The organism is Streptomyces sp. NPDC050535, from assembly GCF_044457665.1.
In the GTDB taxonomy this organism is placed as follows: Bacteria; Actinomycetota; Actinomycetes; order Streptomycetales; family Streptomycetaceae; genus Streptomyces.
Window position 1 is genome coordinate 687073 of the sequence record NZ_JBITHE010000001.1, and the last position, 115343, is coordinate 802415.

Below are 115343 nucleotides of genomic sequence, written 5' to 3' on the forward strand. Positions count from 1 at the left end.
CCGCGCGTTCCCGGCGGGCCTTCTCGTACCCGCGCCGGGTGGGCGCCGCCAGCAGGTCCGCCACCAGACCGCCGCCGCCCCCGCGCCACTCCTGCGCGACCACCAGGTTGTCGGCCACCGTGAGCTGGCCGAAGAGCTGCTGCCGCTGGAAGGTGCGGCGCAAACCGTGGCGGGCGCGCCAGACGGGGGAGCGGCGCGTGATGTCCTCGCCGTCGAGCAGGACGCGCCCCTCGTCGGGACGGCGGATGCCGGACAGCGCGTCGAACAGGGTGGTCTTGCCGGCGCCGTTCGGACCGATCAGCCCGCAGACCTCGCCGGGGCGCACGGCGAGGCTCACCCCGTCGAGGGCGCGGACGCCACCGAAGCGGACGCCGATGCCCACGGCCTCCAGGACAGCCGGATCGTCGTTCACGGCCGCACCACCCCTTCGCGCCGGGGGCCGTGCCGCGGGGAGCTTTCGGCGCCGGTCCCGAGCCCCAGGTACGCCTCCGTGAGCCGGTCCGCCTCCACCGCCTCGCGCGGACCGCACCAGGTGACCCGCCCCCGCGTGAGATACGCGACCGTGTCCGCGACCCCGAGCACCTCGGACGCCTTCTCCTCGACGAGCAGCAGCGCCGTGCCCGCCTCCTTCAGCTCGTTGAGCAGCAGGAACACCTCCTTGACGACGCGCGGGGCCAGTCCGAGCGAGGGTTCGTCCGCGATCAGCACCTTCGGCGGGCTCTGCAGGAGCGGCGCGAGCGCGAGCAACTGCTGCTCGCCGCCGGAGAGCGAACCGGCCAGGACGCCGCGCCGTACGGCGAGGACCGGGAAGCGGGCGTACACGGCGTCGCGCTCGTCCCGCGCGCGCAGCCGCAGGGCGAGGTTCTCCTCGACGGTGAGCGAGGGGAAGATCCCGCGTCCCTCGGGCGCGAGCACCACCCCCGCCCGGGACCGGGTGACGGCGCCCTCGCGGGTGGCGTCGCGTCCGGCGACGTACACCTGGCCGGTGAGCGGCGTCAGGACCCCGGCGGCGACCCGGCAAGTGGTGGACTTCCCGGCGCCGTTGGGGCCGAGGAGGGCGACGATCTCGCCGGGGCGGACGGTGAGGTCGACGCCGTGCAGGACGGGCGCGCCCTCGTATCCGGCGCGGACGGCGCGCAGTTCGAGGGCGGCGGCGGGGGACGGCGCGGGGAGCGGCTCGCTCGCCCTGTGTGGTGCCGGCGGTGCGGCGGCAGCGGTGCGCCTGCGATGCAGCCTGGTGGACACCGCGGCCGCGTACCCGTCCGGGTCGTTGGCCAGCGCGAGACCCGCCAGGCCGAACAGGACCACCGGCAGATGCGTGGACTCGGTGACGTAGTCCGACAACAGATGCGGTACGACGGCGTAGACGAGCCCCGCCACCACGGCGAACTGCGGACGGCGTACCCCCGCCGCCACGACCACCGCGAGCCAGATCAGGCCGGTCATCGCGGTGAAGTCGGTCGCGGTGACGCGGGTGCTGTACGAGGCGTACATGACGCCGCCGAAGCCCGCGAGGCCCGCCGACAGCGTGAACAGCATCAGCTTGGTGCGGATCACCGACACCCCCGAGGCCATCGCCGCCGCCGGAGCGGAGCGGACCGCGAGCATCGCCCGCCCGGACGGCGAGTCGCGCAGCGCGCTCAGGGCCGCCACCACCAGGGCGACGAGCACGATCATCGCCACGCCCATCGCACGGTCGTCGCTCAGGTCCACCGGACCGAACACCGGCCGCGGAATCGCCCAGCCGGTGTCACCGTTCCTCAACCAGCCCGTCTGGAACAGGACCTGGTCGGCTAGAAAGGCCAGCGCGAGGGTCGCGAGCGCGAGGGAACGGCCGCCCACCCGCAGGGCGGGCAGCGCCACCAGCGCGCCCAGCACCGCAGCCGCGCAGGTGCCCACCGCCGCGGCGGCCACGAACGGCCAGCCATGGCTCATCAGCAGCCCCGCCACCAGCGCCGCGCCCGTCACGAACGTCGCCTGCGCCAGCGACACCATCGCACCGAGCCCGGTGACCACCGTGAAGGAGACGAACACCAGGGACAGGGCGAGCCCTTGGTCGAGGACGCCGCTCCAGAAAGGGCTCGTGACGGTGTAGAAGGCGGTGGCGAGCAGCAGCGCCGCCACCGCCCAGGGCCCCCAGCGCCGTACCCACGACAGCCCGGCCAGGTAGTCCACCGGCGGTGGATCCGTCGCCGCCGCCGTGCCCGCCGTCCGCTGTCGTCGCGTCAGCACCAGCAGTCCCGCGAAGAGGATCAGGAACGGAACCGCCGTACGGAATCCGGTGACGCGCTCGGCGAACGTGGCGTATCCGGCGACCAGGTTCTGCAGCACCCCGAGACCCAGTCCACCCGCGAAGGCGAGCGGGACGGACACGAAGCGGCCGAGGACCGCCGCGGTGGCCGAGACGAAGAGGAAGAGGGTGAAGTCGTGGGCGGACAGGCCGAGCAGGGGAGTGGCGAGGACGCCCGCGAGGCCGGCGAGTGCCGACGACAGCATCCACGCGAGGGACGACAGCCGGTCCGCGCTCATGCCGCGGAGCTCCACGAGGGACCGGTTGTCCACCGACGCCCGGAGTTTCAGCCCCAGCGGGGTGTGCCGCATCAGCACCCAGAGGCCGACCGCGACGACGGCTGTCGCCACCCAGGTGATCAACTGGTCGGAGTCGACCCCGACTCCGTCCATCAGCTGCCAGGACTTCGCCGGGCTCGGTCCGACGCCGGGCAGTCCGAACTGGTTCTCGGCGGGCCTGACGGACACCCCGGCGTTCCTGAGGAGCTCCACGATCCAGAGCCCCAGCGCGGGCAGCGCCACCAACAGGCCGATGGTGGCGACGATCTGGGCCGTCTCGCCCACCCGCGCGAGCTTGCGGAACATCAGCCGGTCAAGCCCCCAGCCCAGGGCGGGCGCCAGCACGCCCACCACCAGCACGGCCGTCGGCAGGGCGGGCCACCTGAGGCCCGTGTGGAGTTCGTAGAAGGCGAGCGCGCAGAGATACGCGGTGGCGCCGTGCGCGAAGTTGAACAGGCCCGAGGCGGAGTAGGAAAGGACGAGCCCGGTCGCGAGCAGTGCGTACAGCGCGCCCGAGACCAGTCCGCTCAGCACGAATCCCAGCAGGTCAGACATTCCAAGTCCCTCTGGTGACCGGCTACTTGAAGGGAATGGGCGAGTAGCACCTGAACGGCGCCGACACGGCGTACGCGCCGTCCTTGAGCTGCACGAGGGCTCCGCAGCCGAACGACTCCCGCTGTCCCCGGGGTTCGCTGCGGTCGCCGACCATCGTGTCCGTGTCGGAGAAGCTCTGCCCGGCCTTCTGGAAGGACGCCACCGTCAGGTCCTTGCCCGCCTTGTGGGCGATGGCGAGGAAGAGATCGGCGGACATGTACCCCGTCATCATGTGCATGTTCAGGGGGACCTCCTTGCCCGCCGCCTTCCTGATGTCCTCCTTGAACCGTGCCATCGCGGCACTGTCCTGCTCGAACGGCTGGAACGACAGCAGGATGTGCACCCCGTCGAGCGCCTTCCGCGTCGCGCTGTTGGCGAGCAGCGAGGGGTCGTAGTCGGTGGGGTCGGTGAGCAGGCCCTCGTATCCGGCGCGCTTGAGCGCGGTGAACAGGCCGATGTTGTACGGGGTCTGCATCACGGAGACGACCGCGTCCGGCGCCTTGCCGCCGTCGCTGCGCAGGATCTCCTTCGTGTAGGCCGACCAGTCGCTCGGCACGGCGCCCGCGGGCACGGACGACTTCGCGAAGGTCACCTGGTAGCCCGCCGAGGCGAAGCTCTGCCTGTACGTGCGGATGGCGAAGGTGCCGGCGTCGCTGTCGTTGGCCAGGATCGCCACGGACTTTCCGGCCGAGCCGCCCGTCACCTGTTTGAGGCCCTCGGGCCAGGTCTGCGAGATGGTGCCGCCGGGCATCGGCACCATGCAGCCGCCGAAGCCGTAGATGTAGGCGGGCCCGCAGAAGGACGGCAGCGTGCCCCAGCCGAAGGTGGGGACCTTCTGCTGTTGCAGGAAGTCGGCGCCGGAGAAGGTCGTCGAACTCATCGGCGCGATCGCGAACACCTTGTCCTGCTGCACGAGTTTGCGGGCGGCGGCCAGGTTCCTGGCCGGGTCCTGCCCGTCGTCTTCGGCGCCCAGGTAGTCGACCGTCCGGCCGTTGACCCCGCCTTCCGCGTTCGCCCGGTCGAAGCGGGCCTTCGCGCCGAGGTCGGTGTCCTTCTTCGAGTAGCCCGTGGCGGTCGTCATCGAGACGATTCCGCCGACCTTGATCGAGTCGTCGGTCACCCCGCGCACGGAGCTGCCCGCATTGTCCGAACTCCCGCCGCTGGAAGCCGAGTTGCAGGCGGTGACGGTCAGCAGCAGTGCGGCGGCGGTGGCGGCGATGGTGCGGATCGGTCGCGACACGGTCGGTCCCCCTCCGTAGCGAGTGACCGAAGTGTGCGTGGGATCTGACGGACCGTCAATATCTGACGCAGCGACAAGTGACGGACCGTCAGGTCAGCCGGAGGGCAGGGCTCGGGGCGCCGTCCCACCGGGCTCAGGCCCGGTACAGTGCCTCGACCTCCGAGGAGTACGCGTTCTCGATGGCCTTTCGCTTCAGCTTCAGCGAAGGCGTCAGCAGGCCGTGCTCCTCGGTGAACTGGTTGGCCAGTATCCGGAACGTCCGGATCGACTCGGCCTGCGATACCAGTGTGTTCGCGGCCACCACCGCGCGCCGCACCTCGGTCTCCAGGTCGGGGTCGCGCACCAGGTCGGCCGGGGGCAGCCGCGGCTTGGCGCGCATCTGGAGCCAGTGCTCGACCGCCTCGGAGTCGAGGGTGACGAGCGCGGCGATGTAGGGGCGGTCGTTGCCGACCACGATGCACTGGGCGACCAGCGGATGGTCGCGTACGCGCTCCTCCAGTACTCCGGGCGAGACGCTCTTGCCGCCGGAGGTCACCAGGATCTCCTTCTTGCGCCCGGTGATGGTGAGGTAGCCGTCCTCGTCGAGCGAGCCCAGGTCGCCGGTGGCGAGCCAGCCCTCGTGCAGGGTGGCGTCGGTTGCCTTGGGGTCGTTCAGGTAGCCCTGGAAGAGGTTGGCGCCGCGCAGCCAGATCTCGCCGTCGTCCGCGATGTGCACGGTGGTGCCGGGGATGGCCTGCCCCACGGTGCCGAACCGGGTGCGCTCGGGCGGGTTGGCGGTCGCCGCCGCCGTGGACTCGGTGAGCCCGTACCCCTCGTAGATGAAGACGCCCGCGCCCGCGAAGAACAGCCCGAGCCGCCGGTCCATAGCCGAACCGCCGGACATCGCGTGCTTGACCCGGCCGCCCATCGCGGCCCGCACCTTGGAGTAGACGAGCTTGTCGAAGACCTGGTGCTGTACGCGCAGACTCGCCGAGGGGCCGGGGCCGATGTCCCAGGCCTTCTCCTCGATCGCCTCCGCGTACCGGACGGCGACCTCGACGGCCTTCTCGAAGGGGCCCGATCTGCCCTCCTTCTCGGCCTTGCGGCGGGCGGCGTTGAAGACCTTCTCGAAGATGTACGGGACCGCGAGGAAGAACGTCGGCCGGAACGCGGCCAGGTCCGGCAGCAGGGCCGCCGCGTTCAGCTGCGGCTGGTGCCCGAACTTGACCCGCCCGCGGATCGCGGCGACCTGCACCATGCGTCCGAAGACATGCGCGAGCGGCAGGAACAGCAGCGTGGCCGCCTCGTCGCCCCGCTTGGAGTGGAAGACCGGCTCCCAGCGCTCGATGACGGTGTCCGCCTCGAACATGAAGTTGGCGTGGGAGATGACACAGCCCTTGGGGCGCCCGGTGGTGCCGGAGGTGTAGATGATCGTCGCGACCGACTCGGGCGTGACCGCGCGCCGGTGCCGGTGCACCACCTCGTCGTCGAGGTGCGCGCCGGCCTCGTACAGCTCGTGCACCGCGCCCTCGTCGAGCTGCCACAGCTTGTGCAGTTGCGGCAGCCGGTCGACGACCGTGGCGATCGTCATCGCGTGGTCCTCGTGCTCCACCATGACGGCCGACACCTGCGCGTCGTGCAGCATCCAGAAGACCTGCTCGGCGGAGGACGTCGAGTAGACGGGGACGACCTGGGCGCCGATCGTCCACAGCGCGTAGTCGAAGAGCGTCCACTCGTAGCGCGTACGGCACATGATCGCGACCCGGTCCCCGAACCGGATCCCCTGGGCGAGCAGCCCCTTGGCCAGCGCGAGCACCTCGTCGCGGAACTCGGCGGCGGTCACGTCACGCCAGTGCCCCTGGTCGTCCTTGCGGCCGAGGGCGATGTGCAGCGGATCCTCCTGGGCATGGTCGAACACGACGTCGGCCAGGCCGCCCACCGGCGGCGCCGACGCCAACGGAGGGTTGGTGAACTCGCGCAATCCCGCTCCTAGTGGCGCTCCGCACAGCGCCGTGAAAGCTACCCCAAGGTGAGGCGGGGCGGGAGGGGGGCCGAAGCGCCGATGGCCGGGGCATCGCTACTGGTCAGTCGCGAAAATGCCCGCACATGGGGAAGGGCCGGACAGATTCTCCTACGGTTCCGTAGGTTTCGGTCCCGTAATCTCCACCGAATCTGTACGACCCATCCCGCGTCGGATGCCGGATGCGGAGGATCCCCTTCCGCACCGAGAGGGTCACCGACTGTCACCGGGGAGACTCCATCACCGTCATCCCGGAGGCCCCGCCACCGTCATACGCGGGGCGCTCCCGCCGACTGCTCCACCGGCGCCCCCGCCCTGCCCACCACGGTGCGCGGCGTCCGTACGAGCACCAGAACCAGTACGGCGGCGGTCACTCCGGTGACCCCCGCCGCCACCGAGGCCGCGTCGAGCCCGGCCGTGAACGCGGTCCGCAGGGTCCGCTCCGACAACTCGCCCCGCAGCGCCCCGGCGCCGCCGCCCGCCAGTGTGTGCGCCTCGTCGAGCGACAGCGTGTCCCGCATGCGGGAGGTCAGCACGGTGCCGAACACGGCGACCCCGAGCGCGTACCCCAGCTGGCGGGCCGTGTTGACCGCGCCGCCCGCCATACCCGCCCGCCCGGGTGGTACCGCGGCGAGGGCCGCACCCGCGATCGCGGGGCTGACGAGTCCGGTGCCGATCCCCACCAGGACGAATCCCGGCACCAGTACCGTCCAGCCGGTGCCCGAGTCGAGGACGGCCTGGCAAAGGGTGCCCGAGCCGATCAGCAGCAGTCCGCCGCCTATGGTCAGCCGCGCCGGAGCCCCGTGCAGCAGCTTCCCGGCGAGGAGCGCGACCACCACCGACGCCCCCGTCAACGGCAGCAGCGTGAGCCCGCCGCGCACCGGGCTCATGCCCAGCACCGTCTGCATCCAGATCGAGGTGTACGGCAGCACGCCGAACGCGACCCCGTTGAAGGCGAGCGCCCCCACCATCACCCCCACGAACGCGGGCTCGCGCAGCAGCGAGAGATCGAGCAGCGGATGGGCCACCCGCCGCTCCACGAGCACGAAGGCGACCAGCGCGAGCCCCGCCAGGACGAACGACCCCGCCGGGACCGCGGACGTCCAGCCGTCGGCCCCCGCCCGCACCACCCCGTACGTGATCGCCCCCGCGAAGCAGGCGAACGCCACCGTGCCCGCCCAGTCGATCCCCACCCCGCGCCGGCCGCGCGACTCCGGCACCGCCCGCAGGGTGAGCCACACCGACGCCACGCTCACCGGCAGGTTCACGAAGAAGATCCACCGCCAGCCGGGCCCCTCGGTCAGCACCCCGCCGAGCACCGGCCCCACCGCCGCCGCGCCGCCGCTCACCGCGCCCCACACGCCGAGCGCCGCCGACCGGTCCCGCCCCTGATAGACCGAGCCGAGCAGCGGCAGGGTCGTCGCGAGCATCGCCGCCGCACCCACCCCCTGCACGACCCGCGCGGCCACCAGCGTCCCCGGCTCCGACGCCAGCCCGCACAGCAGCGACGCCACCGCGAACAGCACCACACCCGCCACATGCACCCGGCGCCGGCCCAGGACGTCGGCCGCCGCGCCGAGTGCCAGCAGCAGCGCGCCGAGCGCGAGCGCGTAGCCGTCGATCACCCACTGAAGCTCGCTCAGTGACGCGTGCAGCGCCCGCGCCATGTCCGGCAGCGCCACGATCGCGATCGTCACGTCCAGCAGCAGCATGAACGTCCCCAGGCACACCGCTGTGAGCGGCCCCCATTTACCCATGTCCTCGACTCCCCTGTGTTCCGGATGCCTATGCCTCCGTACGATGAGGCCGCGCCGGACGATCGCGGTGGCCGTGGACGCCCGAGCGTCGAAATCCGACGGGAGCAGAGTCGATGGACATGGAATCCGACACCTTCGACCAGCTGGACCTGCGGCTGGTGTCCGCCCTCGAGGTGGACGGCCGTGCTTCCTTCAGCCGGATCGCGGCGTTGCTCGGTGTCTCCGACCAGACCATCGCGCGGCGCTACCGCAGGCTGTGCGCCGAGGGCGGTCTCCGCGTCGTCGCCGTCCGCGACGCGGAACGGCTGGGCCAGGACCAGTGGATCCTGCGGCTGCGCTGCGCCCCCGACAATGCCGGGACCATCGCGGACGCGCTCGCCAAGCGTCCCGACACCGCCTGGATCGGGCTCGCTTCGGGAGGCACCGAGGTGGTGTGCATCACCCGCCCGCGCCACCCCGGCGACCATGACGAACTGCTGCTCGGCAAGCTGCCGCGCACCCCGAGCATCATGGAGATCCGCGCCCACCAGCTGCTGCACCGCTTCTACGGCGGACCGGCGGGCTGGATCGCCAAGTTCGAGGTGCTGACCGAGGAGCAGACCGCGGCGCTGCGGCCCTCGCCGCCGGCCACCTCCGGGCCCGTCCGGATCGCCCCCGAGGACGAGCCGCTGATCGCCGCCCTCGAACGCGACGGGCGGGCCACCTACCCCGAACTCCAGAGGGCCACAGGGCACTCCGAGTCCGCCGTCAAACGCCGCCTGGCCGGGCTGCTCGCCTCCGGTGCGGTCTACATCGACGTGGAGTACCACTCCGAGATCCTCGGCTACCCCCTCGCCGCCCTCCTGTGGATCACCACGGCCCCCGACGCCCTGCACACCGTCGGCCAGGCCCTGGCCACCCACGCCGAGGTCGCCTTCGCCTCGGCGACGGCGGGCTCCTCGAACATCGTCGTGACCGCCGTCGTGCGCGACACGGCCGATCTCTACGCCTACCTCAGCGGCAGGCTCGGGAGTCTGGAAGGAGTCAGGCACGTCGAGACAACGCCCTTCCTCCGTCGCGTCAAACAGCTCACCTACGCGGGGTTCGCGCGCTGACCCCGCGGCCCTCCGGTCGGCGCAGCCGGTCCCCGCCCCCGAGGATCGCCGCCGCCAGCGCGTCCGCCGCACCCTGCGCCGACGTCCGCCGCCGCCCGTGCACCAGGACGAAGTCGACCTCGCCCAGCTCCGGAAGCCCCGCCCGCCCCGGGACCCGGACCAGGCCGGGCGGGATCAGGCCCCGTGAGTGGGCCATGACGCCGAGACCCGCACGGGCCGCCGCGACGAGGCCGTTGAGGCTGCCGCTCGTGCACGCGATGCGCCATGACCGGCCCTGGCGCTCCAGGGCCTCCAGGGCGAGCGCACGGGTGATGCCCGGCGGCGGGTAGACGATCAGCGGGACCGGGCGGTCGGGGTCGAGGCGGAGGCGTTCCGCGCCGATCCACACCAGGCGGTCGTGCCGGACGAGTTCGCCGCGCGGATCCTCGGGACGCCGCTTCGCCAGCACCAGATCCAGCTTTCCGGCCGCGAGGTGTTCGTGGAGTGTGCCGGACAGTTCGACGGTCAGCTCCAGGTCCACCTCGGGATGGTCGTACCGGAAGCCCTCCAGGATCTCCGTCAGCCGGGTGAGGACGAAGTCCTCGGACGCCCCGAAGCGCAGCCGGCCGCGCAGCCGGGTCCCGGTGAAGAACGCCGTCGCCTGCTCCTGCACGTCCATCAGCCGGCGCGCGAAGCCGAGCATCGCCTCGCCGTCCTCCGTGAGCTCCACGGAGTGCGTGTCGCGCGTGAACAACTGCCGTCCGGCGGCGTCCTCCAGGCGGCGTACGTGCTGGCTGACCGTGGACTGCCGCACCCCCAGGCGCTGGGCGGCCCGGGTGAAGCTCAGAGTTTGCGCGACCGCGAGAAAGGTACGCAGTTGGGACGGGTCGTACATGGTCCGGAGCTTATCGCGAAACGTGATGACAGTCAGAGCAGTATGAAGGATTCCCGATTGCGCCGCGGAGGAGGACGATGGAGAGGGCACGAGCCGACCTCAGACGACGACGTACTGAACCGCGCACAGAACGAAGCAGTGGAGAACCGTGACACGCCTGAAGTGGCCGAGTTGGATGCCCGTCGACCCGTACATCCTGCTGTTGCTCGGGACAGTGGGCCTGGCCGCCCTCCTCCCGGCGCGGGGTACGGGCGCCGAGGTCGCCTCGGGTGCGTCGACCGCCGCCATCGCCTTCCTGTTCTTCCTCTACGGGGCGCGGCTCTCCACCCGTGAGGCGATGGAGGGGCTGCGCCACTGGCGGCTGCACATCACGGTCCTTGTCTGCACCTTCGTGGCGTTCCCGCTGTTCGGCCTCGCCGCGCGCGGCCTGGTACCGGTGTTCCTGACCGATCCGCTGTACCAGGGCCTGCTGTTCCTCACGCTCGTCCCGTCGACGATCCAGTCGTCGATCGCGTTCACCTCGATGGCACGCGGCAACGTGCCCGCGGCGATCTGCGCCGGATCCTTCTCCTCGCTGGCCGGCATCGTGGTCACCCCGCTGCTCGCGGCCTCACTGCTCGGCGGCAGCGGCGGCGGTTTCTCGGCCGACTCGCTCATCGAGATCGTGTTCCAGCTGCTCGTGCCCTTCGTCGCCGGACAGGTGCTGCGGCGCTGGGTCGGCACCTTCATCGCGCGGCACAAGAAGGTCCTCGGGTACGTCGACCGCGGCTCGATCCTCCTCGTCGTCTACACGGCGTTCAGCGAGGGCATGGTGCAGGGCATCTGGCACCAGGTCAGCGCCGTCCGCCTCGCCGGGCTGCTGGTCGTCGAGGCCGTGCTGCTGGCCGTGATGCTCGCGCTCACCTGGTACGGCGCGAGGGCGCTGGGTTTCAACAGGGAGGACCGGATCACCATCCAGTTCGCCGGTTCGAAGAAGTCCCTCGCCTCCGGACTCCCCATGGCCAGCGTGCTGTTCGGCGCGCACGCCTCGCTCGCCGTGCTGCCGCTGATGCTCTTCCACCAGATGCAGTTGATGGTCTGCGCGGTGATCGCCAAGCGGCGTTCCCGTGATCCCGAGGTGGTCAGCGAGCGGATCCCAGCCGCAGAGTCACGAATCGTGGCCGGTACAGCGACACGTTCCGGCTGAGGTTCGCCTGCGCGGAAGTGCCCGTCGCGTCCAGCCAGTTGACGTCGTAGCTCAGCACGACCCGGTCATCGTCACTCAGTTCCGCGTGCACCTGCGGGTTGTACGCCGCCACCTCGCCCTGGGGGAGTTCCGGACTGAAGCTCCGGGTGGGCCCGTGCCACGGGCCCGTCGGCGAACACGCCCAGTAGGACGTGACCGTCGTCAGGCCCGCGGCACCCGTCGCCATCGTGAACAGCACGTACGTCCCGTCGTCGCGCACCACGCTGAACGCGCTGCCCACCCCCGTCAGCTGCCCGTCCCCGAGGACCGGCCGGGGAGCCGCCCGCACCGTCCAGCGCTCGCCGTCCCAGTACTCCCAGGCCCCCGGGTCCGCGAGTCCGCCGCGCGGCACCCGCGCCACGTACGCCTTCGAGGCGGGTTGGGAGGTGGCCTGCGCGTCGTCGCCGCCGAAGACGTACGTCCAGTCGCCCTCGTCGACCGCCGTGGTGCCGAACAGCACGCGCCGGGCGGGGTCCTCGACGGAACGCTGGTCCAGGATCGTCGTGATGCCCTCGACCCGCAGGTCCGGGAGGGAGAGCGTGGCGACCTCGGTGGCGGTGGGCACCCCGTAGATCCACGGGGCCTGGCCCGCCGTGCGGGTCCACAGCAGGACGCGTACGACCTGCTCGGAGGAGCCGGGGGAGCGCGGCTCGACGCGGGCCGCGACCGGCCAGCGCCACTGCTGCGGCGCCGGGTCGGGGAAGACGGGGGCGGCGAGCGTGCTCTCCAGGCGTCCGGACTCCGACATCACCACGGCCGAGTTGCGCACCAGCGGAGTCGAGACGTCACGCCAGGCGTAGGACTCGCCCACCGGGTTCGGCGGTGCGTACACCTGGCCGAGATAGGTGTCGGAGAACAGCCACAGCAGCCGCCCGTCCGGCAGCCGCACCGAGTGTGTGCCGTCCCCGCCGGTCCAGTCGTCATTGCGGGAGGCGTCGTCCCCGTACCGCGCGAACTCGTCCGTGAGCGGCTTCTCGGCGGCCCAGGACGTGAACGTACGGGCCGTGCACGTGCCGCCGCCCTCCCGGTCGTCGTCCGGGAGGGCGATGAGCAGCGCGGCCGCGCAGACCAGGGCCAGCAGGATGCCGAGCCCGATCCCGTTCCGCCGTCGTGCTCCTGCGTCGTCTGGCACGCACGGGACGTTAGCGGGCGCTCCGCGTGTGGTCCATGGGCAGCCACAGCACGGTGTCCCGCGTCACAGGGAGAACGCCGTACATGCGCAGTGACCTCACCTCGTCGTCGCTCAACGCCCGCGCGTCGAGCCGTACTTCGTCGATCGAGCCGGTGAAGTGCGCCCGGCCGTCCATCCGTTGGCCGACATGCACGCCGAAGGGCGAGTTCCGGCTGACCGAGCCGGGCAGGTCGGGCGAGCTGGTCGCCGTACCGTCGATGAACAGCGTGAGCCGCCCGTTGCCGCGGCGCAGCGCCAGATGGTGCCACTTCCCGTCGTTGTACGCGCCCGTGGTGCGCACGGACGTGGTGGTGGGGGCCGCCGCGCCGTCCCTGGTGGTGATCAGCCCGGTGATCCGGTTGTTGGCGGGCTCGCCCCGCAGCCACACCTGCGGCTGCGAGTTGCCGGAGCCGCCCATCCACAGCAGCGGCTGTTCACCGGTGGTGGCCGAGTAGCGGAACCACAGGGAGGCCGTGAAGGCCTTGGAGCCGAGCGGGAGTTGTTTCCGGTAGGGCAGTCGTACGGCGTCGTCGGCGCCGTCGAACCGGAGCGCGTCGCCCAGGACGCCCGGCGTCTCCTCGGGGCCGCCCAGGGCCGTGGCCGGCTCGGCGCCCGGCGCGAAGTCGATCGTCGTCGGGTCCGGGCCGCGGCTGGGCGTCAGCCAGTCCTCGGTGAACCGGGCGAAGCGGATCTCGTCGCGCGCGTCGACCGCGCCGCCCTCGTACAGCAGGCCCGCCGTGCCGGAACCGATCTCCACCAGGTCCGAGTAGCCGGCCCAGTCCTTGGTGACGACCGTGCCGCGGTCCACGCTCTCCCAGGTGGCCCCGTCGTCGTACGAGGAGCGGATCATCATGGTCCTGCGGCGGTCCGGGTCACCCGGGCAGGCGAGCAGCAGCCGGTCGCCGAGGCGCAGCAGGGAGCCCTGGACCTGGGGCGCGTAGAAGTCCGGGATCTCCTCGAAGGGCGCGGTGAAGCTGTCGCCGCCGTCGGAGCTGACGGCCTGGGTGCGGTGGCCGAGGTCGGTGCCGTCCTGCTCGCGCCCGCTGACCAGGACCGAGCCGTCCGCGCGTTCCGTGAGCGCGATCTCGGACGGCTTCTGGCGGAAGGTCCCGTCGTCCGAGATGGGCCACGAGTCCGTCGCGCCGATCTGCCAGTGGTCGCCGCCGTCGTCGCTGGTGATCAGCGCGGCGTGGTTGGCGGTGGGCCGGTTCCCCTCCCAGGTCTCGGTGTTGACACCGAAGACCAGCCGGCCCGCGTGCGCGCCCGCGGTGAGCTGGAGGCCGTGCACGGGACCTGTGGCATACCAGGAGTTCCACTTGGCGGGGAGGAGCTCGTCGCTCAGGTCGCGCGGTTGTGACCAGGTGAGGCCGTCGTCGTCGCTGTGCTGCATGTGCGGGGTGCGGTCGCAGGGGACCGCGCAGTTCGCACTGTCGGCACGGCCCGTGTTGTACGTCTCGGCCAGGAGGACGCGGCCGGTCTCGCGGTCCACGACGGGCGCCGGGTTGCCGTGGGTGTCGCCGTCGCCGTCGTTGACGACCTGGAGGGCGCTCCAGGTGCGCCCGTCGTCGGTGGACCGCTTGACCACGATGTCGATGTCGGCCGCGTCCCCGCAGTTGAGGACCCGGCCCTCGGCGAACGCCAGCAGAGTGCCCTTGGCCGTCCGGACGACGGCCGGGATGCGGAAGCAGGCGTAGCCGGGATCCTGCGAGGCCTTGAAGAGCACCTGCTGCTCGAACTCACCGGCCGCCGCCACCGGTTCGGCTCCGGCCGGAGCGGGCAGCGCGAGCAGCGAGGCGGTGGTGAGCGCGACGGTGAGGGTCAATCTGAGACGAGCACGGAGACTCGACGGCATGGTGCGGCCCTGCCCTTCGTACGTCTGGACATCTGATGACGAGGTATCAGGGCCGGGGTATCGCTTCGCCGGGGTTGCTCCGTGGTGCGGTCACGCAGCGTCCTCCTGAGGCGATGACTCGTTGGGAGTCCCAACGATATGCGAAGAACCGTTGGGATGTCCAATGATTATTGGATAGGATGCTTGTGTGTCTGCGCCCTTGTCCGCCATTCGTGTCCTCCCGAGCTGGTTGCTCAGCCGGGCGGCCGCCCACGGCCGCGCGCTCGTCGCCGAGGCCCTGGCCGCCGAGGGCATGAAGATCTGGCACCACGTGGCGCTCTCCGCGATCTGTGAGCTCGGGCCCGTCGCCCAGGCGGAGCTCGGGCGCGGTATCCGGCTCGACCCCAAGGACCTGGTCGGTGTCCTCAACGACCTTCAGTCCGCCGGCCTGGCCGTCCGGGAGCCGGACCCCGGGGACCGCCGCAAGAACGCGGTGTCGATCACCGAGGAGGGGCGCCGCCTCCTGAAGCGCTGCGAGCAGGCGGTGCGGGCCGCGAACGACGAACTCCTCGCGTCGTTCTCGGCGGCCGAGCGGGAGCAGTTCATGGGTTTGTTGATCCGGATTTCCGGTACGGACGGCTGAGCCGGGCTAACGTTCCGTCATGACCGCACCCGAAGTCGAACCCCGGCTCGCTCTCGACCCCGCACGCACCGCCCTGGTGCTCGTCGACCTGATGGACCGCATCGTCGGGCTGCCCCTCGAACCCCGCAAGGGAACCGAAGTCCTCGCCGTGGCCGAGGAGTTGGCGGCCGGCTTCCGCAAGGCGGGGGCGCTCGTCGTGCTCGTCCGGGTGGAGCGGCCCGGGATTCCCCGGCAGCCTCCCGGTAGTGAACTCGTCGCCGGGCTCGCGACTGAGGGTGACGTCGAGATCGTGAAGCGGACGATCGGCGCCTTCCAGGGCACCGGACTCGACGAGCGGCTGCGCGAACGCGCCGTCACCACCCTGGTGTTCGGGGGCGTCGCCACCAATCTGGGCGTCGAGTCCACCGCCCGCGCCGCGGGTGACCTCGGCTACGAACTCGTCTTCGTCGAGGACGCCATGGCCGCCCTGACAGCCCCCGAGCACGCGGCGGCCGTCGGCCTCAACTTCCCGCGCCTCGGCACGGTCGTGAGTTCGTCAGAGGTGCGCTTCACCGCGGGGTGACAGTGGGGTCGCGGGGTGAAGCCGGGACTGCGAGGCAACTCCGGGGCCGCGCGGTGACGCCGGGGCTGAGGCGGGGCCTCTCCGGCGCAGGGGGCGCTCCCCGCCGTTCGAGGCCCCGCCGCCGTGACGCGGGGGAACCGGTCAGCCCTGGGAGGCTGCGGCCCGCAGGGCGATCCGGTGCTCGCCCGCGTACACGTTCATGGAGGCGCCGCGCAGGAACCCGACCAGCGTCAGGCCCGTCTCCGCGGCCAGGTCGACCGCGAGGGACGACGGGGCCGAGACGGCCGCGAGCACCGGAATGCCCGCCATCACCGCCTTCTGCGCCAGCTCGAAGGAGGCCCGTCCCGAGACCAGCAGAACCGTCCGGGACAGCGGCAGCGTGCCGTTCTGGAGGGCGCGGCCGACCAGCTTGTCGACCGCGTTGTGCCGGCCCACGTCCTCCCGTACGTCGACGAGCTCGCCCTCCTCGGTGAAGAGCGCCGCCGCGTGCAGACCCCCGGTCCGGTCGAAGACCTGCTGCGCCGCCCGCAGCCGGTCGGGGAGGCGGGCCAGCAACTCGGGCTCCAGCCGCACCGGGGGAGTGTCGTTGATCGTCCAGCGGGCCGTGGTGCGGACCGCGTCCAGGCTCGCCTTGCCGCACAGACCGCAGGAGGACGTCGTGTACACGTTGCGTTCGAGCGTGATGTCGGGCATCACCAGGCCCGGGGCCGTCCGCACGTCGACGATGTTGTACGTGTTGGAGCCGTCCACTGTGGCGCCCGCGCAGTACACGATGTTCCGCAACTCGTCCGCCCTGCCCAGCACCCCCTCGCTGACCAGGAAGCCCGCCGCCAGCGCGAAGTCGTCGCCCGGGGTGCGCATCGTGATGGCGAGGGCTTTGCCGTTGAGGCGGATCTCCAGGGGTTCCTCGGCGACGAGCGTGTCCGGACGGGTGGAGGCAGCCCCGTCCCGGATACGGAGCACCTTGCGTCGTTCCGTGACTCGTCCCATGCTGATCAGCCCCGGTTCTGTGCGTGCTGGTGGCCGAAGCGGCCCTTGCCGTGGAGGTCGCGACGGCCCGCCGGACCGTCGTCCGGCGAGGCGGCCCTCACCCGTCCATTGTCCTGCACGTGCGGGATCGGTCGGCGGCCCACTCCACCCCCTCGTCCGCCGGCCGCCGGGTCCCGGCGGGCAGCCGCTCGATCCGGATCGCCGACGCCGTGAACTCCGCCGTACCGGCGATCGGACAGTTCGCCCCGATCGTCAGCAGACCGGTGTCCACCTCGTCGGGAACGTGCGTGGCCGCCCTGAACGCCAGCCCGGGCCGCAGCTCGGTGTCGACCCACACCGCCGTCACCAGCGAGCCCTGCCGTGAGGAGACCCTGACCTCCTCGCCCACGACCACGCCGTAGCGCTCCGCGTCCTCCGGGCACAGCTCCACGCACCCGCTCCGGCGGAGCGGCGACGGCACGGCGCCGCCGCGCACAGCGGTGAGACGGCGCCCCGTGGTGAGCCGGACGGGGTAGCGCTCGTCGGTCAGGGCGACGGGCGGGTCGTGCCGCACCAGGTGGAAGGCCGTCCGGCGCCCGCCCCCGCCGCCCGCGCGCCCGGTCAGCAGCGACAGGTTGGCCAGCGCGCGCACGTGCTCGGTCCCATCGCCGTCGCGGTGCTCGACGACGGCGGGCCTCCGGTCCGGCCGGGCGTACACCCGCGCCAACTCCCGTACGGCGGAGACCGGTACGCCCGTCACCTTCGCGGCCAGCGACGGTGTCCACGGCTCGACCAGCCGTCTGTACTCCTCGAAGCCGTTCGTCGCCCGCGCGATGAAGGCATGGTCGGCGAGCCCCGCGTGGATGATCTCCCGGCCGACCGCGTGGGTCAGCGCGATGTCGTTGCCGACGTCCGGGAACGGCGGGTCCGCGAGCCCCGCGTGCACCTGCGGTTCGGGTCTTCTCATGCCGCGGTCCGCAGCGCGAGCAGGTCCGAGATGGCGTGGACGGTACGGAGTGTCGGCACCGGGACCCCGGTGATCTCCGCCAGCTCCACGACGGCCGCGAGCAGCACGTCGAGTTCGAGTGGTCTGCCGCGCTCCAGGTCCTGGAGCGTGGAGGTGCGATGGTCGCCGACGCGCTCCGCGCCCGCCATGCGCCGCTCGATGGAGATGCCCACCTCGCAGCCCAGGGCCTCGGCGACCGCGAGCGTCTCGGCCATCATGATCTCGATGACCTCGCGGGTGCCGCCATGCAGGCACATCTGCCGCATCGTCGCGCGGGACAGCGCGCTGATCGGGTTGAAGGAGATGTTGCCGAGCAGCTTGAGCCAGATGTCGTTGCGCAGGTCCCGCTCGACCGGGCACTTGAGCCCGCCCTCCCGCATGGCCCCGCTGAACGCCTCGCAGCGCGCGGACAGCGACCGGTCGGGTTCGCCGACGGAGAACCGGGTGCCTTCCAAGTGGCGTACGACTCCCGGTCCTTCCAGCTCCGTCGCGGCGTACACCACGCATCCGATGGCCCGTTCGGGCGCGAGCACCGCACTGACCGCGCCGTCGGGGTCCACGCTCTCGACACGGTGGCCGTCGTGCGGCCCGCCGTGCTGGTGGAAGTACCACCAGGGGATGCCGTTCTGCGCGGCGATGACCGCCGTCCTGTCGTGCAGCAGTGGCTCGATCAGCGGCCCGCACGCCGCGTACGAGTTGGCCTTCAGACCCAGAAAGACGTAGTCGACCGGGCCGATGTCGGCCGGGTCGTCGGTGGCGTGGGCACGCGCGGTGAAGTCACCACGGGGGCTGAGCACGCGGACTCCGTGCTGCCTCATGGCCGCGAGATGTGGTCCACGGGCGACGAGGTGCACATCGGCGCCTGCGCGGTGCAGCGCGGCGCCGACGTAGGCGCCGATCGCACCGGCGCCCAGAACTGCGACTTTCACTGTGTGGCGCTCCGTTCGGTCGAGGGTACCGAGGAACTGCCGAACTCTGTCGACGAAATATTGTCTACAGGATGGAATGATGGGCGGCAAGGGCTGGGACGGCACACCGGTGGCTGACAACGCTGCCTTTGCGCTGCCTTTGCGCGGCTTCTCCCGGGCGTCGGGCGCCATGCCCTCCGGGGTGGCGGTCGCTGTGCCCTCCGCGGTGCACCGCCGCGTCCTCCGTCGCGCCCTGTCGCGCCCGGAGGGGCCTGCGGAGCCTCGCCCGGTGCCACGTCCGGACGGTCCTCGCGCGCGGGCCCGGAGCTGATGGCGCGATCACGTCGGCGTGAACCGTTCGTCGGGCCCCGGCCGCCGTTCGTCGCGTCGGGCGTACCGCTCATCGCATACGGTCGACGAGTTCCTGCCGCGCGGGTTCCCGAACGGACAACCGCTTCCTATCGTTCCGGATCATGAGCCCCCCTGTCGCACCCCCCGGCTGGAGCCGCTGGCTCGTCCCGCCCGCGGCCCTCTCAGTCCACCTCTCCATCGGCCAGGCCTACGCCTGGAGCGTCTTCAAGCCGCCCCTGGAATCCGCCCTCGACCTCAGCGGTACCCAGAGCGCGCTGCCCTTCCAGCTCGGCATAGTCATGCTCGGCCTGTCCGCCGCGTTCGGCGGCACACTCGTGGAGCGCAACGGGCCGCGCTGGGCGATGACCGTCGCCCTCGTCTGCTTCTCCTCCGGCTTCCTGATCGCCTCGCTCGGCGCCGCCACCGAGCAGTACTGGCTGATCGTGTTCGGCTACGGATTCGTCGGCGGCATAGGCCTCGGCATCGGCTACATCTCGCCCGTCTCGACCCTGATCAAGTGGTTCCCGGACAGGCCGGGCATGGCCACCGGCATCGCGATCATGGGCTTCGGCGGCGGCGCGCTGATCGCCTCGCCGTGGTCCGCGCAGATGCTGGAGTCCTTCGGCTCCGACTCCTCCGGGATCGCGCTCGCCTTCCTGGTGCACGGGCTGACGTACGCCGTCTTCATGTCGCTCGGCGTGCTGCTGGTGCGGGTGCCGCGGTCCGAGAAGCCCGTCGCGACCGGCCCCAGCTCACTCGACGGAGTACAGGTCTCGGCCCGGAACGCCGTACGCACCCCGCAGTTCTGGTGCCTGTGGTTGATCCTCTGTATGAACGTGACCGCGGGCATCGGCATCCTGGAGAAGGCCGCCCCGATGATCACGGACTTCTTCGCGGACACCTCGACCCCGGTGTCGGTCTCGGCCGCCGCCGGATTCGTCGCGCTGCTCTCCGCGGCCAACATGGCGGGCCGCATCGGCTGGTCCTCGACGTCCGACCTGATCGGACGCAAGAACATCTACCGCGTCTATCTCGGCGTCGGCGCGCTGATGTACGCCACCATCGCCTGGGTCGGCGACTCCTCCAAGCCGGTCTTCATCCTCTGCGCGCTGGTGATCCTCTCCTTCTACGGCGGCGGCTTCGCGACCATCCCCGCCTATCTGAAGGACCTCTTCGGCACCTACCAGGTCGGCGCGATCCACGGCCGGCTGCTCACCGCCTGGTCCACGGCGGGTGTCCTGGGCCCGCTGATCGTGAACTGGATCGCCGACCGGCAGGAGGAGGCGGGCAAGCACGGCGCCTCGCTCTACGGCCTGTCGTTCCTGATCATGATCGGGCTGCTCGCCGTCGGGTTCGTCGCCAACGAGCTCGTACGACCCGTCCACGCCCGCCACCACATTCCCGCACCCAGGGAGGCCTCGGATGTCCAGCAGTCCGCCTGAAACAGCCGGCGGTACGCGCGACCGGCGGCCCCTGATCGCCTTCGCCTGGCTCTGGGTGGGGGCGCCGCTCGCCTACGGGGTCTACGAACTCGTACAGAAAGCGACTCAGCTGTTCACGGGATGACTGTTCGGCTGCCCGGCGGGTCTGACAGAAGCCGACAAGCCTGGCGCCCCAATCCTGTGGCATCACCTGCCGTCGTACCGATGGGTCACTGATCACACTGGAGGATCCCGCTACCCAAGGCAACGAGGGGGACCCACCCATGAACGGCTCACGGATCGCCGCCGTCGGTCACTACCAGCCCGCCAAGGTGCTCACCAATGAGGACCTGGCGGCCCTGGTCGACACCAACGACGAGTGGATCAGAAGCCGGGTGGGCATCCGCACACGGCACATCGCGGGTCCCGACGAGCCCGTCGACGAGCTGGCCGCGCACGCCGCCGCCAAGGCGCTCGCCGCCGCGGGCCTGACCCCGAGCGACATCGACCTGGTCCTGGTCGCCACCTCCACGGCCGTCGACCGCTCCCCGAACATGGCCGCCCGCGTCGCCAACCGGCTCGGCGTCCCCTCGCCGGCCGCCATGGACATCAACGTCGTCTGCGCGGGCTTCACCCACGCGCTGGCCACCGCGGACCACGCCGTACGCGCGGGCGCCGCGACCCGCGCCCTCGTCATCGGCGCCGACAAGATGTCCGACGTGGCGGACTGGAGCGACCGTACGACCTGTGTGCTCGTCGGCGACGGGGCGGGGGCCGCCGTGGTCGAGGCGTCCGACGACCCGGGGATCGGCCCGGTGCTGTGGGGATCGGTGCCCGAGATGGGCAACGCGGTGCGGATCGAGGGCACGCCCTCGCGGTTCGCACAGGAGGGGCAGAGCGTCTACCGCTGGGCGACCACCCAGCTCCCGGCCATCGCCCGCAAGGCCTGCGAGCGCGCGGGACTCGCCCCCGAGGACCTCGCCGGACTCGTCCTGCACCAGGCGAACCTGCGCATCATCGAGCCGCTCGCCGAGAAGATCGGGGCGGTCAACGCCGTCGTCGCCCGTGACGTCGTCGAGTCGGGGAACACCTCGGCGGCGAGTATCCCGCTCGCCTTCTCCAAGCTCGTGGAGCGCGGGGAACTCTCCACGGGCGACCCCGTACTGCTGTTCGGCTTCGGAGGGAACCTGTCGTACGCCGGACAGGTCGTCCGCTGCCCGTGAACAGCCCGCCCCGTCCTGGTGCGACGAGCCCGATTCCGGTGCCCGTCGGCCTTTGTGCGCCGTAGACTGTAGGCGAAAGACAATTCATAATTGGCTTTCGCAATGCAGCGGCCACGCTGCCCAGGAGGGGACCGCGATGTTGTCGACAGGACTGCCGCAGGGAGCGGTGCCCAAGCTCGAACGGCCCGGCCCGTTGCGCGACCGCGTCTACGAGGCGCTGCTCGAACTCATCACCACCCGCGCCCTGGCGCCGGGCCAGCACCTCGTCGAGAGTGAGCTCGCCGGACACCTCGGGGTGTCCAGGCAGCCCGTGCGCGAGGCCCTCCAGCGGCTCAGCACCGAGGGCTGGGTCGATCTGCGGCCCGCCCAGGGTGCCTTCGTGCACGAACCGACCGAGGAGGAGGCGGACCAGCTCCTGACGGTCCGCACGCTCCTGGAGGCCGAGGCCGCCCGGCTCGCCGCCGCCAACGCGGGCAGCGAGGCCATCGCCGCCCTGGAGGAGCTGTGCGCGGAGGGCGAGCGCGCGGTCGCCGCCGACGACGTGGACGCCGCGGTCGTGACGAACGCCCGGCTGCACGCGAAGGTCATGGAACTCGCGGGCAACACCGTCCTCGCCGAACTGGCCGCACAGGTCGACCGGCGCGTCCGCTGGTACTACACGCCGGTCGCCCGGCAGCGCGGCCGGCAGTCCTGGATCGAGCACCGCCAGCTGATCGCGGCGATCGCGGGCCGCGACGAGCAGGGCGCCACGGCGGTCATGCGCGCGCACACGGAGCACACGCGGAAGATGTACCACGAGCGGGAGAGGTAGGCCGGGGGTTCGACCCTCGACCGCGCCCCCTCCTCACGGTCCCCTCTCCCCACGTCCCCCCTTCTGACGGGCCGCGACCTCGGTCGTGGCCCGTTCGCCTGCGCGCGGAAGCCTCTTTGTCCTGTCAGTGGAGAAAGTTGGCGGCAATCTGTGCGCGACTTCTTCCCACCCCAGGCAGCCGCTGCTACGTTCCACTCGAAAGCAGGCCCGGCGAACCGGCCGGAACTGGTGGACGCAAGCCGATCGAGGCGGGGAGGGGCTCGTGAGACGTATGACGGCACGACCCGCCAACGCGCACCAGGCCCGGCTGTTGCGGCTGTTGCGTGACGGCGGCCCCAACTCCCGTGCCCAGCTGGGCGATCAGGTCGACCTCTCGCGGTCGAAGCTGGCCGTCGAGGTGGACCGGCTCCTGGAGACCGGACTCGTGGTGGCCGACGGACTCGCCGCGTCCCGCGGTGGCCGCCGCTCCCACAACATCCGGCTCGCGCCGGCGCTGCGCTTCCTCGGCGTCGACATCGGCGCCACCTCGATCGACGTGGCCGTCACCAACGCCGAGCTGGAAGTGCTGGGACACATCAACCAGCCGATGGACGTCCGCGAGGGCCCGGTCGCGGTCTTCGAGCAGGTCCTCGCCATGGCGGCCAAGTTGCGGGCCTCGGGACTCGCGGAGGGATTCGACGGCGCCGGGATCGGCGTACCGGGACCGGTCCGTTTTCCCGAGGGCATCCCCGTCGCCCCGCCGATCATGCCCGGCTGGGACGGCTTCCCCGTCAGGGAGGCACTCAGCCAGGACCTCGGCTGCCCGGTCATGGTCGACAACGACGTGAACCTGATGGCCATGGGGGAGCAGCACGCGGGCGTCGCACGCTCCGTGGGCGACTTCCTCTGCGTCAAGATCGGTACCGGTATCGGCTGCGGCATCGTCGTCGGCGGCGAGGTCTACCGCGGTACGACGGGAAGCGCGGGCGACATCGGGCACATCCAGGCCGTGCCCGACGGCCGCCCGTGCGCCTGCGGCAACCGAGGCTGCCTGGAGGCCCACTTCAGCGGCGCCGCGCTCGCCCGCGACGCCACGGACGCCGCTCATCAGGGGCTTTCCACGGCCCTCGCGACCCGGCTGGAGGCGAACGGCAGTCTGAGCGCCGTCGATGTCGCCGCCGCTGCCGCCGCGGGTGACGCCACCGCGCTCGACCTGATCCGCGAGGGCGGCAACCGCACCGGCCAGGTCATCGCCGGCCTCGTCAGCTTCTTCAATCCGGGCCTGGTGGTGATCGGCGGCGGGGTGACGGGTCTCGGCCACACCCTGCTCGCCGCGATCCGCACCCAGGTCTACCGCCAGTCGCTGCCTCTGGCGACCGGCAACCTTCCCATCGTGCTGGGGGAGTTGGGCCCGACCGCCGGAGTCATCGGCGGAGCCCGGCTCATCAGCGACCACCTGTTCTCACCCGCGTAACCACTCGGTTCGACGGATCACCAGCACAGCGCCCTGCTCTGCCCTGCCCTCAACATGCCCGTTCAGCACGCGCACCGCCCTGAAACCGGCCCGCACGCCTGCCAAAGGGAACAGTCATGGCACCAGAACCACCGCTGCTCACCATGTCCGGAATCACCAAATCGTTCCCCGGCGTCCGGGCCCTAGACGGCGTCGACCTCGACGTCCAGGCCGGCGAAGTGCACTGCCTGCTCGGCCAGAACGGCGCCGGGAAGTCCACCCTGATCAAGGTCCTGGCCGGCGCCCACCAGCCCGACGACGGCACCATCAGCTGGCGCGGCGACCTCGTCACCCTGCGCTCGCCGATCGCCGCCATGCGCCTGGGCATCGCCACCATCTACCAGGAACTCGACCTGGTGGAGGGCCTGTCGGTGGCCGAGAACGTCCACCTCGGACATGAACTGACGACCGCCGGTTTCGTCGTGCGGGGCAGGGCGGCGAAGGAGGCGACCGCCGCTCTCCTCAAGCGGCTCGGCCACCCGGAGATCGATCCCGCCCGGCTCGTCGGTGAACTGTCGGCCGCCCAGCAGCAGATCGTCTCCATGGCGCGGGCGCTCTCCCACGACGTACGGCTCATCGTGATGGACGAACCGTCCGCCGCCCTCGACCCCGACGAGGTCGACAACCTGTTCCGCATCGTCGCGGATCTCACCGCGGCCGGCGTCGCCGTCGTCTACATCTCGCACCGCCTGGAGGAGATCCGCCGCATCGGCGACCGGGTGACCGTCCTCAAGGACGGCCGCGCCGTGGCGGGCGGACTGCCCGCCAAGTCCACGCCGACGCGCGAGGTCGTGTCGCTGATGACGGGACGCAATGTCGAGTACGTGTTCCCGGACCGGCCCGTGACGCCGCATGCCGGGGAACCCGTTCTCCAGGTCAAAGGCCTCTCCCGGGCGGGGGAGTTCGAGGCGCTCGACCTCGACCTGCGGCCCGGCGAGATCGTCGGACTCGCCGGACTCGTGGGCTCCGGGCGCTCCGAGATCCTGGAGACGATCTACGGAGCGCGCAAGGCGACGCACGGCCAAGTCCTCGTTGGCGGACGGGTGTTGCGGCCCGGCAGTGTGCGCGCCGCCGTACGCGCCGGGCTCGGGCTCGCACCCGAGGAACGCAAGGCACAGGCGCTGCTGATGCTGGAGTCCGTCACCCGCAACGTGTCGGTGTCGTCCATGTCCCGCTTCTCGCGCGGGGGTTGGATCGACCGGGGCGCCGAACTCGGCGCGGCGCGAGCCGCCACCCGCGAGCTGTCGCTGCGCCCCGACAACCCGTCCGCACCGATCCGGACGCTGTCCGGCGGCAACCAGCAGAAGGCCGTGCTCGCGCGCTGGCTGCTGCGCGGCTGCCGGGTGCTGCTGCTCGACGAGCCGACCCGGGGTGTCGACGTCGGCGCCCGCGCCGAGCTCTACGCCGTCATCCGGCGGCTCGCCGACGAGGGCCTCGCCGTCCTGCTGGTCTCCAGCGAAGTACCCGAAGTACTCGGCCTCGCCGACCGGGTGCTCGTCCTGCGCGAGGGGCGGGTCGTCCACACGGCCCGCGCCCAGGAACTCGACGAACACCGTGTCCTCGACCTCGTCATGGAAGGAACGTCAACGTCATGACGCAGCCAGCGTCACCTCCCAGGCCCGGTGACATCCGCAAGGTCCCGCCGGTGGACCGGACTCCAGGACCGTGGCGGACCGTCACAGCCCGGGCCGACGTCCGTACGCTCTCCCTCCTCGGGGTGCTGGCCGCCCTGATCCTCATCGGCGGCATCACCAAACCCGACGAGTTCCTCGACACCCGCAACCTCCAACTCGTCCTCACCCAGGCCTCGGTGATCGGCGTCGTCACCGTCGGCATGACCTTCGTCATCACCTCGGGCGGCATCGACCTGTCGGTCGGCGCGATCGTCGCCCTCGCCTCGGTGTGGGCCACGACGGTCGCCACCCAGGACTTCGGCTTCGCGGGCGTCCTCTTCACCGCCGTACTCGTCGGCGTCGGCTGCGGTCTGGTCAACGGCCTGCTCATCGCGTACGGGGCGATGGTCCCGTTCATCGCGACGCTGGCCATGCTCGCCTCGGCCCGCGGACTGGCCCTCCAGATCACCGACGGCAAGACGCAGATCGTCGACATCGACAGCATATTGAAGCTCGGCGAGCGTGACTCGTACGTGCTCGGCGTACCGCCGCTCGTCATGGTCTTCGCCGTCGTCACGATCATCGGCTGGTTGCTGCTCAACCGCACCACCTTCGGCCGCCGCACGGTCGCCGTCGGCGGCAACGCGGAGGCGGCGCGGCTGGCGGGCATCGACGTCCGGCGCCAGCGGCTCTACCTGTACCTGCTCTCCGGACTGTGCTGCGGCATCGCCGCGTTCCTGCTGATCATCCTGTCCGGATCGGGCCAGAACACCAACGGCAACCTGTACGAACTCGACGCCATCGCCGCCGCGATCATCGGCGGAACGCTGCTCAGCGGAGGCCGCGGCACCATCGTCGGCTCGGTCCTCGGCGTCCTGATCTTCACCACGATCACCAACATCTTCGCGCTCAACAACCTGCAGAGCGACGTCCAGCAGATCGCCAAGGGCGCGATCATCGTGGCCGCCGTGCTCGTCCAGCGCCGTACCGCAAGCACGACCTGAGGAAAGGGCCCACCGCCATGCCAGAGCTCACGAGCCGCAGAGGACTGCTCTTCGGGACCGCCGCCGTCGGGGCCGGGGTCCTGCTAGCCGGGTGCACCAGCAACGAGTCCGACGACGATGCTGCGGCGAACGACCAGCCGGCCGCCTCCGACACCCCCGGCAAGCCGGTCACCATCGGCTTCGCCGGGCCGCAGGCCGACCACGGCTGGCTCAACGCGATCAACGACAACGCCAAGAGCCGCGCCAAGAAGTACTCGGACGTGACGCTGGAGATCACCGAGGGCTCCAACGACACCGCCGCCCAGATCGGCCAGATCGAGACCCTGATCAACAAGAAGGTCGACGTACTGGTCGTACTGCCCGCCGACGGCAAGGCGCTCACCCAGGTGGGCCTCCAGGCCATGCGGGCCGGCATCCCGGTCGTCAACCTCGACCGAATCTTCAACTCACCGCAGGCGTACCGCTGTTGGATAGGCGGCGACAACTACGGCATGGGTCTCAACGCCGGTCACTACATCGGCGAGAAGCTCAAGGACAAGCAGAACGCCAAGGTCATCGAACTCGCCGGGCTGGACAACCTGGAACTGACCCAGCAGCGCACCCAGGGCTTCGACGCGGCCCTGAAGAACTACCCGAACATCAAGAAGGTCGCCCGGCAGGCCGCCGACTTCACCGTCGAGTCGGGACAGGCGAAGATGTCCCAGCTCCTCCAGGCCCAGTCGAGCTTCGACGCGCTGTGGAACCACGACGACGACCAGGGAGTCGGCGCCCTGCGCGCCATCGAGCAGGCCGGGCGGGACGACTTCCTGATGGTCGGCGGCGCGGGCGCGCTCTCCGCCATGCAGGCCATCGAGGCGGACGACGGCGTCCTCAAGGCCACCGTCCTCTACCCGCCGACCATGGCGGCCTCCGCCATCGACCTCGCCCGCGCGCTCGGCCAGAGCAAGGGCATCGGCGGGCTCGCCGAGTTCGAGATCCCGGCCTCGCTGACGCTCTACTCGGCCGTCGTCGACAAGGCGAACGTCGCCCAGTACATGTCCACCGGCTTCAAGTGAGGCGACCGGCACCAGGGGCCTGGCTCTCGAGACCAGGCCCCACCCCCACCGCGCCACGACGACGAGGAGGACATCCGCATGGGACAGCCGCACCAGGGCGACGAGGTCGAGGCAGCCGCCGGGGCGCCGGCGGACGCCGAGGCCGAGAAGCCGCCATTGGGCGTGGGCATGGTCGGCTACGCGTTCATGGGCGCCGCCCACTCACAGGGCTGGCGCACCGTGGGTCACGTCTTCGACCTGCCGCGCCGACCGGTCCTCGCCGCCGTCTGCGGCCGTGACGGCGAAGCCGTCCGGGCCATGGCGGACCGGCAGGGCTGGGCGGCTGCCGAGACCGACTGGCGGGCGCTGATCGCCCGGGACGACGTGGACCTCGTCGACATCTGCACCCCCGGCGACACCCACGCCGAGATCGCCGTAGCCGCCCTGGCCGCGGGCAAGCACGTGCTGTGCGAGAAGCCCCTCGCGAACACCGTCGCCGAGGCCGAGGCGATGGTGGAGGCGGCCGAAGCGGCCGAGAAGCGCGGCCAGTTGGCCATGGTCGGCTTCAACTACCGTCGCCTCCCCGCGACCGCACTGGCGCGGACGATGGTCGCCGAGGGGCGCCTCGGAGCGCTGCGGCACGTCCGGGTGACGTACCTTCAGGACTGGCTGGTGGACCCGGAGTTCCCGCTCACCTGGCGGCTGCGCAAGGAGTACGCGGGCTCGGGCGCGCTCGGCGACCTTGGGGCGCACATCATCGACCTCGCCCAGTATCTGGCGGGGGAACCCGTCGTCGGCGTCTCCGCGCTCACCGAGACCTTCGTCCGCGAGCGACCGCTGCCCGACGCCGCGACGAGCGGTCTCTCGGCGGCATCCGGCTCGGGAACCGGCGGTCTCGGCCCGGTCACCGTCGACGACGCCGCCCTCTTCACGGGCCGCTTCGCCTCCGGCGCCCTCGCCTCCTTCGAGGCGACCCGGTTCGCGACCGGCCGCAAGAACTCGCTGCGCATCGAACTCAACGGCGAGAAAGGCTCGTTGGCCTTCGACCTGGAACGTCTCAACGAGCTCTCCTACCACGATCACGCCGAACCCGGCGCGCACGCGGGCTTCCGCCGCATCCTGGTCACCGAGCCCGACCATCCCTACCTGGAGGCCTGGTGGCCGCCGGGCCACGGCCTCGGCTACGAGCACACCTTCGTGCACCAGGCCCGTGACCTGGTGCGGGCCATCGCGGCCGGCCGGCGGCCCGTGCCGTCCTTCGCCGACGGGCTCCAGGTGCAGCGCGTGCTCGCGGCGGTGGAGGAGAGCGCCGAGAAGAACTCCGTCTACACGCCCATAGCGGTTCGAGGAGGCCTTTAGCCATGCCGCGTACCTTCACACTCTTCACCGGCCAGTGGGCCGACCTGCCCCTCGAGGAAGTCTGCCGACTGGCGCGTGACTTCGGTTACGACGGACTCGAACTCGCCTGCTGGGGCGATCACTTCGAGGTCGACAAGGCACTCGCGGACCCGTCCTACATCGAGTCCCGGCACGCGCTGCTCGACAAGTACGGCCTCAAGTGCTGGGCGATCTCCAACCACCTGGTAGGCCAGGCCGTCTGCGACGCCATCATCGACGAACGCCACAAGGCCATCCTGCCCGCCCGGATCTGGGGCGACGGCGAGGGCGAGGGCGTGCGGCAGCGGGCCGCCGCCGAGATCGCCGACACCGCACGCGCGGCGGCCGCCTTCGGCGTCGACACCGTCATCGGCTTCACCGGCTCCGCCATCTGGCACCTGGTCGCGATGTTCCCGCCCGCGCCCGAGTCGATGATCGAGCGCGGATACCAGGACTTCGCCGAACGCTGGAACCCGATCCTGGACGTCTTCGACGCACAGGGTGTCCGGTTCGCGCACGAGGTCCACCCCAGCGAGATCGCCTACGACTACTGGACAACCCACAAAGCCCTGGAGGCGGTCGACCACCGGCCCGCCTTCGGCCTCAACTTCGACCCGTCGCACTTCGTGTGGCAGGACCTCGACCCGGTCGGCTTCCTCTACGACTTCCGCGACCGGATCTACCACGTCGACTGCAAGGAGGCCCGCAAGCGGCTCGACGGCCGCAACGGCCGGCTCGGCTCGCACCTGCCCTGGGGCGACCCGCGACGCGGCTGGGACTTCGTCTCCGCCGGGCACGGCGACGTTCCCTGGGAGGACGTGTTCCGCATGCTGCGGTCCATCGACTACACGGGTCCCATCTCCGTGGAGTGGGAGGACGCCGGGATGGACCGGCTGCAGGGCGCACCGGAAGCCCTGACCCGTCTCAAGACCTACGATTTCGATCCGCCGTCGGCTTCCTTCGACGCGGCGTTCGGCGGCAACGACTAGGCCGCACAACCCAGTTCAGCTCGCGCGGTCCGGTTCTCATCGCGCCCTTCACTTCGCGCGGTCGTCCTGTCGCGCGGTCCACATGGCACATCACACAAGGTTCCGGGGTGACGGCGCACCCCGGCGTATCGCCGCAGTGCGGCACCCGCCCGTACGACCAGCCCCTTCATGGAGGCATTTCGTGCACCCGTACGCCAGTAAGAGGAAGAACAGAAACCACACCGGACCCCCGAGACTTCGCGGGGCACTCGCCCTGCTGAGCGGCGTGATGCTCGCCGCCGCCTCCCTCACCCTCACCGCACCCGCGGCCGGTGCAGCCGTCGCCGATCCCGGCCGAGTCACCGCCGCTGCCGAGGACTTCCAGCAGGTCACCCTCGCCAAGGGCGAGCCCGAGGTCGGCGAGCCCATGTCGCTGGCGGTGCTGCCTGACCGCTCGGTCCTGCACACCTCACGCGACGGCGAGCTCCGCCTCACCGACAGCGCGGGCAACACCGAGCTGGCGGGCAGGATCGACGTGTACTCGCACGACGAGGAGGGCCTCCAGGGCATCGGCATCGACCCCGGTTTCGCCCAGAACCGCTTCATCTACCTGTACTACGCGCCGCCCCTGGACACCCCCGCGGGCGACGCCCCCGAAACCGGCACGGCCGCCGACTTCGCGCCCTTCGACGGCGTCAACCGCCTCTCGCGGTTCGTCCTGAACGCCGACGGCACCCTGGACAACGCGAGTGAGAAGAAGATCCTCGACGTCGAGGCCTCCCGCGGCATCTGCTGCCACGTCGGCGGCGACATCGACTTCGACGCGGCCGGCAACCTCTACCTGTCGACCGGCGACGACTCCAACCCCTTCCAGTCGGACGGTTTCGCACCCCTCGACGAGCGCACCGACCGCAACCCGGCCTTCGACGCCCAGCGTTCGGCCGGCAACACCAACGACCTGCGCGGCAAGATCCTGCGCATCAAGGTGAACGCCGACGGCTCGTACTCCGTCCCGGACGGAAACCTCTTCGCGCCCGGCACGGACAGGACGCGTCCCGAGATCTACGCGATGGGGTTCCGCAACCCGTTCCGCTTCAGCGTCGACAAGGCGACGGGCATCCTCTACGTCGGTGACTACGGCCCCGACGCGGGTGCCGCCGACCCGGCGCGCGGTCCCGCGGGACAGGTCGAGTTCGCCCGGGTGACCGCCCCCGGAAACTTCGGCTGGCCGTACTGCACGGGCGACAACGACGCCTACGTGGACTACGACTTCGCGACCGGCACCTCAGGCGCGGCCTTCGACTGCGCCGCCCCCAAGAACAACTCCCCCCACAACACCGGTCTCACCGATCTGCCCCCGGCCCAGACCGCCTGGATTCCCTACGACGGCGCGTCCGTACCGGAGTTCGGCAGCGGCTCGGAGTCCCCGATGGGCGGCCCGGTCTACCACTACGACGCCGCGCTCGACTCGCCGGTGAAGTTCCCCGAGGCGTACGACGGGGACTTCTTCGCGGGTGAGTTCGGCCGCCGCTGGATCAAGCGGATCGAGTCGGACGCGAGCGGCACCGTGCAGTCCATCAACGACATTCCCTGGACCGGCACCCAGGTGATGGACATGGCGTTCGGCCCTGACGGCGCCCTGTACGTCCTCGACTACGGCACCGCCTGGTTCGGCGGCGACGAGCACTCGGGGCTCTACCGGATCGAGAACGCCACCGACGGGCACTCCCCGGTGGCGCAGGCAACCGCCGACCGCACCTCGGGACAGGCGAAGCTCAAGGTGAAGTTCTCCTCGGCCGGTTCGACCGACGCCGACGGCGACGCCCTCACGTACAGCTGGGACTTCGGCGACGGCGGCACCTCGACCGCTGCCAACCCCACCCACAAGTACAAGAAGAACGGCACCTACACGGCGACACTGACGGCCAAGGACCCGACCGGCCGGACCGGAAGCTCGAGCGTGCAGATCGTGGTCGGCAACACCGCGCCGACGGTCACGCTCCAACTGCCGCAGGACGGACAGCTCTTCAGCTTCGGTGACACGGTCCCCTTCAAGGTGAGGGTCACCGACCCCGAGGACGGCAGAAACATCGACTGCACCAAGATCACGGTCAACTTCGTCCTCGGCCACGACAGTCACGGCCATGTGCTGACCTCCGCCAAGGGCTGCACCGGCACCATCGTGACGGGCGCGGGCGACGGCCACGACGACGACGCCAACATCTTCGGGGTCTTCGACGCCGAGTACACCGACAACGGTGGCGGCGGCCAGGCTCCGCTGAGCAGCCACGACCAGGCCGTCGTGCAGCCCAAGCACCGCCAGGCCGAGCACTTCGGCGACTCCTCCGGAATCTCGGTCATTGCCAAGGCGAGCGCCCACGGCGGCGAGACGGTCGGCGACATCGACAACGGCGACTGGATCTCGTTCACGCCGTACGTGCTGAGCAACGCCCAGAAGATCACGGCGCGCGTCTCGTCCGCCGGCGCCGGCGGCACTCTCCAGGTCCGCGCGGGCTCCCCGACCGGCAGGCTGCTGGGCACCGCGACCGTGCCGGTGACCGGCGGCTGGGAGACCTTCCAGGACGTGAGCGCGGATCTGTCCCGCGCGCCCCGCGGCACGACCTCGCTCTACCTCGTCTTCAAGGGCAGCGGAACAGGCGCGCTGTACGACGTGGACGACTTCACCTTCACGACCACCGGCTGAGGGGGTGTTGCTCTGATGCGCGCACCCGCGCGAGTCATGACGTCCGCCGCGGCCGCGGCCGTGCTCATCGGCTGTGTGTCGGGGCCGGCCGCCTCGAAGGGAGCGGACGGGCCGCGAGTCCTGGTCTTCTCCAAGACAGCCGGCTTCCGGCACGACTCCATACCCGAGGGGATCACGGCCTTACGCGAACTGGGCACGGCGGGCGGCTTCACCGTCGACGCCACCGAGAACGCCAGGGCCTTCACCAACGGCAACCTCGCCCGGTACGACGCCGTCGTCTTCCTGTCCACCACGGGCGACGTCCTCAACGCCCCCCAACAGAAGGCATTCGAGCGGTACATCAAGCGGGGCGGCGGCTATGTGGGCGTCCACGCCGCCGCCGACACCGAGTACGACTGGACCTTCTACGGCGGTCTCGCCGGGGCGTACTTCCAGTCGCACCCGGCGATCCAGCCCGCGACGGTCGACGTCGAGGACCGCGCACACCCGGCGACCTCGGGACTGGCGCGAGCGTGGAACCGTACCGACGAGTGGTACGACTACCGGTCCAACCCACGGGAACACGCCCACGTCCTGGCCTCCCTCGACGAGGCGTCGTACACCGGCGGCACGATGGGCGGCGACCATCCGATCGCCTGGTGCCAGGAGTACCGGGGCGGCCGCGCCTTCTACACCGGGGCCGGACACACCAAGGAGTCGTACGCCGAACCCGCCTTCCGCCGGCACCTGTTGGGCGGAATCCAGTACGCCGTCGGTGACGCACAGGCCGACTGCCGCCCGGAGAACGGCTACCGGCCGCTCTTCGACGGCACGGCCGAGTCGCTGGCGGCGTGGAAACAGGCGGGACCTGGTTCGTTCTCGCTCGGCGACGACGGCACGCTGACGACGAACGGCGGCCTGGGGATGCTCTGGTACGCCGGCGCTCCCTCGGGTTCCGGCCCGGCCCCCGGCTTCGGCGCGTACTCGCTGAAGCTGGACTGGAAGGTGGCCGGGGACGACAACTCCGGTGTCTTCGTGGGCTTTCCGGCCTCCGACGACCCCTGGTCGGCCGTGAACAACGGCTACGAGGTCCAGATCGACGCGACCGACGCACCCGATCGCACCACCGGGTCCGTGTACAGCTTCCAGTCCGCCGACCTCGAGAAGCGCGATCGTGCGCTGAACCCGCCCGGCGAGTGGAACACGTACGAGATCCGCGTGGAGGGCGAGCGGCTCCGCGTCTGGCTCAACGGCGTGAAGGTCAACGACTTCACCAACACCGATCCGGCCCGGAGCCTGCGTGACGGGCATGTCGGTATCCAGAACCACGGAGCCGACGACCAGGTGTCGTTCCGCGACGTCCGGATCAAGGAACTGCCCGCGCGCACCGGAGCGCCGGGCGACTGAGCGGCGGCGGGCGGGAGACGCCGTACTCCCGCCCGCCGTCTTCGCCCCGTCGGTTCGCGTCACGTGAGTGTTCCGCGTTTTCCCGTCTTCCGTGTGTTCCGCGTTGTGCGTACGACAAGGAGGCTGCCCATGTCCGCGTCCCTTTCCGAACCCCGGGTGGGGGTGTGGCTGATCGGAGCACGCGGCTCCGTCGCCACCACCGTCGTCGCGGGCTGCGCGGCCGTCACCGCGGGCCTGCACGGCCCGACGGGCATGGTCACCGAGACCGGCGTCTTCTCCGGCTGCGACCTGCCCCCGTTGTCCTCTCTCGTCTTCGGCGGCCACGACACGGTCGACTGTCCGCTGCCCAAGCGCGCGGAAGCGCTGGCCGCGGGTGGCGTCCTGCCGCACGGTCTGCCCTCGGCGGTCTCGGCCGAACTGGCCGCCGCCGACCGGGAGATCCGCCCCGGCGGCCCCGCCCCCGGCGACACCCGGGACCCGGCCGAACTCATCGCGGCCTTCGCCGCGGACATGCTGGATTTCGTACGGCGATGTGGCCTGGACCGGGCTGTCGTGGTGAACGTGGCCTCCACGGAGCCCGCGCCCACCGGAGACGCGCTGCCGGCGAGTTCCCTGTACGCGGCCGCCGCCCTGAGCGCCGGCTGCCCCTACGTCAACTTCACGCCCTCCACCGGCCTGCACCACCCGGCGCTGGCCTCCCTGGCCGAGTCCAGCGGTCTGCCCTATGCGGGCCGCGACGGAAAGACCGGCCAGACCCTGCTCCGATCCGTGCTCGGCCCGATGTTCGCCCAGCGGGCCCTGACGGTGCGGGCCTGGTCGGGCACGAACCTTCTCGGTGGGGGCGACGGCGCCTCCCTCGCCGACCCGGCCGCCGCCGCGGCGAAGAACGCCGGCAAGGAGCGGGTGCTGGCCGACACCCTGGGCGCCGCCCCGGAGGGCGAGGTCCACATCGACGACGTCCCCGCCCTGGGCGACTGGAAGACCGCCTGGGACCACATCGCCTTCGACGGTTTCCTCGGCACTCGCATGATCCTCCAGACCACCTGGCAGGGCTGCGACTCCGCCCTCGCCGCCCCGCTGATCCTCGACCTCGCCCGCCTCGCCTCCCGCGCCCACGACGCGGGCCTTTCCGGACCCCTGAGCGAACTTGCCTTCTACTTCAAGGACCCGGTGGGTGAGGCGCCCGCTGGCCTGGGGGAGCAATACGTCGCTCTCGCGGCCCTGGCGGAACGACTCCGCCAAGCCTCGACCTCGACCTCGACCTCGGCCGCGACCTCGGCACCGGGAGAGGCGGCGCTGTGAGGGGGCGGCTGGGGGAGTTGCTGGGGGTGCTGGGGTCACTTTCTCCGGGTGGGGCGTCTTCGGCGGGTGGAGCGTCTTCGGTGGGTGCGTCGCGGGCGGTGGGCGAGGCGTGCGCGTCGGGTATGTCGCGCCGACGCGAGCGCCGGACAGGGGAGCCGGGGACGGCGGCGCCGGCCGGGAGTGCGACTGGGGGCGCTGGCAGGACCGGGGCCGGAGTCCTGACCTCGGTCGGGGTCGGGGTCGGGGGCGGGACGACCTTGGCCGGAGGCGGGCTCGGGTCCTTGGCCGGGGCTGGGGGCGGGGCCGGGACCTTGGCCGGGGTCAAGGGCAGCGCCAGAGCCACGGCGTGGGTCGAACTGATGCGGCTGCCCGCCCTGTTCACCGTCCCCGGGGACGCGCTCGCGGGTGCCGCCGCGGCCGGGGTCCGCCCCAACTCCCGCACTCTGCTCGCCATCGGCTCCTCCCTCTGTCTGTACGAGGCCGGCATGGCCCTCAACGACTGGGCCGACCGTGCCGAGGACGCCGTGGACCGCCCGCACCGCCCGCTGCCCTCCGGCCGTATCCGCCCGGCCGCGGCGCTCGCGGCGGCCGGAGCCCTGACGGCGGCGGGCCTCGCCCTGGCAGCGCGAGCGGGACGCCCTTCCCTCGCGGTCGCCGCACCCCTCGCGGCCACCATCTGGGCGTACGACCTCGCGCTCAAGCAGACCCCCGCGGGCCCGGTGGCCATGGCCACCGCCCGAGGCCTGGACCTACTCCTCGGCGCCACGACCACCGGCCGCGCCACCCAAGACACGACCCCTGCCCCGGGCCCGAACGCCCCGCGCCTCACCGCCGTCCGCCAGGCACTCCCCTCCGCCCTCACCCTGGCCACCCACACCCTCGCGGTGACGGCGGTGTCCCGAGAGGAAACGCAGGGAGGCTCGACGGCCGCGCCGCTGGCCGCACTGGCCACGACAGTCGCCCTTGCCTGGGGGCTGCTGAGCGACCGGGGAGTCGCGGGGCGGCCGGTGCGGCCGGGGCACGGCTCCATCGCCGTAGCACCGCAGGCCGCGGAGGGTGTCCCGACAGCCCCACACCCAGAACGCGCTGACGCTCCTGGACCGCCCTCAGGCCGAGCACCCGGCGCGCCTTCGATCCTGAGGCGCGACCGAGTTCCCGCCGACGCAGCCGGGCCGAGGCCCACCTCGGCCCTCGCGCCGAGGCTCGCCCTCGCACTCGCGCCGAGGTCCACCCTGGCATCCGGGCCGGGGCCCACTGTGGGACCCGCGCCGATGTTCGCCCTGGGATCCGGGTCGAGGTCCAACCTGGGACCCGCGACTCGGCCCACCCTGGCATCCGTGCCCGGGTTCAACCGCGCATCCGTGCCGGGGCTCAACCGGCTATCTGTGCCCGTGCTCAACCTCGCACCCCACCTCGGCCCCGCCCCATCGCCGAACTCCGGCGAACTCGCCCTGCGAGGAGCCCTTACCCTCGCCTACGCCGCGACCTTCGCACGCCCCCTCTTCCACGCCGTGCTCAACTCCTCACCCCCACTGACCCAACGAGCCGTCGGCGGTGGCATCCGCGCCATGATCCCCCTCCAGGCCGCCCTGGCCGCCCGTGCGGGCGCCCCCGTCACCGCTCTCCTGATCGCCGCACTCGCGCCGGCGGCCCGCAGGTTCGCGAGGAAGGTGAGCGTCACATGACCTCGAACCCCCGCCGGACCGAACACCCGGGGACGGGGACCGACCCGACATCGCCTCCCAACCCGACCGCGCCCCCGAGCCCGACTGCGCCGCCAACCCCAACCTCGGGCCCGCGCACGAGCCCGCACCCTGGCTCCGGCCCCGCCACAACCCCCCACCCCCTCAACTTCGGCTACGGAACCAACGGCCTCACCGACCTCCGTCTCGACGATGCCCTCGCCCTCCTCGCGGACCTCGGCTACGACGGCGTCGGCCTGACCCTCGACCACATGCACCTCGACCCACTCGCCCCGGAACTGGCCACCCGCACCGCCAAAGTGGCCCGCAAGCTGGCCGCACTCGGCCTCACCGTCACCGTGGAGACCGGCGCGCGCTACGTCCTCGACCCGCGGCGCAAACACGGCCCCTCGCTCCTCGACCCGGAGCCGGAGGACCGCGCCCGGCGCGTCGACCTGCTCACCCGCGCCGTGCGGGTGGCCGCGGACCTCGGCGCCCACGCCGTGCACTGCTTCAGCGGTGTCACCCCGGCAGGCACGGACGAGGACACCGCCTGGAAACGCCTCGCCGAGGCACTCGCCCCCGTGCTGGACGCCGCCACCCGCGCCGGAGTTCCCCTCGCCGTCGAACCCGAGCCCGGCCACCTGCTCTCCTCCCTCGCGGACTTCCACCGCCTCCGCCGCGCACTCGGCGACCCGGAAGCCCTCGGTCTCACCCTCGACATAGGCCACTGCCAGTGCCTCGAACCCCTCTCACCCGCCGACTGCGTACGCGCCGCCGGTCCCTGGCTGCGGCACGTCCAGATCGAGGACATGCGCCGCGGCGTCCACGAACACCTCCCGTTCGGGGACGGGGAGATCGACTTCCCGCCCGTGCTCGAAGCCCTGGCCGCCACCGGCTACCAGGCCCTCACCGTCGTCGAACTGCCCCGCCACTCCCACGCGGGCCCCTACTTCGCCGAACAGTCCCTCCCGTTCCTCCACCGCGCGGCCCGGGCGACCCCCAAAGGCCGCGAAGGGAGAATCCCGTGAACCACCCGCACCGCACCCAGACCGCGCCGGTGAGCGAGACGGCCCCACCCGCCCTCACCGAGCTGCGCGCCCGTCTGAACGCCCAGCTCGGCGGAGCCGCCCGCGCCTGGCTCGACCTGGCCCTCGACGAGGCCGCCGCCCACCCCGGCACCCACGGCCCCATCTCCGCCTGGGAGTTGCGGATCGCCGAGGCCGGCCGCCGATGCGGACCCGAGTACGCCGACGTCGCCCGTGTCCTCCTGATGCACGCCGCCCGCGCCGACCCGGACGCCCTCGCCCGCGTCTACCGCCAGGGCACCGCAGCCGAACGCCGTGCCGTCCTGCACGCGCTGCCCCACCTCGTGCCCGGCCCCGACTCCCTGCCCCTCGTCGAGGACGCCCTGCGCACCAACGACACCCGGCTGGTCGCCGCCGCCGTCGGTCCCTACGCCGCCCGGCATCTCGACCCCCACAACTGGCGCCACGCCGTGCTGAAGTGCCTGTTCACCGGCGTCCCCGTCGAAGAGGTGGCCGAGCTGCCCCGGCGTGCCCGCGCCGACGCCGAACTCGCCCGGATGCTCGCCGCCTACGCCGACGAACGCACCGCCGCGGGCCGTTCCGTACCTGAGGACCTTCACCGTGTCCTGACCCTGACCGAGCCCACCGCCACCCCCACTGGCACGTCCGGCCCCGGCCGACCCGGGACCTCCGGCACGTCCGGCAAGGAGTCCTGATGCGCATCTTCGACCCCCACATCCACATGACGTCACGGACCACCGACGACTACGAGGCCATGCACGCCGCGGGCGTCCGCGCCGTCGTCGAACCCTCCTTCTGGCTCGGCCAGCCCCGCACCTCACCCGCCTCCTTCCTCGACTACTTCGACTCCCTCCTCGGCTGGGAACCCTTCCGCGCCGCCCAGTACGGCATCGCCCACCACTGCACGCTCGCCCTCAACCCCAAAGAGGCGAACGACCCCCGCTGTGTCCCCGTCCTCGACGAACTGCCCCGCTATCTGGTCAAGGACCAGGTCGTGGCCGTCGGCGAGATCGGCTACGACTCGATGACCCCCGCCGAGGACACCGCTCTGGCCGCCCAGCTCCAGCTCGCCGCCGACCACGAGCTGCCCGCGCTCGTGCACACCCCGCACCGCGACAAACTGGCCGGCCTGCGCCGCACCCTCGACGTGGTCCGGGAGTCCGCACTGCCCCCGGACCACGTCCTGGTGGACCACCTCAACGAGACCACCGTCGAAGAGGCCAAGGACAGCGGCTGCTGGCTGGGCTTCTCCGTCTATCCGGACACCAAGATGGACGAGGAACGGATGGTCGCGATCCTGCGGGCGTACGGACCGGAGAAGGTGCTGGTCAACTCGGCCGCGGACTGGGGGAGAAGCGATCCCCTCAAGACCCGCCGGGTCGGCGAGGCCCTGCTGGCGGCCGGCTTCACCGACGACGACGTCGACCGGGTGCTGTGGCGCAACCCCGTGGCCTTCTACGGGCTCAGCGGCCGGCTGAACCTCGACCTCGCGTCCCCCGACGCCACCCACGAAGGCAACTCCATCCTCCGCGGCGGGGAGTGAACGATGCGCTTCCGCCACCCCGACGGCTCCACCGTCCACCTCGCCTACTGCACCAACGTCCACCCGGCCGAAACCCTCGACGGAGTCCTCGCCCAACTCCGCGACCACTGCGAACCGGTCCGCCGACGCCTCGGCCGCGACCGCCTCGGCATCGGCCTCTGGCTCGCCGGCGACGCCGCGCACGCCCTGGTCACGGACCCGTCCGCACTGCGCGGCCTGCGCGGCGAACTCGACCGCCGCGGACTCGAGGTCGTCACTCTCAACGGCTTCCCGTACGAGGGCTTCGGCGCCGAAAAGGTCAAGTACCGCGTCTACCAACCGGACTGGGCGGATCCGGTACGCCTCGCGCACACCACGGCCCTGGCCCGCGTCCTCGCCCAGCTCCTCCCCGACGATGTCACCGAAGGCACCATCTCGACGCTGCCGCTCGCCTGGCGCACCGCGTACGACGACGAACGGGCGGCGGTGGCCCACACGGCGCTGACCACACTCGCCGAACGTCTCGACGCCCTCGACGAACTCACCGGCCGTTCCATCCGCATCGGCCTGGAGCCGGAACCCGGCTGTGTCGTCGAGACCACGCACGACGCCATCGCCCCGCTCACCGCCATCGGCCACCACCGCATCGGCATCTGCGTCGACACCTGCCACCTCGCCACCTCCTTCGAGGACCCGCACACCGCCCTGGACGCCCTCGCACAAGCCCGCGTCCCCATCGTCAAGTCGCAGCTCTCAGCCGCCCTGCACGCCGAACACCCCCACCTCCCCGAAGTCCGCACGGCCCTCGCCGCCTTCGACGAACCCCGCTTCCTGCACCAGACCCGCACCCGGACGGCCGCCGGCCTGCGCGGCACCGACGACCTGGGCGAGGCTCTCGGCGGCGACACCCTGCCCGACGCCTCACCCTGGCGCGCCCACTTCCACGTCCCGTTGCACGCGGCCCCCGCCGCGCCCCTCACCTCCACGCTTCCCGTACTCCGAGCCGCCCTGACCCGACTCGTCGGCGGCCCGCACCCGCTCACCCGTCATCTGGAGGTCGAGACCTACACCTGGCAGGCCCTTCCGCCCGAACTGCGCCCCCGCGCCCGCGCCCAGCTCGCCGACGGCATCGCCGCCGAACTCACCCTCGTCCGCGACCTGTTGACCGACCTCGGCCTCAAGGAGCTGCCGTGAGCACAGCACCGGAGCACACCGTGAACCCAGCACCGGAGCACACCGGCCGCCCCACCCCTCTCCTCGTCCTGGACGTCGTAGGCCTCACCCCCCGTCTTCTCGACCACATGCCGCACCTCAAAGCCCTCGGCCAGTCCGGCTCGCGCGCCCACCTGGGCACCGTCCTGCCCGCCGTCACCTGCGCCGCACAGTCCACCTTCCTCACCGGCACCCACCCCGCCGAGCACGGAATCGTCGGCAACGGCTGGTACTTCCGCGAGCTCGGCGACGTACTCCTGTGGCGTCAGCACAACGGCCTCGTGTCCGGCGACAAGCTGTGGGACGCCGCCCGCCGCGCGCACCCCGGCTACACGGTCGCCAACATCTGCTGGTGGTACGCCATGGGCGCCGACACCGACTTCACCGTCACTCCCCGTCCCGTCTACTACGCCGACGGCCGCAAGGAACCCGACTGCTACACCCGGCCCCCGGCCCTGCACGACGAACTCACCGAGAAACTCGGTGTGTTCCCGCTGTTCCACTTCTGGGGGCCCGGCGCCGACCTTCGCTCCAGCAGCTGGATCATCGACGCGACCCGTCACATCATCCGCACCCGGCACCCCGACCTGGCCCTCTGCTACCTCCCTCACCTCGACTACGACCTCCAGCGCTTCGGCCCCGACGACCCGCGCTCCCTCCGGGCGGCCGCCGACCTCGACGCGGCCATGGCCCCCCTGCTCGACGACGCGAAAGCCGAAGGCCGCACCGTCGTCGCCCTCTCCGAGTACGGCATCACCCGGGTGAGCCGCCCCGTCGACATCAACCGCGCCCTGCGCCGCGCCGGACTCCTCGAAGTGCACACGCAGGACGGCATGGAGTACCTCGACCCGATGGCCTCCCGCGCCTTCGCGGTCGCCGACCACCAGATCGCCCATGTCTACGTGCGCCGCCCGGAGGATCTGGAGGCCACGAAAGCGGCGCTCGCAGGCCTCCCCGGCATCGAGGAACTCCTCGACGACGAGGGCAAGAAGGCCCACCACCTCGACCATCCGCGTTCAGGCGAACTCGTCGCCGTCGCGGAGCCGGACGCCTGGTTCACGTACTACTACTGGCTCGACGACGCGCACGCTCCCGACTTCGCGCAGCTCGTCGAGATCCACCGCAAACCCGGCTACGACCCGGTCGAACTCTTCATGGACCCCCTCGACCCCTACGTGAAGGTCAAGGCGGCGGGCGCGCTGGCCCGCAAGAAGCTCGGCATGCGCTACCGCATGGCGGTCGTGCCGCTGGATCCCGCACCTATTCGCGGCAGCCACGGCCGCCTCCCCCTGAGCGACGACGACGGTCCGCTCATCATCTGCTCCACCCCCCGCACAGTCACCGGCCGCGTCGCGGCCACCGAAGTGAAATCCCTGCTCCTCACCCTGGCCGGCCTCGCGTGACGAGAGGTGACCAGACGTGACGGGCAACTACGGAAAGTGAAGCACGCGCCACTGACAACGCGTGCTGTGAACCGACCCGCACCCGTCTGACCTGGAATAACAGGAGAAGAGGCACCCGTGACCGACTTTCAGGACACCCCCAGAACCGACAGCGTCGACGGCACCGACGAGGCCCTGCGCCGCACTCTCGGCGTCAGCCGCCGCCGCTTCCTGAGCACCTGCACCGCCGCCGCGACCGCAGCGGTCGCCGCACCCGTCTTCGGCGCCTCCCCGGCCCTGGCCCACGGCAGGGGAGGCGGCGGCCACCACGGCGGCCAGGCCCTCGTCCCCGCGAACAAGCGCGGCATCATCCTCTACAGCGTCCGCGACGCCACCGGCCGCGACCCGCTCACCACCGACCTGCCCTCCGGTTTCCGCGAGGTCTTCAAGCAGCTCTCGCGCTACGGCTACCGACAGGTGGAGTTCGCCGGATACGGCCAGCACGCCAACGCGCCGGGCGGCGCCAACCTGGAGACCGTGGCGGGGGCCGGACTGCTGCGCCGCTGGCTCGACGACTACGGACTGCGGGCGCAGGGCAACCACGGCTACATACCGCCGTCCTGGCCGCTGACGACTCCCGACCTCGACACCTTCAAACGGCACCTGGAGATCGCCAACATCCTGGGTCTCGCGCACATGGGCACCGGCGGCGACCCCACCGGCAGCTCCTACCGGGCCGACTGGGACGTGGCGGCCGACAAGTGGAACGCGCTGGGCGCCATCGCCCGCCGCGAGGGCGTCAAGCTCTACACCCACAACCACGACGCGGCGTACGGATTCCTGCTCGACGGAGGCCCGCTCGACGCCCAGGGCCGCCCGACCCGCAGCTCCGGCATCCGCAAGCTCGAGTACTTCCTGAAGGTCACGGACCCGAAGCTCGTCTGGCTGGAGATGGACATCTTCTGGGCGCACGTGGCCCAGTACAAGTTCCACACGTACACCGCCCACGACGGGTCCACCCGGGAGAGGATCTTCGACCCCGCCGGTCTCGTCGCCCGCAACAACAAGCGCTTCCCGCTGTTCCACGCGAAGGACGGCACCGTCAACACCACCAACGGCATGGGCTACGACATGGTGCCCTTCGGGACCGGCGTCATCGACTACACCACGTTCTTCTCGCGCGTCGGCGAGAAGAACTACCACAACCCGATGGTGGAGCAGGACAACGCCCCGAGCTCCACCGATCTCGCGCAGTCACTGACGTACGCGAAGATCGGTTACGACAACCTCGCGGCCCTGCGCAAGAAGCGCGGGTAGCCACACCCGCTTCCCACACCCGATACCTCGCGTCCCACACCCGATACCCCGCGTCCCGCACCCGCACAGACGGGCGGCCCTCCCCGCGATTCGAGCCGTGGGGAGGGCCGCCCGTTGTCCGGACTTCGTTGCTCAGCCCACTGGTTGCGGCTGTGGGACAGAGGTGTTCGCCTTGGTGTCCTGGCCGGGCTGCCGCAGCAGCAGAGCTATGGCCGCCGCGGCCATGGAGATCCCGCCGGCCAGTGCGTAGGCGCCGTTGTAACCCCAGGCGGCGACCACCATCGAGCCGAGACCACCACCGAACAAGCCGCTGATCAGCTTGCCGCTGTAGACCAGTCCGTAGTTGGTCGCGTTGTAGTTCTCGCCGAAATAGTCCGGAGTGAGGGCCGCGAACATCGGATAGAAGGCCCCACCGCCGAATCCGGAAAGGAAGGCGAAGAACAGGAACAGTGCCTCGCTGTGGATGTCGCCGGCCCAGATCACGCCGAACTGCGCGAGACCCAGGACGACGATGACGAACACCAGGGTCTGTTTGCGGCCGAGTATGTCCGAAAGCCAGCCCACCACTCCACGGCCGATACCGTTGATGACGGCCATGACGCCCATGGAGGACGCCGCCACGAGGGGGCCGAAGCCCACCTCCTTGGCGAAGTCGACCTGGAACGAGATACCGAAGATCGACACGCCCGCGGTCATGACGAGTGCGATCCACATCAGGGGGAGCATTCCGGTCCTGACGGCCTCCTTGGGTGTGTACTGCTTCACCGCGGGAGGGTTCTTGGCGAGGCCGGCCGCGCCCTTCGCGGTACCGCCGTAGGTCAGCGGATCGATGTCCGCCGGCCACCAGTTCTTCGGCGGATCCTTGAAGAAGAACGCGGTGGAGAACACCACGATCACGATGTAGCAGCCGATGAGATCGAGTACGCGGTGGTAATTGGCCGTGTCGAACGCGTAGTTGAAGATGAAGATGAACGGCAGGGAGCCGTACGCGAATCCGCCGTTGACGAATCCGGTCTTCGCACCACGTCGCTCGGGGAACCACTTGCCGACCATGTTGATGCAGGTCGCGTACACCAGACCGGACCCGACGCCCCCGATGACACCGAAGCCGATGATCGCCAGGACGACATTGCTCAGGTGCGAGAGGGCGAGGAAGCCCAGCAGACACATGACCGACCCGATGAACATGGCCCTGCGGGCGGTCAGTATCCCCTTCTCCCGCATCCAGCCCGCGGGGAAGGCTATGCCTGCCTGGAAGAAGACCCAGACACTGAGAATCCAGAAGGTATTGCTCTGTGTCCAGCCGTGCGCGTGGGACAGAGTGTCCTCGGCAGACCCAAACGCGTACTCGAACACGCTGATCGCCATCATGGCGATCCATGGCAGATACACCATGAACTTCCGTGAGTGGCCCAGGATGTCCCGGTCCGTTTCGCCGACCCGGTAAACACGGCCCCGGGAGTCGGTGACTTCACGATATGCGCGGTTCGAGGCGTCGGGGTCGTCCGACGAGTCTTGCGCGGCGACAGGTTCCGCCGTCATTACGCCATCTCCTCGCCAAGCGGTTGCGGGTTGGGAGCAATGCGCCGGGAGTCCTGTGGATGAGGCCTGCCCGGGGATTTCAGGAACATCGCCAGCACGGCGGACATCAATCCGACGGATCCGGCGATCACGAAGGCGCCCTCGTAGTCCCACGCGGCCACGACGACCGCGCCCATACCGGATCCCACGAGGCCCGATATCAGCTTCGAGCTGTAGACCATTCCGTAGTTGGAGGCGTTGTTGTTCTCGCCGAAGTAGTCGGCCGTCATGGCCGCGAACAGCGGGAAGATCGCGCCGCCGCCGAATCCGGAGACCATGGAGCAGAACAGGAAGAACGGCATGCTGCCCATCTGGCCGGAGATCAGCACGCCGAACTGGGCGGTGCCCAGCACCAGACACACGATGATCAGTGTCTTGCGGCGGCCGACCTGGTCGGATATCCAGCCGATGACGCCGCGCCCGGTGCCGTTGACGATGGCCTTCAGGGACATCGCCGTGGCCACGATCCCGCCCGCGAAGCCCATGTCCTTGCCGAACGGCACCTGGAAGGCGATACCGAAGATGTTGATCCCGGCCGTGCAGAGCAGGCAGAACCACATCATCCAGAGGACAGGTGTACGAGCGGCTTCCTTCGGGGTGTACTGCTTCACCGCCGGCGGGTTCTTCTCCAGCGCCCGCCGGACCCTCGGGTCGTCGGACACCGTCAGCGGGTCCGCGTGCGCCGGCCACCAGCCCTTGGGCGGGTCCTTGAAGAACCAGCCCGCGAAGGCGACGACGGCACAGCAGATCAGACCGACCGCGACCAGAACGGTCTTGTAGTTGCTCAGGTCCATGTAGGACGTGAACAGGAACACGAAGGGCACCGAGCCGTAGGCGAAACCGCCGTTGACCAGGCCGGTCTTGCCGCCCTTGCGCTCCGGATACCACTTGCCGACCATGTTCACGCAGGTCGCGTAGACGAGACCGGCTCCGATACCGCTGAACATGCCGAACCCGATGTACGCGACGATCACGTGCGGCGCGAACGCGAGCGAGAGATAGCCCAGGATCGTGCCGAGCGCGCCGAGGAACATGGCGTACCGCGCGGGCAGCTTGCCGCTCTCGCGGAGTTGCCCCGCGGGGAAGGCGACGGCGGCCTGGAAGAAGATCCACACGCCCATCAGCCAGAAGATGTGGCCGCTGTCCCAGAGATGGGCCTCATGCAGAGTGTCCTCTGCCGAGGTGAACGCGTACTCCGATGAGCTGATGCCCATCATGCCCATCCACGGGAAGAGCACCATGGTCCATCGTGGTCGCCCCATGATGTCCCGGTCGGTTTCTCCGACGCGGTACAGGCGGCCGTTGGCGTCCGTCACCTCCCTGAAGGGGACGGGCTTTGTGAAGTCGGTGGTTGTCATTGCTCAAGCACCCCTTGCGTCGAAAGATCTGGACAGCGCCCCCTGCCAAATGCCTTTCGTGCGCTCACGGGTCCCGGGGCGGCCATCGCGCACCGCGGCGGTCCCCGTGTGGACTCAGGTCATGGACCCGCCCCCCATCAGCCCGGCCGCCCGCGCCCGGCGGTACCTCGCGCGGAGTGCGGCCAAGGGCTTCCCGGCCGTGCACGGGCGGGGCGCGGCCTCCCGCCCGTAGTCCGGGACGGTCACCTCGTGGATGACCGCGATCCCGTACGCGTAGGTGGTCATTTCAGATCACCCCGCTCGACCTGAGGAGCCGCAGCTCCTCGTCTCCGAGACCGAGTTCGCCGACGTAGACCTCTTCGTTGTGCTCGCCGAGCAGCGGCGGACTGGTCACGTCGACGGGGGAGTCGGAGAGCTTCAACGGGCTGCCCACGGTGACGAACTCGCCCCGTTCGGGGTGCGGCACCCGTACGACCATCTCGTTGGCGACCAGCGAGGGGTCCTCGATGATCTCCTTGGTGGAGAGGATCGGCCCGCAGGGGATGTGGTGGGCGTTGAGCCGCTCCAGCACCACCATCTTGGGGAGGGTGCTGGTCCACTCCTCGATGAGCTGGAACATCTTCTCCAGCTTGGGCAGCCGGGCTTCGGGGGTGGCCCACTCGGGGTCCTCGGCCAGCTCGGGCCGGCCCAGGAGGGCGGTGATCGGTTTCCAGCCGACGGGCTGCACGATCACGTACACGTAGTCGTTGGGGCCGCCGGGGGCGCATTTGACCGCCCAGCCGGGCTGGCCGCCGCCGGAGGCGTTCCCCGACCTGGGAACCTCGTCGCCGAAGTCCTCGTTGGGATATTCGGCGAGTGGACCATGTGCCAGGCGCTGCTGATCGCGCAGCTTCACCCGGCAGAGGTTGAGCACAGCATGCTGCATGGCCACGTTGACCCGCTGGCCGCGGCCGGTGTTCTCCCGCTGGAACAGCGCCGCGAGGATCCCGGCCACGGCGTGGATGCCGGTGCCCGAGTCGCCGATCTGCGCGCCGGTCGCGAGCGGCGGGCCGTCCTCGAACCCGGTGGTCGCCATGGCCCCGCCCATGGCCTGGGCGACGACCTCGTAGGCCTTGTAGTTGGTGTACGGGCCTTCTCCGAAGCCCTTGATGGAGGCGTAGACGACACGAGGATTGATCTCCCGGATGCGGTCCCAGCTGAAGCCCATGCGGTCGACGGCGCCGGGCCCGAAGTTCTCGACCAGGACGTCGCAGCGGCTGATGAGTTCGGTGAGGAGCTGCCTGCCGCGTTCGGTCTTGGTGTTGAGGGTGATGCTGCGTTTGTTGCTGTTGAGCATCGTGAAGTAGAGGGAGTCGACGTCGGGGAGGTCGCGCAGTTGCCTGCGGGTGATGTCACCGGTCGGCGCCTCCAGCTTGAGGACGTCCGCGCCCAGCCAGGCCAGCAGCTGGGTTGCCGAGGGGCCGGACTGCACATGTGTCATGTCGAGGACTCGGATGCCTTCGAGAGCCTTCGTCGTCACAGGTCACCTCACTTGTCCGTTGCTTCCAGCGCCCTGGCGTCGCAGGTCGTGGCCCCTGCTCGGCACATTGCATACAGTCGACGAATACTGTATGAAGATTGTTATCCCGCATCCGATGGGTGATGTCCAGGGGGCGTGCAGCACTTTTAAGACAGGAGCCTGATGATGGACCTGTATGAGCACCAGGCGCGGGCACTCTTCGAGGAACACGGAATCCTGGTGCCGAGGGCGGAGGTCACGGACTCGCCCAAGGAGGCGCGCGAGATCGCCCGTCGGCTCGGCGGCAGCGTCGTCGTAAAGGCCCAGGTGAAGACCGGCGGGCGCGGCAAGGCGGGCGGTGTGAGGCTCGCGGCCGACCCGGCCGCCACCGAACTGACGACACGTCAGATGCTTGGCATGGACATCAAGGGCCACACCGTCCGCACGGTCATGCTGGCCCAGCCCGTCGATATCGAGGACGAGTTCTACTTCTCCTACGTCCTCGACCGCGCCGCCGGGCGCTTCCTCGCGATCGCCTCCGCGGAAGGGGGCATGGACATAGAGGAGGTGGCGGCGAGCAGGCCGGAGGCCGTCGTGCGCGTGCCCATCGACCCGGCCGTAGGCGTCACCTCGGCGAAGGCGGCCGAGATCGCGGACGCCGCGGGCCTGCCGCCGCAGGCGGTGGACGTGCTCGTACGGCTCTGGCAGGTGCTGACCCGCGAGGACGCCGTCCTCGTCGAGGTGAACCCCCTCGTCCGTACGGCCCAGGGGCGGATCCTCGCCCTGGACGGCAAAGTCACCCTCGACGACAACGCCCGCTTCCGCCAGGCACGTTGGGGAGAGCGGGACAGCGCGCAGGACGACCCGCTGGAAGCCGCGGCGGCGGCCAAGGGCCTCAACTACGTCAAGCTGGACGGCGAGGTCGGCGTCATCGGCAACGGCGCGGGGCTGGTCATGTCCACCCTCGACGTGGTCGCGGGCTGCGGCGCCCGCCCGGCCAACTTCCTCGACATCGGGGGCGGCGCCTCCGCCCAGATCATGGCCGACGGCCTGTCCTTGATCCTCTCCGACCCGGACGTGAAGTCCGTCTTCGTCAACGTCTTCGGCGGAATCACCGCTTGCGACGCGGTCGCCGACGGGATCGTGCGGGCGCTGGACAGCGTCCGGCTGACCAAGCCGCTGGTGGTCCGCCTCGACGGCAACAACGCCGTCCGCGGCCGCGCCATCCTCGACGGCCGCGCGCACCCCCTGGTCCAGCAGGCCACCACCATGGACGGCGCCGCGCGCCGCGCCGCCCAACTCGCCAACGCCGGCTGAAGGGAGTGGACATGGCCATCTTTCTCACCAAGGAGTCCAAGGTCCTCGTCCAGGGCATGACCGGCGCCGAGGGCATGAAGCACACGCGGCGGATGCTCGCGGCCGGCACCGACGTCGTCGGGGGCGTCAACCCGCGCAAGGCGGGCCGGACCGTCGACTTCGACGACCGCACCGTGCCGGTGTTCGGGTCGGTGCGCGAAGGCATCGAGGAGACCGGGGCGGACGTGAGCGTCGTCTTCGTCCCGCCGGCCTTCGCCAAGGCGGCCGTGACGGAGGCGGCCGACGCCGGGATCGGACTCACCGTCGTCATCACCGAGGGCATCCCGGTCCACGACTCCGTGGCCTTCCAGGCGTACGCCGCCACCAAGGGCACCCGCGTCATCGGCCCCAACTGCCCCGGCCTGATCAGCCCCGGCGAGTCGAACGCGGGCATCATCCCCGCCGACATCACCAAGCCCGGCCGCATCGGCCTGGTCTCCAAGTCCGGCACCCTCACCTACCAGCTCATGTACGAACTGAGGGACATCGGCTTCTCGACCTGTGTCGGCATCGGCGGCGACCCCGTCGTCGGCACCACCCACATCGACTGCCTGGCGGCCTTCCAGGAAGACCCCGACACCGAACTGATCGTTCTCATCGGGGAGATCGGCGGCGACGCCGAAGAAAGGGCGGCCGCGTACATCCGCGACCACATCACCAAGCCCGTCGTCGGCTACATCGCCGGATTCACCGCCCCCGAGGGAAAGACCATGGGACACGCGGGCGCCATCGTCTCCGGCTCGTCGGGCACCGCCCTGGCGAAGAAGAAGGCCCTGGAGGCGGTCGGAGTGCGCGTGGGCGGCACCCCGACCGAGACGGCGCGACTGGTGCTCGACCGGCTCGAGAACGGAACGTGACGTCACTCATAGTTGACGTGAGGTGACTGCCGGGGACATCCCGGCCTCACTACGTTCCTCCGTACGGACACGGCGGCCACCCCGCCGCTCCCCATGGACACAGGGGCCACCCCGCCCCTCCGTACGTACGCGACACCTGCTCGCGCGGGCCTGCGCTTCCTGCCGTCCGGCAGGAGCCGGCCCCCCGCCCCCGACTGTGCACCGAGAGCGGAGACACCGAATGACCACCACCCTCAACACCACCAACCTCGTCCTGAAGTCAGGGACATCCTGGGCCGACGCCTGGCAACGCTGCCTCCACGCGGCGCCCGAGGCCTTCCAGGAAGACCGGGTCCTCAACCTCTGGGGTTCCGCCTGGCACGCGGACGGCCGGGCGCTGCCCGCCACCAGCCCCGTCGACGGCAGCCCCATCGCGGGTCCGCCGCGTCTGGACGCCGCCACCGCCCAGCAGGCCGTACGCGCCTCACTCGACCAGCACCGCGCCTGGCGCCACGTTCCGCCGGCCGAGCGCCGGGCCCGCGTCGCGGCGACCCTCGACGCCCTGACCGAGCACCGTGAACTGCTCGCCCTTCTGCTGGTCTGGGAGATCGGCAAGCCCTGGCGGCTCGCCCAGGCCGACGTGGACCGGGCCATCGACGGCGTGCGCTGGTACGTCGACGGCATCGAACCCATGGTGGAGGGCCGGACCCCGCTCGACGGGCCCGTGTCCAACATCGCGAGCTGGAACTACCCGATGAGCGTGCTCGTTCACGCAATGCTGGTACAGGCATTGGCCGGCAACGCGGTCATCGCCAAGACCCCGACCGACGGCGGCGTCGCCTGTCTCACCCTGGCCAGTGCGCTCGCCGCGCGCGAAGGGATTCCCGTCACCCTCGTCAGCGGCAGCGGAGGCGAGCTGTCCGAGGCCCTCGTCCGTTCGCCGGAGATCGGCTGCGTCTCCTTCGTCGGCGGCCGTGACACGGGTGCCGCGGTGGCCACCGCCGTCGCCGACCTGGGCAAGCGACACGTACTGGAACAGGAAGGGCTGAACACCTGGGGCATCTGGAACCACACGGACTGGGACGCGCTGACCGCGGTCATCCCCAAGCTCTTCGACTACGGCAAGCAGCGCTGCACCGCCTACCCGCGCTTCGTCGTCCAGCGCGCCCTGTTCGACGACTTCCTGGCGGCCTACCTCCCGGCGGTCCGTACCCTGCGCATAGGACACCCGCTGGCGGTCGAGCACCCCGACGACCCGTTCCCGTCCCTCGACTTCGGCCCCGTCATCAACGCGGCCAAGGCCAAGGACCTCCACGACCAGGTCGCCGAGGCCATCGACCGGGGCGCCGTCCCCCTGCACCGCGGCAACCTGTCCGACGCGCGCTTCCTGCCGGGCCAGGACACCTCGGCATACGTCCACCCCGTCACGATCCTCAACCCGCCCCCGTCCTCGCCGCTGCACCACGCGGAACCCTTCGGCCCGGTCGACACCATCGTCCTGGTCGACACCGAGGCCGAGCTCCTCGCCGCGATGAACGCGTCCAACGGCGCGCTCGTCGCCACCCTGTCGACGGACGACAGGTCGACGTACGACCGCCTGGCCCCGCAGATCCGCGCGTTCAAGGTCGGCCACGGCAAGCCCCGCTCCCGCGGCGACCGCGACGAGCTCTTCGGCGGCTTCGGCGCGTCCTGGCGGGGCGCGTTCGTGGGCGGCGAACTGCTGGTGCGCGCGGTGACACAGGGACCGGCGGGGGAGCGGCTCCCGGGCAACTTCCCCGACTACCACCTCATGCCGTGAGCTGAGGGTCGCGGGCGGCGTCCACGGACGGGCGCCGCCCGCCCCCTGGGTAGCCGGCGGGTCACCCATGGCGATTCCCGAAGGGCACCCTCGACGGCACCCGCGCAGCCGCCTCGGCAGCCCGGATATGCAGGTGAAAGGCACTCCGAAACCTTGGTATTGTTGTCCATGTCGCCGCGGGGAACACCCCCGTCCAGGCGGCAGACACCCAGTCCGGGTGGCGGAATGGCAGACGCGCTAGCTTGAGGTGCTAGTGCCCTTTATCGGGCGTGGGGGTTCAAGTCCCCCCTCGGACACACAGTGAATATTTGTGCACACGGATGGTGCTGACCGGATCCCGGTCAGCACCATCCGTGTTTGCGTCGTCGGCCGGGCGCGGCCGGAGTTCTCAGGAGCGAGGCGCCCGTCAGCGCGGCAGCAGGCTCCCCGGCCGGGCCGAGAGGGTGTGGTCGAGTACGAGGCAGGCGGCGCCGACCGCCGCGACGTGCTCGCCGACACGGGTGGACGTCACCGTCGTGGGATGCACCGCCTTCACGAAGGGGGAGGAGGCGACCATCGGCTCGATCACGGCGAGGAACGGCTCGGCCATCTGCGGCCACAGCGGGCCGCCGAACACGATGGTGTCGGCGTCGAACAGGGTGGCCGCGGCGCAGACGCCCCGGCCGATGCGGATCGCCCACCGTCGCACCACCGCGGAGGCCGGCTGTTCACCGGCGCGTGCCCGGCGGGCGAGCTCGGCCAGGCCGAGCCGGGCGTCCTGCGGACCGGTGGGTGTGAACTCGTACCCCAGCGCACCCATCTGGATGGCCTCCTCGACCAGGGCCCGGGTGGAACACGCGGCGCCCAGGCCGCCGACCTCGCCGGCGTTGCCGGAGGCTCCGCGCAGCACCGTGTCGTCCACCACCAGACCCATGCCGGATCCGGTGCCCAGGTAGAAGAAGAGGAAGTTGCGGGTGTCGGCCGCCGCGCCCATCCAGCGCTCGGCCACCGCGGCGGCGATGACGTCCTTGTCGAGCAGCGTGGGGAATCCGGTCTCGGCGGCGAGCCGCGCGCGCAACGGAACGCTGCCCCAGCCCGGCAGTTCGGGCGGGTCGACGACCGACCCGTGGTCCGGGTCGAGCGGTCCGGGCGCGGCGATGCCCAGGCCCAGGATCCGGCCGGTGTCGACCCCCGAACCGTCGACCAGGGTCCGGATCGACGCGGCCATCCCCTCCGTGACCCGCTCCGCGTCCGTGCCCAGCGGCGTGGGTTCGCTGTGCTGGACCACGACCGTGCCCGGCAGGTCGAGCAGGACGTAGGTGAGGACAGCGGGATCCAGATGTACTCCGAGCGCGTACCTGGCTCCGGGCACGACGCGCAGCAGGGTGCGTGGCTTGCCGCCGGTGCCGGTGAACTGCTTGCCCGACTCCCGGGCGAGCCCCTGGTCGATGAGACGGCGGCAGATGTTGGAGACGGTCTGCGCGGACAGGCCGGTGGAGTGGGCCAGTTCGGCCCGGCTCAGCCCCCGCGCATGGCGTCGGATGGCATCCAGGACGACCGACTCGTTGAAATCGCCCAGCCGCGGCGGAGCGGTGCCACGCCTGATGGAGGTGTGACTCGTTCCCACGACCCGTCCTCACGACTCGTCTCCCGCGACGGCGGATGTTCGGCGCGGGCCACCTCACTGGCCGTACACGGGCCACCCCACTGGCCGTACATCAGATCGATGGACGCCGACGATAACAGGTGGGCGCGACGCCCAGGCATGGTGAAGGGCGCCCGATCCCGGCCCGAGCCGGGTCGGGCGCCCTTCTCACAACGCCCTTGCGGACGAGGCGTGGTGTGTCAGTCGCGCAACGCTGCCCGGAAGCGGTTCACCCAGTACGCGGTGCGGTCCAGGTAGGCCGTCTGCGCCGCTTCGCCGGTCAGGCCGTAGGCGCCGTCGTACGTCCGGTAGCCGTGGCCCGTGGGCGGGGTGGAGTCGGCCGGTTCGATGGAACTCCCTTCGTGCCACTCGTTGAAGGACGTGACCGACACCCAGGCCGGCGAGCCGCCGATCGCGGGGTCGAGGGCGTTGGACCACTGCCTGTCGTACGCCGCTCCGTCGGCCCGCTCGACGGTGGGTGTCGTGTTGCCCGGTACGGCACGGTCGTCCAGGTAGCCAGGAGCGACGGACGGGGCCCAGATCAGATCGTTGGCGCGGGCGTAGTCGCCCGCCTGCTTCCAGCCCGGAGCGGTGGCGCCCGCGATGCCGTCGTAGGTGTAGAGGCCGGAGAAGTGCGCGATCCTGGTGGTGTCGGTGGTCTGCGCGAGCACGATGCTGCTGCCCGTGACCTGGTCGAGCGGCGCCCAGTCGGTGATGTTGAGGCTCTCGAAGACGTAGAACGCGCCCTTGTCGCCGTGTTCGGCGTCGCGGTAGAAGGCCGGATGGCTGCCGTAGGTGCTGTTGATGTACTGGATGTCGGCGACGGTCGAGGCCGCGGTGCGGCCGGTGTACGGCTCAAGGTGCCAGGCCACCTTGACGCCTTCCTTCTGCGCCGCGTCGAGGACACCCCGGGCGAGTCCGTCCTCGTATCCGCCGCGGCCCCACCAGCTGTAGACGATGACACCGGCGCCGGACCGGGCGACCCACTTCATGTGCTGGGCCACCGCGCCCGTGTAGTCGGCGGAGTCGTAGGGGCCCAGCGCCGGGTAGAAGTCGGCACCGACGTCCTCGGGCGGTGTGCGGCCGCCCTGCTGCCAGTGCCGCCAGCCGCCGTTGACGGCCGGGCTGCCGTACCACGGGTAGTAGAAGAGGTGCACGTTCGGGGACAGACCGCTGGAGGCGGTGTCGGTGCCGAGTGTGAAGGTGTCGATGTCGAAGAGGGCTCCGCTTGCGCCGGTGAACCTCAGGAACAGCGGGCCTGAGGCGGTGGCGGTCAGTGTCGTCGAGACCGTGGCGAAGGTCTCCCAGCCGCCGGTCACGGGCACCGCCACCGAGCCGAGCAGGGTGCCGGTGGCCGAGCCGGAGCGGATCTCGATGGTGCCGCCCGCGCCCGCCGAGGAGACCTTCGCGGTGAAGGTCCGGGCTCCCGCGGTGGAGACGCCGGCGTATCCGGCCCAGTCGCCGTTGTCGATGTAGCCGAGGGTCTGGCCGCCGCTGGCCGGAGCGTGGCCCGCGGCCTGTACGCCGGAGTTCGAGGTGAAGGACTCGGCCTCCACCGGTGCGGTGCCGGGGGCCGCGGAACAGTCGCCCGAGGCCTGGCCGGCCGTGTATCGGACGGCGCCGAGCAGCAGGGAACGGAAGGCCGGGTCGTCGTAGGACTCGATCGTGTGGCCGAGCCCGGTGTAGAAGGAGCGGCCCGCACCCTGGCTGTGGCACCAGGTGATGGGGTGGTCGGCGCCCATTCCGCCGCCGCTGTACGTCGTTTCGTCCAGGGTCTGCAGGACGCGGACGTTGGCGCGTGGGTTCGTGCGGTAGTTGTACCACTCGTCGGTCCGCGTCCAGGTGGTCCCCAGATGCGCGGTCGCCGGGTGGGCGCGGTTCTCGTTCTTGACCGTGGCCTGCTGGATCGCGGGATGGCTCTGGAAGTAGGCGCCGACGAGTTGGCCGTAGTAGGGCCAGTCGTACTCGGTGTCGGCGGCCGCGTGCACCCCGAAGTAGCCGCCGCCGGAGTCGACGTAGGTCTGGAAGGCGGTCTGCTGGGAGGCGTTGAGGACGTCGCCGGTGGTGTTGAGGAAGACCACCGCCTCGTAGCCGGACAGGTTGGCGGTGGTGAAGGCGGCGGCGTCCTCCGTGGCGGTCACGGTGAAGTCGTTCTGCCGGCCCAGGGTTTGCAGGGCGCCGATGCCGGCCGGGATCGCGTCGTGCCGGAATCCGGCGGTCCTGGAGAACACGAGGACGTCGAAGGCCGCGGCCTGTTGGCCGGAGGCCGCCTGGGCCTGGGCCTGGCCGAAGGGGGTCAGCAGTGCGCAGGTCAGTGCCATGGCGAGGATCGCCGGGCCGCGGCGCAGTCGCCGCATCAGGGTGGTCATGGTCAGCGCCCCTTTCGCGCCGAGGCGCCGAGCGTGAAGGTGTCGATGTCGAAGAGGTTTCCGCCGCCCCCGGTGAAGGTGAGGAACAGCGGCCCGGATCCGGTGCCGTTGAGCGTGGTGGTCACGGTGGCGAAGGTCTCCCAGCCGCCGGTCACCGGCACCGCCACCGAGCCGAGCACCGGCCCGGACTGCGAGCCGGAGCGGATCTGGATGGTGCCGCCCGCGCCCGCCGAGGAGACCTTGGCGGAGAAGGAGGAGGCACCCGCGGTGGGCACGGAGGCGTACCCGGCCCAGTCGCCGTTCTCGATGTAGCCGAGCGTCTGGCCGCCACTGGCCGGCGCGTGGGCGGCGGCCTGCACACCGGACGAGGAGGTGTAGGACTCCCCTTCCCACGTGGTGTTGGTGGGGGCGCTGCCGCTGAAGGTGAACGCGTCGACGTCGAAGAGGTTTCCCTGGCCGGTCGGGCCGCGGAAGACGAGGAACAGTTCGGTGGTGGTGGACGGGACCGCGGACAGTGCGGCCGAGACGTCCGTGAACGTCTCCCAGCCGCCGGTCACCGGCACGGTCACGGTGCCGAGCAGCGTCCCGGTCGTGGACCCCGCGCGGATCTCGACGGTTCCGCCGGTCCCGCCGGAGGAGACCCGGGCGGATACGCGGTCGGCGCCGGTGAGCGCGTACGGCTTGAAGGAGATCCAGTCGCCGTCGTCGGTGAAGCCGACCGTGTTGCCGCCCTCGGCCGGGCCGTGCGCGGCGATCTGGATGCCCGACTGGGCGGAGAAGTGCTCCGCCTGGCGGTGCCGGGGTTGCAGGGTGCGCACGGAGTGCGTGGTCAGACCGGCGGAGTCGGTGTACTCCGCGTCGAAGACGCCGTACAGGTTGGCGGCGCTGTCGTGTTCGCCGTCGGCGGGAATGCTGAGGGTGCCGCTGCAGCCGGTGGTCGAGGTGATGGCGTGGGTGTGGCTGTCGTGGCCGAGGAGGTAGGTGAGCTTGGCCTTCGAGCAGTCGACCGCGCCGTCCTCGGGGTCGCTGACCTGGATTCTGAAGGGGACGGTGTCGCCGAAGGAGAACAGCTGCCCGTCGAGGGGCTGTTGCAGGGTGACGCTCGGTGCGGTGTTGCCGGCGGTCACCACCAGGCTGGCGGTGCCGGTGAGACCCTCGGGATCCCTGACGGTGAGGGTGGGCCGGAAGGTGCCCGCGGCGGTGTACGTGTGGCTGGGGTTGGCCTGGGTGGACGTCGAGCCGTCGCCGAAGTTCCAGGAGTAGGTGAGCTGTTGACCCTCGGGGTCCGAACTCCCCTGTGAGGAGAACCGCACCGCGAGCGGCAGGGCGCCGGAGGTCCTGTCGGCGGACACCTGGGCGACCGGGTTGCGGTTGCTGCCCGCGATGTACTCGATGCGGTAGAGGGCCTGATTCCCGCTCCCTGTCCCGTAGTCCAGGACGTACAGCGCGCCGTCGGGTCCGAAGTCGGTGTCGATGACCTGGGTGCCGTTCCAGGGGACGTCGTCGATCGTGCCGTACGAACCGTCGCTCCTGACCTCGATGGCCTTGATCCACTGGCGTCCGAACTCGGCGGCGAAGTACCGGCCGTCGAGGGACTGCGGGAACTTGACCGAGGAGTTCAGGTTCGGGTCGTAGCGGTAGACCTCGCCGCCCATCGGGGACTCGGAGCCGCCGCCGAACTCGGGAGGCGAGCCGTCCAGCCCGTACTTGATCCAACTCGGCTTCACCGGCGGCAGCTTGGACTGGCCGGTGTTGCGGAAGGAGTTGTTGGCCGGTCCGCCCGCGCAGTCGTACTTGGCGCCGGAGGGGCCGCTCGGGAAGGTGTACTCGTTGTACGTCTCCGCGGTGGTGTTGGTGCCGGTGCAGTACGGCCAGCCGAAGTTGCCGGGGCCGGTGACACGGTCGAACTCGACCTGGCCGCCGGGGCCGCGGTTCGGGTCGGTGCCGCCCGCGTCCGGACCGTAGTCGCCGAGGTAGACGACGCCCGTGAGCTTGTCGACGGACATCCGGAACGGGTTGCGGAAGCCCATCGCGTAGATCTCGGGACGGGTGTTCGCGGTGCCGGGTGCGAAGAGGTTGCCGGAGGGGACGGTGTAACCCCCCGCGGCGGTCGGCTTGATACGGAGCAGCTTGCCGCGCAGGTCGTTGGTGTTGCCCGAGCTGCGCTGCGCGTCGAACTGCGGGTTGCGGTCGGTGCGTTCGTCGATCGGCGCGTAGCCGGCGGAGTCGAACGGGTTGGTGTCGTCGCCCGTGGTCAGGTAGAGGTTTCCGGCGGAGTCGAAGTCGATGTCGCCGCCCACGTGGCAGCACTGGCCGCGGTCGTTGGCAACCTCCAGGACGACCTTCTCGCTGGCGGTGTCGAGGGTCCCGTCGGTCTTCAGCGTGAACCGCGACAGGTTCAGGTGCCCCTTCCAGGGCTCGAAGTCGGCGGCGGATCCGGTGGCGGGGGCGTCGCCCGCCGGGGTGTTGAGCGTGGGCGAGTAGTACACGTAGACGTACCGGTTGGAGGCGAATCCGGGATCGGCCGCGATGCCCTGCAGACCCTCCTCGTCGTGCGTGTAGACGTTCAGCCGGGCGGCCTGCTTGGTGTTGCCCGCGGCGTCGGTGTAGCGGATCGTGCCGTCGCGCGCGGTGTGCAGGACGGAGCGGTCGGGCAGCACGGCGAGCGACATCGCCTCGCCCAACTCGGCTGCTCCAGAAGCGAGTTGTACCTGCTGGTAGTCGTTCGGCGGGAGATCCGCCGGAGCCGCCGTGGTCGCGGGCGCCGCCGTAGCGGCTCCGGCCAGGACGAGTGCGAGCGCAGTGAGCGTTCTGAGCCCTGCGCGAGGGCGCCAAGACATGGGGGGCTTCCTTCCTGACGTGCGGGTTGTCAGGCATAGGCGCGCGCCGGCCGCGCTTGCCGCGTGCATCAGCCGTACTGGGATGCGAGATGAAGGCAACAAGAAGAAATTGCATGCTGCACTGTGATATTTGCAGCAATCTGCAGATGTTTTGCATGCTCGCGAAGTGCCGCGAGTTTGTCAAGCGCCTGTCAAAACTCCGTTCCGTATGTCCGTCTTCCTGGCTTACGGATCGCAGGACCCGTGCCATGCGCCGCCGCATCGGGAGCCGACGCCCGTTTGGTCCCCTTGTTCGTGTACCTGGCGGTACTTGTGGGTGTGCAGGTGCCGGCATAAGTCAAAGCGATGGACTTACATGGAGGGTGACCGGACCTCTGGGCCGGCGCCACGTGTCGTACGTGCGGGCTGGCGGCCTCGCGCGCGGTCCTTTTCCCGCAGGCCGACTTCAGACGTCGATGGCTCTTTTTCACCGGTGTGGAGCTATGGGCGGCTGGGCAGTCATGTCCCTTGCTGAGAGGGAAGTGTCCTGTGGGGGGAACCGTGACTGTCTGTGTGATCGGTGCTGGTTTGTCAGGTCTGGCGGCCGCGCACGCTCTTGCGGCCAGAGGGGTCGATTTCGTCTGCCTCGAGCGGGCGCCGGACGTCGGAGGGATCTGGCGGCAACCGCAGGCCGGGGAGAGAGGGCCGGGCTATCTGCCGCTGCACCTCAACACCGCCAAGCAGCTCACCGGTTACACCGGTTTCCCGATGCCCGACTCCTTTCCCCTCTATCCGCGGCACAGCGACGTCGCCGCCTATCTGCGTTCCTACGCGGAGTGGGCGGACGTACTGGATCGCATCGAGCTGCGCACCGAGGTGTCGTCCGTACGTCAGGATCCCGACGGTGCGTGGACGGTCGTCAGCCGGGACGAGGGCGGGGTGCCGACGACACGGCGGTTCGGGCATGTGATCGTCGCCTCGGGGCACAACACGGAACCGGTCCTCCCGAACCCGCTGCCGACTGGTTCGCAGTCCTATGCCGGAACGATTCTGCACTCCATCGACTACCGCGACGGCAGCGACTTCCGCGGCCAACGCGTCGTCGTCGTGGGGCTCGGCGCGTCGGCGGTGGACATCGCGGCGGACGTCTCCCGGCACGCCGCACGGACCGTGCTGTCGGTCAGGCGAGGGCTGCACATCGTCCCCAAGCAGCTCTTCGGCCTTTCGCTCGACGAGATCGCCAACGCCCCGTGGTGGACCCGGATGTCCCTGTCGGAACAGCGCGGTTTCGTCGAGCGCTCGCTGCTTGTCGCGCGGGGGAGGCTGGCCGACTACGGTCTCCCCGAGCCCGACCACCGTATTTTCGCCTCGGCGGTGACCATCTCGGACGAGATACTCAGCCGGATACGTCATGGCGCGGTGATCCCCAGGCCGGCGATCGACTCCCTCGACCGAAGACGGGTCCTCTTTACCGACAACAGCTCGGAAGAGGCCGACGCGATCGTCTACTGCACCGGGTACCGGATGGCCTTCCCGTTCCTCCCGGCGGGTTGGCCCACGGGCCCGGACGGGGCGGTCGAGCTGTACAAGAGGGTGGTCGCGCCCGATCACCCGGGCCTGCACTTCATCGGTCTGGTCCGGCCCGTCGGAGCGATCACCCGACTCGTGGAGGCCCAGGCACGCTGGGTCGCGCGGCTCGTCGACGGCGACGCCGGCCTGCCGTCCCCCGAGGTCATGCGCAAGGAGATCAGCGGCTACCTGCGTGGTGTCGCCGACCGCTACGGGGCTGGAGAGGGTTCCTCCATCCAGGTCGACGTCGTGCCGTATCTCCAGGAGCTGCGCGACGACGAGAAGGACCCGTACGCCGCTTAGCCGGGTGGACGAAGCTCCTGGCGGACCTCCCACCACTGGTCGAAGGGCCGTCCGGCAGGAGCTTCGTGGGCCGTGGAGTGCCTCAGCGCACCGATTCGGCCCGATGGGGCAGCCGGGCGACCGGTGGCCGGACGGCGTAGGCCTCCGAGGAGATGTACGTGGTCACCCGCGGCGGCCGCCCGTGCTGATGGGTGAGCGCGAGATACGCGATCAGCCCTGTGCCGTCCCGTGGCCGGCGCGAGGTGACGGCGGCCAGGGATCCGAGCAGCGGGGCGGGATCCATCCCGTGGCGGACCAGGACGGCCACGGCCCGGGCGAGGGCCTCCCCGTCGTGCCGGACGTAGTCCCTGACCGGGATGTGGAGGGTGAAGCCGCTCGGCAGGCCGGTCGTCGTCTCGGTGAAGGAGTGGCAGGACAGGCCGGGCCGGCCGCCGAGCCGTGCGTCCTGTCCGGCAGCGGACCTGGGGCTGCCCGCCGCCGTACCGAAGAACTCCTGGAGCTCCGCGGCGCCGGGACCCGGGCTCGTGCGGGGCAGCCGGCAGGCCTCCGCCGCCGACAGGTCGTCGTGCCTGAGATAGACCTTCACCCGGGGGGTGTCCCAGTCGCCCAGGTCCAGGGCGAAGAACGGATAGCCGTCCGCCCGCGGCAGGGTCTCGAACGCCTCTCGGTGGCCGAGCCGGCGCAACGCCTCCCGCACCGTCCCGGCGGAACGTTCCTGCCCGGACGCCGCGGGATTCAGGTACACCTTCACCTTGGGTACACCGCCGGGGCGCAGTTCCAGCGCGCACCACAGCGCGAAGGGGCCTTCGGCGGAGGCCGGGAAGAACAGGTCTTCCAAACGGTCGAGTTGGCCGGTGGAGAAGTCCCAGCGCCGCGCCAGTTCGCGGATGACGCGCAGCCCCGTGCTGCCGTTCTGCGGCAGGCCGCCGGCACCGCATCCCGGTTCGAGGAGCAGGCGCAGTGCCGGTGCCGCTCCCGGCAGGAACGACAGCGAGAACTCCACCGGCGTGTGGTCGTCGGACAGGAAACTGTCGGAGGGCGGCGGCAGGTCCAGTGGACGCTCGGCCAGGGGGCCCAGCGTGTCGATGAGTACACGCGCGTAGACCTCCGCGTCGGAGGCCGAGAGCCCCACGACGTCGCACAGGCGCACCAACTGCCCCGCCGTGAAACCGCCGAGAGCCGGTGCGGTCGAGCCGCTCCGCTCGCCGGGCCGGTAGGCGCTCACCGTTCGCTCCGGTGTACGCCGGGGCGCACAAGAAGATACCCGCCTGCGGGGGCGGGTATCTTGCCTTGCTTTCTATGCCGTTGGGTCGTACTCGCGGCGCTGGTGGGTATGTGGTACACGACACCCCCTATGTCTTCTGACAACACAACTGCCGCGGTGGTCACTACCCGTGCAGTTGAACCGTCATGCAGTTAGGGGGAGTTGTCGGGTGTTGTGTGCATCACCTCGTCAGCCAGGACAGGAACTGGCTCCACTTGCCGCCGCCTTCGGGCTTGCGCGCCGCGTCGGCCTGCTCGTCGCGCACCGGCGCCTCGGACCGGGACGCCGGCTTCGCCTGCCGCGCCGGCTGAACCGGAGTGAACCGGGTGGGCAGGGTGGCCAGTGCCCGGTTGAAGGGGCCCGGACGCCAGGTCAGGCTGTCCTCCGGGACGGCGAGCTGGGCGTCGGGCAGCCTGTTGAGCAGGTTCTCGATGGCCGTGACGGTGATATGCATCGCCGGGTCCTTGGACGGGCACGCGTGCGGACCCGCGCTCCACGCCAGGTGGGCACGGCTGCTGCCCGCCTGGCGCGAGGCGGTGAGCGCCGGACCGGTGTTGGCGGCGGCGAAACTGACCATCACCAGGTCACCCGCCGCGAGCTTCCCGCCGGCGAACTCCATGTCGGACGCCGGGTAGTGCGGCGCGTAGTTCGACATGGGCGGGTTCTCCCACAGTGTGTCTTCCAGGGCCTCCCCGATCAGACCGCCGGCGATGGCGTACTTGTCCTGGGTGAGCAGCCGGTGCAGGGTGTTGCCGATGAGGTTCCGCAGCGGCTCGGCCCCCGCGCCCAGGAGCAGCGCCAGTTGGTGGACCATCTCCTCGTCGGTCAGCCGGGCCTCGTGCGCCATCAGCCACGAGGTGACGTCGTCGCCGGGCCTGGCCCGCTTGAGCGCCACGAGTTCGCCGACGGCCTGGAAGAGCACCCCGGTCGCCTTCTCGGCGTTGACGCCGTCGAACATGCCGGAGATGCCGAAGAGAACCCGGTCGCCGACCTCCGCCGGGCAGCCGAAGAGCTCGTTGAACACGAACAGCGGCAACTGCTTGGCGTAGTCGCTGACCAGGTCGGCCGAACCTCGGGCGCTGAACTGGGAGATGAGGTAGTCCGAGATCTGCCCGGTGCTCCGGGCCAGCCTGCGGGAGTCCACGCGCGCCATGCTGTCGGTGACCGCCTGGCGCAGCCGCAGGTGCTCGGCGCCGTCACTGAACATGCAGTTGGGCCGGTACGCCAGCAGCGGGAAGACCGGGCTGTCCGGCCCGACCCTGCCTTCGTTGAAGTCCCGCCAGCGGCGGGCGTCCTTCCGGAACGTGCTGGAGTCCTGCAACAACTGAAGTGCCGCCGAGTAGTCGGTGACCAGCGTCGCCTCGACCCCCGGGGCGAGCTCCACAGGCGCGGTCGGTCCGTAGTGGCGCATGAACTCGTAGTACGCCTGTGGATCGGCCGCGAACTCCGGCCCGTACAGCGGCACTCGGCCGCCGGAGTTGTGGGCCGGGCACCCGGGCGGGGGCACGGGTGCTGCGGATTGAGCGTCCATCTCTGCTCCTAATGTGCACGTTCCTGCAAGTGGCGGACGAGAGTGATCAGTGCTTCGGCCGACGATTTCTCGTCCCGCGCGTCGCAGGTGACGACGGGGGTGTCGTCAAGGAGGTCCAGTGCCTCGCGCAGCGCCCGTTCGTCACGGGCCTGCACACCCGCGAAGTGGTTCACGGCGATGGCGTAGTCGAGGCCGTACTGCTCGATCAGGTCGATGACGGGGAAGGAGTCCGCGAGACGCTCGGGGTCGACCAGCACCAGCGCGCCCAGAGCGCCGCGGGCCATGTCCTCCCACATCTGCACGAAACGCTGCTGTCCGGGCGTTCCGAAGAGATAGAGGACGACACGGTCGCTGATGGTGAGCCGGCCGAAGTCCATGGCGACCGTGGTGGTGGTCTTGCCCTGGACTCCCTTGAGGTCGTCGACCGTTTCCGCGGCCCGCGTCATCGTCTCCTCGGTCGACAGCGGAACGATCTCCGATATCGACCCGATGAAGGTGGTCTTGCCCACCGCGAAGTGTCCGACGACCAGGATTTTCACCGCGGTCTGCGTCGCTCCGCCACGGACGTAGGCGTCCTCATCCAAACCTTGAACGGAGACCATTCAGCACCTCCTGAAGGATCTGTTGGTCGGCGAGCGCGGCGCGTTCCACGGGCGGCCGGGCAATGAGATAGCCGCCCTCGATGAGAGCGGAGAGAACGATCCGTACCACTCCCAGTGGTAACTGGGTGTGCCCCGCGATCTCGGCGACCGAGAGGTAGCCGACGGCGGCGAGGTCCAGCAGCCGCTGCTCCTCGGGGGAGAGCCGGGTCGGCCGCTGCTGGTGGTCGGCCGTCGCCGTGACCAGGGTGATCAGCGAGAGCTTCGAATCGTCGGGCAGGCCGCGGCCCTTGGTGACGACGTAGGGCCGCACCAGCTCCCCGGCCTCGAACTCCCCTTCGTCCGGCCCCGTCATGAGGGTGCGCCGAGGTTGGCTCGAGGCGGTGTCGTCAGCGCCTTGCCCAACTGACCGACGAGCTGCTGCATGCGGAAGGTGATGTCCGCCATGTCGACGTCGGGGGTGGCCGAGACCGCGAGATAGGCGCCGGGTCCGGCGGATATCAGGAACACCCAGCCGCCGTCGAACTCGACGAGCGTCTGCCGCCACTGCTGCTGGGGATCCGCGCAGAAGAACGCGAGCGCGCGGCTCAGTGACTGCATGCTGCTCATCGCGGCGGCGACCCGGTCGGCGTCGTCCCTGTCGAGATCCTTCGTCCGGGTCATCAACAGGCCGTCGGCGGAGATGAGCACCGCGTGCACGGCCCCGGGTATCTCCAGCGCGCCGTCGAGCATCCATGCCAGATCAAGATCGTCGTTCACGAGACCTCATGCCCTTCGCTGCTTGCACCACGTGTGCCGCTCGTCTGATCCGCTGTGTCCGGATCGGCGACTCGACCGGACGTCGTGCCCCGTTGGAAGGCTCCGAAGACCGCTGCCCTTTCCGCGCTGGAGCGGGTCGAGGTGCCGGGAGCCTGTGGTGAGGTTCCCGGCACGACGGCCATCGGCCGCTTGCGACGTCGCCTCGGCAGGCCGTCGTCGGTCGCGGACGTGGTCAGGGTGGGTTCGGATCCGATCGGGCCCGGCACCGAGGCGACGGGTGCGGCAGGCGCCTGCGCCTTCGGCTCCGGAATCTCGGCGAGCAGGTCGTGCGGCAGGAGGAGGATCGACCGCACGCCGCCGTAGGGGGACGAGGAGTCCACGGACACCTCGAAGCCGAAGCGCTCACAGAGCACGCCCATCACGGCGAAGCCGAACTGCGGCGGGTTACCGAGTCCCGAGACACCTGTGGCCCGCTCACTCGACAGGAGTTTCGCGGCCTTGGCCCTCTCCTCGTCGTTCATGCCGACACCGGCGTCGTCGACGACGATGCAAACCCCCTTGGGGACGGTACGAATGTTGATCTCGACAACGGAGTCCGGGCTGGAGTAGCTCGTGGCATTGTCGAGCAGCTCCGCGAGAGCCAGCGCCACGGGTTCGACGGCTCGGCTGGTGACGCCGAAGTCGACCTGCGAAAGAATCTCCACCCGCCGGAAGTGGCGGATCCTGCCCTGTGCGCTGCGGACCACGTCATAAACCGAGGCGACCTCACGCCGGTTTCCCAGCCAGCCACCGCACAGCACGGCGATGGACTGGGCGCGGCGTCCGAACTGTGAGTTCGTGTGGTCGATCTCCAGGAGATCCTGGAGGATGACGGAGTCGCCGTACTTCTCCTGGAGCTCAGAAATGATCTTCTGCTGCTCCGCGGCGGTTACCTGGAGTGTCCGCATGGCGGACTTGAGAACTGTCTTGATTTCTTCCTGGGCGTGCTCCTGCGCTTGCTCCTGGGAATCCAGAATGGATTGCGAGTAATCTCTCTCTCGCTCGGAGTGCTGAGCCCTGAGTCCTTCTATCTCGCGCCGCGAAATTCGTGCCGCCTTGCGTTGAACAACGATGAGGGCGACTGCGGCAAGGGTGACGAGAAGGAGAGCCCAGAAAATCGGGTCCTCTATGTAATGCGTCATAAGACTCTCTTCAGGCGACTGACGGCCAGCTGCTGAATTTCCGTCAATGCGGTGAGCCGGTGGACGGCCGGCGTCGGAGTTACCGCCCGGACTGTCCCCGTAGTCGGAGATGTCGTTTTGCACCCATCTGCCTGCTCCGCAAGTGCGGAGATCGTATCACCGTACGAACACATGACTGACCGTCAATAGACCCAATTGTGGGGCGGGTTGGTGACCCGTCGGGCCTCACCCCGCGACGGGCGGCGACTGTTGGCGAGGGTGTCAATTTGTCGATCTGAATTCGGTGCGGGCTCAACGCCCGCCCGCCCCGAGGCCCGGCCCCGGAGTGCCGCCACGGTTCGGCACCGTCGCGGGTGCCGGGCCCTTCGCCGTCGGTCGCCTTCCGTGAACGCCGGTGCCCCGGCCCGGTGTTCGGATCCGGTCGAGACCCCGAGGTCGCAGCCGTCGCCGGGCGGAGTGCGATGTGTCCAGGACATGGCTGTACGTGGCGAGATGCGGCCTATCGATCAATCCACTGGGTGTGACACCCTCGGGCCCCGCGTGGGTTCGGCCGCCCAGGGGGCCTGTCGGGGCTGGGTGGGATGGAGTGGGCCCGAGCGCGGCCGGACAGGGCGCGTCGAGCGACCGGGTGGCATTCTCAGTAAACTCACAGAGGAATCCCAGGGAATCACTCGATGAGAATGAGCGGAATCTGTGGCGTCAAGGAGCGATTCCCTCTGGTATCACCGACACATGGAGACAGAGCGGTTCATCGGCGTCGACCTCGCCTGGGCGCACAGCGGAACTCGTACGAAACCGAACGAGACCGGTGTGGCCGCCATCGACCGTCGTGGTGTGGTGGTCGATTGCGGCTGGACCCGTGGAATCGAAGAGACGATGGCATGGCTTGCCAGGACGGCTGTTGACGGATCGGCACTGGCTTTTGTCGACGCACCACTGATTGTGGACAATCCGGCCGGACAACGTTCGTGCGAGCGGGAGGTCGGTCAGAGGTACGGCCGTTGGAAGGTGAGCGCGAACAGCACCAATCAGAACTCTCCGCGCCTTGCCGGTGTGCTTCTGCGAGAGCGGCTGGAAGAGTCCGGCTGGGTCTATGACGACGGCAGGGGCGGTCCGCCGGCGGGCGGGCTGGTCATGTCCGAGTGCTATCCGTACACGACCCTGGTCGGAGCCCGCGAGTTGGGTTATGACCAGGAACGCCCGACGTACAAGCGGCGGCCGGTGCGCGTGCCGACGGCACAGTGGCGGGAGGTCCGGGCGCGGGAGTGCGACCGGCTGATCGAACGGATGGCGGGCCTGGCCACCACGGACCCGCCCCTCCTGCTTGCCTCCCACGCGGTGTCCCGCCGACTGCTTGACGAGCCGTCGCCTCAGGCCGCCGCCGACTACAAGCACCGGGAGGATCTTCTCGATGCCCTGCTCTGCGCGTGGACGGCGTCGCTGTGGTCGCGGCACGGGCTCGAGCGCTGCCAGGTACTCGGAGCGGACGGTCTCGCACCGGGGGTGCGCGCTCCCACCATCATCGCGCCCGCCCGGCCCGAGCAGCGACGGGTGCGGCCGTAGCGGCGGCAGTCGGGCCCGGGCGGTGGCAGCCCCGCCTGGGGTGGTGAGGGTCCGGCTCCGGGCGGTGGCAGTCCCGGCTGGGGTGGTGAGGGTCCGGCCCCGGGCGGTGACGGTCCCGCCTCCGAGGAGGCGGGACCGTCACCGCCGGATGAGCAGACGCGCCCTCAGCGTCGGGCCTCGCTGTCACGCTCTCGGCGTCGAGCTCTCAGCCTTGCGCCCTCAGTGCCGGGCTCACTGTAGGGCCCTCGGCGTCGGGACCTCGGCCTCGCGCCCGCACCGTCGCGATCGAGGAAGGGCCGGCTCAACGCAGCGTGTCGCGAAGCAACTTGGCGTTCTTCACCACCTGGTTCGATCCGCTGCGCCCGGCCATCGCCGTGACCTCGGGTATCTCCCCCTTGGCCGCGCAGCGCGAGGCGCACTCGACGGCGAGGGCGAGCAGCAGCGCCGTACCCCGGACCGGGGTGTCGCGCAGCAGGCCGGGCAGGGCGGCCTTGAGTACGGACCACACGGTGGCGTGGGCGCCGGTCTCGGCCGCGGCGCGCAGGGAGTCACTCACTCGGCCGGCGTTGGGCCAGCCGTCGTTCAGCAGGGCCTCCACCTGACGTCCGAGCAGTCGTGGGTCCAACTGCCCCCGTGCGGCGAGTACCAGCAGCGCGTCCACCACCGCGTCGGTGTCCAGTTGCCAGATCAACCCGAACGCCACCGCCAGATGCACCGAGTAGCCCGCCGGGCCCCCAGACTCGGCGACGAACGGCAGGACACGGGGCCACCCCCGTTGTGACATGCGCGGCTCGAAGTAGTCGCGCGCCATCATCTCCTCGCGGTGGTGCGGAAGTTGAGCGATCCAGAAGGGGGCGATCGGGTCGCCCAGGCCGTTGTTGCCGACGTACGGGCCGATCAACGCGGCGGCGGCCGGCGGCAGCGGGGGATCGGTGACCACTCCGAGGCGCACGGGGGTCCACCACCCCTGTGATGCCGGCTTCGGCGGCTTGCAGTGGGGCCAGCCCGTCGGCTCCGACTCCTGGTGCGGCAGGCCGCCCGCGCGCAGCCAGCGTGCCAGCCGCTGCCCGGTCTCGGAGGCGAGCGCCTCGGCCGCGCGCAGTACCTGCCGGTCCGGTGTCGGAGTGACGCGCAGCAGGGCCTGCGCCAGGTCGACCGGCGCGGGGGTGACGCCGAGTGCGTCGAGTGCCGCGACCCGGTCCACCAGCACGGCGGCGTCCAGGGCACCGGTGTTGAGGGTCGGCACGGCCAGCAGGAACGGCTGTGTGCCGGACTCGATGACATCCATCGCCTCGGTCAGGCGGGCCGCGAGCATCGATCCGGCCAGCGAGTAGCTGCGGCTCGGGTGGACCTGGACGGCCCGGTGCATCAGGACGGCCCGTCTTCTCGGCTCGTCGCCCCGCACCACGCTCGCCACGTCGTAGAGATCGGCCTGCACCCAGTCGGAGACCTCCCCCGGCGCCCGGCGCATGACCGGCTGCAGCGCCTGGGCCAGTGCGGTCCGGTCGAGGTGGGAGTGCCGGACCAGGCCGTCCAGGGCCCGCTCGAACGCCACCACGTCCTGGTCGTTCGCGACGACGGCCGCGACCTCCTGGGCGACCTCGGCCGGCGTCGCGATGGGGCCCGGCACCGGGACGGGCTCGGGTACGCCGGGCAGCACGTCCGCGTACGGCTCGGTGACGGTCTCCCGCGGGACGCCGAGCAACTCGGCCGCACGCGCGGCGAGTCCAGGGCTGAGCCCTTCGGCGGCCGTCCTCAGCTCGGGCAGCACCGAGTCGTCGGCGGACTTGAGGTGCCGGGCGACCACGGCGAGAGCGCGCTCCTGCAGCGCCATGTCCCGGTGTTCGAAGGCCGTGGTCACGTCGAGCAGGGTCCGGCCCGCGCGCGACGGGTCCCGCCGGATCGCACGGTCGAGCCAGGTGAGCTGGGCGCGGACCAGCTTCTTCTCCGGGCGGAGCAGCACGCGCTCGCACATCTCGGTGCGTGGGCCGGCCTCCAGCAGCCCCGCCTCGTCCACTCCGAACAGCACGTCCTGGGCGTAGGCGGCCACCGGCAACGACCGGTCGAGGAGCGCCAGATAGTCCCTGACCGCGCGCGCGTTCTCGGCCGGGGTCGAAGCCAGGGCGCCCAGGAACGCGAGGAACGGCGCCGTCTCCATGCGCGTGCCGTCCTGGAGCAGACGCTCGAGGAGCGGCTCGGCGAGTACGGCGCGCTCGCCGGCCATCGCGGTGTGTTCGGCCGGTGTGAGACTCAGCGACGTCAGTGCCTCCGCGGCGTGGCTTCCCCACGGCGGGTCGTCGGCCATGTCCGCGAAGAGGCCACGGATCAGCTCGGCACGGTCGGCGGCGCCTTCGGCGGTGAGGCCGATGAGCGCTTCCAGCGTTTCCTTCCGGCCGAGGACCAGGCGCCCTGGTCGCGCCACGGCCAACGGGAGCAGCGTCGGGGTGAAGTCGTCGGCGCGCAGCCGCTCCAGGAGGTCGGCGCCCGGTGCGCCACCCAGCATGTGGGGTGGCCGGGCGGGGTTGTTGACGCGGTCGATCAGCCACGCGAACACGAACTTGTCGGAGGCCGGCACCGGCTGGCCGGTGTCACGGACGAGGTGTTCGGCGATCATGAACACCTGGGACGAGGCCGTCGCCCGCGCGCCGAGCCGCACCGCCAGCTCTTCCCGCCAAGCGCCGGGGTACAGGCTCAGGACGTGCACCGTCCAGGTGCCGAGCTTGAAGTACGGGTGTTCCAGGAGCCAGGCCTCAGCGGCCTCGGGGGTGACCCGGCACCCCAGTTCGGCGGCCAGCCTGGCGGCATGCTGCTCCGCGGTGACTCCGCGCCAGTCGGTCACCGAGGTGCGGTACGCGTCCAACTCGTCCGCCTGTGACGCACGCTGATCCGGTGTCAGGGACTGTAGGCCCCGCACCACTTCGGCGGGATCGCCGGCCTTCACCAGTTCGACCAGTCTCATCGTGCCGCCTCCGTCGCCGCGTCCCGGACCATGCGCACCGCGAGCACGTGCTTGCACGGTCCGCGTCCTCCTCGGTACTTCGCCCACCACAGGCAGGTGCAACCGAGCTGTCCCCTGTCGTCTGCGCGGACCACATGCGCGTGGTCGCCCTCGCCGACCGAGGCCAGCGCCCCGTCCAGCCGGACCGCCCCGGCCGCGACCAGCGCCCGCGCTCCGCGCAACCGGGGGTTGCGTGCCTCCGCGGCACCCGCGGAGAAGGGCAGATGCCGGTGGAAGTACGTCTCCTCCGCGAGGTCGTAGCCGATCTGGCCCGACGTCCCCAGCACCGTCAGCGCGGCGCGCACCCGCTCGGGAGACACCCCGGCCTGCCGGGACAGCTCGGCCACGTCGATCCTCGGCTCCCACGCCAGCAGCGCGGAGACCAGGTCCGCGTCCTCCGCCGCAGACCCGGTGGCGAGGTCGAAGAGCACACCACCCTCGCCGGAGAACCCGCGCGAGGCGTCCTGGGAGAGCATCAACGTCAGCCTCATGCCGGGGAGTTCGACCTCCCACGCGACGGCCGCGGGCTGCCCCTCCGCGTCAGCCGGGCCGTGGACCCGCAGGGTCGTCGCGTGCCGTAGCACCTGCTGGAGCGCCAGCAGCCGCTCGGGTCCCGGCAGACACACGGAGCCCGGCACCGGCCTGCTCGCCGGACGCAGGGCGCGGCCCGTCGGCACCACCCAGCGCGTCGTACGGGCACTCGACCGGCGGGTGGGCCGTGGCAGCGTCCGCAGGAAGGCGGCGGCCTCCGTTGCCGGTACCTCGGCGCGCGGGACGAAACCCGCCGCCAGTACCTGTGCCTCGGCGAATCCGCGCAACCAGCGGTCCGGCAGCGGTACTTGCTTCTCCACGAACCGGCCGTCGAAGGTGGTGACCTCCAACTCGTCGGGCCCGACCGCCAGTCGGAGCGGATCGAGCCCGCCGAGCGTGGCGAGCGCCCGTCTGAGGGGGGAGTTGATGTCGACGTTGGTCGTGCCGTGGCCGACGTCGTCGCCGTCGAGACCGGGCGCGAGCACGTCGAGGCGCGCGTAGACGCCGCAGCAGCCGGAGAAGGACTCCATCCGCAGCCGGTCGCCGTCGGCCGTCACCACCGGGTCCAGCGAGGCCGGCGCGGCCGGCTGGTAGTAGCGGGTGGCCGCCACGTCGGCGACCGCGAGCAGTGCCGTCGCCGCGGCGACCGGCGCTGTCAGGAAGCCGTCGAAGAACCGGGGGTTGGCCGCCTCGCCGGCCGGTGTGGCGCCGCCGGAGGTCTCCAGCGCGAGCGTGCGCGGCCCGGTGGTGGAATCGTGCACCGCCGACGGATGTAAGTAGGCGTAGGACTGTATCTGTGAGGTCACGTGGACACCGTACGGGCGAGCGGTGACAGGGCGTCGGAGACGCCAAGTTGCCCAATCTGACGCGGACTTGGGCAATCGACCGCGTCGGTCAGTAGCACCACGGGTGCCCGCGGCGCGTCCGGCCACGAGGAGTGGTGGCTATGGTGCAGGCATGACAGCGGATCTTCGGTCGTCCTCTGTCGCCGCCGGCGGTGGCGACACCCGCCTCGGCCAGTTGATCGTCACGGTCTTCGGCCTGTACGCGCGCGGCGAGCACAACTGGCTCTCCGTCGCGTCGGTGGTGCGGCTCATGGCGGACCTCGGGACGGAGGGACAGGCCGTACGGTCCGCGGTGTCCCGGCTGAAGCGTCGCGGGGTGCTGCGCAGCGAACGCCACGCGAGCGCGGCAGGCTACTCCTTGGCGGATCCGACCTTGGAAGTGCTCGCCGAGGGTGATGTACGGATCTTCGAGCGGGCCCGCGCGGTCGAGGAGGACGGCTGGCTCGTGGTCGTGTTCTCGGTGCCGGAGTCCGAGCGCGAGAAGCGGCACGCACTGCGGACGAGCCTGACCCGGCTGGGCTTCGGCACCGCCGCGCCCGGCGTGTGGGTGGCGCCCGGGAACCTGGCGGGGGAGACCCGGCGGACCCTGGAGCGCCGCGGGCTGACCGCGTACGTGGACATCTTCACCGGCGACCACTTCGCCTTCGGGGACCTGCGGTCGAAGGTCCGCGTGTGGTGGGACCTGGACGAACTCACCGCCCTGTACGCGGACTTCCTGCGACGTTACCGCCCCGTCCTCGACCGGACCTCGGCGGACGGGACGACTCCGCTGGAGGCGTTCAGGACGTACGTCCCGATGCTCACCCAGTGGCGGCGGCTGCCCTACCGCGACCCGGGACTCCCGCTGTCACTGCTGCCGCCGCGCTGGTACGGCGTGACCGCGGGTGCGATGTTCCACGAGCTGAACTCGGCGCTGGGCGGGCCGGCGCGCGAGCACGCCCTGGCGGTCATCCACGGGACGCGATAGCAGCCGAACCGGCTCGCACGAGCCCTCGACCCCCGAGCCCCGCGTACCGTGCCCCCGCGTACCGGGGCAGCCCCCACCCCTCACCCCCGCGGCACCCGGAGCCGCTCCTCGGGGATCACCGCCACGCCGAGGATCTCGATCAAAGCCTCGGGCTGCCACAGGGCCGTGCAGCCGATGCCGGCCATGGCCGGGTAGACGGGGCCGGCGAGTTCGCGCCAGACCTCGCCGATCTCCTTGCCGTGGGCCTGGTAGTCGGGGATGTCGGTCAGGTAGATGGTCACGCTGACCAGGTCCGCCGGCTCGCCCCCCACCTCGCGGAGTGTGGTCAGCAGGTTGCCGAACGCCTGGCGGAACTGCTCCACGATGCCGCCCGGCACGATCTTCATGCCGGCGTCGAGTGCGGTCTGTCCGCCGAGGTGGAGCGTGTTTCCCGCGAGGGTTCCGTGTGAGTAGCCGCGGGGGGCCGCGAGGGATGCGGGGTTCACGGAGACGGGTGACGTCATGCGGAGGTCCCTCCAGAGGGGAGCTCGGACCGGAATCCGACCGGATGTATCGGCCGGGAGATCCGACCGGGATCCGATCCGTCCGGCAATGCGTATTGACAATAAATGACGACGGTGAAAAATACGAGACATGGCTCGCTCGGTCCCGCTGACTCCGTGGCACCGGTACCGGCGCCGCCGCGGCCCGTCCCACGACCACCGAAACGGAGCCGACCCGTGGAGCCCGACCTCAGCAAGTACCGCCTCGAAGGCGACAACTCGATGTACAGACTGCCCAGCGGTCTCGTCGCCCCCGTCGTGACACGCGGCGGCCGGGAGGACGGAGGCACCGCGGACTCCGGTGGAGCGGTCCGGATCTCGGGCGTGAGCATCCAGCACACCCCGGCCACCAGACTCTGGTTCGGCAAGGTCAGCAACGACCCCGGCTACCGCTCGGTCACCCATCACCACGGCGAGGCCGAGACCGGCGGCTACGTCCTGTCGGGCAGGGCGCGCATCTACTTCGGCGAGAAGTTCGAGGACTACGTCGACATGTCGGAGGGCGACTGGGTCTTCGTACCGCCCTTCATGCCGCACGTCGAGTGCAACCTCTCGCGCACGAAACCGCTCACGTGGATGACGACCCGGACCCCGGAGAACATCGTCGTGAACCTCCCCGACGTCGCCGACACCGACCTGCGCGACTGGCTCGACCGATGACGACAGGGGCCCACAAGGTGACCGACGCATCCCCGACCTCCGCCGTCTTCACCGCCGCCGTCACGCTGACGCCCGCCGAGCCCGAGCACTTCGACCTCGCCTTCACCGCAGTCACCCAGCCGTGCCCGTGGCCCAAGGCGTACGGCGGCGATCTGGTCGCCGCCGCCCTCGCCGCGGCGATGCGGTCGGTGACCGACGGCAAGACACTGCACTCGACGCACAGTTACTTCCTGCGCCCCGCCGACATCGGGGCGAGCGTGCGGTACGAGGTGGAGGTGCTGCGCGACGGCCGGGGATACAGCACCCGGCAGGTCCGCGGCTACCAGAACGGCAAACCGCTGTACGTCTGCCTGGCCAACTTCGCCGCGGGCGAGCCCGGCGGCACCTTCGAGACGCGACTCACCGAGGTCGTCGCCGGCCCCGAGGACCTGCCCGGCTCGGCGGAGTACCTCGCGGAGCGCGAGGGCGGCACGATGACCGCGGAGTCGAAGGCGTACTGGTCGGGCGGCCGCGGCTTCGACATGCGGCATGTGCCCGGCCCCGTCTACCTCACCGTCGAGGGCAAGCAGATGCCGCACCAGGCGGTCTGGCTGAAGCCGTTCGACCCGCTGCGGTCCGTCGAGGGGCTGACCGACGCGCAGCGGGACCTCGCCGCCCTCGCGTACGTGTGCGACTACACGATCCTCGAACCCGTCCTGCGGGTGCTCGACCTGCCCTGGGCCAGGCCCGGACTCGTCACCGCCAGCCTCGACCACGCCATGTGGTTCCACCGTCCGGGACCGGTGGGCGACTGGCTCCTCTACGTCCAGGAAGCGGCGGCCGCGGACGCGGGCCGCGGACTGGGCACGGGCCGTTTCTTCACGCGCGATCACCGTCACCTGGCCACCGTGGTCCAGGAGGGCATGATCCGCACCGCCTGACCCGCCGTCCTCCCTCGGCGGGCACCCCGGAAGGACTCCTCCGTTGTCTCCTTCGGCTCCGTTGCCCCTTTCGACGTCAGCGCACCAGGACACCTTCGCCCGCGACCACCTGCCGCCCGCGCGCCTGTGGCCGACGATCGAGTTCACCACGCCCGAACTCCACTACCCGGACCGGCTCAACGCGGCCACCGAGCTCATCGACGTCCCCGTGTCGGTCCACGGGGCCGACCGCCCGGCGCTGCGAACACCGGCCGGGGAGATGTGGACGTACGGCCAACTCCGCACCCGGGCCAACCAGGTCGCCCAGGTGCTGGCCGAGGACCTCGCGCTGGTCCCCGGGCAGCGGGTCATGCTGCGGGCGCCCAACAACCCATGGGCGGTGGCGTGTTGGCTCGGCGTCCTGAAGGCCGGTGGTGTCGTCGTGACCACCATGGCCGCACTGCGGGCCCGCGAGATAGCCCCGGTCGTCGAGCGGACCCAGCCCTCGATAGCGCTGGTGGACCACCGGTTCGCCGAGGAGGCCCACACTGTCCGCGACACCACGCTGCGGTCGCTGACGGTGGTCGAGTACGGCGGCGTCGGCCCCGGGGATCTCCTTGTCCGGGCCGCGTCCAAGTCGGGCGACTTCACCGACGTGGAGACTGCCGCGGACGACGTGGCGCTCCTCGGGCCGACCTCCGGCAGCACCGGTTCCCCCAAGATCACCATGCACTTCCACCGCGACATCCTGTCCATCGACAACACCTTCGGCCGGCACACGCTGAAGCTCGTCCCGGACGACCTAGTCGCCTGCACCGCCCCCTTCGCCTTCACCTTCGGCCTCGGCATGCTTGTCGTCTTCCCGCTGCGGGCCGGCGCCTGCGCCCTGCTGACCGAGACCGTCACCCCCTCGCAACTCGCGGAGACAGTGCGGCGGGAGGGTGTCACCGTGCTCGCGACGGCGCCCACCGCGTACAAGGCGATCGTGCGAGAAGGCCAGGAACAGCGGCTCGCCGGGCTGCGCGCCGGGGTGTCGGCCGGCGAGCACATCGCCCAGGACACCTGGGAGCGGCTGCGCGACGGCATCGGACTCAGGGTCATCGACGGCATCGGCGCCACCGAGCTGCTGCACATCTTCATCTCGGCCGCCGGTGACGACATCAGGCCCGGTGCCACCGGGAAGCCGGTACCGGGCTACCGCGCGGCCGTCCTCGGCCCCGACGGCACCGAACTCGGCCCCGGTGAACCGGGGTTGCTGGGAGTCATCGGCCCGGTCGGCTGCCGTTACCTCGGCGACGAGCGGCAGCGGGACTACGTCGTGAACGGCTGGAACGTCACCGGTGACGTCTTCCACCGGGACGAGGACGGCTACTTCTTCTACCGGGCCCGCAGCGACAGCATGATCGTCTCCTCGGGCTACAACATCGGCGGACCCGAGGTCGAGGCCGCCGTCGACACCCACCCCGACGTGCTGGAGTCCGCCGTCGTGGGGCGGCCCGACGCCGAGCGCGGCTCGGTGGTGTGCGCCTTCGTCGTGCTCCGCGACGGCGTGACGGGCGATGCGGCCAAGGCCAAGGAGATCCAGGACCACGTCAAAAAGATCCTGGCTCCCTACAAGTACCCACGCGACGTGCGGTTCCGCGACTCCCTGCCGCGCAACACCAGCGGCAAGCTCCAGCGCTTCGCACTCCGCGCGATCGTCGAGGCCGAGCAGGCCGCCGGGTCTGCCGTACCCGCCGGTGAGCAGTGAGAGGAACAACCCCTTGAAGATCGCGATCGTCGGCGGTGGCCCGGGCGGCCTCTATCTCGCCGCTCTGATGAAACAGCTCGACCCGGCCCACGACATCACCGTCTGGGAGCGCAACGCACCCGACGACACCTTCGGCTTCGGTGTGGTCTTCTCCGACGAGACGCTCGGCGGCATCGGGAACGCCGACACCGAGTTCGCCGACGCCATGGCGCGGCGGTTCGCCCGCTGGACCGACATCGACATCCACTTCGGCGGCGAGAGCCACACCGTGGGCGGCCAGGGCTTCGCCGCCATGAGCCGCAAGGAACTGCTCCGGCTGCTCCAAGGGCGCTGCCGCGAACTCGGGGTCACCGTGCACTTCCGGACCCCGGCCCCGGACGGCCTGACCGGCTCCCACGACCTGGTCGTCGGCGCCGACGGCGCCAACTCCCTTGTCCGGGCGGCCCATTCGGAGGTCTTCCGGCCCACCCTTGACCGACGCCACAACAAGTACATGTGGCTCGGCACGGACCGCGTCTTCGAGGCCTTCCAGTTCTTCGTCAAACAGACGGAGTGGGGGGCCATGCAGGTCCACGGCTACCCCTACTCCGACACCGGCTCGACCTTCATCGTCGAGATGCGCGAGGACGTCTGGCGCCGTGCCGGCTTCGACGCCACCGAGGCCGTCGAGTTCGGGCCCGGGGTATCCGACGAGCGGGCCGTCGACCGCGTCCGTGAACTCTTCGCCGAGGAGCTCGGCGGCCACCGCGTCTTCGCCAACAACTCGAAATGGCTCAACTTCACCACCGTACGCAACGAACGGTGGCACCACGGCAACCTCGTCCTCGTCGGCGACGCCGCGCACACCGCGCACTTCTCGATCGGTTCGGGGACCAAGCTGGCGATGGAGGACTCCCTCGCCCTCGCCGCCTGCCTGCACGAACACCCCTCCGTGGAGGCGGCGTTGACCGCCTATGAGACGGAGCGGCGGCCCGTCGTCGAGTCCACCCAGCGGGCGGCGCAGGCCTCGCTGGAGTGGTTCGAGAACATCGGCATGTACGTCCACCAGGAGCCGACCCAGTTCTGCTTCAACCTGCTCACCCGGTCGCGACGCATCACGTACGACAACCTCCGCGCCCGGGACGAGGAGTTCGCCGGCCGTGTCGACGAGGCCTTCGCCGCGGCCCAGGGGCTCGACGGTGCGGGTGACGTGCCGGCGATGTTCCAGCCCTTCAGACTGGGGGAGTTGGAGCTGCGGAACCGGGTGATCGTCTCCCCGATGGACATGTACTCGGCCGTGGACGGCGTGCCCGGCGACTTCCATCTCGTCCATCTCGGCTCCAAGGCCATGGGCGGCGCCGGACTGGTGATGACGGAGATGGTCTGCCCCTCACCCGAGGGCCGGATCACCCCCGGCTGCGCGGGTCTGTGGACCGACGAACAGCGCGACTCCTGGGCGAGGATCGTGTCCTTCGTCCACGAGCGGAGCAGCGCGCGCATCGGCCTCCAGCTCGGCCACGCGGGCCGGAAGGGTTCCACCCGGCTGATGTGGGAGGGCATGGACGAGCCGCTGCCGGACGGGAACTGGGAGGTCACCGCGCCCTCACCGCTGCCGTACGGCGCCGGATCGGCCGTTCCGCGTGAGGTCACCCGCGCCGACCTGGACCGGATCGTGGCGGACTTCGTCGCAGCGGCGCGGCGCGGCGCCGAGGCGGGCTTCGATCTGCTCGAACTGCACTGCGCGCACGGCTACTTGTTGTCCTCGTTCCTGTCGCCGGTGGCCAACCACCGCACCGACGAGTACGGCGGACCGCTCGAGAACCGGCTCCGGTTCCCCCTGGAGGTGTTCGACGCCGTGCGCGCGGCCTGGCCTGCCGGGCGGCCGGTGATCGTGCGCGTCTCGGCGACCGACTGGGTGCCCGACGGCAACACCGAGCACGACGCCGTCGAGATCGCCCGCGCCTTCATCGCCCACGGGGCGGACGCCATCGACGTCTCCTCGGGCCAGGTGACCGGCGACGAGCGCCCCGCGTACGGCCGTTCCTACCAGACGCCGTTCGCGGACCGGATCCGCCACGAGGTCGCCGCCGCCACCGGTACGGCGGTCATCGCGGTCGGCGCCATCGCCTCCTACGACGACGTGAACTCGATCCTGCTGGCGGGCCGCGCCGACCTGTGCGCCCTCGGCCGCACCCACCTCTACGACCCGCACTGGACCCTGCACGCGGCGGCCGAGCAGGAGTACCGGGGCGCGGCGGCGCCGTGGCCGGTGCAGTTCGGCGCCGGGCGCCGCAAACCGCCGACTTCGCGCACCGACGCCGTACGGCCCCGGCTGTCGCTGCTGCGGGCCGACGAGTCCGACCGGAACGTTCACCTGCGCTGGACACCACCGCGCGAAACGGCTTAGGTCTGACGCGAACCGCGCGGTGCCGGCGCCGCCGCACATCGACGCCAAGGTGGTCGGTGACCGCGGAGCCCGGTGGCTGGAGGAGGCGTTCCGGGGTCACCGAACTGTTCCGGTGGGGTGTTACTCGGCCGCGGGCGGGGAGGCCGGACCCAACTCGGCGTCCAGGATCGCCTCCCACCCCTCGTCGCCCAGACCGGCGCCGACCAGCAGGTCCCGCCAGTCCGTGCGGCCGAGCGCCAGCGCCCGGTCGAAGCCGCGCCGATCTGTCCGAGCGATGATCAGAACAGCCGCGTGGAAACGCTCGGTGGTCAAGGTCTCCGGGGCCTCACCGGCGAAGATCTCATGGGTCAGGCGAGCCAGGTGGCCGATCACCGCTTCCGCCCGGCCGGGGTAGTCGGCCCGGACACGACGCCGCACCCGCTCGGAGACCTCGGCCATGCCCCCAGCTCACACCTGCGCCGAGCCGGGAGCAATCCTGGATCCGGCCGTTCCCGCCGCGCCAGCCGCTACTCCGTGCGCAGCGCCGTCGCCGTACGTGTCCTGGCCGCCCAGCCCGCCGGGAGGAGGGCGCCCAGCAGGGCGATGGTGATTCCGGCGAGGCCCAGGAGGAGGAGTTGCCAGGGTTCGTAGACGTCGAGGATGGAAGGGGGCAGGTTGGTGCCGGCGGAGTGGCCCATCACCGGCAGGACGTAGCCGTGCAGGGCGTAGCCGAGCGGGACTCCGATCAGCCCGCCGAGTACGCCGATGCCGGCGACCGAGGCGAGGACGAGGCTCACGGTCTGGCGGGGTGACATGCCGAGGGCCTTGCAGACACCGAGGTCGTGGACGCGCTCGCGGGTGTCCAGGACGGCGGAGTTGAGGACGCCGAGGCCGGCGACGGAGACCAGCATGAGGGTGAGGAGTACGGCCATCGCGTTCAGGATGAGGATCATGTTCTCGCCCTCCGAGGGGGAGTTGGCGATGGCGTCGGCACCCAACGGGCGGAGCACCGAGCCGAGTTGCTCGGCGTACCGGGCGGGGGAGACGCCGGGCTTCACCTCGATGAGGAAGGAGTCGGGCACGGCCGCCTCGAAGTTCGCGAGGTCCGCGTGGAGATGCAGACCGTCGTCCGAGGTGTCGAAGGCCTCGCCGACGATCCGCAGGGTCTCGGTGTCCTTCAGGTAGGTCACCCGCACCGTGTCACCGATCTCGGTGCCGGTCCGCTCCAGGAACCCCGTGGGCACCACGACCTGGCCCGCACCGCTGATCCAGTGCCCGGAGATCATCTCGTAGCCGCCGGCCCCCAGATCACCCTCGTAGAAGCTGGCCCGGACCGTGCCGGAGACCCCGGCCACGGTGACCTCGCCCTGGGCCAGGCCGTAGTACGAGGCGGTGTCCTTTTGGTCCTCGATGGCGGCGCGGACCTTCGCCGGGTCGGCGGCCGGAGTCTCGGCCCCGCCTTCCACGGGGCCACCTTCCACTGGGCCGCCGGGACCGACGTGCGGCCCGCCGCTGATCACGGTCACCGCGGCGCTCTCCTCGGGATCGGCCGCGCTGCCCACCGCGTTCAGGGACGCGGTCAGCCCCACCGCGAACGTCGCCGCGACCGTGCCGAAGGCCACCGCGAGCAGCATCGCGAGGGTACGGACCGGATGGGCGAACGGACTCGCCAGGCCGTAGGTCACCGCCCGCGGCAACGGCAGCCGCCCCGCCGCCCGGTGCGCCCACTGACCGCGTCCGGTGCGCGGGGCCCGGCCGACCGCGATGGCCTCGACCGTACGCAGTCTTCCGGCCCGCAGCGCCGGGACGAGCGCCGAGACGCCGACGACGAACAGCGCGGCGGCCGGCACCACGACGTCCACCCACCAGGCCACCGTCAACGAAGCGCTGCCGTACGCCTGTTCGGTGTCCTCGAGCAGCGGCACGGCCAGCAGGTTTCCGAGTACGACCCCGAGCGCGATGCCCACCACCGCCGGGACCAGCGCCTGGGCGATGTACGCGCGCACCACCTCGCGCGGCGTGAAGCCGATGGCCTTGAGGATGCCGATCCTGCGCAGGCTGGTCCCGACCGCCCCGCTGACCACACTGCCGACGATGATCACCGACATGACGATGCCGAGGGCGCCGAAGGCGACGAGGAAGGGGATGGTCGCGGCGGCACCCTGGTCGGCTGCCCGCTTGGTGTCCAGATAGGACGTACTGCCGAGCAGCGCCCCGGCCGGCACGGCGCCGGTGAGCGTCCTGCGGCCGTCGGCGATCTGTTTCTTCGATCCGGCGGAGTCGAAGCGGTACAGCATCTGACTCGTGACCGGGGTGTCCTTCGTCGCCAGCGCCCTGACCTGCGCGGGGGTCGCCCACGCGTCGGCGGTCCTGCTCGCCGACACGGCGAGGCCGACGACGGTGAGGGTCCGGGCGTCCTCGGCGTCCGAGGTCTTCAGCGTGGAGCCCAGTTCGAAGGCGGGTCCGGCGTACGTCGCGGACAGGACGACCTCGCCCGGCTTCGCCGCCCACCGGCCGGACTTGAGGTCCAGGTCGTCCACGTCCGCCCCCGGTCCCGACCGGCCCACGAGGGTCAGCGCGGGCGTCCCCCTGCCCTGCGAGTCCGCCCCTTTGATCACCGTGGACGGATACGGCCCCGCGCTCGCGGTGACGCCGTCCAGCCGCCCGGTGGCCTCGAGTTGTGCCGTGGTCACCTTGTCGGGGTCGAACTCCGCGGTGAGATGCGCGCCGTGCTGCTTCGCGAACGCGTGGTCGAAGGGCGCGTTCGAGGCGACCATGAGCGATCCGGCCACGACCGCGGAGGCCACGGCCATCATCGTGGCGATGGCGATCACGACGGTCTGCACGCGTCGCCGGCCCACCCCGGCCCGTACGACCCGGCCGAGCGCACCGGTGCCGAAGGAGCTCATCGGACCGCCTCCGCCTGGCTGTCGAGGGCGAGATGACCGTCGACGAGGTGAATCGTGCGGCTCGCGCATGCCTGCGCCAGCGCCGGATCGTGCGTGACCAGCACGATGGTCTGCCCGCCGCGGTGCAGGTCCACCAGCAACTCCCGTACGTCCTGGCCCGACGCGGAGTCGAGCGCCCCGGTCGGCTCGTCGGCGAGCAGCAACGCGGGCCGGTTCACCAACGCCCTTGCCACCGCGACCCGTTGGCGCTCACCGCCGGAGAGCCGGCCCGGGTAGGCGCGGGCGTGCTTGCGGATGCCCAGCGCCTCCATGAGCTCGTCGGCGCGCTCAGCCGTCTTGCGCCGTGCGGTGCCCGCCAGTTGGGCCGGGAGCTGGATGTTGTCGGAGACGGTGAGGTCGTCGAGCAGGTTGAAGAACTGGAACACCATGCCGATCTGCTCGCGCCGGAAGCGGGCCAGCACGTGCTCGCTCAGGCCGTCGAGCCGCCGGCCGGCCACGGACACCGTTCCCTCGGTCGCCTTGTCCAGGCCCGCGACGAGGTTCAGCAGCGTGGACTTGCCGCTGCCGGAGGGGCCCGTCACAGCGAGGGCCTCGCCCTTGGCGACGGAGAGCGTGAGCGGTCCGAGTGCGGGCGTGCCGGAGCTGTCGTAGCGCTTGGCCACGCTCTCCAGTTGGATCACCTGGGTCATGGGAGTCGTCCGTCCCTGGGTTCGTGAAGTGGCTTTGCCGGGCCCAGCGAACGTAGAGGCGGGTGCGGTCGGGTCGCGTCGGCCGCGGCACCGACATACGGCCCTCCCCGCGGAGGACCCGGCCACGGGGTCATCCCTGCGAAGTACGCCTCCGGGACAGCGACTTGGTCGCGAAGGCGGACGCGGCCCGGACGGGAGCCGCACACAATGTGCGGATGGGGACGGAGACGCGGGACCGGCGGGGTTGGCGGCAGCACCTGCGCGACGCGCTGCGGCCGGACGCGAGGCCGGCCTCGCTGTCGCGCCGGGCGGTGCGCGCGGACCTGGTGCTGGCGGTCGTACTGACCGTGGTGGCGCTGATCGTGGCGTCGCGCTATCCCGGCGACGGGCCGGTGCGCATCGTCCCGAAGTCCCAGTACGGAATGGGAGTACCGGTCCCGCCGATGCCGCCCGGTCCCGGTGAGCGGTTCGGGCACGAGGAGGTCCCGGCCGTGCCCTGGCCCCTGGTCGTCCTGTCGGCGCTGCCGCTGGCGGCCATGCGCAGGTATCCGCTCGCCGTGTTCGCGGTGGTGCTCGGCGCGGCACTGGCCATCGGTGACGACGCCTCCTGGATCAATGTGCTCACCATCGTCATCGGCGCCTACAGCGCGGTCACGTACAGCCGTTACCGGGCGGGAGCGCTGGCCGGCCTGGTCGTCGCCGCGGTTCTGGCCGGGCTGGCCTTCCGGGAGGCGGAGCCCATGTTCCCGGGCTGGTCGAGTCCCGGGGTCGTGCTGCTGGTCTCCGGCGTGCTGGCCGGCCTCGTCCGCCTGTCGCGGGGACGGCTGGCGGCCAGCCGGGACCGGTTCACGCGGTTGCAGACGGCGCAGGAGGAGGCCATGCGCCGGGCCGTCGAGGAGGAACGCGCCCGGATCGCCGCCGAGTTGCACGACGTCGTCACCCACAATGTGAGCGTGATGGTGATCCAGGCGGGGGCGGCACGCAAGGTGATGGACACGGCGCCGGAGCGGTCGAAGGAAGCGCTGCTGGCGGTGGAGGCGGGGGGCCGCGCCGCGATGGCCGAACTCCGGCATGTGATGGGCCTGTTGGCCTCCCCGGACACCGGCCGCGCCGACACCCCCGCCGACGGTCTGGAGCCGCAGCCCGGCCTCGGACAGCTCGACGCCCTGATCGAGCGGGTACGGGCGGCCGGGACCCCGGTCGGCGTCGCGGTGTCACTGCCTCCGGACCCGCTGCCGCCGGGGGTGGAGCTGACGGCGTACCGCGTGGTGCAGGAGGCGCTGACCAACACGATCAGACACGCGCCCGGCGCCGATGCCTTCGTCACGCTCGGTCACTCCGACGGCTGCCTGGAGATCGAGGTCATGGACAACGGCGCGGCCTACGACGCCCCGCGCACGGGCACGGGCACCGGCACCGACTCCCCGTCGGGGGACGGCAACGGCCGCGGGCTGATCGGGCTGCGCGAGCGCCTCGCGGTGTACGACGGTGAGCTCACGGCCGGGCCGACCCCCGCCGGCGGATTCCGCGTCACGGCTCGCGTCCCGTGGCGGACCGCGTGAACCGGCCGCCGCTGCGCGCCGTCATCGCGGACGACCAGGCCCTGGTGCGCACGGGTTTCGGGATGATCCTCGCCGCCGACGGCATCGAGGTGACGGCCGAGGCGGCCGACGGGGACGAGGCGGTCGCCGCCGTCCGGCGCACCCGGCCCGACGTCGTCCTCATGGACATCCGGATGCCGAGGATGGACGGCATCGAGGCGACCCGGCGGATCCTCGGCGGCGAGGGGCCGGGGGAGACGCGGGTCATCATCCTCACGACCTACGACCTCGACCACTACGTGTACGCGGCGCTCACCGCGGGGGCCAGCGGTTTTCTGCTCAAGGACGTCACTCCCGAGCATCTGGTGGCCGCCGTACGCCTGGTGCAGTCCGGCGACGCCCTGCTCGCGCCCGCGATCACCCGTCGGCTGATCGAACGCTTCGCGCACCGAGAGGAGCACCGGGCGGCCGCCGTCCACCGCGACCTCACCGGTCTGACCCCGCGTGAACTGGAAGTGCTCCGGCTGCTGGCGACGGGCCTCAGCAACGCCGAGCTCGCGGACCGGCTGTTCCTCAGCCCGACGACGGTCAAGACCCACGTCGGCCGCATTCTGTCGAAGTTGAACCTGCGCGATCGCGTGCAGGCCGTCGTCCTCGCCTACGAGACCGGGCTGATCGCGCCCGGAGGCCCGGCGGAGACCGGCTGACACGGCGTCGCCCCGCGGTCATCTTCTCCGCGCCCTCTGGACATCCCTCGCTCATGCCGCAACCATGAAGTAACTCCATACGGTATGCAATCTACAGTATGGATGTCCGCTCCGGCATTCCGGGCCGGACCACACGCAAGTGACGACGGCCTGGTGACGCCGGCCGAGTGACGACGTACAAGTGAGGCGGCGAACATGACGAAGGCTCTAGAGGGCGTGCGCGTCCTGGACATGACGCACGTGCAGTCCGGCCCGTCCGCGACGCAGATCCTCGCGTGGCTCGGCGCCGACGTGGTCAAGCTGGAGGCGCCGACCGGTGACATCACCCGCAGGCAACTGCGCGACCTCCCCGACGTCGACTCGCTCTACTTCACGATGCTCAACAGCAACAAACGCAGCATCACCCTCAACACCAAGACCGAACGCGGCAAGGAGATCCTCGCCGAGCTGATCCGGACCTCCGACGTCATGGTCGAGAACTTCGGACCGGGCGCGATCGACCGCATGGGCTTCAGCTGGGACCGCGTCCGCGAGCTCAACCCGCGCATCGTCTACGCCTCCATCAAGGGCTTCGGCGAGGGCCCGTACACCAACTACAAGGCGTACGAGGTCGTCGCCCAGGCCATGGGCGGATCGATGTCGACCACCGGGTTCGAGGACGGCCCGCCGATGGCGACCGGCGCGCAGATCGGTGACTCCGGTACCGGTATGCACGCCGTGGCGGGGATTCTCGCCGCCCTCTTCCAGCGCACCCGCACCGGCCGCGGCCAGCGGGTCAACGTCGCGATGCAGCACGCCGTGCTCAACCTCTGCCGGGTGAAGCTGCGCGACCAGCAGCGGCTCGCGCACGGCCCGCTCGCGGAGTTCCCGAACGAGGCCTTCGGCGACGAGGTGCCGCGCTCGGGCAACGCGTCCGGCGGCGGTCAGCCGGGCTGGGCGGTCCGGTGCGCGCCCGGTGGCCCGAACGACTACGTGTACGTGATCGTGCAGCCCGTCGGCTGGAAGCCGATCAGCGAACTCATCGGCCGGCCCGAACTCGCGGAGGACCCCGAGTGGGCCACCCCCGAGGCCCGGCTGCCCAAGCTCGCGAAGATGTTCCAGCTCATCGAGGAGTGGACCCGCACGCTGCCCAAGATGCTGGTGCTCGAGGCGCTCAACGCCCACCACATTCCCTGCGGCCCCGTCCTGTCCACCAAGGAGATCATCGAGGACCCCTCGCTCGCCGCCAACGAGATCGTCGTCGAGGTCGAGCACCCCGAACGCGGCACGTACGTCACGGTCGGCAGCCCGCTGAAACTGTCCGACTCCCCGGTCGAGGTGGAGCGGTCCCCGCTGCTCGGCGAGCACAACGAGGAGATCTACCTCCGCGAACTCGGTCTCTCCCGCGAAGAGCTGCCGCTGCTCAGGGCGCAGGGTGTGATCTGACCGACTCCCACCTGCCCGACGACCGCCGTCGGAGCAGGTCAAAGGGTGTTTCGCCGGCTTGATAGGCGGCGTTTATCACGTAGAAGTCGTTCTCTCTTTGACTACTTCTCTCGGCCTGGCCGAAGCTGATCCGCAGCGGGAGTCCGGTGCCCGTCGCGGCGCCGGATCCGTCGTGCGCGCGGGAGCGGCAGAGAGGCACAGGCGAGAGCATGAGCATCATCGAGGACCCGGAAGACCGTCTCGAGGTCACCCCGCCCAAGACCTGGGCGACCGGACTGCCCGCCGTCACCCACGCGATCCAGTACTCGCTGGGCCAGACCTCGGTCCGGCGCACCGCGCTGACCCTGCTGAACATCAACCAGCCCAAGGGCTTCGACTGCCCCGGCTGCGCCTGGCCGGAACCCGCGGCGGGCCACCGGGCCAAGAACGAGTACTGCGAGAACGGCGCCAAGCACATAAACGACGAGGCGACCTCGCGCCGGGTCACCGCCGACTTCTTCCGGGAACACCCGGTGTCCGAGCTGGGCCGCAAGTCCGACTACTGGCTCAACCAGCAGGGCCGGCTGACCGAACCCATGGTCAAGCGGCCCGGCTCCGACCACTACGTGCCGATCGGCTGGGACGACGCGCTCGGTCTGCTCGCCGAGGAGCTGCGCGGGCTCGCCTCACCCGACGAAGCCCTCTTCTACACCTCGGGCCGGCTCAACAACGAGGCCGCGTTCCTCCTCCAGCTCTTCGCCCGGGCGTACGGCACGAACAACCTGCCCGACTGCAGCAACATGTGTCACGAGTCCAGCGGTTCCGCGCTGGGCGAGACCCTTGGTATCGGCAAGGGCAGCGTGAGCCTGGACGACATCCACCACTCCGACCTCGTCTTCGTGGTGGGCCAGAACCCGGGGACCAATCACCCGCGGATGCTCTCCGCGCTGGAGGAGACCAAGCTCAACGGCGGCCACATCGTCGCCGTGAACCCGCTTCCCGAGGCCGGTCTGATGCGGTTCAAGCACCCGCAGAAGGCCCGCGGAATCGTCGGCCGCGGCACTGCGATAGCCGACCAGTTCCTCCAGATCCGCCCCGGCGGCGACCTCGCCCTCTTCCAGGCGCTCAACCTGCTGATCCTGGAGGCGGAGGAAGCCGCGCCGGGAAAGGTCCTGGACCACGGGTTCATCGACGTGTCCACGACCGGGTTCGAGGCCTTCGCCGCGCAGGCCCGCAAGGCGAACTGGGACGACATCCTCGAAGCCACCGGGCTCACCCGCGAGGAGATCGAGGAGGTGGGCGAGCGGGTCCTCGGCGCGGAGAACATCATCGTCTGCTGGGCGATGGGACTCACCCAGCAGAAGCACGCCGTCCCCACCATCCGTGAGGTCGTCAACTTCCTCCTGCTGCGCGGCAACATCGGCAGGCCCGGAGCCGGTGTCTGCCCCGTGCGCGGCCACAGCAACGTGCAGGGCGACCGGACCATGGGCATCTGGGAACGCATGCCGCAGAGCTTCCTGGACGCGCTGGAGCGCGAGTTCGCCTTCACCCCGCCCGCCGCGCACGGCCTGGACTCGGTCAACGCCATCCGGGCCATGCGCGACGGCCAGGCCAAGGTCTTCGTCGGCGTCGCGGGCAACTTCATCCGGGCCACGCCCGACAGCGACGTCACCGAGCGGGCGATGCGGCGCTGCGCCCTCACCGTCCAGATCTCCACCAAGCTCAACCGCTCGCACACCGTCTGCGGCGAGACCGCGCTGATCCTGCCCACGCTGGGCCGCAGCGACCGGGACATCCAGGCGGGCGTCGAGCAGTTCATCACCGTCGAGGACTCCATGAGCGAGGTGCACGCCTCCCGGGGCCGACTGCACCCGGCCTCACCGCACCTGCTCAGCGAGGTGGCGATCATCTCGCGGCTGGCCCGGCGCACCCTGGGCGACCGACCGGCCATCCCCTGGGAGAAGTTCGAGGCGGACTACGGCGCTATACGCGACCGGATCTCCCGGATCGTCCCCGGCTTCGACGACTTCAACGCCCGGGTCGACCGGCCCGGCGGCTTCCGGCTGCCCAACCCGGTGAACCAGGGCGTGTTCCCCACCACGAGCGGCAAAGCCGTCTTCACCTGCAACGACTTCGAGATGCTGAGCGCACCCGCGGGCCATCTGCTGCTCCAGACGCTGCGCTCGCACGACCAGTGGAACACCGTCCCGTACGCCATGAACGACCGTTACCGGGGCATCCACAACGGCCGCCGGGTGGTCCTCGTCAACCCCGCCGACCTGGAGGCGCTCGGGCTCGCAGACCGCAGTGAGGTGGACCTGGTGAGCGTGTGGCACGACGGGGTGGAACGCCGTGCGGAGAAGTTCCGGGTGGTCGCGTATCCGACGACCCCGGGTTCGGCCGCGGCCTACTACCCCGAGACCAACGTGCTGGTGCCCCTGGACAGCGTGGCCGACATCAGCAACACCCCCACGTCGAAGGGGGTCGTCGTACGGCTGGAGCCCGTGGCGGTCGCCTGAACCCTCGCACGACCTCTGGACAAGGGGTTGCGCGATTGCGAATACTGTCGACTTCATACCGTATGCAGATCTGAGACCGGCGTCGGGTCCGGACCTGTACGCGGATCCTCTTTCTCAGGCGCTCGACCGGAGTGAGGTAGCCCAGCATGTCGACATCAGCACCCCGTCTCGCTCAGCCCGCCGGCACGGCTCCCGGTGACGGGACGGTCACCGACCGCCTCGTGGAGGCCAACCGCGCGTACGCCGCCGGATTCGCCGACCCCGGTATGGGCGCCCGCCCTGTCCTCGGTGTCGCGGTCGTGGCCTGTATGGACGCCCGGATCGACCTGCATGCCGCGCTCGGCCTCGAACTCGGCGACTGCCACACCGTCCGTAACGCGGGCGGAGTGGTCACCGACGACACGATCCGCTCCCTGACGATCAGTCAGCGGGCCCTCGGCACCCGCAGCGTGGTCCTCATCCACCACACCGGCTGCGGTCTGGAGAGCCTGACCGAGGACTTCCGGATCGAGCTGGAGATGGAGGTCGGGCAACGGCCGGCCTGGGCCGTCGAGTCCTTCAGGGACGTCGACCAGGACGTACGGCAGTCGATGCGGCGGGTGCGCACCTCGCCGTTCCTCCCGCACACCGACGATGTGCGCGGGTTCGTCTTCGACGTGTCGACGGGGCTGCTGCGGGAGATCGACCCGGGGGACTGATCGGCTGCCGGTGGCCGGGAGCGCTCCCCGTCACCCGGGGCGCCGGGCGGCCTCCGCGGCGATCTGCGCGCAGTAGAAGTCGGCGGTGTTCCGGGTGTGCCGGCCCATCAGCTGTTCGGCACGCTCGGGGTCGCCGTCGCCGATGGCCCGGATGATCCGCGCGTGCTCGCTCCAGGCGTCCGGGCCGCGGGGCTTGGCGATGGGCATGTAGTACCAGCGCACGCGCCGGTCGACCTGGGGGATGAGTTCCGCGAGCACCGCGTTGCGGGACAGGTGCGTGATGTGGCCGTGCAGGGCGGCGTTCGCCTCGACGATGGCGCGGGCGTCGCCGGCCGTGAGGGCGGTGAGCCCGACCTGCTGGAGTTCCCACAGCCGCTCGACGTCCTGGGGTGTGGCGTGCTCGGCCGCGCCCCGCGCGGAGTGCGTTTCGAGGACGCCGCGGACGCTGAGGAGCTGGGTGCACTCCTCCGGAGTGGGGGAGTGCACGAACGCGCCCTGGGAGGGGCGCAGGTCGACCCAGCCGGTGGTGTGCAGCCGTTGCAGTGCCTCACGGATGGGCTGGCGGCTGACGCCGAGGTGTTCGGCGAGCTCGGCCTCGACCAGGTGCTGGCCCGGCGAGAGGGTGCCGTTGATGATCAGCTCGGTCAGGGCGTCGTGGACGGCCTGGCGCAGCGGAGCGGGCCGGGCGACCGGCCCGCGGGCCGCCACGGTGGGTGTGTCGGGCATGGAACCCTCCCCGTCGTCGGACTGCAGATCCCAAAGCCATCGGCTTTGGGATACTGACGTTAGTATGCAATAGCCACACTGGGCTCCGCCCGCGCCACGGAAAGCGCGGAAAGTGCCCCCTCTTGCCAACTGGCCGCCGCACACCTCTGGCGCTTTCACTCGGATGCAGAATACTGTATGCAATTATGCTCGCTACCCAGCAGAGCCGCGCTCCCGAGGAGGGGGGTCACCCCGTGTCGTATCGCACCGCTCTCTCCGAAGTCCTGAGCACCGTCATCGGGCCAGCCACCGCACCGACCGGCTCGGAGCCGAGATTTCCCCGCGCCTCGGTGACGGCTCTGGGCCGCGCCGGGCTGCTGGGGCTCACCGTCTCCACGGAATTCGGCGGCGCCGGTATGGGGCTGCCGGACGCCGCCGAGGTGGTGGCCAGGACCGCCCGCCTCTGTCCCGCGACCGCGGCCGTGCTCCAGGCGCACTACGCGGCGGTCGCCGTCGTCGAGTCCCACGGCAGCGCGTGGATCCGCGGCGAGATCGCCGCCGGACGCCATCTCGTCAGTCTCGCCCTGGCCGAGGACGGCCCCAACCCGCAAGGCACGCCTGGGGACTTCTGGGCGGCGCGCTCCACCGCCACCCGCACCGGTGACGTGGTCGCCCTCCGGGCCCGTAAGCACCAGGTGGTCGCGGCGGGGGAGGCGGACAGCTACATCTGGTCCTCGCGGCCGCTCACCGCACCGGAGGGCCTGACTCTCTGGGCGGTTCCCGCGCACGCCCCGGACCTGTACGTGCCCGCCCGGCCCGACGGCGGAGGACCGGGCGGCAGCGCGACGTCCACGGTGGTCGCCGATCCGGTGCTGGTGCCCGCCGACGTGATGCTCGGGCGGGACGGCGCGGGGCTCGACATCGTGCTGCGCACGGTGGTGCCATGGTTGCTCGAACTACGGGCGGCGGTCGGTGCGGAAGCGCTTCATCCGGCCACGTCCGACGTACTGCTCCGGGCCGCTCCGAGGGCCGCCGATTCCCTCGCGGCGTCCTGAGGCCCGGCTGTGGTGCCGCTGACGGGGCCGCCCGTACGGTCAGTCCTTGGTGGCCCCGGCGGCGATCTGCTTGCGGTAGAAGTCGGTGGTGTGCTCGGTGTGCTTGCGCATGATGTCGCTCGCGCGGTCCGCGTCTCCCTTGGCGATGGCCTTGATGAGCTGGGAGTGCTCGTTCCAGGCTTCCTTGCCGCGGGGCCGGGCGATCGGGGTGTAGTACCAGCGCACCTTCTGGCCCACCAGCGAGATCAGCTCGGACAGTACGGCGTTGTCGGCCACGGAGGTGACGAAGGCGTGCAGTGCGGTGTTGGCCGCGACGAGGCGCTCGACGTCGCCCTCGGCGTGCGCGTCGACGCCCTCCTGCTGCAACTCCCAGAGCCGCTCGATGTCCTGGGGCTTCGCGTTCTCTGCGGCGAGCTGGGCCGAGTAGGTCTCAAGGACCGCGCGGACGCTGAGGAGTTGGGCGGCCTCCAGCTCGGTGGGGGAGTGCACGAAGGCGCCCTGGGCGGGGCGGAGATCGACCCAGCCGTTGGTCTGGAGCCGTTGCAGTGCCTCGCGTACCGGCTGCCGGCTGACGCCGAGGTGTTCGGCGAGCTCGGCCTCGACGAGGTGCTGGCCGGGCTTGAGGGAGCCGCTGACGATCAGCTCGGTCAGGGCGTCGTAGACGGCCTGGCGCAGCGGTGCCGGGCGGGTGACGCGCCGGGACGCGGCGGCCGTGAGTGCCTCGCGCATGATTGCCCCGTTCTGCCACCGGGCCTGTGGGGCCGACGGCTTCGCCAAGTGGTGGTCGCCGGGGGTTGCCGACGGCCGCCTCAGCATACAGGTTTTGGTATGCAAGATGGCGGGCGCCGTGATGGGCGCTGTGGTGGGCGTCATGATGTGCCGTCGCTGGTCGGCCGGGGTGCGGGCGGCCGTGCCGGGTCCCGGCCGAGGATCGGGGGACGCCCTGTGCGGGCCCCTGTCGTGCGGGGAGCGTTCCATGACGGAGTTCTGTATACAGAAGCCTGTATGGGGTACTGTCTCAATCCCCTGCAAGCATCGCTATCGGCTCTTGGAGAGCGATCATGACGACCAGCGGGAGTGACGTGACGGTCGAGGACGTGGTGCGGCGGGTGGCGGCCCGTCACCGGGGTGAGCGCGGTGGGCTGTTGCCCGTACTGCACGGAGTCCAGGCCGAGTTGGGCCACGTGCCGCAAGAGGCGGTTCCGGTGCTCGCCGACGAGTTCAACCTCTCCCGCGCGGACGTCCACGGAGTGGTGACCTTCTACCACGACTTCCGCCGCGAGCCCGCCGGACGCACCATGGTGAGGATCTGCCGCGCCGAGGCCTGCCAGGCCCTGGGCGCCAACAGCCTGGTGGGCTGGGCCCGCGAGGCCGGACTGGCCATGGGGGAGACGACGGCGGACGGCGCGGTGACCGTGGAGCAGGTCTTCTGCCTCGGCAACTGCGCGCTGGGACCGGCGGTGGAGGTGAACGGCCGGCTGCACGGACGAGTGGGCCCAACCGAGCTGGGCGCGATCCTCGACGGGACGGTGTCATCGTGAGCGACGTTTCGCAGACCACGGCGGAATCGGGAGCCATACCGAAGGGCGACTTCACGACGAAGGTCTACGTCCCCCGCGACTCGGCGGCCAGGTCCGTCGGCGCGGACGAGGTCGTGGACGCCCTGCAACTGGCCACCGCAGGCGGTGACTTCGACATCGAGGTCGTACGCAACGGATCGCGCGGCATGCTCTGGTTGGAGCCGCTGGTCGAGGTCGTGACCCCGCGGGGCCGCGTCGGCTACGGACCGGTGGCCCCCTCGGACGTGGCAGGACTCCTCGCCGCAGGACTCCTCGACGGCGCCGAACACCCGCTGCGGCTGGGCCTCGTGGACGAACTGCCCTGGCTGGCCGGCCAGACCCGCGTCACCTTCGCCAGAATCGGCGTCACCGACCCGCTGTCCACGGCGGACTACGAGGAGCACGGCGGACTGGCGGGCCTGCGGGCGGCGCTGGCCCTCGCTCCCGAGGACGTGGTCACGGAGGTCACCGACTCGGGACTGCGCGGCCGCGGCGGCGCGGGATTCCCGGCCGGCATCAAGTGGAAGACCGTGCTCGGCTGCACCGACGAGCTCAAGTTCGTCTGCTGCAACGCGGACGAGGGCGACAGCGGGACCTTCGCCGACCGGATGGTCATGGAGGGCGACCCGTTCATGCTGATCGAGGGCATGACGATCGCCGCCCACGCGGTGGGCGCCCGGGAGGGCTACCTCTACATCCGCTCGGAGTACCCCGACGCGGTGGCCACGATGCGCGCGGCGATCGGCATCGCCAGAGAGCACGGCTGGCTCGGCAAGGGCATCCTCGGCTCCTCGCTCGACTTCGACCTGCATGTCCGGGTCGGTGCCGGAGCGTACATCTGCGGCGAGGAGACCTCCATGCTGGAGAGCCTGGAGGGCAAGCGCGGCACGGTCCGCGCCAAGCCGCCCATCCCCGCGATCGAGGGCCTGTTCGGCAGACCGACCGTCGTCAACAACGTCCTCACCCTGGCCACCGTCCCCGTCGTTCTCGCGGACGGCGCGAAGGCCTACCAGGAACTCGGCGTCGAACGCTCCCGTGGCACCCAGGTCTTCCAGCTCGGCGGCAACATCGCGCACGGCGGCATCGTGGAGACCGCGTTCGGCATCACCCTGCGCGAACTCGTCGAGGACTACGGCGGCGGAACGTTCACCGGGCGCCCGGTGCGCACCGTGCAGGTCGGCGGCCCGCTCGGCGCCTATCTGCCGACGACGATGTTCGACCTGCCGATGGACTACGAGGCGTTCGCGGCGGCCGGCGCGATGGTCGGCCACGGCGGGCTCGTGGTGTTCGACGACAGCGTGGACATGGCCGCCCAGGCGCGCTTCGCGATGGAGTTCTGCGCCGAGGAGTCCTGCGGCAAGTGCACGCCGTGCAGGGTCGGTTCGGTGCGCGGTGTCGAGGTGATCGACAAGATCGTGGCCGGTGAGCACCGGGACGAGAACCTCGCGCTTCTCGAGGATCTGTGCGACCTGATGACCGATGGTTCGCTGTGCGCGATGGGCGGTCTGACGCCGATGCCCGTACGCAGCGCCATCGCGCACTTCCCCGACGACTTCCTCGGCGGCCGTCGAAGCCTGGAGATCCAACCCGTGACGACGACTGGCTTGAGGACGGAGGGCACGGCATGACACTGCTCAAGGAACCCGACTTCGGCACCCCGGAGAGGCCCGGAGAGGCGACCGTCTCGGTGGAGGTCGACGGGCTGCCGGTGACCGTGCCCGAGGGCACGTCGGTGATGCGCGCCGCCGCGCAGGCCGGCATCGACATCCCCAAACTGTGCGCCACCGACAGTCTTGAGCCCTTCGGCTCGTGCCGGCTGTGCGTGGTCGAGATCGACGGCCGGCGGGGCACCCCGGCCTCCTGCACCACGCCGTGCGCCGACGGGATGCAGGTGAGGACGCAGACGCCGAAGGTGGAGAAGCTCCGCCAGGGCGTCATGGAGCTCTACATCTCCGACCACCCGCTGGACTGCCTCACCTGCCCGGCCAACGGCGACTGCGAGTTGCAGGACATGGCGGGCGTGGTCGGGCTGCGGCAGGTGCGGTACGGCTACGAGGGCGAGAACCACCTCGACGCCGAGAAGGACACCTCCAACCCCTACTTCGACTTCGACGCGTCCAAGTGCATCGCCTGCTCCCGCTGCGTGCGGGCCTGCGGCGAGGTGCAGGGCACGTTCGCACTGACCATCGAGGGCCGCGGCTTCGACTCGAAGGTCTCGGCGGGCGCCGGCGAGACCTTCATGGACTCCGAGTGCGTCTCCTGCGGTGCCTGCGTGCAGGCCTGCCCGACGTCGACACTCCAGGAGAAGTCGGTCGTCGAACTCGGCATGCCGACCCGGTCGGTGATCACCACCTGCGCCTACTGCGGGGTCGGCTGCTCCTTCAAGGCCGAGCTGCGCGGTGACGAACTGGTGCGGATGGTGCCCTACAAGGACGGCGGCGCCAACGAGGGCCACTCCTGTGTGAAGGGCCGTTTCGCCTTCGGCTACGCCTCGCACCCCGACCGCGTGCTCAAGCCCATGGTCCGCGAAAGGATCACCGATCCCTGGCGCGAGGTCGAGTGGGAAGAGGCCATCGGCACCGTCGCCACGAAGATGCGCGAGCTCCAGGGCCGGTACGGACCGAGTTCGATCGGCGCGATCTCCTCGTCGCGCTGCACCAACGAAGAGGTCTACGTCGTACAGAAGATGGTGCGCGCCGCCTTCGGCAACAACAACATCGACACCTGCGCCCGGGTCTGCCACTCGCCGACGGGATACGGACTCAAGCAGACCTTCGGCGAGTCGGCGGGCACCCAGGACTTCCGGTCGGTCGCCGAGGCCGACGTCATCATGGTGATCGGGGCCAACCCTACCGACGGGCACCCGGTGTTCGCCTCCCGGATGAAGCGCCGGCTGCGCGAGGGCGCCGAGCTCATCGTGGTCGACCCGCGCCGTATCGACCTGGTGCGCTCGCCGCACATCGAGGCCGCCCACCACCTCCAGCTCAAGCCGAGCACCAATGTCGCCGTCGTCAACGCGATGGCGCACGTGGTGGTCACCGAGGGGCTGGCCGACCTGGCGTTCGTGGCGCAGCGGTGCGAGGGGTTCGCCGACTGGGCCGAGTTCGTCGCCCGTCCGGAGAACAGCCCGGAGGCGACCGAGGAGATCAGCGGCGTACCGTCGGAGGAACTGCGGGCCGCCGCCCGGCTGTACGCGGCGGCACCGAACGGGGCGATCTACTACGGCCTCGGTGTCACCGAGCACAGCCAGGGCTCGACCATGGTGATGGGAATGGCCAACCTCGCGATGGCGTGCGGCAACATCGGCCGTGACGGCGTCGGCGTGAACCCGCTGCGCGGCCAGAACAACGTGCAGGGCTCCTGCGACATGGGCTCCTTCCCGCACGAACTGCCCGGCTACCGGCACGTGTCCGACGACGCCGTGCGCGACGTCTTCGAGAAGCTCTGGGGCGGCACGCTGCTGGCCGAGCCGGGACTGCGCATCCCCAACATGTTCGACGCCGCGATCGACGGGACCTTCCGGGGCCTGTTCGTGCACGGCGAGGACATCGCCCAGTCCGACCCGAACCTCAAGCACGTCACCGCCGCCCTCGAAGCGATGGAACTCGTCGTCGTACAGGACCTGTTCCTCAACGAGACGGCCAAGTTCGCGCACGTCTTCCTGCCCGGGGCGTCGTTCCTGGAGAAGGACGGCACGTTCACCAACGCCGAGCGCCGGATCAACCGGGTGCGCGCGGTGATGAAGCCGAAAACGGGCAAGCACGAGTGGCAGATCATCTGCGAGATCGCCACCGCGATGGGCTACGCCATGGCGTACGACCATCCGAGCCGGATCATGGACGAGATCGCCTCGGTGACGCCGACCTTCACCGGTGTCTCCTTCGAGGTCCTCGACAAGCTCGGCAGCGTCCAGTGGCCGTGCAACGAGTCGGCTCCGGAGGGCACTCCGGTCATGCACATCGACGAGTTCGTGCGCGGCAAGGGCAGGTTCGTGGTCACCAACTACGTGGCGACCAACGAGCGCAGCACCCGCCGCTTCCCGCTGGTCCTGACCACGGGCCGCATCCTCAGCCAGTACAACGTGGGCGCGCAGACCCGCCGTACGGGCAATGTCGCCTGGCACCCCGAGGACATCCTGGAGCTGCACCCGCACGACGCCGAGACCCGCGGGATCAAGGACGGCGACCTGGTGACGCTGGCCAGCCGGGTCGGGCGGACGACGCTGCACGCGGAGATCTCCGACCGGATGCCGGCCGGCGTCGTCTACACCACGTTCCACCACCCCGTGACCGGCGCCAACGTGGTGACCACCGAGAACTCCGACTGGGCGACCAACTGCCCGGAGTACAAGGTGACCGCCGTACAGGTCGGTCTCGCCCATCCGCTCGGGCAGAGCGCGACGGAGACCGCCGAGGACGACCAGCGACTCGTCACGGTGGTGGACTGAGATGGCGGGCGGCGTGGCACCGGAGTCCAGGATGGCGAACGACATAGCGGCGAACCACGTGCACCTGTCGAGCGAGGCGGCCGCCGAGGCGATCGCGGGCCACATCGGCAGGTTCTGGGATCCGCGCATGCGCAACCGGCTGTACGAGTTCGTCGACGCCGGCGCGGACGGGATCGACCCGGCGGTGGTCGCCGCGGTGCGACTGCTGCGGTGACCGGTGGGCCGCGCCGGCGCCCGGGGCCGGTGCGGCCCACCGGTCCCGGGCCCGGGCGCGGGGTCAGCCGCCGATCGCCGACATCGGGCGCAGGGGCTGGAGGAAGGCCGGGTCGTCCAGTCCGGAGCCCGCCTTCTTGCCCCGCATCGCGGTACGCCAGCGGTCGGCGATCTCCTGATCAGGCGCACCGGCGCGCAGGGCGGCGCGCAGGTCGGACTCCTCGCGGGCGAAGAGACAGTCGCGGACCTGCCCGTCGGCGGTGAGCCTGGTGCGGTCGCAGGCGCGGCAGAACGGCCGGGTGACGGAGGCGATCACTCCGACCCGGCCGGGGCCGCCGTCGACCAGCCAGCGTTCGGCGGGCGCGGAGCCGCGGTCGGCGGAGGTCTCGGGAGTGAGCGTGAAGCGGGCGGCGAGCCGGTCCAGGATCTCGGCGGCGGTCACCATGTCGGTGCGCTGCCAGCCGTGCTGGGCGTCCAGCGGCATCTGCTCGATGAACCGCAGCTCATAGCGCTGCCGAAGCGCCCAGTCGAGGAGGTCGGGGGCCTCGCCGTCGTTGACGCCGCGCATCAGGACCGTGTTCACCTTGACCGGGGTGAGCCCGGCCTCGTGGGCGGCGGCGAGACCCGCGAGGACGTCGTGGTGCCGGTCGCGGCGGGTGAGGGTGTGGAAGACCTCCGGGCTCAGGGTGTCGAGGGAGACGTTGACCCGGTCGAGCCCGGCGGCGCGCAGCGCCTTCGCGGTGCGGGCCAGACCGATGCCGTTCGTGGTGAGGGAGAGCCGGGGGCGCGGGCCCAGGGCGGCGCAGCGCTCGACGATGCCCGCCAGGCCCGGGCGGAGCAGGGGTTCGCCGCCGGTGAAGCGCACCTCGGTGACGCCCAGTCGGGCCACCGCGATCGAGACCAGCCGCACGATCTCGTCGTCAGTGAGCAGCTCGGGCCTGGGCAGCCACCGCAGGCCCTCTTCCGGCATGCAGTACGTGCACCGCAGATTGCACCGGTCGGTCAGCGAGACCCGCAGATCGGTGGCGGTCCGGCCATGTGTGTCGGTCAGCACCGGACGCCTCCCTCGGTATCGGTCAGCAAGAGCCGCCCCTTTCGCTCTGTGGCACGAGACTGTACATCCAGTAAGGATACTGCATACAGTATTCATCCTATCCCGCTGAGAGGAGCCACCATGAGAATCGCCGTTCTCGGAGCTGGGGCGATCGGTGCCTACGTCGGCGCGGCACTGCACCGCGGTGGCGCCGAGGTCCACCTGATCGCGCGAGGTGAGCACCTGAAGGCGATACGGGCCAACGGGGTCCGGGTGAACAGCCCGCGCGGCGACTTCGTGGCCCGGCCGCACGCCACCGACGACCCGGCCGAGATCGGCGCCGTGGACTACGTGTTCCTGGGCCTGAAGGCGCACTCCTATCCATCCAGCGGCTCGCTGGTCGCCCCGCTGCTCGGCGAGCGGACCGCGGTGGTGGCCGGGCAGAACGGTGTTCCGTGGTGGTACTTCCACAAACTGGCAGGCCCCTACGAAGGGCGGCGGATCGAGGCGGTCGACCCCGGCGGCGCCACCAGCCGGGTGCTGCCTCCGGAACGGGCGATCGGCTGCGTGGTGTACCCGGCCACGGTCATCGAGGCCCCCGGGGTCATCCGGCACCTGGAGGGCACCAGATTCTCCATCGGCGAGCCGGCCGGGGGAATCTCCGACCGGTGCACGGCCCTGAGCGAGGCCATGGTCGCGGGCGGACTGAAGAGCCCGGTGGAGCCCAATCTGCGCGACGACATCTGGATCAAGCTGATGGGCAACGTCGCCTTCAACCCGATCAGCGCGCTCACCCGGGCGACGATGGCCGACATCTGCCGGCACCCGCCCACCCGGCGGCTGGTCACCCTGCTCATGGAGGAGACCCTCGACATCGCGGCCAGGGTCGGCAGCAAGCCCGACATCTCCATCGAGAAGCGGCTGCGCGGCGCCGAAGGGGTCGGGCACCACAAGACCTCGATGCTCCAGGACCTGGAGGCCGGCAAACAACTGGAGCTCGACGCCATCGTGACCGCGGTGGTGGAGATGGCCGACATCTCCGGCGCCGACGCACCCGCACTGCGCGCGGTGCACGCCGCGACCGACCTGTTGGCGCGGAGCGCGGCCAAGGACGTGACCGGACAGGCTCGATAGGCTTGGATGATCACATGGCACCAGCGAGGAGTCGTTCATGCTGTTCCGTCAGCTGGAGTACTTCGTAGCGGTGGCCAGGGAGAGGCACTTCGCCCGGGCGGCGGAATCCTGCTACGTGTCGCAGCCCGCGCTCTCGGCGGCGATCGCCAAGCTGGAGCGCGAGCTCAACGTCACCTTGATCAACCGCGGTCACAACTACCAGGGCCTCACGCCGGAGGGCGAACGGCTCGTGGTGTGGGCCAAACGGATCCTCGCCGAGCAGGACGCGTTCAAGGCCGAGGTGGCCGCCGTACAGTCCGGCATCACCGGGACGCTGCGGCTGGGCACCGACCCGACGGCGTCGACGACCCTGGCGCTGCCCGTGGCCGCGTTCTGCGCCGCGCATCCGCTGGCCAAGGTGCAGGTCCGCTCCCGTCTGTCGACCAAGGAACTCCACCGCCAGCTCCGCGACTTCGAACTGGACGTGGCGATCGCCCACTTCGACCCCGGCGATCAGGAGGGCCTTCAGGTCGTCCCGCTGTACCAGGAGCGGTACATGCTGCTGATCTCCGCCGACCAGCTGCCCTCGCAGACCGCCTCCACCATGACCTGGGCGGACGCGGCCCAGCTGCCGCTCGCGCTGCTGACCCCGGACATGCGGATCCGCCAGACCATCGACGCCGTCTTCGCGGACAAGGGGTTCGTGGTGACCCCGCAGGTGGAGACGGACTCGATCGCCTCCCTCTACGCCCACGTGGGCGGCGGGGAGTGGGCGAGCATCGTGCCGCACGCCTGGCTGCGTGCGATGCCGGTGATCGGCCGGACGCGAGCCCTGCCCCTGATCGACCCGGAGGCCGGGGCGCAGGTCTCGGTGGCGATCCACGCCGCGACCCCCGGCTCGGTCGCCGCCCGGGCGTTCGTCAACGCGGCGACGGGCCTGGCCCTCGACGACTTCTTCAACCAGCCCCTGGCAGCGGACCCCCGCCTGCGCTGAACCGGCTCCCTACGGAGCGTACTTGGCCTCTACCGCCAGCCGGTCGAGGGCTCCCTTGGCCGTGTGCGGCAGGGCGGTGACGAGTTCGAGCCGGTCGGGTACCTCGAAGGGGGCCAGCCGGTCGCGGGAGTACCGCAGGATCTGCTCGGCCTCCAGGCTCTCGCCCTCGCGCAGCACCACGGCGGCGCCGATCCGCTGCCCGTGGACCGGGTCGGGCACGGCGAACACGGCCGCCTCGGCGACTCCGGGGCAACCGGCGATGATGTCCTCGACATGCTCGGGCGAGATCTTCTCGCCGCCCCGGTTGATCAGGTTCTTGATCCGCCCGGTGAGCGACAGATACCCGTCCTTGTCCAGGATGCCCAGGTCACCGGTGCGCAGCCAGCCGTCGGCGAAGCCGTACGCCGTCTCGCCCGGGTTGCCGAGGTAGCCGCGGGTGACGCTGGGGCCGTGCACCCACACCTCGCCCTCGGTGCCCACCGGACACGTACGCCCGCCCGCGTCGACGACCCGGAGATCCACTCCGGTGGGCCGGCCGACCGACCCCTGCTTCAGGGGCCCGCGCGGCGGCAGCGGTTCGCTGGTGGCCTGGTGGGTGGACTCGGTCATCCCGTACGCGGACAGCAGCGGCGCGCCGAACGCGCGCTCCAGCGCCCGCTGGGTCGCGGTGTTGAGAGGCGCGCTGCAACTGCGGACGAACTTCAGCGGCGGCGTCCGCGGACCCGGGTACCCGGTTCCCGCCCGGTCCAGGAGGATCTCGTGGATGGTCGGGACCGCGGTGAACCAGGTGGCGCCGGCGGCCCCCATGTCGTCCCAGAACGTGTGCGCCGAGAACCGTCCACGCTCGGGCAGCAGCACGCATCCACCGCTGGCCAGCGACGCGAGCAGGGCCGCGAACAGACCGTGGCCGTGGAAGAACGGCATGACCGCGACCGTCGCGTCGCCCGGCCCCAACTCATAGGTGGCGCAGATGTTCCGTACGGACGCGGCCACGTTGGCGTGTGTCAGCGGGACCATCTTCGCGCGGGCGGTGGTGCCCGCGGTGAACAGGACGAGGGCGTCCTGACCCGAGAGTTCGTCCGCCGCGCCCCGCACCTCACGTACGGCACGCTCGCCGGTGTCGAGGTCGACCGCCGCCGTCCCGGCACGGGAGGCCAGCACGCGCAACGGCCAGGTGGGGAACGGGGCCTGGGCGGCCGGCGGGGCGTCGGTCACGGACGGGCCGAGCAGGATCGCCCGGGCGCCGAGAGCCTCGAGCCGGGCGGAGAGCTGCGATCCGGGCAGCGTCGGGTCCAGTGGAGCGACCACCAGACCGGCCCGCGCCGCACCCAGGAGCGCGACGACGAACTCGGCGTTGTTGGCGCAGATCAGCCCGATCGCGTCGCCGCGCCGCAGCCCGGTCCCGCCGAGCCGGGCCGCCACGTCGTCGGCCAGGCCCGAGAGGGCGCGGTAGGAGAGGTGGACCCGGTCCCCGGTGACGACGAGTGCGCTGGCGTGCGGCCGCTCGCGTACCCGGCGGTCGAGGAGATCGACGAGGCCCGTGACCGAGGGGGGCCGGTACCGGTCCGCGCCGTACACGGACGCCGCCGCTGTCACGGCCATGACTCCACCTCCCGTGCGACGTCCGATGAACCAGTCCACAGCGAGCCTGCGGCGGTGCGCGGTGGGAGTCCAATACGCACTGGCGAACGGCCGATAGCAGGTGTCTATCAAGACGGCTGCGCAGCAGGTCGGGGGCCCGCGGCCGGCCGTCGATAGATGCTGCTTATCAGCTGGTCGTCGATGGGTCTTGGACGCATCGGGCCCAGGTCAGGAAGGTGGGACGAGTAGCCGCACCGGCAGGACCTGCCCAAGGAGGACCTCGGATCATGACCGCCCCCTCAACTCTGGAGACAGCGGCGAGCGCCGACGTTCCGACCGAGCTCACCGACGGGTACCACCTGGTCGTCGACGCGCTCAAGTTGAACGACGTGGACACCATCTACGGGGTGGTCGGCATCCCGATCACCGACCTGGCCCGCCTCGCGCAGGCACAGGGCATCCGGTACATCGGCTTCCGCCACGAGAGCAACGCGGGACACGCTGCCGCGGCGGCCGGTTACCTCACCAAGAAGCCGGGCGTCGCGCTGACGGTGTCGGCGCCGGGATTCCTCAACGGCCTTGTCGCGCTGGCGAACGCCACCACGAACTGTTTCCCGATGGTCCAGATCTCCGGCTCCAGCGAGCGCCACCTCGTCGACCTCAAGCAGGGCGACTACGAGGAGATGGACCAACTGGCCGCCGCGCAGCCGTTCGTGAAGGCCGCCTACCGCGTGAGCCGGGTCGAGGACATCGGCCGCGGTATCGCCCGCGCGCTGCGCACCGCGATCTCCGGGCGTCCCGGCGGCGTCTACCTCGACATCCCGGCCGCGGTGCTCGGTTCCATCATGGACGCGGAGGCCGGCGCCAGGACGCTGAGCCGCCTCGTCGACCCCGCGCCGCGCCAACTGCCCGCACCCGAGGCGGTGGACCGGGCGATCGAGCTGCTGGCGGGGGCGCGGCGGCCGCTGGTCCTGCTCGGCAAGGGCGCCGCGTACGCGCAGGCCGACGACAAGATCCGCGAGTTCATCGAGACCACGGGCATCCCCTACGTACCGATGTCGATGGCCAAGGGCCTGCTGCCCGACGACCACCCGCAGTCGGCGGCCACCGCCCGTTCGCTGGCGCTGAAGAAGGCCGACGTCGTGGTGCTCGTCGGCGCCCGCCTCAACTGGCTGCTCAACCACGGCGAGGGACCGTCGTGGAACCCCGACGCGAAGTTCGTCCAGATCGACATCGAGCCCAAGGAGCTGGACAGCAACCAGCCCATCGCGGCCCCGCTGGTCGGAGACATCGAGTCCGTGCTCGACGCGATCGCCGAGCGGACCAAGCCCGGCCAGATCACCGCGCCCGCCGCCTGGCGGGAGGAGCTGGGAGCACGCTCGGCGCAGAACGTCGCCAAGATGGCGGAGCGGCTCAAGGCCGACCCGCACCCGATGCAGTTCATGGGCGCGCTGAAGGCGATCCGCGACATCGTGGTCGAGCGCCCGGAGACGTACATCGTCAACGAGGGCGCCAACGCGCTGGACATCGCGCGCAACGTGATCGACATGCACGTACCGCGCCACCGTCTGGACAGCGGCACGTGGGGCGTCATGGGCATCGGCATGGGGTACGCGATCGCCGCCGCCGTCGAGAGCGGCGCGCCCGTCGTGGCGGTGGAGGGGGACAGCGCCTTCGGGTTCAGCGGTATGGAGCTGGAGACGATCTGCCGCTACAAGCTGCCCGTGGTCACCGTGATCATGAACAACGGCGGTGTCTACCGCGGTGACGACGTCAACCCGCTCGACGACGCCCCGTCGCCGACGACCCTGATGCTCTCGGCGCGCCACGACCTGATGATCGAGGCGTTCGGCGGCAAGGGCTACCGCGCGACCACGCCCGCCGAGGTCACCGCCGCTCTCACCGAGGCGCTGGCGTCCGGCGGCCCGGCGCTCATCGACTGCGTGATCGACCCCTCGGCCGGCACCGAGAGCGGCCACATCTCGCACCTCAACCCGAAGGGCATCACCGTCGGCAACATCACGCCGAAGAAGAAGTGAGCCGCCCCTTCGCCTCCGAGCGCCTCGACCCCGAACGCTCCACCCCGCCCCCGAACTCCCGCCCCCGCACAGCCGCCTCTCGCAGAAGCGAGAGCTTCAGGAGAAGGAAAACACCATGAGTGAAAAGCCGCTCGCCGGAATCAAGGTGATCGACTTCACCGGGGTCCAGGCCGGTCCCGCGTGTACGCAGATGCTCGCCTGGTTCGGCGCCGACGTCATCAAGGTGGAGCGCATCAACGGCGGCGACGTGACGCGCCGTCAGCTCCGTGACATCCCGGACCTCGACGCCCTCTACTTCACCATGCTGAACAGCAACAAGCGCTCGCTGGCCATCAACACCAAGGCCCCCGAGGGCAAGGAGGTCATGGAGAAGCTGATCCGCGAGGCGGACATCCTGGTCGAGAACTTCGCGCCGGGCGCCATGGACCGGATGGGCCTCGGCTGGGACTACATCCACGAGCTGAACCCGCGGCTGATCTTCGGTTCCGTCAAGGGCTTCAACGACGACTCGAAGTGGAACGACCTCAAGGTCTACGAGAACGTCGCCCAGGCCGCCGGCGGTGCCGCGTCGACCACCGGGTTCTGGGACGGCCCGCCCACCATCAGCGGTTCGGCCCTCGGTGACAGCAACAGCGGGATGCACCTGATGATCGGCCTGCTGACCGCGATCATCCAGCGCAACGAGACGGGCCTCGGCCAGAAGGTGTCGGTGTCCATGCAGGACGCCGTGCTCAACCTGACCCGGGTGAAGCTCCGTGACCAGCAGCGCCTGGAGAAGATCGGCTACCTGGAGGAGTACCCGCAGTACCCGAACGGCGAGTTCGGCGACGCGGTGCCCCGCGGCGGCAACGCCGGCGGCGGCGGCCAGCCGGGCTGGATCCTGAAGTGCAAGGGCTGGGAGACCGACCCCAACGCCTACATCTACTTCACGATCCAGGAGCAGAACTGGGCGCGTACCTGCGAGGTCATCGGCCATCCCGAGTGGGCCGAGGACCCGGAGTACAACACCGCTCTGGCCCGCCAGCCGCACATCATGGACATCTTCGGCGAGATAGAGAAGTGGCTGGCCGACAAGACCAAGTACGAGGCGGTCGACATCCTGCGCACGTTCGAGGTGCCCTGCGCGCCCGTGCTCAGCATGAAGGAGCTCGCCGCCGACCCCGACATGCGCAAGAGCGGCACGATCGTCGAGGTCGAGCAGAAGGAGCGCGGCACCTACCTGACCGTGGGCAGCCCGATCAAGTTCTCCGGCTTCAAACCCGAGATCGAGGGCGCGCCGCTGCTCGGCGAGCACACCGACGAGGTGCTCGCGGACCTCGGCTACGACGCCAACGACATCCGCAGGCTGCACGAGGGCAAGGTCGTCGCCTGACCTGACCTGACCTGACCTGACCTGACCTGACCTCGGCCGTCATGCCGGTGCCCCGCGTGCGACAACCGCACGCGGGGCACCGGCACATGGCGCCGGACGGGTCTCAGGCCGTGGTGTGCTCCGCGGCGGCCTCGTTGCGGCGCATCCGCTCCTTCTCCCGGGCCCGGCGCGCGGTGACGTCCCGGATGACCGCGCCGCAGTGGGACGCGCCGCCCCGGGGATCGGCCAGCAGCACGACGCTGAACTCGATGGAGAGCTTGCTGCCGTCCGCTCCCAGCGCGGGTACGGCGAGGAGGTCCGCCTCCCCGTACCGGCTCGTGCCCTGCTCCATGGCCGTCACGAAGCCGTCCCAGTGACGCTGTCTGTGCTTCTCGGGGATGATGATGTCCAGGCTGCGGCCGGCGACCTCGCCCGCGGTGAACCCGAAGATGCGCTCGGCGCCCCGGTTCCAGTAGCGGATCAGCCCTTCGCGGTCGATGATCACAAAGCCGTCGGGTGCCTGGGCGGCCATCCTCAGCACCACCTCGGGATCCAGATCTTCCATGTCTCCTCCGAGCCGGGACAGTTGAAGTCGTCAGCATACTGCATACAGTTTTACATTGCATACAGTCCTGCGACTTCAGCGAGCTCATCGGGTACGCGGAACTCCCCGGGCCGGGGTGACGCAGGCGGCCGGAACGGGAGTCCGCCCCGGCCGCCGCGGGTGGGTCAGGACAGTCCGGCGGAGGACAGCCACGACTTGGCCACGTCCAGCGGGTCCTTGCTGTCGGTCTGCACCTGGCTGTTGAGGTCGATCAGCGTCTCGGTGTCGAGCTTCGCCGATATCTCGTTGAGCACGGTGACACCCTCGGCCGGAAGATCGCTCTTGTACGCCAGCGGGATCACGTTCTGGAAACTGAACAGGTTCTTCGGGTCCTTGAGGACGACGAACTTGTTCGCGGTGATCGTGGGGTCGGTCGTGAAGAGGTCCGCGGCCTGGATGTTGTTGCCCTTGAGGGCGGCGACGGTGAGCGGACCGCCCGCGTCCAGCGCCTTGAAGGACTTGAACTCCAGGCTGTACTCGGACTTGAGGCCCAGCAGCCCCTGCTGACGGGTCTGGAACTCCGGCGACCCGCCGATGACCAGGTCGGACGCCACGTCGGTGAGGTCGGCGATCGTCGACTCGCTGGTGAGGTTGTACTGCTTGGCCGTCTCCTCGTTGACCGCGACCGCGTCCTTGTCCTCGGCCTTGGACGGCTCCAGGAGGGTGAGCTTCGGGTCGAGTTTCGCGCTGATGGACTTGTTCGTGTCCTCGACCGACGTCGGAACCGCCTTGGCGTCCAGGTAGGACAGCAGGGCGCCGTTGTACTCCGGCATGACCGTGATCGTGCCGTTCTTGACGAGCCCGTAGGTGGTCTCGCGGCTGCCGATGTTCAGCTTGTAACTGACCTTGATGCCCTTGGACTTGAGGGCCTCGCCGTAGATGTCGGCGAGCAGGATGCTCTCGGGGAAGTTGTTGGAACCGACCACGACCGTACCGCCGGCGGCGGCGTCATCCTTCAACGGGTCGTCACCACCGGAGTCGGAGGAACCGCAGCCCGTGAGGGCGGCCGTTGCCGCAACCAGCAGGGAAACAGCGTACGTTGCGGACGTTCTGGTACTTCTGGCGATGGTCACGTTGGTTTCATCCAGACTTGGCATGGGCGGGCGGCGGCCGAAAAGGCACGGCGTGCGATGGTCCAGTCGATCCAATCGAGCCCACTTACGCACCGTCAAGACACGAATAGATCACTGACGGAGACCACAGGATCACCACGGGATCAACTCTGCATCACCTTTGGAGACCGTACGGCTTCATCCCGTGGGCGCATCGTGCACAAAATGTGTGTGAACCCGGCGTAACGGCGTGTCGGACTTTGGTTGATCATGGCCGAACACTTCCGGCAGCCGCTAATGTTGACCAGGTCGAGGGCCCTGTTCCACTTGCCGGCCTGAGCGCGCTGTCGCGAACGTGAATCCACCCAAGCCCGGACAGCGGGCTTCCATGGAATGAAGTCGAGGAGGTTTGGTGCCCGCGCACAGGAAAGCCGTCCTGGAAGAGCCGTCAGAGGCTCCCCGAATAGGCCGGACGCCCTCCCTCCTCGACCGTTGGCCCTTCCGCCGGAAGCTCAACGTTCTGGTGATCGTGCCGCTCGCGGTCGTCTCGGCGATGCTCACCTATGTCGTCTACGCACAGATCGACCGGGCCGTCACCGCCGCCGACACCGCCCAACTGGTGCGGGACAGCGCGCAGGTCACCAAGCTCATCGACGACGTGCAGGCCGAGCACCGCCAGGCGCTCCTCGTCTCCCTGCGCTACGAGGCGTCCGACTCCGACGACAGCCCGCCCAACACCTCTGCCTACCTCGACGCGCAGCAGAAGGCCAACACCCAGGCGGACGTCGTCCGTTCGGCGTTCGGGGACCGGCTGCCCGCGGCCGAGGCCCAGGTGCTCAAGGAGCTCGAGGGTCTGGAGACCCTCCGGCAGACGGTCGAGCAGGGGCCCATCCCGGCAGACAACATCGACCCCGCGTACGGATCGGTGATCGACGGTCTGATCAACGGCCTCGGGATCGGCCAGACCGACATGTCCTCGACGTCCGCGGCCGGTCTGCTCGACTCACTCCTGCGCGCCGACACCGCCCACGCGTCCTTCGAGACCAGCGTCTTCGCGGCCCGGACCGGAGACGCCAACGCGCTCATCGAGTTCACCAGCGCCGTCGGCGACTACGACCAGTACCTCTCCCAGGCCGACCGGTTCACCCGGTTCGCCAGTCCGGAGCAGGCGTCCTCGATCGACGGGATGGAGCACAACCCGTACCAGGGCGTCATCGCCCAGCACTTCGCCCAGCTCCAGGTGGACCCGAGCGCCCTGATCGCCGGAACCCCCGGGGAGCTGCGCACCGCCCTCGCCGACGCGCTGAGCGCCGAACCCACCTACGCCCGCCAGGCCGAGAGCCGGCTGAAGATCACCCAGTCGCTCATCAACCAGCTCGCCGACCAGGCCGAGGCCGCGTCGCGCGACGCCTGGTGGGACGTGACCTGGCTGGTCTCGGGCACCCTGCTCGCGCTGGCGTCCTGGTTCCTGTTCTCCGTGCTGGTCCGCCGCTCCGTGGTGCGGGCCGTGCGGACACTCACCGGGGCGGCCCAGCACGTGGCCATCGCCGCCGGGTCGGAGCTGGCCAGGGTCGCGGACGACGACGCCGAGGACGCGAGCCCGCCGCGCCTGGACGCCGTACCCGTGCCGGTCCGCGACGAGATCGGCGAACTCGCCGAAGCCTTCAACCAGGTTCAGGTCACCGCGACCGCCCTGCTGGAGCGCCAGGTCGTCAGCCGCCGCAACATCGCCGAGATGTTCGGCAACGTCGGCCGCCGTGTCAGCAACCTGACGGCCCGTCAGCTCGCGCTGATCGACTCGGTGGAGCGCGGCGAGACGGACCCGGAGGTGCTGGAACGGCTCTACCGCATCGACCACATCGCCGTACGTCTCCAGCGCAACGCCGACAGCCTGATGCTGCTCGCCGGAATCCGGGAGGGCGGCCTCAACACCGGTCCCATGCGGCTCAGCAACATCGTGCGCGCCGCGCTCGGCCAGATCGAGGGCTACCAGCGCGTCACCCCGCACGCCGAGGGCGACGTCAACGTGGCCCCCGACATCGTTGGCGACCTGACCCTGATGCTCGCCGAACTGCTGGAGAACGCGGTGATGTTCTCCCCGGCGTCCAGCAACGTCGAAGTGGTGCTGCGGCCCCGGCACGGCTCCACCGGCGGCGCGCTCGTCGAGATCATCGACCACGGGCTCGGGATGAGCCCCGAGCGGCTGGCCGAGGAGAACGCGCGCCTGATCCGCCGCGAGCGGCTCGACCTGGCGCCCACCGAGGTCCTCGGCCTCTTCGTGGTCGGCGGTCTGTCCCGGCGCTGGGGCATCGAGGTCGTGCTGTCCCGCACTCCGGGCGGCGGTGTCACCGTCACCGTCGCGGTGCCCTCCTCGCACCTGCTGCTCGCCGACCCGACGGGAGCCGCGGCCAGGGCCCCGCACATCATGCCTGCCGCCCGCCGTTCCGGGCCGCCCGAGCCGCGTCCCGCGACGGTCGCACCGGCGCCCGGCGCCTCGGCACTGCCCCGCAGGGTTCCCGCCCGCTCCCCGCAGGAGGAGTTCCCCGGCCACACCCGCAGACCGGAACCCGCCACGGGGACCGGCGGCGAGGACGCCCTGGCCCATCCCGCCAACGGATTCGGGCGGCCACGCGGCAACCCGGCTCCGCCGGACCCCGCCGAGGGCCCCGGTTCCCTGCGGCGCCGGGTACGCGGTGCGACCCTGTCGGCCACCACCGCCTCGACCCGCCTGCCCAAGCAGCCCATGCCGACGCCACGGCCGCCCGCCTGGCAGCCCGTCGACCCGGAGGCCGCACGCGACGAGCTCGACGAGTTCGAGGCCGCGGTCCTGCGGGCCCAGAGCGAGAGCGCGACCGGGGACATGGACACCGGGGCCGGCCGCCGCCACGGGGCACCGGCCGATCAGACCATTCAGAGCAACAGACCCTCATTCCCGGAAGGCACGAGCAAGTGACCATGTGGACAGGCAAGCCGGAATCCGGAGCCGCGGAACCGGTGACGGACGTGAAGGCCGCCGCTGCCGACTTCAATTGGCTGCTCAATCGATTCGCCACCGAGACCGCCGGGGTCGTCGACGTCATCGGTGTCTCCTCCGACGGTCTGCTGCTCGCGGTCTCCCAACTGCGCGGCCAGGCCGACTCGGAGAGGCTCGCGGCGATCGTCTCGGGCATCACCAGCCTCGCCATGGGCGCGTCCGGCAACTACGGACTCGGTGGCCTGAACAAGGTCATCATCGACCTGGAGGAGGGACACGTCGTCGTGTCGGCGCTGGGCGCGGGCGCGGTGCTCGGAGTGGTCGCCTCCAAGGAGGCGAAGCTCGGCAACATCGCGTACGAGATGACGCTCTTCGCCAACCGCGCGGGCGCCGTCCTGAGCCCTCAGCTGGTGATGGAACTCAAGAACACCGTGGGTATCGCACCGACCGGCTGACGGTCGGCAGTTGACGGTCGACAAAGGCGTCGCCGGTGTCCATGACGACCCGCGAGGTGAAGGGATCAGGACGTGACGACGGCCGGCGAGCCATCAGGCGACGACGAGGCGGCGTGGGGAGTTGAGCCCCCCGCGTCGGTCGTCCGTCCCTTCCTGCTCACCGCGGGACGGATCGCGGGCGGCGACAGCCTCGTGCCGCCGATCCCGATCGAGACCCAGGTGGTCGCGACCGATCTGGGTCTGGCCGCGCTGGACGCCTTCGTCTTCGACCAGCACCGCGACATCATCGCGGTCTGCCGTCAGCCGCAGTCGCTGGCGGAGATCGCGGCGAAACTGCGGATGCACTTGAATGTGATCAGGGTGCTCGCTGACGACCTGCGAGCCGACGGTCAACTGGCCCTGTACGCACCGCAGGCCGACTCCGCCCGCGACGCCACCGTATTGCGAAGGGTTATCGATGGTCTCCGAGCTATCCCCGACTCCCGGGGCGCGATCCGTGAGCGCTGACACCGAGGGGCCCCGGCCGCCGCTGCCGGTGAAGATGGTCATCGCGGGCGGCTTCGGCGTGGGCAAGACCACGACGGTGGGCGCCATTTCCGAAATCGAGCCGCTGACCACCGAGGCGTCCATCACCTCGGTCGCCGCGGGCGTCGACGACCTCTCCCACACGCCGCACAAGGTGACGACCACCGTCGCCATGGACTTCGGCTGCGTCACCCTCGACCCGACCCTGAAGCTCTACCTGTTCGGGACCCCGGGCCAGGAGCGCTTCGGGTTCATGTGGGACGACCTGATCGAGGGCGCGCTGGGTGGCCTGGTCATAGTCGACACCCGCCGCCTCGACGACTGCTACGCGGCCGTCGACTACTTCGAGCACCGCGAGATCCCGTTCGCGGTGGCCATCAACGCCTTCGACGGCAAGGTCGAGCACGACCTGAACGACGTACGGTGGGCCCTCGACGTCGGCGAGCACGTACCGCTCACCGTGTTCGACGCCCGCAGCCGGGGATCGGTCCGCGACGCGCTCCTCGTCGTCCTCGAACACGCCCTGGCCACCGCGGAGAAGTGAACGGAAGAAGGGGCGGCGGGCCATGGCCCGCCGCCCCTTTCGTCTTTCCGTCAGGCCGTACGGCGCCTGCGCACCCCCGGTGACACCGCCACCCGGGCCACCGCCCAGAACAGCACGAGGACGAGCAGCGCCAGGACGGCTATGAGGGCGGCCCCGCCGGCCGTCTTCTCGAAGTCGCGCTGGTACAGGCCGTCCAGGATGTACCGGCCGACCCCGCCGAGGGCCACATAGGCCGCGATCGTCGCCGTCGACACGATCTGGATCGTCGCCGAGCGCAGACCGCTGAGGATCAGCGGCAGCGCCGCCGGCACCTCGACCTGGAGAAGGATCTTCCCCTCCGACATGCCCATGCCGCGGGCGGCGTCGACGGGGGAGGGGTCCAGGGTGCGGATCGCCTCGTACGTGGTGATGAGGATCGGGGGGATCGCCAGCACCACGAGCGGGATCATCACGGGCACGATGCCGAGGCCCAGCCAGACGAACATCAGCACCAGCAGCCCGAACGTCGGCAGCGCCCGAGCCCCCGAGGCCACGAACGCCAGCGCGTTGCCGCCGCGGCCGGTGTGCCCGGTGACGAGCCCGATGGGCAGGCCGACGGCCGCGGCGATCGCGAGTGCCGCGGCGGTGTACTGGAGGTGCTCCCACACACGCTGCGGGATCCCGTCGTACCCGTGCCAGTGGGACCCGTCGCTGAAGAAGGACTGCATGAAGTTGAGTACGTTCACGAGACGCTCTCCGGGGTGCGGGCGGCGCCCGCGATCGTGGACGTACGGCGTGCGGTCCTGCGGCCGGATGGCGGCTGCCAGGGGGTGAGCACGCGCCGCAGCAGGACGAGCACGGCGTCGACCAGCACCGCGAGGACGGCGGTGGTGACCACCGAGTTCACCGCGAGCATGGGCCGGTGGTAGAGCATCGCGGTGGTCAGCAGATTGCCGAGCGCCCCTTCGTTGCCGATCAGCGAACCGACGCTGACCAGGCTGATGCTCGACGCGGTCGCCACTCGCAACCCCGCCATGATCGCGGGCACGGCGATGGGGAGTTGGACCTGGAGGTAACGGCGCCCGGGACCGATGCCCATCGCCGTGGCCGCGGCGTTCGTCTCCTCGGGCACCGAGCGGACGCCGTCGACGACCGCGGGGACCAGGATCACCAGGCTGTAGAGGCACAGCGGGATGATCACGGTCGTCTTGCTCAGCCCCGTGTAGTCGATGAGCACCACGAAGAAGGCGATCGACGGGATGGCGTACAGCACCGTGGTGAGCCAGAGGACCGGCGGATAGATCCAGTTGAAGCGGACGCACAGCAGGCCGATCGGCAGCGCCAGCAGCAGACCGACCAGTACCGGGATCAGCGCTTCCTGCATGTGCGTGGAGATCAGGCCGAGATAGCTGCTCTGGAGGTCGCTCGGGATGTCGAAGAAGCCGTTCATCGCCCGGCCTTCACCTGCGAGGGGACCTCGGGCGAGTCCGTCGCGCGCCGCTGCCGGGCCGCGCGGATCTCCGCGGAGATCCGCTCCTGTCCGGCGAGGCCCAGCACCTTCCCCGCTCCGTCCAGGGCGACCGCCTGGCCGCTCGGCGACAGGACCGCCCGGTCCAGGGCCACCCGAAGCGAGTCCCGGCCCACCTCGAAGCCCTGTCCGTACGGCTCCAGGGTCTGCGTGTCACCGCGCCAGGCCGTGAGGTCGGCCCAGCCCAGCGGCTTGCCGTCCGCGTCGGTGACCAGGACCGGAGCCTCGGTGCCGAGGCGTCCCGCGGCCTCCTGCCAGTCGGTGCCGGCCGGCAGGACCCGGCTGCTGTCGAGCTCCAGGTCGCGTGTGGACAGGAACGACAGACCTCGGATGCCCCGGTCGGCGCCGAGGAACTCCTCGACGAAGGAGTCGGCCGGCGAGGACAACAGCTCGTCCGGCGAGGCGAACTGGGCGAGCTTGCCACCGGTGCGCAGCACCGCGACACGGTCGCCGATCCTGATGGCCTCGTCCATGTCGTGGGTGACGAACACGATCGCCTTGCCCAACTCGCCCTGGATGCGCAGCAGTTCCTCTTGGAGGCCACGGCGGACGACCGGGTCGACCGCGGAGAACGGCTCATCCATCAGCAGGACCGGCGGGTCCGCGGCCAGTGCGCGGGCGACGCCCACGCGCTGCTGCTGGCCTCCGGAGAGCTGATAGGGGTAGCGGCGGGACATGTCCTTGTCGAGGCCGACGCGTTCCATGAGTTCGGCGGCGCGGGCCCGGGCGCGCTGCTTGGACCAGCCGAGCAGCCGCGGCACCGTGGCGATGTTGTCGATGATCGTCCGGTGCTGGAAGAGCCCCGCGTTCTGGATGACGTAACCCATGGACTGGCGCAGGGCGTTGACCGGCGTGCGCTGGACGTCCTCGCCGTTGACCCGGATCGTGCCGCTGCTGGGCTCGATCATCCGGTTGATCATGCGGAGCGTGGTGGTCTTGCCGCACCCCGAAGGCCCGACGAGCACGGTGATGGAGTGGTTCGGTATCTGCAGCGACAGGCGATCGACGGCCACAGTGCCGTCGGCGTATCGCTTGCTGACATCTTCGATGGCTATCAAGCGTCGAAACCCTTCGGGAAGCGCATGCTCGCACGTGGTGCGATCACGTGTACGAGGGTGCGCAGTCTAGCCAGTTGGGTTCGCGCCGGATGCGGCACCCGTCGGGAAGCCCGACGGGTCAGTGCGCGGTGCGGACTCCGTCGAGGGCGACGGCCAGGACGCGGTCGCGCTGGGCGTCGTCGAGGAAGTTCGTCGAGGTGATCCCGGCGACCATCCGCAGCAGGTCGTCGAAGGCCATGTCCGTACGCGCCTGGCCGGCTTTCTGTGCCCGCTCGAACAGCGGGCCGCCCGCCGCGTACATGGAGTCCCGGCAGGCCAGGAAGATCTCGGACTCGTTGTTGAGCGCCTCGCGGATGGCCCGCTTGGTGACCGTGTAGTCCACGAACCGGCGCAGCCACGAGGACAGCGCCTCCCACGGGTCCAGGGCGGCGACGTCCCACGCCATCCGGCACAGGTCGTCCACCTCGGAGGCGTAGACGCTCTCGAAGAGGTGGCGGCGGGTGGGGAAGTTCCGGTAGAGGGTGCCGATACCCACTCCCGCGCGCCGGGCGATGTCCTCCAGCGAGGCCTCGGCGCCGTTCTCCGCGAAGGCCTCGCGGGCGGCGGCCAGCAGGGCGTCGTAGTTGCGCGCGGCGTCCTTGCGGTGCGGGCGCCGGGCCGTGACGATCTCGCTGACGGGGAACGGCTGAGCCGTCACTGCTGCCTCCCGGGCGGTTCGAGGTTGAAGCGGAGGTTGGCCTCCGCTACAGTGGAGGCGTACCTCCACTTTACCAGTCGGGGTGTGTTCCGCGTGGATGCGTGCGGCCGTACGCATCGTCGGCGCCCCGCCCCGTCTCGACCGCATACCGGGCCCCGCTGTCCGCGCCGCCCGTCCGACGCTTCCTTCCCCCTGACACCCGCGCGTCCGTGGGTGTGCTCGACGCTGCCCCGCAGTGCTGACGCTGCCCCGCGGTGATCCCGTATCTCCTCTGCTCCGTTCGGAGAGGCTCCTTCGATGCCCCGGAAGTCCACCCGCCTCACCTTCGCGGTCCTCGCGACCGGTGCCGGCGTGTTCTCCATGCTCCAGTCGCTGATCGCACCGGCCCTGCCGACCGTCCAGCACGCTCTGCACACCTCGCAGTCCACCGCGACCTGGGTGATGACGGCCTACCTGCTGTCCGCCTCGGTCTTCACGCCGATACTCGGCCGCGTCGGCGACCTGATCGGCAAGA

The 115343-nt window shown here is 70.6% G+C and carries 92 protein-coding genes, 1 tRNA gene and 1 pseudogene (2 of these 94 only partly in view); 54 read left to right on the plus strand and 40 right to left on the minus strand.

The window, feature by feature from the left end:
• The 5 genes from ACIBLC_RS02900 to ACIBLC_RS02920 form a co-directional block, all read right to left on the minus strand.
• Window positions 1-412, minus strand: the start of a protein-coding gene (locus tag ACIBLC_RS02900; RefSeq protein ID WP_399208827.1) for an ABC transporter ATP-binding protein. The gene continues 443 nt to the left of window position 1, outside the view; only the first 412 of its 855 coding nucleotides appear in the window; it begins with the start codon at window positions 410-412; its stop codon lies beyond the left edge, outside the window.
• Complete coding sequence (locus ACIBLC_RS02905; protein WP_399208828.1) at window positions 409-3123, minus strand: ATP-binding cassette domain-containing protein; 2715 nt, start codon at window positions 3121-3123, stop codon at window positions 409-411. The genes ACIBLC_RS02900 and ACIBLC_RS02905 overlap by 4 nt, the downstream gene beginning before the upstream one ends.
• Before the next feature lie 22 nt (window positions 3124-3145).
• Entirely contained in the window at window positions 3146-4402 is a 1257-nt protein-coding gene (locus ACIBLC_RS02910) for an ABC transporter substrate-binding protein (RefSeq protein WP_399208829.1), read from the minus strand.
• A gap of 133 nt (window positions 4403-4535) precedes the next feature.
• A complete protein-coding gene (locus ACIBLC_RS02915) occupies window positions 4536-6362 on the minus strand; it encodes an AMP-dependent synthetase/ligase (RefSeq protein ID WP_399208830.1) in 1827 nt (608 codons plus the stop codon).
• A 308-nt stretch (window positions 6363-6670) separates the two neighbouring features.
• Window positions 6671-8158 (minus strand): MFS transporter, encoded by a 1488-nt coding sequence (locus ACIBLC_RS02920; RefSeq protein WP_399208832.1) that lies wholly within the window; start codon window positions 8156-8158, stop codon window positions 6671-6673.
• Window positions 8159-8271: 113 nt separating this feature from the next.
• On the opposite strand from ACIBLC_RS02920, the gene ACIBLC_RS02925 reads away from it, so the two are divergent.
• Window positions 8272-9252: an Lrp/AsnC family transcriptional regulator gene (locus ACIBLC_RS02925; RefSeq protein WP_399208833.1), complete on the plus strand. Its 981-nt coding sequence runs from the start codon at window positions 8272-8274 to the stop codon at window positions 9250-9252.
• Here ACIBLC_RS02925 and ACIBLC_RS02930 read toward each other — a convergent pair.
• Window positions 9227-10126 carry a LysR substrate-binding domain-containing protein gene (locus ACIBLC_RS02930; RefSeq protein WP_399208834.1) on the minus strand — a complete coding sequence of 300 codons (900 nt, stop codon included), beginning with the start codon at window positions 10124-10126 and terminating at the stop codon, window positions 9227-9229. The two genes, ACIBLC_RS02925 and ACIBLC_RS02930, sit on opposite strands and share 26 nt — an antisense overlap.
• Window positions 10127-10274: 148 nt before the next feature.
• On the opposite strand from ACIBLC_RS02930, the gene ACIBLC_RS02935 reads away from it, so the two are divergent.
• Window positions 10275-11312: a bile acid:sodium symporter family protein gene (locus ACIBLC_RS02935; protein ID WP_399208836.1), complete on the plus strand. Its 1038-nt coding sequence runs from the start codon at window positions 10275-10277 to the stop codon at window positions 11310-11312.
• Here the strand turns inward: ACIBLC_RS02935 and ACIBLC_RS02940 are convergent.
• On the minus strand, window positions 11248-12483 hold the full coding sequence (locus ACIBLC_RS02940; protein WP_399208837.1) for a DUF4185 domain-containing protein: 1236 nt from the start codon (window positions 12481-12483) through the stop codon (window positions 11248-11250). The two genes, ACIBLC_RS02935 and ACIBLC_RS02940, sit on opposite strands and share 65 nt — an antisense overlap.
• 10 nt (window positions 12484-12493) lie before the next feature.
• Window positions 12494-14374, minus strand: a complete 1881-nt coding sequence (locus tag ACIBLC_RS02945) for an exo-alpha-sialidase (RefSeq protein WP_399208838.1) — start codon at window positions 14372-14374, stop codon at window positions 12494-12496.
• 187 nt (window positions 14375-14561) lie between these two features.
• Between ACIBLC_RS02945 and ACIBLC_RS02950 the strand changes: the two genes are divergently transcribed.
• Both ACIBLC_RS02950 and ACIBLC_RS02955 read left to right on the plus strand, forming a co-directional pair.
• Window positions 14562-14996 (plus strand): MarR family winged helix-turn-helix transcriptional regulator, encoded by a 435-nt coding sequence (locus ACIBLC_RS02950; protein ID WP_399208839.1) that lies wholly within the window; start codon window positions 14562-14564, stop codon window positions 14994-14996.
• A gap of 19 nt (window positions 14997-15015) precedes the next feature.
• Window positions 15016-15558, plus strand: coding sequence for an isochorismatase family protein (locus ACIBLC_RS02955; protein ID WP_399208840.1), 543 nt, complete (start codon window positions 15016-15018; stop codon window positions 15556-15558).
• A 141-nt stretch (window positions 15559-15699) separates the two neighbouring features.
• Here ACIBLC_RS02955 and fdhD read toward each other — a convergent pair whose 3' ends face one another.
• The 3 genes and pseudogenes from fdhD to ACIBLC_RS02970 all read right to left on the minus strand — a co-directional run bounded on the left by fdhD (window position 15700) and on the right by ACIBLC_RS02970 (window position 18633).
• Window positions 15700-16548, minus strand: a complete 849-nt coding sequence (gene fdhD, locus ACIBLC_RS02960; RefSeq protein ID WP_399208841.1) for a formate dehydrogenase accessory sulfurtransferase FdhD — start codon at window positions 16546-16548, stop codon at window positions 15700-15702.
• Between the two features lie 97 nt (window positions 16549-16645).
• Window positions 16646-17440, minus strand: a pseudogene (locus ACIBLC_RS02965) (molybdopterin dinucleotide binding domain-containing protein); the annotation flags it as partial.
• 50 nt (window positions 17441-17490) lie between these two features.
• The gene (locus tag ACIBLC_RS02970; protein ID WP_399208843.1) at window positions 17491-18633 is read right to left on the minus strand and encodes a 2-dehydropantoate 2-reductase; all 1143 of its coding nucleotides are present in this window, start codon (window positions 18631-18633) and stop codon (window positions 17491-17493) included.
• Between the two features lie 281 nt (window positions 18634-18914).
• Here ACIBLC_RS02970 and ACIBLC_RS02975 point away from each other — a divergent pair, with 281 nt between their 5' ends.
• The 20 genes from ACIBLC_RS02975 to ACIBLC_RS03070 all read left to right on the plus strand — a co-directional run bounded on the left by ACIBLC_RS02975 (window position 18915) and on the right by ACIBLC_RS03070 (window position 43291).
• Window positions 18915-20234 carry an OFA family MFS transporter gene (locus ACIBLC_RS02975; RefSeq protein WP_399208844.1) on the plus strand — a complete coding sequence of 440 codons (1320 nt, stop codon included), beginning with the start codon at window positions 18915-18917 and terminating at the stop codon, window positions 20232-20234.
• Entirely contained in the window at window positions 20215-20358 is a 144-nt protein-coding gene (locus tag ACIBLC_RS02980; protein WP_399208845.1) for a hypothetical protein, read from the plus strand. Before ACIBLC_RS02975 ends, ACIBLC_RS02980 begins: the two co-directional genes overlap by 20 nt.
• A gap of 139 nt (window positions 20359-20497) precedes the next feature.
• Window positions 20498-21436: a beta-ketoacyl-ACP synthase III gene (locus ACIBLC_RS02985; RefSeq protein ID WP_399208846.1), complete on the plus strand. Its 939-nt coding sequence runs from the start codon at window positions 20498-20500 to the stop codon at window positions 21434-21436.
• A 136-nt stretch (window positions 21437-21572) separates the two neighbouring features.
• A complete protein-coding gene (locus ACIBLC_RS02990) occupies window positions 21573-22247 on the plus strand; it encodes a GntR family transcriptional regulator (protein WP_399208847.1) in 675 nt (224 codons plus the stop codon).
• A 271-nt stretch (window positions 22248-22518) separates the two neighbouring features.
• Window positions 22519-23700, plus strand: a complete 1182-nt coding sequence (locus tag ACIBLC_RS02995; protein ID WP_399209269.1) for an ROK family protein — start codon at window positions 22519-22521, stop codon at window positions 23698-23700.
• Between the two features lie 116 nt (window positions 23701-23816).
• Entirely contained in the window at window positions 23817-25334 is a 1518-nt protein-coding gene (locus ACIBLC_RS03000) for a sugar ABC transporter ATP-binding protein (RefSeq protein ID WP_399208848.1), read from the plus strand.
• Complete coding sequence (locus ACIBLC_RS03005) at window positions 25331-26356, plus strand: ABC transporter permease (protein ID WP_399208849.1); 1026 nt, start codon at window positions 25331-25333, stop codon at window positions 26354-26356. Before ACIBLC_RS03000 ends, ACIBLC_RS03005 begins: the two co-directional genes overlap by 4 nt.
• Window positions 26357-26373: 17 nt before the next feature.
• Window positions 26374-27411: a substrate-binding domain-containing protein gene (locus ACIBLC_RS03010; RefSeq protein ID WP_399208850.1), complete on the plus strand. Its 1038-nt coding sequence runs from the start codon at window positions 26374-26376 to the stop codon at window positions 27409-27411.
• A gap of 78 nt (window positions 27412-27489) precedes the next feature.
• A complete protein-coding gene (locus tag ACIBLC_RS03015) occupies window positions 27490-28749 on the plus strand; it encodes a Gfo/Idh/MocA family protein (protein ID WP_399208851.1) in 1260 nt (419 codons plus the stop codon).
• A 2-nt stretch (window positions 28750-28751) separates the two neighbouring features.
• Window positions 28752-29756: a sugar phosphate isomerase/epimerase family protein gene (locus tag ACIBLC_RS03020; protein WP_399208852.1), complete on the plus strand. Its 1005-nt coding sequence runs from the start codon at window positions 28752-28754 to the stop codon at window positions 29754-29756.
• Window positions 29757-29937: 181 nt separating this feature from the next.
• Window positions 29938-32439 carry a PQQ-dependent sugar dehydrogenase gene (locus tag ACIBLC_RS03025; protein WP_399208853.1) on the plus strand — a complete coding sequence of 834 codons (2502 nt, stop codon included), beginning with the start codon at window positions 29938-29940 and terminating at the stop codon, window positions 32437-32439.
• 15 nt (window positions 32440-32454) lie between these two features.
• Window positions 32455-33825 (plus strand): ThuA domain-containing protein, encoded by a 1371-nt coding sequence (locus tag ACIBLC_RS03030; protein ID WP_399208854.1) that lies wholly within the window; start codon window positions 32455-32457, stop codon window positions 33823-33825.
• A 129-nt stretch (window positions 33826-33954) separates the two neighbouring features.
• Window positions 33955-35127, plus strand: a complete 1173-nt coding sequence (locus ACIBLC_RS03035; protein ID WP_399208855.1) for an inositol-3-phosphate synthase — start codon at window positions 33955-33957, stop codon at window positions 35125-35127.
• Window positions 35128-35438: 311 nt separating this feature from the next.
• Window positions 35439-36812, plus strand: a complete 1374-nt coding sequence (locus ACIBLC_RS03040) for an SCO3242 family prenyltransferase (RefSeq protein ID WP_399208856.1) — start codon at window positions 35439-35441, stop codon at window positions 36810-36812.
• Window positions 36809-37840, plus strand: a complete 1032-nt coding sequence (locus tag ACIBLC_RS03045; RefSeq protein ID WP_399208857.1) for a sugar phosphate isomerase/epimerase family protein — start codon at window positions 36809-36811, stop codon at window positions 37838-37840. Before ACIBLC_RS03040 ends, ACIBLC_RS03045 begins: the two co-directional genes overlap by 4 nt.
• Window positions 37837-38553, plus strand: a complete 717-nt coding sequence (locus tag ACIBLC_RS03050; RefSeq protein WP_399208858.1) for an EboA domain-containing protein — start codon at window positions 37837-37839, stop codon at window positions 38551-38553. Before ACIBLC_RS03045 ends, ACIBLC_RS03050 begins: the two co-directional genes overlap by 4 nt.
• A complete protein-coding gene (locus ACIBLC_RS03055; protein WP_399208859.1) occupies window positions 38553-39401 on the plus strand; it encodes a TatD family hydrolase in 849 nt (282 codons plus the stop codon). Before ACIBLC_RS03050 ends, ACIBLC_RS03055 begins: the two co-directional genes overlap by 1 nt.
• 3 nt (window positions 39402-39404) lie before the next feature.
• Window positions 39405-40574: a metabolite traffic protein EboE gene (gene eboE / locus ACIBLC_RS03060; protein ID WP_399208860.1), complete on the plus strand. Its 1170-nt coding sequence runs from the start codon at window positions 39405-39407 to the stop codon at window positions 40572-40574.
• Entirely contained in the window at window positions 40571-41995 is a 1425-nt protein-coding gene (locus tag ACIBLC_RS03065) for a nucleotide pyrophosphatase/phosphodiesterase family protein (RefSeq protein ID WP_399208861.1), read from the plus strand. Before eboE ends, ACIBLC_RS03065 begins: the two co-directional genes overlap by 4 nt.
• Window positions 41996-42112: 117 nt before the next feature.
• The gene (locus ACIBLC_RS03070; RefSeq protein ID WP_399208862.1) at window positions 42113-43291 is read left to right on the plus strand and encodes a sugar phosphate isomerase/epimerase family protein; all 1179 of its coding nucleotides are present in this window, start codon (window positions 42113-42115) and stop codon (window positions 43289-43291) included.
• Between the two features lie 132 nt (window positions 43292-43423).
• Here ACIBLC_RS03070 and ACIBLC_RS03075 read toward each other — a convergent pair whose 3' ends face one another.
• From ACIBLC_RS03075 to frc (ACIBLC_RS03090), 4 genes are all read right to left on the minus strand, one after another.
• Window positions 43424-44833 (minus strand): OFA family MFS transporter, encoded by a 1410-nt coding sequence (locus tag ACIBLC_RS03075; protein WP_399208863.1) that lies wholly within the window; start codon window positions 44831-44833, stop codon window positions 43424-43426.
• A complete protein-coding gene (locus tag ACIBLC_RS03080) occupies window positions 44833-46230 on the minus strand; it encodes an OFA family MFS transporter (protein WP_399208864.1) in 1398 nt (465 codons plus the stop codon). The genes ACIBLC_RS03075 and ACIBLC_RS03080 overlap by 1 nt, the downstream gene beginning before the upstream one ends.
• A gap of 114 nt (window positions 46231-46344) precedes the next feature.
• Window positions 46345-46515, minus strand: coding sequence for a hypothetical protein (locus tag ACIBLC_RS03085; protein WP_399208865.1), 171 nt, complete (start codon window positions 46513-46515; stop codon window positions 46345-46347).
• 1 nt (window position 46516) lies between these two features.
• Window positions 46517-47749 carry a formyl-CoA transferase gene (gene frc / locus ACIBLC_RS03090; RefSeq protein WP_399208866.1) on the minus strand — a complete coding sequence of 411 codons (1233 nt, stop codon included), beginning with the start codon at window positions 47747-47749 and terminating at the stop codon, window positions 46517-46519.
• 165 nt (window positions 47750-47914) lie between these two features.
• Between frc (ACIBLC_RS03090) and sucC the strand changes: the two genes are divergently transcribed.
• The 4 genes from sucC (at window position 47915) to ACIBLC_RS03110 (ending at window position 52014) form a co-directional block, all read left to right on the plus strand.
• Window positions 47915-49045, plus strand: a complete 1131-nt coding sequence (gene sucC / locus ACIBLC_RS03095) for an ADP-forming succinate--CoA ligase subunit beta (protein ID WP_399209270.1) — start codon at window positions 47915-47917, stop codon at window positions 49043-49045.
• Between the two features lie 11 nt (window positions 49046-49056).
• Window positions 49057-49941: a succinate--CoA ligase subunit alpha gene (gene sucD, locus ACIBLC_RS03100; protein ID WP_399208868.1), complete on the plus strand. Its 885-nt coding sequence runs from the start codon at window positions 49057-49059 to the stop codon at window positions 49939-49941.
• Between the two features lie 220 nt (window positions 49942-50161).
• Entirely contained in the window at window positions 50162-51718 is a 1557-nt protein-coding gene (locus tag ACIBLC_RS03105; RefSeq protein WP_399208869.1) for an aldehyde dehydrogenase family protein, read from the plus strand.
• A 211-nt stretch (window positions 51719-51929) separates the two neighbouring features.
• Window positions 51930-52014 (plus strand) — tRNA-Leu (locus ACIBLC_RS03110).
• Between the two features lie 110 nt (window positions 52015-52124).
• Here ACIBLC_RS03110 and ACIBLC_RS03115 read toward each other — a convergent pair.
• From ACIBLC_RS03115 to ACIBLC_RS03125, 3 genes are all read right to left on the minus strand, one after another.
• A complete protein-coding gene (locus tag ACIBLC_RS03115; RefSeq protein ID WP_399208870.1) occupies window positions 52125-53324 on the minus strand; it encodes an ROK family transcriptional regulator in 1200 nt (399 codons plus the stop codon).
• A 218-nt stretch (window positions 53325-53542) separates the two neighbouring features.
• Entirely contained in the window at window positions 53543-55711 is a 2169-nt protein-coding gene (locus ACIBLC_RS03120) for a ThuA domain-containing protein (RefSeq protein WP_399208871.1), read from the minus strand.
• A 2-nt stretch (window positions 55712-55713) separates the two neighbouring features.
• The gene (locus tag ACIBLC_RS03125; RefSeq protein WP_399208872.1) at window positions 55714-58551 is read right to left on the minus strand and encodes a carbohydrate-binding protein; all 2838 of its coding nucleotides are present in this window, start codon (window positions 58549-58551) and stop codon (window positions 55714-55716) included.
• Between the two features lie 540 nt (window positions 58552-59091).
• On the opposite strand from ACIBLC_RS03125, the gene ACIBLC_RS03130 reads away from it, so the two are divergent.
• Window positions 59092-60402, plus strand: a complete 1311-nt coding sequence (locus tag ACIBLC_RS03130; RefSeq protein WP_399208873.1) for a flavin-containing monooxygenase — start codon at window positions 59092-59094, stop codon at window positions 60400-60402.
• 82 nt (window positions 60403-60484) lie between these two features.
• Here the strand turns inward: ACIBLC_RS03130 and ACIBLC_RS03135 are convergent, their stop codons facing one another.
• From ACIBLC_RS03135 to ACIBLC_RS03160, 6 genes are all read right to left on the minus strand, one after another.
• Window positions 60485-61627 carry a tryptophan dimethylallyltransferase family protein gene (locus ACIBLC_RS03135; RefSeq protein WP_399208874.1) on the minus strand — a complete coding sequence of 381 codons (1143 nt, stop codon included), beginning with the start codon at window positions 61625-61627 and terminating at the stop codon, window positions 60485-60487.
• Window positions 61628-61847: 220 nt separating this feature from the next.
• On the minus strand, window positions 61848-63197 hold the full coding sequence (locus ACIBLC_RS03140; RefSeq protein WP_399208875.1) for a cytochrome P450: 1350 nt from the start codon (window positions 63195-63197) through the stop codon (window positions 61848-61850).
• Between the two features lie 8 nt (window positions 63198-63205).
• Window positions 63206-63799, minus strand: coding sequence for an ATP/GTP-binding protein (locus ACIBLC_RS03145; RefSeq protein ID WP_383686983.1), 594 nt, complete (start codon window positions 63797-63799; stop codon window positions 63206-63208).
• Window positions 63774-64151, minus strand: coding sequence for a DUF742 domain-containing protein (locus ACIBLC_RS03150; protein WP_399208876.1), 378 nt, complete (start codon window positions 64149-64151; stop codon window positions 63774-63776). The genes ACIBLC_RS03145 and ACIBLC_RS03150 overlap by 26 nt, the downstream gene beginning before the upstream one ends.
• Entirely contained in the window at window positions 64148-64555 is a 408-nt protein-coding gene (locus tag ACIBLC_RS03155; protein ID WP_399208877.1) for a roadblock/LC7 domain-containing protein, read from the minus strand. The genes ACIBLC_RS03150 and ACIBLC_RS03155 overlap by 4 nt, the downstream gene beginning before the upstream one ends.
• The gene (locus tag ACIBLC_RS03160; RefSeq protein WP_399209271.1) at window positions 64552-65736 is read right to left on the minus strand and encodes an ATP-binding protein; all 1185 of its coding nucleotides are present in this window, start codon (window positions 65734-65736) and stop codon (window positions 64552-64554) included. The genes ACIBLC_RS03155 and ACIBLC_RS03160 overlap by 4 nt, the downstream gene beginning before the upstream one ends.
• A gap of 732 nt (window positions 65737-66468) precedes the next feature.
• Between ACIBLC_RS03160 and ACIBLC_RS03165 the strand changes: the two genes are divergently transcribed.
• Window positions 66469-67299, plus strand: a complete 831-nt coding sequence (locus ACIBLC_RS03165; protein ID WP_399208878.1) for a DUF429 domain-containing protein — start codon at window positions 66469-66471, stop codon at window positions 67297-67299.
• 301 nt (window positions 67300-67600) lie between these two features.
• On the opposite strand, the gene ACIBLC_RS03170 is transcribed toward ACIBLC_RS03165, so the two are convergent.
• Window positions 67601-70258, minus strand: a complete 2658-nt coding sequence (locus ACIBLC_RS03170; RefSeq protein WP_399208879.1) for a DUF6493 family protein — start codon at window positions 70256-70258, stop codon at window positions 67601-67603.
• On the minus strand, window positions 70255-71622 hold the full coding sequence (locus ACIBLC_RS03175; protein ID WP_399209272.1) for an SWIM zinc finger family protein: 1368 nt from the start codon (window positions 71620-71622) through the stop codon (window positions 70255-70257). The genes ACIBLC_RS03170 and ACIBLC_RS03175 overlap by 4 nt, the downstream gene beginning before the upstream one ends.
• A 163-nt stretch (window positions 71623-71785) precedes the next feature.
• On the opposite strand from ACIBLC_RS03175, the gene ACIBLC_RS03180 reads away from it, so the two are divergent.
• Complete coding sequence (locus ACIBLC_RS03180; RefSeq protein WP_399208880.1) at window positions 71786-72640, plus strand: PaaX family transcriptional regulator C-terminal domain-containing protein; 855 nt, start codon at window positions 71786-71788, stop codon at window positions 72638-72640.
• A gap of 80 nt (window positions 72641-72720) precedes the next feature.
• Here the strand turns inward: ACIBLC_RS03180 and ACIBLC_RS03185 are convergent, their stop codons facing one another.
• Entirely contained in the window at window positions 72721-73143 is a 423-nt protein-coding gene (locus ACIBLC_RS03185) for a RidA family protein (RefSeq protein WP_399208881.1), read from the minus strand.
• 216 nt (window positions 73144-73359) lie between these two features.
• Here ACIBLC_RS03185 and ACIBLC_RS03190 point away from each other — a divergent pair, with 216 nt between their 5' ends.
• From ACIBLC_RS03190 to ACIBLC_RS03205, 4 genes are read left to right on the plus strand one after another with little or no spacing between them, the layout of a single operon-like run.
• On the plus strand, window positions 73360-73842 hold the full coding sequence (locus ACIBLC_RS03190; RefSeq protein WP_399208882.1) for a cupin domain-containing protein: 483 nt from the start codon (window positions 73360-73362) through the stop codon (window positions 73840-73842).
• 17 nt (window positions 73843-73859) lie between these two features.
• Entirely contained in the window at window positions 73860-74762 is a 903-nt protein-coding gene (locus ACIBLC_RS03195; protein ID WP_399208883.1) for an acyl-CoA thioesterase, read from the plus strand.
• A gap of 43 nt (window positions 74763-74805) precedes the next feature.
• Window positions 74806-76491 (plus strand): AMP-binding protein, encoded by a 1686-nt coding sequence (locus tag ACIBLC_RS03200; protein WP_399208884.1) that lies wholly within the window; start codon window positions 74806-74808, stop codon window positions 76489-76491.
• Between the two features lie 13 nt (window positions 76492-76504).
• Window positions 76505-78877, plus strand: coding sequence for a bifunctional salicylyl-CoA 5-hydroxylase/oxidoreductase (locus tag ACIBLC_RS03205; RefSeq protein ID WP_399208885.1), 2373 nt, complete (start codon window positions 76505-76507; stop codon window positions 78875-78877).
• A gap of 120 nt (window positions 78878-78997) precedes the next feature.
• Here the strand turns inward: ACIBLC_RS03205 and ACIBLC_RS03210 are convergent, their stop codons facing one another.
• The 3 genes from ACIBLC_RS03210 to ACIBLC_RS03220 form a co-directional block, all read right to left on the minus strand.
• Window positions 78998-79315 (minus strand): hypothetical protein, encoded by a 318-nt coding sequence (locus ACIBLC_RS03210; RefSeq protein ID WP_399208886.1) that lies wholly within the window; start codon window positions 79313-79315, stop codon window positions 78998-79000.
• Window positions 79316-79383: 68 nt separating this feature from the next.
• A complete protein-coding gene (locus ACIBLC_RS03215; protein WP_399208887.1) occupies window positions 79384-81765 on the minus strand; it encodes an ABC transporter permease in 2382 nt (793 codons plus the stop codon).
• Window positions 81762-82454 (minus strand): ABC transporter ATP-binding protein, encoded by a 693-nt coding sequence (locus tag ACIBLC_RS03220; protein WP_399208889.1) that lies wholly within the window; start codon window positions 82452-82454, stop codon window positions 81762-81764. The genes ACIBLC_RS03215 and ACIBLC_RS03220 overlap by 4 nt, the downstream gene beginning before the upstream one ends.
• A gap of 215 nt (window positions 82455-82669) precedes the next feature.
• Here ACIBLC_RS03220 and ACIBLC_RS03225 point away from each other — a divergent pair, with 215 nt between their 5' ends.
• From ACIBLC_RS03225 to ACIBLC_RS03245, 5 genes are all read left to right on the plus strand, one after another.
• On the plus strand, window positions 82670-84016 hold the full coding sequence (locus ACIBLC_RS03225; protein ID WP_399208890.1) for a sensor histidine kinase: 1347 nt from the start codon (window positions 82670-82672) through the stop codon (window positions 84014-84016).
• Window positions 84001-84702 carry a response regulator gene (locus ACIBLC_RS03230; RefSeq protein ID WP_399208891.1) on the plus strand — a complete coding sequence of 234 codons (702 nt, stop codon included), beginning with the start codon at window positions 84001-84003 and terminating at the stop codon, window positions 84700-84702. Before ACIBLC_RS03225 ends, ACIBLC_RS03230 begins: the two co-directional genes overlap by 16 nt.
• Window positions 84703-84897: 195 nt before the next feature.
• Window positions 84898-86127, plus strand: a complete 1230-nt coding sequence (frc, locus tag ACIBLC_RS03235) for a formyl-CoA transferase (protein WP_399208892.1) — start codon at window positions 84898-84900, stop codon at window positions 86125-86127.
• Window positions 86128-86336: 209 nt separating this feature from the next.
• A complete protein-coding gene (locus ACIBLC_RS03240; protein ID WP_399208893.1) occupies window positions 86337-88625 on the plus strand; it encodes an FdhF/YdeP family oxidoreductase in 2289 nt (762 codons plus the stop codon).
• A 146-nt stretch (window positions 88626-88771) separates the two neighbouring features.
• Window positions 88772-89323 (plus strand): beta-class carbonic anhydrase, encoded by a 552-nt coding sequence (locus ACIBLC_RS03245; protein WP_399208894.1) that lies wholly within the window; start codon window positions 88772-88774, stop codon window positions 89321-89323.
• 30 nt (window positions 89324-89353) lie between these two features.
• Here ACIBLC_RS03245 and ACIBLC_RS03250 read toward each other — a convergent pair whose 3' ends face one another.
• On the minus strand, window positions 89354-90049 hold the full coding sequence (locus tag ACIBLC_RS03250) for a GntR family transcriptional regulator (protein ID WP_399208895.1): 696 nt from the start codon (window positions 90047-90049) through the stop codon (window positions 89354-89356).
• Window positions 90050-90282: 233 nt separating this feature from the next.
• Here ACIBLC_RS03250 and ACIBLC_RS03255 point away from each other — a divergent pair, with 233 nt between their 5' ends.
• Window positions 90283-91083, plus strand: coding sequence for an acyl-CoA dehydrogenase family protein (locus ACIBLC_RS03255; RefSeq protein WP_399208896.1), 801 nt, complete (start codon window positions 90283-90285; stop codon window positions 91081-91083).
• Between the two features lie 39 nt (window positions 91084-91122).
• On the opposite strand, the gene ACIBLC_RS03260 is transcribed toward ACIBLC_RS03255, so the two are convergent.
• Window positions 91123-91812 carry a GntR family transcriptional regulator gene (locus ACIBLC_RS03260; RefSeq protein ID WP_399208897.1) on the minus strand — a complete coding sequence of 230 codons (690 nt, stop codon included), beginning with the start codon at window positions 91810-91812 and terminating at the stop codon, window positions 91123-91125.
• 332 nt (window positions 91813-92144) lie between these two features.
• On the opposite strand from ACIBLC_RS03260, the gene ACIBLC_RS03265 reads away from it, so the two are divergent.
• Genes ACIBLC_RS03265 through ACIBLC_RS03280 form a run of 4 tightly spaced genes read left to right on the plus strand, consistent with a single transcriptional unit; the run spans window position 92145 to window position 97303 of the window.
• Window positions 92145-92624, plus strand: a complete 480-nt coding sequence (locus ACIBLC_RS03265; RefSeq protein WP_399208898.1) for an NAD(P)H-dependent oxidoreductase subunit E — start codon at window positions 92145-92147, stop codon at window positions 92622-92624.
• The gene (locus ACIBLC_RS03270) at window positions 92621-94270 is read left to right on the plus strand and encodes a formate dehydrogenase beta subunit (protein ID WP_399208899.1); all 1650 of its coding nucleotides are present in this window, start codon (window positions 92621-92623) and stop codon (window positions 94268-94270) included. The genes ACIBLC_RS03265 and ACIBLC_RS03270 overlap by 4 nt, the downstream gene beginning before the upstream one ends.
• The gene (gene fdhF / locus ACIBLC_RS03275; protein ID WP_399208900.1) at window positions 94267-97089 is read left to right on the plus strand and encodes a formate dehydrogenase subunit alpha; all 2823 of its coding nucleotides are present in this window, start codon (window positions 94267-94269) and stop codon (window positions 97087-97089) included. The genes ACIBLC_RS03270 and fdhF overlap by 4 nt, the downstream gene beginning before the upstream one ends.
• A 31-nt stretch (window positions 97090-97120) precedes the next feature.
• The gene (locus tag ACIBLC_RS03280) at window positions 97121-97303 is read left to right on the plus strand and encodes a formate dehydrogenase subunit delta (protein ID WP_399208901.1); all 183 of its coding nucleotides are present in this window, start codon (window positions 97121-97123) and stop codon (window positions 97301-97303) included.
• Between the two features lie 63 nt (window positions 97304-97366).
• Here ACIBLC_RS03280 and moaA read toward each other — a convergent pair whose 3' ends face one another.
• A complete protein-coding gene (gene moaA / locus ACIBLC_RS03285; protein WP_399208902.1) occupies window positions 97367-98356 on the minus strand; it encodes a GTP 3',8-cyclase MoaA in 990 nt (329 codons plus the stop codon).
• A gap of 120 nt (window positions 98357-98476) precedes the next feature.
• Between moaA and ACIBLC_RS03290 the strand changes: the two genes are divergently transcribed.
• Window positions 98477-99469, plus strand: coding sequence for a 2-dehydropantoate 2-reductase (locus ACIBLC_RS03290; RefSeq protein WP_399208903.1), 993 nt, complete (start codon window positions 98477-98479; stop codon window positions 99467-99469).
• Between the two features lie 37 nt (window positions 99470-99506).
• Complete coding sequence (locus tag ACIBLC_RS03295; RefSeq protein ID WP_399208904.1) at window positions 99507-100442, plus strand: LysR family transcriptional regulator; 936 nt, start codon at window positions 99507-99509, stop codon at window positions 100440-100442.
• A 9-nt stretch (window positions 100443-100451) separates the two neighbouring features.
• Here ACIBLC_RS03295 and ACIBLC_RS03300 read toward each other — a convergent pair whose 3' ends face one another.
• On the minus strand, window positions 100452-102044 hold the full coding sequence (locus tag ACIBLC_RS03300; protein WP_399208905.1) for a FadD7 family fatty acid--CoA ligase: 1593 nt from the start codon (window positions 102042-102044) through the stop codon (window positions 100452-100454).
• Window positions 102045-102310: 266 nt separating this feature from the next.
• Between ACIBLC_RS03300 and oxc the strand changes: the two genes are divergently transcribed.
• Together oxc and frc (ACIBLC_RS03310) are read left to right on the plus strand one after the other, a co-directional pair.
• Entirely contained in the window at window positions 102311-104062 is a 1752-nt protein-coding gene (gene oxc, locus ACIBLC_RS03305) for an oxalyl-CoA decarboxylase (RefSeq protein WP_399208906.1), read from the plus strand.
• A gap of 115 nt (window positions 104063-104177) precedes the next feature.
• The gene (frc, locus tag ACIBLC_RS03310) at window positions 104178-105434 is read left to right on the plus strand and encodes a formyl-CoA transferase (protein WP_399208907.1); all 1257 of its coding nucleotides are present in this window, start codon (window positions 104178-104180) and stop codon (window positions 105432-105434) included.
• Window positions 105435-105537: 103 nt separating this feature from the next.
• Here frc (ACIBLC_RS03310) and ACIBLC_RS03315 read toward each other — a convergent pair whose 3' ends face one another.
• Window positions 105538-105978: a PAS domain-containing protein gene (locus ACIBLC_RS03315; RefSeq protein WP_399208908.1), complete on the minus strand. Its 441-nt coding sequence runs from the start codon at window positions 105976-105978 to the stop codon at window positions 105538-105540.
• A 164-nt stretch (window positions 105979-106142) separates the two neighbouring features.
• Window positions 106143-107114: an ABC transporter substrate-binding protein gene (locus tag ACIBLC_RS03320; RefSeq protein WP_399208909.1), complete on the minus strand. Its 972-nt coding sequence runs from the start codon at window positions 107112-107114 to the stop codon at window positions 106143-106145.
• Between the two features lie 367 nt (window positions 107115-107481).
• Here ACIBLC_RS03320 and ACIBLC_RS03325 point away from each other — a divergent pair, with 367 nt between their 5' ends.
• From ACIBLC_RS03325 to ACIBLC_RS03340, 4 genes are all read left to right on the plus strand, one after another.
• Entirely contained in the window at window positions 107482-110022 is a 2541-nt protein-coding gene (locus tag ACIBLC_RS03325; protein WP_399208910.1) for an ATP-binding protein, read from the plus strand.
• Window positions 110023-110024: 2 nt separating this feature from the next.
• The gene (locus ACIBLC_RS03330) at window positions 110025-110498 is read left to right on the plus strand and encodes a roadblock/LC7 domain-containing protein (protein WP_399209273.1); all 474 of its coding nucleotides are present in this window, start codon (window positions 110025-110027) and stop codon (window positions 110496-110498) included.
• Between the two features lie 72 nt (window positions 110499-110570).
• Window positions 110571-111005, plus strand: coding sequence for a DUF742 domain-containing protein (locus ACIBLC_RS03335; protein WP_399208911.1), 435 nt, complete (start codon window positions 110571-110573; stop codon window positions 111003-111005).
• Complete coding sequence (locus ACIBLC_RS03340) at window positions 110956-111567, plus strand: GTP-binding protein (RefSeq protein ID WP_399208912.1); 612 nt, start codon at window positions 110956-110958, stop codon at window positions 111565-111567. The genes ACIBLC_RS03335 and ACIBLC_RS03340 overlap by 50 nt, the downstream gene beginning before the upstream one ends.
• A 50-nt stretch (window positions 111568-111617) precedes the next feature.
• On the opposite strand, the gene ACIBLC_RS03345 is transcribed toward ACIBLC_RS03340, so the two are convergent.
• The 4 genes from ACIBLC_RS03345 to ACIBLC_RS03360 form a co-directional block, all read right to left on the minus strand.
• A complete protein-coding gene (locus ACIBLC_RS03345; protein WP_399208913.1) occupies window positions 111618-112292 on the minus strand; it encodes an ABC transporter permease in 675 nt (224 codons plus the stop codon).
• Complete coding sequence (locus tag ACIBLC_RS03350) at window positions 112289-112996, minus strand: ABC transporter permease (protein ID WP_399208914.1); 708 nt, start codon at window positions 112994-112996, stop codon at window positions 112289-112291. The genes ACIBLC_RS03345 and ACIBLC_RS03350 overlap by 4 nt, the downstream gene beginning before the upstream one ends.
• Window positions 112993-114132: an ABC transporter ATP-binding protein gene (locus tag ACIBLC_RS03355; protein ID WP_399208915.1), complete on the minus strand. Its 1140-nt coding sequence runs from the start codon at window positions 114130-114132 to the stop codon at window positions 112993-112995. The genes ACIBLC_RS03350 and ACIBLC_RS03355 overlap by 4 nt, the downstream gene beginning before the upstream one ends.
• A gap of 118 nt (window positions 114133-114250) precedes the next feature.
• Window positions 114251-114829, minus strand: a complete 579-nt coding sequence (locus tag ACIBLC_RS03360) for a TetR/AcrR family transcriptional regulator (protein WP_399208916.1) — start codon at window positions 114827-114829, stop codon at window positions 114251-114253.
• A gap of 297 nt (window positions 114830-115126) precedes the next feature.
• On the opposite strand from ACIBLC_RS03360, the gene ACIBLC_RS03365 reads away from it, so the two are divergent.
• Window positions 115127-115343 carry the start of an MFS transporter gene (locus tag ACIBLC_RS03365; RefSeq protein ID WP_399208917.1) on the plus strand. It continues 1232 nt past the right edge of the window, so only the first 217 of its 1449 coding nucleotides appear in the window; its start codon is at window positions 115127-115129; the stop codon falls past the right edge of the window.

What these genes read in the sequence shown, in the direction of transcription:
- ACIBLC_RS02905 (WP_399208828.1), bottom strand. Translation starts at nt 3,123, where the DNA reads ATGTCTGACCTGCTGGGATTCGTGCTGAGCGGACTGGTCTCGGGCGCG.
- ACIBLC_RS02920 (WP_399208832.1), bottom strand. Translation starts at nt 8,158, where the DNA reads ATGGGTAAATGGGGGCCGCTCACAGCGGTGTGCCTGGGGACGTTCATG.
- ACIBLC_RS02925 (WP_399208833.1), top strand. Translation starts at nt 8,272, where the DNA reads ATGGACATGGAATCCGACACCTTCGACCAGCTGGACCTGCGGCTGGTG.
- ACIBLC_RS02930 (WP_399208834.1), bottom strand. Translation starts at nt 10,126, where the DNA reads ATGTACGACCCGTCCCAACTGCGTACCTTTCTCGCGGTCGCGCAAACT.
- ACIBLC_RS02945 (WP_399208838.1), bottom strand. Translation starts at nt 14,374, where the DNA reads ATGCCGTCGAGTCTCCGTGCTCGTCTCAGATTGACCCTCACCGTCGCG.
- ACIBLC_RS02955 (WP_399208840.1), top strand. Translation starts at nt 15,016, where the DNA reads ATGACCGCACCCGAAGTCGAACCCCGGCTCGCTCTCGACCCCGCACGC.
- fdhD (WP_399208841.1), bottom strand. Translation starts at nt 16,548, where the DNA reads ATGGGACGAGTCACGGAACGACGCAAGGTGCTCCGTATCCGGGACGGG.
- ACIBLC_RS02970 (WP_399208843.1), bottom strand. Translation starts at nt 18,633, where the DNA reads ATGGCGCCCGACGCCCGGGAGAAGCCGCGCAAAGGCAGCGCAAAGGCA.
- ACIBLC_RS02975 (WP_399208844.1), top strand. Translation starts at nt 18,915, where the DNA reads ATGAGCCCCCCTGTCGCACCCCCCGGCTGGAGCCGCTGGCTCGTCCCG.
- ACIBLC_RS02980 (WP_399208845.1), top strand. Translation starts at nt 20,215, where the DNA reads ATGTCCAGCAGTCCGCCTGAAACAGCCGGCGGTACGCGCGACCGGCGG.
- ACIBLC_RS02985 (WP_399208846.1), top strand. Translation starts at nt 20,498, where the DNA reads ATGAACGGCTCACGGATCGCCGCCGTCGGTCACTACCAGCCCGCCAAG.
- ACIBLC_RS02990 (WP_399208847.1), top strand. Translation starts at nt 21,573, where the DNA reads ATGTTGTCGACAGGACTGCCGCAGGGAGCGGTGCCCAAGCTCGAACGG.
- ACIBLC_RS02995 (WP_399209269.1), top strand. Translation starts at nt 22,519, where the DNA reads ATGACGGCACGACCCGCCAACGCGCACCAGGCCCGGCTGTTGCGGCTG.
- ACIBLC_RS03000 (WP_399208848.1), top strand. Translation starts at nt 23,817, where the DNA reads ATGGCACCAGAACCACCGCTGCTCACCATGTCCGGAATCACCAAATCG.
- ACIBLC_RS03005 (WP_399208849.1), top strand. Translation starts at nt 25,331, where the DNA reads ATGACGCAGCCAGCGTCACCTCCCAGGCCCGGTGACATCCGCAAGGTC.
- ACIBLC_RS03010 (WP_399208850.1), top strand. Translation starts at nt 26,374, where the DNA reads ATGCCAGAGCTCACGAGCCGCAGAGGACTGCTCTTCGGGACCGCCGCC.
- ACIBLC_RS03015 (WP_399208851.1), top strand. Translation starts at nt 27,490, where the DNA reads ATGGGACAGCCGCACCAGGGCGACGAGGTCGAGGCAGCCGCCGGGGCG.
- ACIBLC_RS03020 (WP_399208852.1), top strand. Translation starts at nt 28,752, where the DNA reads ATGCCGCGTACCTTCACACTCTTCACCGGCCAGTGGGCCGACCTGCCC.
- ACIBLC_RS03030 (WP_399208854.1), top strand. Translation starts at nt 32,455, where the DNA reads ATGCGCGCACCCGCGCGAGTCATGACGTCCGCCGCGGCCGCGGCCGTG.
- ACIBLC_RS03035 (WP_399208855.1), top strand. Translation starts at nt 33,955, where the DNA reads ATGTCCGCGTCCCTTTCCGAACCCCGGGTGGGGGTGTGGCTGATCGGA.
- ACIBLC_RS03045 (WP_399208857.1), top strand. Translation starts at nt 36,809, where the DNA reads ATGACCTCGAACCCCCGCCGGACCGAACACCCGGGGACGGGGACCGAC.
- ACIBLC_RS03055 (WP_399208859.1), top strand. Translation starts at nt 38,553, where the DNA reads ATGCGCATCTTCGACCCCCACATCCACATGACGTCACGGACCACCGAC.
- eboE (WP_399208860.1), top strand. Translation starts at nt 39,405, where the DNA reads ATGCGCTTCCGCCACCCCGACGGCTCCACCGTCCACCTCGCCTACTGC.
- ACIBLC_RS03075 (WP_399208863.1), bottom strand. Translation starts at nt 44,833, where the DNA reads ATGACGGCGGAACCTGTCGCCGCGCAAGACTCGTCGGACGACCCCGAC.
- ACIBLC_RS03080 (WP_399208864.1), bottom strand. Translation starts at nt 46,230, where the DNA reads ATGACAACCACCGACTTCACAAAGCCCGTCCCCTTCAGGGAGGTGACG.
- ACIBLC_RS03085 (WP_399208865.1), bottom strand. Translation starts at nt 46,515, where the DNA reads ATGACCACCTACGCGTACGGGATCGCGGTCATCCACGAGGTGACCGTC.
- sucC (WP_399209270.1), top strand. Translation starts at nt 47,915, where the DNA reads ATGGACCTGTATGAGCACCAGGCGCGGGCACTCTTCGAGGAACACGGA.
- sucD (WP_399208868.1), top strand. Translation starts at nt 49,057, where the DNA reads ATGGCCATCTTTCTCACCAAGGAGTCCAAGGTCCTCGTCCAGGGCATG.
- ACIBLC_RS03105 (WP_399208869.1), top strand. Translation starts at nt 50,162, where the DNA reads ATGACCACCACCCTCAACACCACCAACCTCGTCCTGAAGTCAGGGACA.
- ACIBLC_RS03120 (WP_399208871.1), bottom strand. Translation starts at nt 55,711, where the DNA reads ATGACCACCCTGATGCGGCGACTGCGCCGCGGCCCGGCGATCCTCGCC.
- ACIBLC_RS03125 (WP_399208872.1), bottom strand. Translation starts at nt 58,551, where the DNA reads ATGTCTTGGCGCCCTCGCGCAGGGCTCAGAACGCTCACTGCGCTCGCA.
- ACIBLC_RS03140 (WP_399208875.1), bottom strand. Translation starts at nt 63,197, where the DNA reads ATGGACGCTCAATCCGCAGCACCCGTGCCCCCGCCCGGGTGCCCGGCC.
- ACIBLC_RS03145 (WP_383686983.1), bottom strand. Translation starts at nt 63,799, where the DNA reads ATGGTCTCCGTTCAAGGTTTGGATGAGGACGCCTACGTCCGTGGCGGA.
- ACIBLC_RS03150 (WP_399208876.1), bottom strand. Translation starts at nt 64,151, where the DNA reads ATGACGGGGCCGGACGAAGGGGAGTTCGAGGCCGGGGAGCTGGTGCGG.
- ACIBLC_RS03160 (WP_399209271.1), bottom strand. Translation starts at nt 65,736, where the DNA reads ATGACGCATTACATAGAGGACCCGATTTTCTGGGCTCTCCTTCTCGTC.
- ACIBLC_RS03165 (WP_399208878.1), top strand. Translation starts at nt 66,469, where the DNA reads ATGGAGACAGAGCGGTTCATCGGCGTCGACCTCGCCTGGGCGCACAGC.
- ACIBLC_RS03170 (WP_399208879.1), bottom strand. Translation starts at nt 70,258, where the DNA reads ATGAGACTGGTCGAACTGGTGAAGGCCGGCGATCCCGCCGAAGTGGTG.
- ACIBLC_RS03180 (WP_399208880.1), top strand. Translation starts at nt 71,786, where the DNA reads ATGACAGCGGATCTTCGGTCGTCCTCTGTCGCCGCCGGCGGTGGCGAC.
- ACIBLC_RS03185 (WP_399208881.1), bottom strand. Translation starts at nt 73,143, where the DNA reads ATGACGTCACCCGTCTCCGTGAACCCCGCATCCCTCGCGGCCCCCCGC.
- ACIBLC_RS03210 (WP_399208886.1), bottom strand. Translation starts at nt 79,315, where the DNA reads ATGGCCGAGGTCTCCGAGCGGGTGCGGCGTCGTGTCCGGGCCGACTAC.
- ACIBLC_RS03215 (WP_399208887.1), bottom strand. Translation starts at nt 81,765, where the DNA reads ATGAGCTCCTTCGGCACCGGTGCGCTCGGCCGGGTCGTACGGGCCGGG.
- ACIBLC_RS03220 (WP_399208889.1), bottom strand. Translation starts at nt 82,454, where the DNA reads ATGACCCAGGTGATCCAACTGGAGAGCGTGGCCAAGCGCTACGACAGC.
- ACIBLC_RS03225 (WP_399208890.1), top strand. Translation starts at nt 82,670, where the DNA reads ATGGGGACGGAGACGCGGGACCGGCGGGGTTGGCGGCAGCACCTGCGC.
- frc (WP_399208892.1), top strand. Translation starts at nt 84,898, where the DNA reads ATGACGAAGGCTCTAGAGGGCGTGCGCGTCCTGGACATGACGCACGTG.
- ACIBLC_RS03240 (WP_399208893.1), top strand. Translation starts at nt 86,337, where the DNA reads ATGAGCATCATCGAGGACCCGGAAGACCGTCTCGAGGTCACCCCGCCC.
- ACIBLC_RS03245 (WP_399208894.1), top strand. Translation starts at nt 88,772, where the DNA reads ATGTCGACATCAGCACCCCGTCTCGCTCAGCCCGCCGGCACGGCTCCC.
- ACIBLC_RS03250 (WP_399208895.1), bottom strand. Translation starts at nt 90,049, where the DNA reads ATGCCCGACACACCCACCGTGGCGGCCCGCGGGCCGGTCGCCCGGCCC.
- ACIBLC_RS03260 (WP_399208897.1), bottom strand. Translation starts at nt 91,812, where the DNA reads ATGCGCGAGGCACTCACGGCCGCCGCGTCCCGGCGCGTCACCCGCCCG.
- ACIBLC_RS03265 (WP_399208898.1), top strand. Translation starts at nt 92,145, where the DNA reads ATGACGACCAGCGGGAGTGACGTGACGGTCGAGGACGTGGTGCGGCGG.
- fdhF (WP_399208900.1), top strand. Translation starts at nt 94,267, where the DNA reads ATGACACTGCTCAAGGAACCCGACTTCGGCACCCCGGAGAGGCCCGGA.
- ACIBLC_RS03280 (WP_399208901.1), top strand. Translation starts at nt 97,121, where the DNA reads ATGGCGAACGACATAGCGGCGAACCACGTGCACCTGTCGAGCGAGGCG.
- ACIBLC_RS03290 (WP_399208903.1), top strand. Translation starts at nt 98,477, where the DNA reads ATGAGAATCGCCGTTCTCGGAGCTGGGGCGATCGGTGCCTACGTCGGC.
- ACIBLC_RS03295 (WP_399208904.1), top strand. Translation starts at nt 99,507, where the DNA reads ATGCTGTTCCGTCAGCTGGAGTACTTCGTAGCGGTGGCCAGGGAGAGG.
- ACIBLC_RS03300 (WP_399208905.1), bottom strand. Translation starts at nt 102,044, where the DNA reads ATGGCCGTGACAGCGGCGGCGTCCGTGTACGGCGCGGACCGGTACCGG.
- oxc (WP_399208906.1), top strand. Translation starts at nt 102,311, where the DNA reads ATGACCGCCCCCTCAACTCTGGAGACAGCGGCGAGCGCCGACGTTCCG.
- frc (WP_399208907.1), top strand. Translation starts at nt 104,178, where the DNA reads ATGAGTGAAAAGCCGCTCGCCGGAATCAAGGTGATCGACTTCACCGGG.
- ACIBLC_RS03315 (WP_399208908.1), bottom strand. Translation starts at nt 105,978, where the DNA reads ATGGAAGATCTGGATCCCGAGGTGGTGCTGAGGATGGCCGCCCAGGCA.
- ACIBLC_RS03320 (WP_399208909.1), bottom strand. Translation starts at nt 107,114, where the DNA reads ATGCCAAGTCTGGATGAAACCAACGTGACCATCGCCAGAAGTACCAGA.
- ACIBLC_RS03330 (WP_399209273.1), top strand. Translation starts at nt 110,025, where the DNA reads ATGTGGACAGGCAAGCCGGAATCCGGAGCCGCGGAACCGGTGACGGAC.
- ACIBLC_RS03340 (WP_399208912.1), top strand. Translation starts at nt 110,956, where the DNA reads ATGGTCTCCGAGCTATCCCCGACTCCCGGGGCGCGATCCGTGAGCGCT.
- ACIBLC_RS03350 (WP_399208914.1), bottom strand. Translation starts at nt 112,996, where the DNA reads ATGAACGGCTTCTTCGACATCCCGAGCGACCTCCAGAGCAGCTATCTC.